This is a genomic window from Bradyrhizobium sp. Bra78, assembly GCF_024519855.1.
In the GTDB taxonomy this organism is placed as follows: Bacteria; Pseudomonadota; Alphaproteobacteria; order Rhizobiales; family Xanthobacteraceae; genus Bradyrhizobium; species Bradyrhizobium japonicum_G.
Genome location: NZ_JALJRE010000001.1, coordinates 339,358 through 449,942 on the forward strand (window position 1 = coordinate 339,358; position 110,585 = coordinate 449,942).

Annotated in this window: 112 protein-coding genes, 1 pseudogene and 1 riboswitch (2 of these 114 only partly in view); of the genes and pseudogenes, 54 read left to right on the forward strand and 59 right to left on the reverse strand. The window is 64.8% G+C overall.

All coding sequences use genetic code 11. The features are described 5' to 3' along the window. Both pqqB and pqqA read right to left on the reverse strand, forming a co-directional pair. Positions 1-662, reverse strand: the 5' portion of a protein-coding gene (gene pqqB / locus OC450_RS01625) for a pyrroloquinoline quinone biosynthesis protein PqqB (protein ID WP_262047046.1). The gene continues 268 nt to the left of window position 1, outside the view; only the first 662 of its 930 coding nucleotides appear in the window; it begins with the start codon at positions 660-662; its stop codon lies off the left edge, out of view. A gap of 117 nt (positions 663-779) precedes the next feature. Continuing rightward, positions 780-860, reverse strand: a complete 81-nt coding sequence (gene pqqA / locus OC450_RS01630) for a pyrroloquinoline quinone precursor peptide PqqA (RefSeq protein WP_007595659.1) — start codon at positions 858-860, stop codon at positions 780-782. A gap of 249 nt (positions 861-1,109) precedes the next feature. Here pqqA and OC450_RS01635 point away from each other — a divergent pair, with 249 nt between their 5' ends. The 6 genes from OC450_RS01635 to OC450_RS01660 all read left to right on the forward strand — a co-directional run bounded on the left by OC450_RS01635 (position 1,110) and on the right by OC450_RS01660 (position 5,442). Further along, complete coding sequence (locus OC450_RS01635; RefSeq protein ID WP_211384371.1) at positions 1,110-1,367, forward strand: DUF6894 family protein; 258 nt, start codon at positions 1,110-1,112, stop codon at positions 1,365-1,367. Between the two features lie 139 nt (positions 1,368-1,506). Further along, positions 1,507-2,907 carry an amidase family protein gene (locus tag OC450_RS01640; protein ID WP_262047047.1) on the forward strand — a complete coding sequence of 467 codons (1,401 nt, stop codon included), beginning with the start codon at positions 1,507-1,509 and terminating at the stop codon, positions 2,905-2,907. 2 nt (positions 2,908-2,909) lie between these two features. Further along, a complete protein-coding gene (locus OC450_RS01645) occupies positions 2,910-3,386 on the forward strand; it encodes a glutathione peroxidase (RefSeq protein WP_211384373.1) in 477 nt (158 codons plus the stop codon). Continuing rightward, positions 3,383-3,640, forward strand: a complete 258-nt coding sequence (locus OC450_RS01650) for a DUF3297 family protein (RefSeq protein ID WP_018318553.1) — start codon at positions 3,383-3,385, stop codon at positions 3,638-3,640. Before OC450_RS01645 ends, OC450_RS01650 begins: the two co-directional genes overlap by 4 nt. A 125-nt stretch (positions 3,641-3,765) precedes the next feature. Next, positions 3,766-4,935: a D(-)-tartrate dehydratase gene (gene tarD, locus OC450_RS01655; RefSeq protein ID WP_262047048.1), complete on the forward strand. Its 1,170-nt coding sequence runs from the start codon at positions 3,766-3,768 to the stop codon at positions 4,933-4,935. A 219-nt stretch (positions 4,936-5,154) separates the two neighbouring features. After that, entirely contained in the window at positions 5,155-5,442 is a 288-nt protein-coding gene (locus OC450_RS01660; protein ID WP_211384375.1) for a GIY-YIG nuclease family protein, read from the forward strand. Between the two features lie 290 nt (positions 5,443-5,732). Here the strand turns inward: OC450_RS01660 and OC450_RS01665 are convergent, their stop codons facing one another. Both OC450_RS01665 and OC450_RS01670 read right to left on the reverse strand, forming a co-directional pair. After that, on the reverse strand, positions 5,733-7,085 hold the full coding sequence (locus OC450_RS01665) for a malonyl-CoA decarboxylase (RefSeq protein WP_211384376.1): 1,353 nt from the start codon (positions 7,083-7,085) through the stop codon (positions 5,733-5,735). 272 nt (positions 7,086-7,357) lie between these two features. Next, positions 7,358-8,158 (reverse strand): AraC family transcriptional regulator, encoded by an 801-nt coding sequence (locus OC450_RS01670; RefSeq protein WP_262047049.1) that lies wholly within the window; start codon positions 8,156-8,158, stop codon positions 7,358-7,360. A 59-nt stretch (positions 8,159-8,217) separates the two neighbouring features. Here OC450_RS01670 and OC450_RS01675 point away from each other — a divergent pair, with 59 nt between their 5' ends. Next, a complete protein-coding gene (locus OC450_RS01675; RefSeq protein ID WP_256805922.1) occupies positions 8,218-9,390 on the forward strand; it encodes an MFS transporter in 1,173 nt (390 codons plus the stop codon). A gap of 384 nt (positions 9,391-9,774) precedes the next feature. Beyond that, complete coding sequence (locus OC450_RS01680; RefSeq protein ID WP_211384379.1) at positions 9,775-12,042, forward strand: cation:proton antiporter; 2,268 nt, start codon at positions 9,775-9,777, stop codon at positions 12,040-12,042. On the opposite strand, the gene OC450_RS01685 is transcribed toward OC450_RS01680, so the two are convergent. Both OC450_RS01685 and OC450_RS01690 read right to left on the reverse strand, forming a co-directional pair. Then, on the reverse strand, positions 12,039-15,206 hold the full coding sequence (locus OC450_RS01685) for an efflux RND transporter permease subunit (protein ID WP_262047050.1): 3,168 nt from the start codon (positions 15,204-15,206) through the stop codon (positions 12,039-12,041). The genes OC450_RS01680 and OC450_RS01685 overlap by 4 nt on opposite strands. Positions 15,207-15,218: 12 nt before the next feature. Further along, on the reverse strand, positions 15,219-16,412 hold the full coding sequence (locus OC450_RS01690) for an efflux RND transporter periplasmic adaptor subunit (RefSeq protein WP_211384381.1): 1,194 nt from the start codon (positions 16,410-16,412) through the stop codon (positions 15,219-15,221). Between the two features lie 275 nt (positions 16,413-16,687). On the opposite strand from OC450_RS01690, the gene OC450_RS01695 reads away from it, so the two are divergent. The 3 genes from OC450_RS01695 to OC450_RS01705 all read left to right on the forward strand — a co-directional run bounded on the left by OC450_RS01695 (position 16,688) and on the right by OC450_RS01705 (position 20,699). After that, positions 16,688-17,479, forward strand: coding sequence for an ABC transporter substrate-binding protein (locus OC450_RS01695; protein WP_262047051.1), 792 nt, complete (start codon positions 16,688-16,690; stop codon positions 17,477-17,479). Positions 17,480-17,626: 147 nt separating this feature from the next. Next, entirely contained in the window at positions 17,627-19,339 is a 1,713-nt protein-coding gene (locus tag OC450_RS01700; protein WP_262047052.1) for a phospholipase C, read from the forward strand. A gap of 16 nt (positions 19,340-19,355) precedes the next feature. Further along, positions 19,356-20,699 (forward strand): cytochrome-c peroxidase, encoded by a 1,344-nt coding sequence (locus OC450_RS01705; protein WP_211384384.1) that lies wholly within the window; start codon positions 19,356-19,358, stop codon positions 20,697-20,699. Here OC450_RS01705 and OC450_RS01710 read toward each other — a convergent pair. Both OC450_RS01710 and OC450_RS01715 read right to left on the reverse strand, forming a co-directional pair. Beyond that, positions 20,696-21,365: pseudogene (locus OC450_RS01710) on the reverse strand (IS5 family transposase). The gene OC450_RS01705 and the pseudogene OC450_RS01710 sit on opposite strands and share 4 nt — an antisense overlap. A 182-nt stretch (positions 21,366-21,547) precedes the next feature. Then, positions 21,548-22,540, reverse strand: coding sequence for an ABC transporter substrate-binding protein (locus OC450_RS01715; RefSeq protein WP_211384385.1), 993 nt, complete (start codon positions 22,538-22,540; stop codon positions 21,548-21,550). A gap of 135 nt (positions 22,541-22,675) precedes the next feature. Here OC450_RS01715 and OC450_RS01720 point away from each other — a divergent pair, with 135 nt between their 5' ends. Further along, positions 22,676-24,211: a winged helix-turn-helix domain-containing tetratricopeptide repeat protein gene (locus OC450_RS01720; protein ID WP_211384386.1), complete on the forward strand. Its 1,536-nt coding sequence runs from the start codon at positions 22,676-22,678 to the stop codon at positions 24,209-24,211. Positions 24,212-24,419: 208 nt separating this feature from the next. Here the strand turns inward: OC450_RS01720 and OC450_RS01725 are convergent, their stop codons facing one another. The 6 genes from OC450_RS01725 to OC450_RS01750 form a co-directional block, all read right to left on the reverse strand. Next, positions 24,420-25,493 carry a hypothetical protein gene (locus OC450_RS01725; RefSeq protein ID WP_211384387.1) on the reverse strand — a complete coding sequence of 358 codons (1,074 nt, stop codon included), beginning with the start codon at positions 25,491-25,493 and terminating at the stop codon, positions 24,420-24,422. Positions 25,494-25,534: 41 nt separating this feature from the next. Beyond that, the gene (locus OC450_RS01730; RefSeq protein ID WP_211384388.1) at positions 25,535-25,984 is read right to left on the reverse strand and encodes a cupin domain-containing protein; all 450 of its coding nucleotides are present in this window, start codon (positions 25,982-25,984) and stop codon (positions 25,535-25,537) included. Positions 25,985-26,118: 134 nt separating this feature from the next. Then, positions 26,119-27,198 carry a sensor histidine kinase gene (locus tag OC450_RS01735; protein ID WP_262047053.1) on the reverse strand — a complete coding sequence of 360 codons (1,080 nt, stop codon included), beginning with the start codon at positions 27,196-27,198 and terminating at the stop codon, positions 26,119-26,121. 212 nt (positions 27,199-27,410) lie between these two features. Further along, positions 27,411-27,581, reverse strand: a complete 171-nt coding sequence (locus OC450_RS01740) for a hypothetical protein (RefSeq protein WP_211384390.1) — start codon at positions 27,579-27,581, stop codon at positions 27,411-27,413. A 34-nt stretch (positions 27,582-27,615) separates the two neighbouring features. Beyond that, positions 27,616-29,457, reverse strand: coding sequence for an ATP-binding protein (locus OC450_RS01745; protein ID WP_262047054.1), 1,842 nt, complete (start codon positions 29,455-29,457; stop codon positions 27,616-27,618). Between the two features lie 129 nt (positions 29,458-29,586). Next, entirely contained in the window at positions 29,587-30,219 is a 633-nt protein-coding gene (locus OC450_RS01750; protein ID WP_306235249.1) for a cupin domain-containing protein, read from the reverse strand. A gap of 221 nt (positions 30,220-30,440) precedes the next feature. Here OC450_RS01750 and OC450_RS01755 point away from each other — a divergent pair, with 221 nt between their 5' ends. The 7 genes from OC450_RS01755 (at position 30,441) to OC450_RS01785 (ending at position 39,562) form a co-directional block, all read left to right on the forward strand. Continuing rightward, the gene (locus tag OC450_RS01755) at positions 30,441-32,132 is read left to right on the forward strand and encodes a peptide ABC transporter substrate-binding protein (RefSeq protein ID WP_211384392.1); all 1,692 of its coding nucleotides are present in this window, start codon (positions 30,441-30,443) and stop codon (positions 32,130-32,132) included. 27 nt (positions 32,133-32,159) lie between these two features. Next, on the forward strand, positions 32,160-33,110 hold the full coding sequence (locus OC450_RS01760) for an ABC transporter permease (RefSeq protein WP_211384393.1): 951 nt from the start codon (positions 32,160-32,162) through the stop codon (positions 33,108-33,110). Positions 33,111-33,112: 2 nt separating this feature from the next. Then, a complete protein-coding gene (locus OC450_RS01765; protein WP_211384394.1) occupies positions 33,113-33,988 on the forward strand; it encodes an ABC transporter permease in 876 nt (291 codons plus the stop codon). A 52-nt stretch (positions 33,989-34,040) separates the two neighbouring features. After that, complete coding sequence (locus OC450_RS01770) at positions 34,041-35,369, forward strand: NAD(P)/FAD-dependent oxidoreductase (RefSeq protein ID WP_211384395.1); 1,329 nt, start codon at positions 34,041-34,043, stop codon at positions 35,367-35,369. A gap of 13 nt (positions 35,370-35,382) precedes the next feature. Then, on the forward strand, positions 35,383-36,309 hold the full coding sequence (locus OC450_RS01775; protein WP_211384396.1) for a 2-hydroxyacid dehydrogenase: 927 nt from the start codon (positions 35,383-35,385) through the stop codon (positions 36,307-36,309). Between the two features lie 201 nt (positions 36,310-36,510). Next, positions 36,511-38,379, forward strand: a complete 1,869-nt coding sequence (locus OC450_RS01780; RefSeq protein WP_211384397.1) for an ABC transporter ATP-binding protein — start codon at positions 36,511-36,513, stop codon at positions 38,377-38,379. A gap of 259 nt (positions 38,380-38,638) precedes the next feature. Then, positions 38,639-39,562 (forward strand): helix-turn-helix domain-containing protein, encoded by a 924-nt coding sequence (locus OC450_RS01785; RefSeq protein ID WP_211384398.1) that lies wholly within the window; start codon positions 38,639-38,641, stop codon positions 39,560-39,562. 61 nt (positions 39,563-39,623) lie between these two features. Here the strand turns inward: OC450_RS01785 and OC450_RS01790 are convergent, their stop codons facing one another. Both OC450_RS01790 and OC450_RS01795 read right to left on the reverse strand, forming a co-directional pair. Next, the gene (locus tag OC450_RS01790) at positions 39,624-40,550 is read right to left on the reverse strand and encodes a catalase family peroxidase (protein ID WP_256805933.1); all 927 of its coding nucleotides are present in this window, start codon (positions 40,548-40,550) and stop codon (positions 39,624-39,626) included. Between the two features lie 108 nt (positions 40,551-40,658). Continuing rightward, a complete protein-coding gene (locus OC450_RS01795) occupies positions 40,659-41,882 on the reverse strand; it encodes a polyhydroxyalkanoate depolymerase (RefSeq protein ID WP_211384400.1) in 1,224 nt (407 codons plus the stop codon). A gap of 169 nt (positions 41,883-42,051) precedes the next feature. Here OC450_RS01795 and OC450_RS01800 point away from each other — a divergent pair, with 169 nt between their 5' ends. Further along, positions 42,052-42,708 carry a glutathione S-transferase family protein gene (locus OC450_RS01800; RefSeq protein ID WP_211384401.1) on the forward strand — a complete coding sequence of 219 codons (657 nt, stop codon included), beginning with the start codon at positions 42,052-42,054 and terminating at the stop codon, positions 42,706-42,708. 279 nt (positions 42,709-42,987) lie between these two features. On the opposite strand, the gene OC450_RS01805 is transcribed toward OC450_RS01800, so the two are convergent. Next, on the reverse strand, positions 42,988-43,212 hold the full coding sequence (locus tag OC450_RS01805) for a hypothetical protein (protein ID WP_211384402.1): 225 nt from the start codon (positions 43,210-43,212) through the stop codon (positions 42,988-42,990). A gap of 183 nt (positions 43,213-43,395) precedes the next feature. Between OC450_RS01805 and OC450_RS01810 the strand changes: the two genes are divergently transcribed. Beyond that, positions 43,396-43,752, forward strand: coding sequence for a hypothetical protein (locus tag OC450_RS01810; protein ID WP_211384403.1), 357 nt, complete (start codon positions 43,396-43,398; stop codon positions 43,750-43,752). A gap of 9 nt (positions 43,753-43,761) precedes the next feature. On the opposite strand, the gene OC450_RS01815 is transcribed toward OC450_RS01810, so the two are convergent. Then, complete coding sequence (locus tag OC450_RS01815) at positions 43,762-44,865, reverse strand: mandelate racemase/muconate lactonizing enzyme family protein (protein ID WP_262047055.1); 1,104 nt, start codon at positions 44,863-44,865, stop codon at positions 43,762-43,764. Positions 44,866-45,042: 177 nt separating this feature from the next. Here OC450_RS01815 and OC450_RS01820 point away from each other — a divergent pair, with 177 nt between their 5' ends. The 5 genes from OC450_RS01820 to OC450_RS01840 all read left to right on the forward strand — a co-directional run bounded on the left by OC450_RS01820 (position 45,043) and on the right by OC450_RS01840 (position 49,754). Next, on the forward strand, positions 45,043-45,888 hold the full coding sequence (locus OC450_RS01820; protein WP_262047056.1) for an AraC family transcriptional regulator: 846 nt from the start codon (positions 45,043-45,045) through the stop codon (positions 45,886-45,888). A 137-nt stretch (positions 45,889-46,025) separates the two neighbouring features. Then, positions 46,026-46,952 (forward strand): SMP-30/gluconolactonase/LRE family protein, encoded by a 927-nt coding sequence (locus OC450_RS01825; protein WP_262047057.1) that lies wholly within the window; start codon positions 46,026-46,028, stop codon positions 46,950-46,952. Positions 46,953-47,060: 108 nt separating this feature from the next. Next, complete coding sequence (locus OC450_RS01830) at positions 47,061-47,654, forward strand: GNAT family N-acetyltransferase (protein WP_211384407.1); 594 nt, start codon at positions 47,061-47,063, stop codon at positions 47,652-47,654. Between the two features lie 111 nt (positions 47,655-47,765). Next, the gene (locus tag OC450_RS01835) at positions 47,766-49,412 is read left to right on the forward strand and encodes a GMC family oxidoreductase (RefSeq protein WP_211384408.1); all 1,647 of its coding nucleotides are present in this window, start codon (positions 47,766-47,768) and stop codon (positions 49,410-49,412) included. Positions 49,413-49,466: 54 nt separating this feature from the next. Then, a complete protein-coding gene (locus OC450_RS01840; protein ID WP_211384409.1) occupies positions 49,467-49,754 on the forward strand; it encodes a hypothetical protein in 288 nt (95 codons plus the stop codon). Between the two features lie 939 nt (positions 49,755-50,693). On the opposite strand, the gene OC450_RS01845 is transcribed toward OC450_RS01840, so the two are convergent. Together OC450_RS01845 and OC450_RS01850 are read right to left on the reverse strand one after the other, a co-directional pair. Then, the gene (locus tag OC450_RS01845; RefSeq protein WP_211384410.1) at positions 50,694-51,536 is read right to left on the reverse strand and encodes an AAA family ATPase; all 843 of its coding nucleotides are present in this window, start codon (positions 51,534-51,536) and stop codon (positions 50,694-50,696) included. Positions 51,537-51,628: 92 nt separating this feature from the next. Then, entirely contained in the window at positions 51,629-51,874 is a 246-nt protein-coding gene (locus OC450_RS01850; protein ID WP_027519717.1) for a GlsB/YeaQ/YmgE family stress response membrane protein, read from the reverse strand. 123 nt (positions 51,875-51,997) lie between these two features. On the opposite strand from OC450_RS01850, the gene OC450_RS01855 reads away from it, so the two are divergent. The 3 genes from OC450_RS01855 (at position 51,998) to sseA (ending at position 54,696) form a co-directional block, all read left to right on the forward strand. Further along, a complete protein-coding gene (locus tag OC450_RS01855) occupies positions 51,998-53,173 on the forward strand; it encodes a vWA domain-containing protein (RefSeq protein WP_262047058.1) in 1,176 nt (391 codons plus the stop codon). Positions 53,174-53,304: 131 nt separating this feature from the next. After that, the gene (locus OC450_RS01860; RefSeq protein ID WP_211384412.1) at positions 53,305-53,718 is read left to right on the forward strand and encodes a rhodanese-like domain-containing protein; all 414 of its coding nucleotides are present in this window, start codon (positions 53,305-53,307) and stop codon (positions 53,716-53,718) included. Between the two features lie 126 nt (positions 53,719-53,844). Then, positions 53,845-54,696 carry a 3-mercaptopyruvate sulfurtransferase gene (gene sseA, locus OC450_RS01865; RefSeq protein ID WP_211384413.1) on the forward strand — a complete coding sequence of 284 codons (852 nt, stop codon included), beginning with the start codon at positions 53,845-53,847 and terminating at the stop codon, positions 54,694-54,696. 2 nt (positions 54,697-54,698) lie between these two features. Here sseA and OC450_RS01870 read toward each other — a convergent pair whose 3' ends face one another. Then, positions 54,699-55,544 carry a hypothetical protein gene (locus tag OC450_RS01870; protein WP_256806207.1) on the reverse strand — a complete coding sequence of 282 codons (846 nt, stop codon included), beginning with the start codon at positions 55,542-55,544 and terminating at the stop codon, positions 54,699-54,701. Between the two features lie 368 nt (positions 55,545-55,912). On the opposite strand from OC450_RS01870, the gene OC450_RS01875 reads away from it, so the two are divergent. Next, positions 55,913-57,100, forward strand: a complete 1,188-nt coding sequence (locus OC450_RS01875; RefSeq protein WP_211384415.1) for a L,D-transpeptidase — start codon at positions 55,913-55,915, stop codon at positions 57,098-57,100. Between the two features lie 722 nt (positions 57,101-57,822). Here the strand turns inward: OC450_RS01875 and OC450_RS01880 are convergent. Both OC450_RS01880 and OC450_RS01885 read right to left on the reverse strand, forming a co-directional pair. Then, positions 57,823-58,785 carry a D-2-hydroxyacid dehydrogenase family protein gene (locus tag OC450_RS01880; protein ID WP_211384416.1) on the reverse strand — a complete coding sequence of 321 codons (963 nt, stop codon included), beginning with the start codon at positions 58,783-58,785 and terminating at the stop codon, positions 57,823-57,825. A gap of 130 nt (positions 58,786-58,915) precedes the next feature. Continuing rightward, positions 58,916-59,131: a hypothetical protein gene (locus OC450_RS01885; RefSeq protein WP_018454129.1), complete on the reverse strand. Its 216-nt coding sequence runs from the start codon at positions 59,129-59,131 to the stop codon at positions 58,916-58,918. A gap of 232 nt (positions 59,132-59,363) precedes the next feature. Between OC450_RS01885 and ettA the strand changes: the two genes are divergently transcribed. Beyond that, positions 59,364-61,013, forward strand: coding sequence for an energy-dependent translational throttle protein EttA (ettA, locus tag OC450_RS01890; RefSeq protein ID WP_211384417.1), 1,650 nt, complete (start codon positions 59,364-59,366; stop codon positions 61,011-61,013). 7 nt (positions 61,014-61,020) lie between these two features. Next, complete coding sequence (locus OC450_RS01895) at positions 61,021-62,247, forward strand: lytic murein transglycosylase (RefSeq protein WP_262047059.1); 1,227 nt, start codon at positions 61,021-61,023, stop codon at positions 62,245-62,247. A gap of 99 nt (positions 62,248-62,346) precedes the next feature. Here the strand turns inward: OC450_RS01895 and OC450_RS01900 are convergent, their stop codons facing one another. After that, positions 62,347-62,631, reverse strand: a complete 285-nt coding sequence (locus tag OC450_RS01900) for a hypothetical protein (RefSeq protein ID WP_211384419.1) — start codon at positions 62,629-62,631, stop codon at positions 62,347-62,349. Positions 62,632-62,863: 232 nt separating this feature from the next. Then, positions 62,864-63,202 (reverse strand): hypothetical protein, encoded by a 339-nt coding sequence (locus OC450_RS01905; protein WP_211384420.1) that lies wholly within the window; start codon positions 63,200-63,202, stop codon positions 62,864-62,866. 131 nt (positions 63,203-63,333) lie between these two features. On the opposite strand from OC450_RS01905, the gene OC450_RS01910 reads away from it, so the two are divergent. The 3 genes from OC450_RS01910 (at position 63,334) to bfr (ending at position 64,686) form a co-directional block, all read left to right on the forward strand. Continuing rightward, on the forward strand, positions 63,334-63,630 hold the full coding sequence (locus tag OC450_RS01910) for a hypothetical protein (protein WP_256806208.1): 297 nt from the start codon (positions 63,334-63,336) through the stop codon (positions 63,628-63,630). Between the two features lie 161 nt (positions 63,631-63,791). After that, positions 63,792-64,064: a bacterioferritin-associated ferredoxin gene (locus OC450_RS01915; RefSeq protein WP_195802814.1), complete on the forward strand. Its 273-nt coding sequence runs from the start codon at positions 63,792-63,794 to the stop codon at positions 64,062-64,064. A 133-nt stretch (positions 64,065-64,197) separates the two neighbouring features. Then, positions 64,198-64,686, forward strand: coding sequence for a bacterioferritin (bfr, locus tag OC450_RS01920; protein ID WP_011089420.1), 489 nt, complete (start codon positions 64,198-64,200; stop codon positions 64,684-64,686). Between the two features lie 70 nt (positions 64,687-64,756). On the opposite strand, the gene OC450_RS01925 is transcribed toward bfr, so the two are convergent. Next, positions 64,757-65,359, reverse strand: coding sequence for an MSMEG_1061 family FMN-dependent PPOX-type flavoprotein (locus OC450_RS01925; RefSeq protein WP_262047060.1), 603 nt, complete (start codon positions 65,357-65,359; stop codon positions 64,757-64,759). A gap of 31 nt (positions 65,360-65,390) precedes the next feature. Next, a complete protein-coding gene (locus OC450_RS01930; RefSeq protein WP_249129123.1) occupies positions 65,391-65,792 on the reverse strand; it encodes a DoxX family protein in 402 nt (133 codons plus the stop codon). Positions 65,793-65,979: 187 nt separating this feature from the next. Here OC450_RS01930 and OC450_RS01935 point away from each other — a divergent pair, with 187 nt between their 5' ends. Both OC450_RS01935 and OC450_RS01940 read left to right on the forward strand, forming a co-directional pair. Then, positions 65,980-67,395, forward strand: coding sequence for a S8 family peptidase (locus tag OC450_RS01935; RefSeq protein WP_262047061.1), 1,416 nt, complete (start codon positions 65,980-65,982; stop codon positions 67,393-67,395). 44 nt (positions 67,396-67,439) lie between these two features. After that, the gene (locus OC450_RS01940; protein WP_211384424.1) at positions 67,440-67,682 is read left to right on the forward strand and encodes a hypothetical protein; all 243 of its coding nucleotides are present in this window, start codon (positions 67,440-67,442) and stop codon (positions 67,680-67,682) included. Between the two features lie 5 nt (positions 67,683-67,687). On the opposite strand, the gene OC450_RS01945 is transcribed toward OC450_RS01940, so the two are convergent. Next, positions 67,688-68,041, reverse strand: coding sequence for a hypothetical protein (locus tag OC450_RS01945; protein ID WP_262047062.1), 354 nt, complete (start codon positions 68,039-68,041; stop codon positions 67,688-67,690). A 132-nt stretch (positions 68,042-68,173) separates the two neighbouring features. Then, a complete protein-coding gene (locus OC450_RS01950) occupies positions 68,174-69,235 on the reverse strand; it encodes an alpha/beta fold hydrolase (RefSeq protein WP_262047063.1) in 1,062 nt (353 codons plus the stop codon). 125 nt (positions 69,236-69,360) lie between these two features. Between OC450_RS01950 and OC450_RS01955 the strand changes: the two genes are divergently transcribed. Together OC450_RS01955 and OC450_RS01960 are read left to right on the forward strand one after the other, a co-directional pair. Beyond that, positions 69,361-69,627, forward strand: a complete 267-nt coding sequence (locus OC450_RS01955; RefSeq protein ID WP_211384427.1) for a DUF2277 domain-containing protein — start codon at positions 69,361-69,363, stop codon at positions 69,625-69,627. 96 nt (positions 69,628-69,723) lie between these two features. Beyond that, complete coding sequence (locus tag OC450_RS01960) at positions 69,724-69,933, forward strand: hypothetical protein (protein ID WP_211384428.1); 210 nt, start codon at positions 69,724-69,726, stop codon at positions 69,931-69,933. Positions 69,934-69,936: 3 nt separating this feature from the next. Here OC450_RS01960 and OC450_RS01965 read toward each other — a convergent pair whose 3' ends face one another. After that, on the reverse strand, positions 69,937-70,455 hold the full coding sequence (locus OC450_RS01965) for a collagen-like protein (protein WP_262047064.1): 519 nt from the start codon (positions 70,453-70,455) through the stop codon (positions 69,937-69,939). A 152-nt stretch (positions 70,456-70,607) separates the two neighbouring features. Between OC450_RS01965 and OC450_RS01970 the strand changes: the two genes are divergently transcribed. Further along, positions 70,608-70,889, forward strand: coding sequence for a hypothetical protein (locus tag OC450_RS01970; protein ID WP_262047065.1), 282 nt, complete (start codon positions 70,608-70,610; stop codon positions 70,887-70,889). A gap of 9 nt (positions 70,890-70,898) precedes the next feature. On the opposite strand, the gene OC450_RS01975 is transcribed toward OC450_RS01970, so the two are convergent. Next, complete coding sequence (locus OC450_RS01975; protein ID WP_211384431.1) at positions 70,899-71,147, reverse strand: helix-turn-helix domain-containing protein; 249 nt, start codon at positions 71,145-71,147, stop codon at positions 70,899-70,901. A gap of 216 nt (positions 71,148-71,363) precedes the next feature. After that, positions 71,364-72,131: an SDR family NAD(P)-dependent oxidoreductase gene (locus tag OC450_RS01980; protein ID WP_211384432.1), complete on the reverse strand. Its 768-nt coding sequence runs from the start codon at positions 72,129-72,131 to the stop codon at positions 71,364-71,366. A gap of 277 nt (positions 72,132-72,408) precedes the next feature. Here OC450_RS01980 and OC450_RS01985 point away from each other — a divergent pair, with 277 nt between their 5' ends. After that, positions 72,409-73,971: an outer membrane protein gene (locus tag OC450_RS01985; RefSeq protein WP_262047066.1), complete on the forward strand. Its 1,563-nt coding sequence runs from the start codon at positions 72,409-72,411 to the stop codon at positions 73,969-73,971. Positions 73,972-74,142: 171 nt separating this feature from the next. After that, the gene (locus OC450_RS01990) at positions 74,143-74,628 is read left to right on the forward strand and encodes a J domain-containing protein (protein ID WP_262047067.1); all 486 of its coding nucleotides are present in this window, start codon (positions 74,143-74,145) and stop codon (positions 74,626-74,628) included. 6 nt (positions 74,629-74,634) lie between these two features. Here OC450_RS01990 and OC450_RS01995 read toward each other — a convergent pair whose 3' ends face one another. From OC450_RS01995 to OC450_RS02010, 4 genes are all read right to left on the reverse strand, one after another. Continuing rightward, a complete protein-coding gene (locus tag OC450_RS01995; RefSeq protein ID WP_211384435.1) occupies positions 74,635-75,273 on the reverse strand; it encodes a hypothetical protein in 639 nt (212 codons plus the stop codon). Between the two features lie 94 nt (positions 75,274-75,367). Beyond that, positions 75,368-75,619, reverse strand: a complete 252-nt coding sequence (locus OC450_RS02000; RefSeq protein ID WP_211384436.1) for a hypothetical protein — start codon at positions 75,617-75,619, stop codon at positions 75,368-75,370. 241 nt (positions 75,620-75,860) lie between these two features. Further along, positions 75,861-76,121 carry a hypothetical protein gene (locus OC450_RS02005; RefSeq protein WP_211384437.1) on the reverse strand — a complete coding sequence of 87 codons (261 nt, stop codon included), beginning with the start codon at positions 76,119-76,121 and terminating at the stop codon, positions 75,861-75,863. A 155-nt stretch (positions 76,122-76,276) separates the two neighbouring features. Continuing rightward, positions 76,277-76,660: a RidA family protein gene (locus OC450_RS02010; protein WP_262047068.1), complete on the reverse strand. Its 384-nt coding sequence runs from the start codon at positions 76,658-76,660 to the stop codon at positions 76,277-76,279. 518 nt (positions 76,661-77,178) lie between these two features. Between OC450_RS02010 and OC450_RS02015 the strand changes: the two genes are divergently transcribed. Continuing rightward, positions 77,179-77,613, forward strand: coding sequence for a hypothetical protein (locus tag OC450_RS02015; RefSeq protein WP_211384439.1), 435 nt, complete (start codon positions 77,179-77,181; stop codon positions 77,611-77,613). 216 nt (positions 77,614-77,829) lie between these two features. Here OC450_RS02015 and OC450_RS02020 read toward each other — a convergent pair whose 3' ends face one another. Together OC450_RS02020 and OC450_RS02025 are read right to left on the reverse strand one after the other, a co-directional pair. Next, on the reverse strand, positions 77,830-78,525 hold the full coding sequence (locus OC450_RS02020) for a glutathione S-transferase family protein (RefSeq protein ID WP_262047069.1): 696 nt from the start codon (positions 78,523-78,525) through the stop codon (positions 77,830-77,832). 66 nt (positions 78,526-78,591) lie between these two features. Next, positions 78,592-79,242 carry a glutathione S-transferase family protein gene (locus OC450_RS02025; protein WP_262047070.1) on the reverse strand — a complete coding sequence of 217 codons (651 nt, stop codon included), beginning with the start codon at positions 79,240-79,242 and terminating at the stop codon, positions 78,592-78,594. Positions 79,243-79,402: 160 nt separating this feature from the next. Between OC450_RS02025 and OC450_RS02030 the strand changes: the two genes are divergently transcribed. Next, complete coding sequence (locus tag OC450_RS02030; protein WP_262047071.1) at positions 79,403-80,131, forward strand: SDR family oxidoreductase; 729 nt, start codon at positions 79,403-79,405, stop codon at positions 80,129-80,131. Positions 80,132-80,252: 121 nt separating this feature from the next. Here OC450_RS02030 and OC450_RS02035 read toward each other — a convergent pair whose 3' ends face one another. The 7 genes from OC450_RS02035 to OC450_RS02065 all read right to left on the reverse strand — a co-directional run bounded on the left by OC450_RS02035 (position 80,253) and on the right by OC450_RS02065 (position 86,654). After that, positions 80,253-80,765 carry a mismatch-specific DNA-glycosylase gene (locus OC450_RS02035; protein WP_262047072.1) on the reverse strand — a complete coding sequence of 171 codons (513 nt, stop codon included), beginning with the start codon at positions 80,763-80,765 and terminating at the stop codon, positions 80,253-80,255. Between the two features lie 514 nt (positions 80,766-81,279). Beyond that, the gene (gene thiC / locus OC450_RS02040) at positions 81,280-83,178 is read right to left on the reverse strand and encodes a phosphomethylpyrimidine synthase ThiC (RefSeq protein WP_262047073.1); all 1,899 of its coding nucleotides are present in this window, start codon (positions 83,176-83,178) and stop codon (positions 81,280-81,282) included. Positions 83,179-83,346: 168 nt separating this feature from the next. Further along, entirely contained in the window at positions 83,347-83,955 is a 609-nt protein-coding gene (locus tag OC450_RS02045) for a thiamine phosphate synthase (protein WP_262047074.1), read from the reverse strand. Next, positions 83,942-84,724, reverse strand: a complete 783-nt coding sequence (locus OC450_RS02050) for a thiazole synthase (RefSeq protein WP_256805958.1) — start codon at positions 84,722-84,724, stop codon at positions 83,942-83,944. The genes OC450_RS02045 and OC450_RS02050 overlap by 14 nt, the downstream gene beginning before the upstream one ends. A 4-nt stretch (positions 84,725-84,728) precedes the next feature. Continuing rightward, on the reverse strand, positions 84,729-84,926 hold the full coding sequence (gene thiS / locus OC450_RS02055; protein WP_211384447.1) for a sulfur carrier protein ThiS: 198 nt from the start codon (positions 84,924-84,926) through the stop codon (positions 84,729-84,731). 7 nt (positions 84,927-84,933) lie between these two features. After that, positions 84,934-85,953, reverse strand: a complete 1,020-nt coding sequence (locus OC450_RS02060) for an FAD-dependent oxidoreductase (protein ID WP_256805959.1) — start codon at positions 85,951-85,953, stop codon at positions 84,934-84,936. Next, a riboswitch (TPP riboswitch) is annotated at positions 85,941-86,068 on the reverse strand. Its footprint overlaps the gene before it by 13 nt. 52 nt (positions 86,069-86,120) lie before the next feature. Then, positions 86,121-86,654: a lytic transglycosylase domain-containing protein gene (locus tag OC450_RS02065; RefSeq protein ID WP_211384449.1), complete on the reverse strand. Its 534-nt coding sequence runs from the start codon at positions 86,652-86,654 to the stop codon at positions 86,121-86,123. 235 nt (positions 86,655-86,889) lie between these two features. Between OC450_RS02065 and OC450_RS02070 the strand changes: the two genes are divergently transcribed. Then, a complete protein-coding gene (locus tag OC450_RS02070; RefSeq protein ID WP_211384450.1) occupies positions 86,890-87,108 on the forward strand; it encodes a hypothetical protein in 219 nt (72 codons plus the stop codon). A 2-nt stretch (positions 87,109-87,110) separates the two neighbouring features. Here the strand turns inward: OC450_RS02070 and OC450_RS02075 are convergent, their stop codons facing one another. Together OC450_RS02075 and OC450_RS02080 are read right to left on the reverse strand one after the other, a co-directional pair. Continuing rightward, positions 87,111-88,439 carry an ATP-binding protein gene (locus OC450_RS02075; RefSeq protein WP_262047075.1) on the reverse strand — a complete coding sequence of 443 codons (1,329 nt, stop codon included), beginning with the start codon at positions 88,437-88,439 and terminating at the stop codon, positions 87,111-87,113. Positions 88,440-88,452: 13 nt separating this feature from the next. Further along, a complete protein-coding gene (locus OC450_RS02080; protein ID WP_211384452.1) occupies positions 88,453-89,223 on the reverse strand; it encodes a response regulator in 771 nt (256 codons plus the stop codon). Positions 89,224-89,403: 180 nt separating this feature from the next. Between OC450_RS02080 and OC450_RS02085 the strand changes: the two genes are divergently transcribed. Both OC450_RS02085 and OC450_RS02090 read left to right on the forward strand, forming a co-directional pair. Then, positions 89,404-89,955 carry a hypothetical protein gene (locus OC450_RS02085; RefSeq protein WP_211384453.1) on the forward strand — a complete coding sequence of 184 codons (552 nt, stop codon included), beginning with the start codon at positions 89,404-89,406 and terminating at the stop codon, positions 89,953-89,955. A gap of 224 nt (positions 89,956-90,179) precedes the next feature. Next, positions 90,180-90,716, forward strand: a complete 537-nt coding sequence (locus OC450_RS02090; protein WP_211384454.1) for a PRC-barrel domain-containing protein — start codon at positions 90,180-90,182, stop codon at positions 90,714-90,716. Between the two features lie 192 nt (positions 90,717-90,908). Here OC450_RS02090 and OC450_RS02095 read toward each other — a convergent pair whose 3' ends face one another. From OC450_RS02095 to OC450_RS02130, 8 genes are all read right to left on the reverse strand, one after another. Next, complete coding sequence (locus OC450_RS02095; protein ID WP_256805964.1) at positions 90,909-92,120, reverse strand: ABC transporter substrate-binding protein; 1,212 nt, start codon at positions 92,118-92,120, stop codon at positions 90,909-90,911. A 301-nt stretch (positions 92,121-92,421) separates the two neighbouring features. After that, positions 92,422-93,252 carry an ABC transporter permease gene (locus OC450_RS02100; RefSeq protein WP_256805965.1) on the reverse strand — a complete coding sequence of 277 codons (831 nt, stop codon included), beginning with the start codon at positions 93,250-93,252 and terminating at the stop codon, positions 92,422-92,424. Beyond that, positions 93,249-94,511 carry an ABC transporter permease gene (locus tag OC450_RS02105; RefSeq protein ID WP_410050488.1) on the reverse strand — a complete coding sequence of 421 codons (1,263 nt, stop codon included), beginning with the start codon at positions 94,509-94,511 and terminating at the stop codon, positions 93,249-93,251. Before OC450_RS02105 ends, OC450_RS02100 begins: the two co-directional genes overlap by 4 nt. A 221-nt stretch (positions 94,512-94,732) precedes the next feature. After that, on the reverse strand, positions 94,733-95,791 hold the full coding sequence (locus OC450_RS02110; RefSeq protein WP_256805966.1) for an ABC transporter substrate-binding protein: 1,059 nt from the start codon (positions 95,789-95,791) through the stop codon (positions 94,733-94,735). Positions 95,792-95,858: 67 nt separating this feature from the next. Beyond that, complete coding sequence (locus tag OC450_RS02115) at positions 95,859-96,968, reverse strand: ABC transporter ATP-binding protein (protein WP_256805967.1); 1,110 nt, start codon at positions 96,966-96,968, stop codon at positions 95,859-95,861. Between the two features lie 129 nt (positions 96,969-97,097). Continuing rightward, on the reverse strand, positions 97,098-98,660 hold the full coding sequence (locus tag OC450_RS02120; RefSeq protein WP_262047076.1) for a DUF4403 family protein: 1,563 nt from the start codon (positions 98,658-98,660) through the stop codon (positions 97,098-97,100). A gap of 201 nt (positions 98,661-98,861) precedes the next feature. Then, the gene (locus OC450_RS02125; RefSeq protein WP_211384460.1) at positions 98,862-99,500 is read right to left on the reverse strand and encodes a PQQ-binding-like beta-propeller repeat protein; all 639 of its coding nucleotides are present in this window, start codon (positions 99,498-99,500) and stop codon (positions 98,862-98,864) included. 30 nt (positions 99,501-99,530) lie between these two features. Beyond that, complete coding sequence (locus OC450_RS02130) at positions 99,531-100,751, reverse strand: helix-turn-helix domain-containing protein (RefSeq protein WP_211384461.1); 1,221 nt, start codon at positions 100,749-100,751, stop codon at positions 99,531-99,533. A gap of 162 nt (positions 100,752-100,913) precedes the next feature. Here OC450_RS02130 and OC450_RS02135 point away from each other — a divergent pair, with 162 nt between their 5' ends. Together OC450_RS02135 and OC450_RS02140 are read left to right on the forward strand one after the other, a co-directional pair. Then, a complete protein-coding gene (locus OC450_RS02135; protein WP_211384462.1) occupies positions 100,914-101,708 on the forward strand; it encodes a DUF899 domain-containing protein in 795 nt (264 codons plus the stop codon). Next, positions 101,701-101,976, forward strand: coding sequence for a hypothetical protein (locus OC450_RS02140; RefSeq protein ID WP_211384463.1), 276 nt, complete (start codon positions 101,701-101,703; stop codon positions 101,974-101,976). Before OC450_RS02135 ends, OC450_RS02140 begins: the two co-directional genes overlap by 8 nt. Positions 101,977-102,034: 58 nt before the next feature. On the opposite strand, the gene OC450_RS02145 is transcribed toward OC450_RS02140, so the two are convergent. Together OC450_RS02145 and OC450_RS02150 are read right to left on the reverse strand one after the other, a co-directional pair. After that, a complete protein-coding gene (locus OC450_RS02145; RefSeq protein ID WP_262047077.1) occupies positions 102,035-102,454 on the reverse strand; it encodes a c-type cytochrome in 420 nt (139 codons plus the stop codon). A gap of 108 nt (positions 102,455-102,562) precedes the next feature. Then, positions 102,563-103,270 carry a L,D-transpeptidase gene (locus tag OC450_RS02150; protein ID WP_262047078.1) on the reverse strand — a complete coding sequence of 236 codons (708 nt, stop codon included), beginning with the start codon at positions 103,268-103,270 and terminating at the stop codon, positions 102,563-102,565. 274 nt (positions 103,271-103,544) lie between these two features. Between OC450_RS02150 and OC450_RS02155 the strand changes: the two genes are divergently transcribed. From OC450_RS02155 to OC450_RS02165, 3 genes are all read left to right on the forward strand, one after another. After that, the gene (locus tag OC450_RS02155; protein WP_262047079.1) at positions 103,545-104,597 is read left to right on the forward strand and encodes a glycosyltransferase family 4 protein; all 1,053 of its coding nucleotides are present in this window, start codon (positions 103,545-103,547) and stop codon (positions 104,595-104,597) included. Between the two features lie 35 nt (positions 104,598-104,632). Next, positions 104,633-105,322, forward strand: coding sequence for a class I SAM-dependent methyltransferase (locus OC450_RS02160; protein ID WP_211384467.1), 690 nt, complete (start codon positions 104,633-104,635; stop codon positions 105,320-105,322). Positions 105,323-105,563: 241 nt separating this feature from the next. Then, entirely contained in the window at positions 105,564-106,223 is a 660-nt protein-coding gene (locus tag OC450_RS02165) for a hypothetical protein (protein ID WP_262047080.1), read from the forward strand. Positions 106,224-106,560: 337 nt separating this feature from the next. On the opposite strand, the gene OC450_RS02170 is transcribed toward OC450_RS02165, so the two are convergent. Continuing rightward, complete coding sequence (locus OC450_RS02170; RefSeq protein WP_262047081.1) at positions 106,561-108,225, reverse strand: aminotransferase class III-fold pyridoxal phosphate-dependent enzyme; 1,665 nt, start codon at positions 108,223-108,225, stop codon at positions 106,561-106,563. Positions 108,226-108,260: 35 nt separating this feature from the next. On the opposite strand from OC450_RS02170, the gene asd reads away from it, so the two are divergent. Both asd and OC450_RS02180 read left to right on the forward strand, forming a co-directional pair. Continuing rightward, a complete protein-coding gene (asd, locus tag OC450_RS02175; protein WP_211384470.1) occupies positions 108,261-109,124 on the forward strand; it encodes an archaetidylserine decarboxylase in 864 nt (287 codons plus the stop codon). Between the two features lie 66 nt (positions 109,125-109,190). After that, positions 109,191-109,757, forward strand: a complete 567-nt coding sequence (locus tag OC450_RS02180) for an NUDIX hydrolase (protein WP_211384471.1) — start codon at positions 109,191-109,193, stop codon at positions 109,755-109,757. Positions 109,758-109,835: 78 nt separating this feature from the next. Here the strand turns inward: OC450_RS02180 and OC450_RS02185 are convergent, their stop codons facing one another. Beyond that, on the reverse strand, positions 109,836-110,585 hold the 3' portion of the coding sequence (locus OC450_RS02185; RefSeq protein WP_262047231.1) for a FecR domain-containing protein. The gene runs 705 nt beyond the window's last position; 750 of the gene's 1,455 nt are visible here — the last part of the coding sequence; the start codon falls outside the window, past its right edge; the stop codon is at positions 109,836-109,838.

Here is a 110,585-nt window from a genome sequence, read left to right on the forward strand (position 1 = left end):
GCAGCGCCGTCGATCTCGGCCTTGAGTGCGTCGGTCACCTCGGCGCAGGCGGCGATGAAGTAGAAGCACTTGCCGGTCGACTTGTCGGTGATCTTGAGCCCCAGCGTGTCGCCGTCGCCGCTCTGGCCGCCGGGATGTGCCTTGCCTTCCAGATACCACGCCGATTTGCCCGGCACCGCGAAGGGCAGCACCTCGAGCCCCGAGCGCGCGCCGTCCGGCAGCCGCGGCTCGAACGGCTCGCGGATAGCGATCGGCTGGCGCCTGACGTTCTTCTCGTTCAGCACGTTGAAGATGCTGTTGCTGTTCAGGATCGCCAGCACCTTCTCGTGCGCATAGACCGTGAAGGGCGAGCCCTCGCGCATCGACAGCAGGCCCGCGACCGCGTCCACTTCGCTGTTGGTCAGGATCACGCCCGCAATCGGCGTGTGGCGCAACGCGCCTGCCTTGGGATGCAGCTGCGGCGTGGCATTCAATTGCTGGCGGAGATCAGGGGAAGCGTTGATCAAAAACCAGTGCTCGCCATCGCCGCTGAAGGCGACCGAGGCCTGGGTTCGATGAAGCTCTTGGCCGTGGCTGCGCGCCGCCCGGCAGCCCTCGCAACCGCAATTCCATTGCGGAACTCCGCCGCCGGCCCCGGCGCCCAGGACGACGACGCGAAGCATGATCCGTCTCCTGGAGGCAATGTCGCGAGGTGGACCTCACGCCGACACAAATCCTGTCTTCCGGACATGCATCGTGACCGAAAGATCCACCTGCGCAGAACGCAGATCACCAACCGCTTACTTGCGGGTGGCGCTCACATACATGTTGATTTCCATGCCACAGGGCACTTCGACGATCTTGGGGGCTTTCCAGGCCATTTTGGCTCTCCATTTTCGAGATTTCGGACGTATCCGCCCGAGGCTAAGTTACTGCGAGCACAAAAGTTCGCCAGTGAAATTTTCCCGAGCAGGGCCATATTGCGCCGCGAAAAATGCGCGGGGAACAGTACTTTCTGGTGATGCGGCCCTGCGCCTGGCGCATTCGGTCGTGAACGCTGTCCTGATAAAGCAGTTGTGAGTGCAGTGCAGCTTTCAATCCGGTACAGGCGACTTTAGCTGGATCTCGTGATGCCCAAATATTTCTTCAACACCCGCATCGGCGACGAATTGATCGTGGATCCCGAGGGAGAGGATCTGCGCAATCCCGATCGCGCCTGGGAGGTCGCCCGCCAGATGATCCTGGAAGTGGTGAAATCGGAGGGCGCCCAGCCGGCCCTGATGGAGGCGGTGATCGAGGTCACCGACGTCGAAGGCGAGATCGTGCTCGAATTCCCCTTCACCGAGGCGCTCCTGGACATCCCGGACCAGTCTGCGACGCGGCATTAGCCACGGCTCTCTCCGCCGTCATTGCAATGACGGCGGTTGCGGCCATAGTCCGCACATCCCACCCCCTTCGCCGCTGCGAAATCCGCATGGCTTTGCCGCGTTCCCGGCGCTAAAAGACGGCGGTTACACGGAGTTCGCCATGCAAGATCTCTGGCGCCTTTCGGCCGCCGACCTCGTCACCCTCGTCAAAGCCAAAAAAGTCTCCGCCAGGGAGGCGGCCCAGGCCGGGCTCGCCCGGCTCGACGCCGTCAATCCCAGGCTCAACGCCGTGATCGACCACCGGCCGGACGACGTGCTCAAGCAGGCCGACGCCGTCGATGCCGCCATCGCGAGGGGGGAGGATCCCGGTGTGCTGGCCGGCGTGCCCGTCACCATCAAGGCCAATGTCGACCAGGAGGGCTTTGCCACCACCAACGGCCTGAAACTCCAGCGCGACCTGATCGCGCGCGAGGACAATCCCGTGGTCGCCAATTTCCGCAAAGCGGGCGCCGTTCTGCTGGGGCGCACCAATTGCCCAGCCTTCTCCTATCGCTGGTTCACAACCAATCTGGTCCATGGCGACACCAAGAACCCCCGCGATGCCTCGCTGACGCCGGGCGGCTCGTCCGGCGGCGCCGGCTCGGCGGTTGCGGCCGGCATCGGCCATATCGCCCATGGCACCGACATTGCCGGCTCGATCCGCTATCCCGCCTATGCCTGCGGCGTGCACGGCCTGCGCCCGACGCTGGGCCGGATTCCCGCCTTCAACCCGGCGCTGCCGGAGCGCCCGATCGGGCCGCAGATCATGGCGGTGTCGGGTCCGCTGGCGCGTACCGTCAACGACATCAGGATCTCGCTCGCCGCGATGTCGGCCCGCGACGCCCGCGACCCCTGGTTCGTGCCGGCGCCGCTGGAAGGCCCGGCGCGGCCGAAGCGCGCCGCGCTCTGCCTCAACCCGGACGGCCTTGCGACCACGCCTGAGGTGAAGGCCGCGGTGATTGACGCCGGCAAGCGCCTGGAGCGGGCGGGCTGGACCGTCGAGACAATCGAGAACACCCCGCCGATGCGCGAAGCGGTCGAGTGGCAGATTAAGCTCTGGCTCGGCGACGGCTACGAGGCGCAACTCGAAATGGCCGAGCGCGAGGGCGATCCCGGCGCGCTGGCGTGCCTGCGCGGCAACCGCAGCAGGGTGACGCCGATGGACCAGCCGAATTACGCCAAGGCGCTGACCCGAAGAGCCACGCTGACCCGCGACTGGATGGCGTTCTTCGAGACCTACGCGGTACTGTTGACGCCGGTCTCCGGCGAGCTGCCGTTCCCGGATCACCTCGACCGCAAGGACGACGAATCCTTCAAGCGCGTCTGGGAAGCGCAGCTGCCGCAGATCGCCATTCCCTTCATGGGGCTGCCGGGGTTGGTGGTCTCCACCGGCCTCGTCGGCAAGGCGCCGGTCGGCGTGCATATCGTGTCCGGCCGCTACCGCGAGGATCTCTGCCTCCTCGCCGGCGAAGCGATCGAGGCGGGCGGCGTGCCGCCGTCGCCGATCGATCCCGTGGGCTAGCGATGTCCGCGATCTACGACTTCAAGGCCAACTCACTTGCCGGCGACGAAGTCGCCATGCGCCGTTTCGAGGGACAGGTGCTGCTGATCGTCAACACTGCGAGCAAATGCGGCTTCACGCCGCAATATCGCGGCCTCGAGGATCTCTATCGCGACCTGTCGCCGCGCGGCTTCTCCGTGCTCGGCTTCCCCTGCAACCAGTTCGGCGCGCAGGAGCCGGGGCGGGCGAGCGAGATCCAGGCGTTCTGCTCGGCCAATTACGACGTCACCTTTCCCCTGTTCGAGAAGATCGACGTCAATGGAAGCAACGCGCACCCTTTGTACGAGTACCTGAAACGCCAGCAATCCGGCCTGCTCGGCGCCGCCATCAAATGGAATTTCACGAAATTCCTGGTGGACCGTGCCGGCAAGGTGATCGCGCGCTACGCGCCGACCGCCCGGCCCGAAGGATTGCGGCAGCAAATCGAGACCCTGTTATGAGCGAGACAATCATGAGCGACGAATTTCCCGACCGCCTGTCGGTCGATCCGAACAGCCCCTATTACAACGCGGACATCCTGGCGCGCGACGTCGGCATTCGCTTCAAGGGCGTCGAGAAGACCAATGTCGAGGAGTACTGCATCAGCGAAGGCTGGGTCCGCGTCACCGCCGGCAATGCCAAGGACCGCCACGGCAACCCGCTGACCATCAAGGTGCACGGGCCGGTGGAGCCGTATTTCAGGGACAAGAAGTAAAGTCCAACCGCCGTCATTGCGAGCGAAGCGAAGCAATCCAGAATCTTTCCGCGAGTGACAGTCTGGATTGCTTCGTCGCAAGAGCTCCTCGCAATGACGAAAATAACCATCGAAGGCTGAACCGCATGTCCGTCCGCATCGTCGACGTCCGCGAGATCACAAAACCGATCTCGTCCCCGATCCGCAACGCCTATATCGACTTCACCAAGATGACGACGAGCCTGGTGGCCGTCGTCACCGACGTCGTGCGCGACGGCAAGCGGGTCGTCGGCTACGGCTTCAACTCCAACGGCCGTTACGGGCAGGGCGGCCTGATCCGCGAGCGTTTCGCCTCGCGCATCCTGGAGGCCGATCCGAAGTCGCTGCTGAACGCGTCCGGCGACAATCTCGACCCCGACAGGGTCTGGGGCGCGATGATGACCAACGAGAAGCCGGGCGGCCATGGCGAGCGCTCGGTCGCGGTCGGCACCATCGACATGGCGGTGTGGGACGCGGTGGCGAAGATCGCCGGCAAGCCGCTGTTCCGCCTGCTCGCGGAGCGTCACGGCGTCAAAGCCAATCCGCGCGTGTTCGTCTACGCCGCCGGCGGCTATTACTATCCCGGCAAGGATCTCTCGATGCTGCGCGGCGAGATGCGCGGCTATCTCGACCGCGGCTACAACGTCGTCAAGATGAAGATCGGCGGCGCGCCGATCGAGGACGACCGCACCCGCATCGAGGCGGTGCTGAAGGAGATCGGCAAGGACGCGAAGCTCGCCGTCGACGCCAACGGCCGCTTCAATCTCGAAACCGGGATCGCCTACGCCAAGATGCTGCGCGACTATCCGTTGTTCTGGTACGAGGAAGTCGGCGACCCCCTCGACTACGCGCTGCAGGCCGCGCTCGCCGAATTCTATCCGGGCCCGATGGCAACTGGCGAAAACCTGTTCAGCCACCAGGACGCCCGCAATCTGATCCGCTACGGCGGCATGCGCCCCGACCGCGACTGGCTGCAGTTCGACTGCGCGCTGTCCTACGGCCTGTGCGAATACCAGCGCACGCTGGAGGTGCTGAAGACCCATGGCTGGTCGCCCAGCCGCTGCATCCCGCACGGCGGCCACCAGATGTCGCTCAACATCGCAGCAGGCCTTAGCTTGGGCGGCAACGAAAGCTATCCCGACCTGTTTCAGCCCTATGGCGGCTTCCCCGACGGCGTCCGCGTCGAGAACGGCCACATCACCATGCCTGATCTCCCGGGCATCGGCTTCGAAGGCAAGTCGGATCTCTACAAGGAGATGAAGGCGCTGGCGGAGTAACGTTGGGGGCGACTGCCGCGCCACATTCTCCGTCATTGCGAGCGTAGCGAAGCAATCCAGATTCTCTCCGCGGCGGAAGTCTGGATTGCTTCGTCGCAAGGGCTCCTCGCAATGACGTGCAATGAGAGTCCGCATATTTTTATCGCGCCGATCGCGGCCGTTGCTCGCAATCATCTCTTGGTTGTGATAGTCTTGAAGCTCTCTCAAATGAGGGTGATCATGAAGCAGCCTTGCGTGTACATGTTCGCCAATCGCCGCAATGGGACGATCTACACGGGCGTTACCTCCAATCCGCCGCGCCGCGCGTTCGAGCATCGCGAGGGTCTCGTGAAAGGCTTCTCCTCGAAGTACGGCTGCAAGCTCCTCGTCTGGTACGAGCTAAATGCCACCATGACCGACGCGATTACGCGCGAGAAGCAGATCAAGGCTGGCAGCCGGGCAAAGAAGCTTGCTCTGATAGAGAGCATCAATCCGGATTGGACGGATTTGTACGAGACGCTGATCTGACCTCGAGCCCGGGTGCCCGCCACATTCTCCGTCATTGCGAGCGAAGCGAAGCAATCCAGAGTCTTTCCGCGGCGACAGTCTGGATTGCTTCGTCGCAAGGGCTCCTCGCAATGACGACGGAGCGGGCGATATTGCTTGTGGGCGCCTGGGCCTGCGGCGGACAGCGGCCGGGATCGCGCGAGGGCACTCGTCATTGCGAGCGAAGCGAAGCAATCCAGAATCTTTCCGCGAAGCCAGTCTGGATTGCTTCGTCGCAAGTGCTCCTCGCAATGACGGTGTGGAGCGAGCGTCTACGACAGCCTCATATCCAGCAGCCGCCTGCCTTCGCCCTTCAGCAGCTTCTTCACCGCGCTCGACGCCACGACCTCGCCGTCATTGGCGTACGCTTCGTGGTTCTTCTCGATGTCGTCGAGGCGGTAGAGATAGTTGACCATGACGCCGGCGGATTCCCGCAGGCCCTTCGGCGAGAGGTCGCCGAGCCAGTTGATGCGTTCGAGCCGCGCGCCGTTGCCGAGATGGAAGCGGGCGACGGAGTCGATCAGCTTGCCCTTCGGCGTGCGCGCCTTGAGGAAGTAGTGCGCCGCGAGCGGCTCGATCACGGCGCGGAGCAGCGCGGTCGTCTCGGGGTTCTCGAACCATTTGGGATCGTCGAGGCGCTTGAGCACCTCGCGGTCCTCGTCCGACAGCGGCATGTCCTTGTCCTGCTTCACCCATGACATGAAGCCCGGCACCGGCGACAGCGTCACGAAAGTGTCGAGCTTCGGCGTTTCGCGGCGCAGCTCCTCGACCACCTGCTTGATCAGGAAGCTGCCGAAGGAGATGCCGCCGAGGCCGCGCTGGGTGTTGGAGATCGAATAGAACACCGCGGTGCGCGCCTTCTCTATGGGAAGGTACTGGCGATCGACGGCAAGCAGCGGCGCGATTGCGCCCGGGATCGTCTCGGTCAGCGCCACCTCGACGAAGATCAGGGGCTCGTCGACCATCGCGGGATGGAAGAAGGCGTAGCAGCGGCGGTCGACCGGATCGAGGCGGCGGCGCAGATCGTCCCAGTCGCTGATCTCGTGCACGGCTTCATAGCGGATGATCTTTTCGAGGATGTTGGCCGGGGTCGACCAGTCGATCCTGCGCAGCACGAGAAACCCCCTGTTGAACCACGAAGAGAGAAGATGCGAGACGTCGCGATCGAGCGCGGCGAGATCGGTGTGCCCGTTCATCATGCCGAGCAGGTCGGCGCGCATGTTGACGAGGTCGCCGGTGCCGCCCGGCGCGCGGTTGAGGCGGCGGATCAGCTCCTGCCGGCGCGGCTCCGAGGCGAAGTGCAGGAAGCTCGCGTCCTCGTCACTGGGCTTGGTACGCCATGCCTCGATCGCCTTCGACAGACGCTCCCGATCCGGGCCGAAATCGCGCACCAGGGCGTCGAAGAAGGCACGGCGTCCCGTCGCATCCAACTCCTGGTAGATGTCGAGCACCTCACGCGCCATGGCGGTGCCCGAAGCTTCGCCCCGGCCCGACAGCAGCGCGCCGCACAGCTCGATCAGCCCGTCGGCATCCTGTTTGGTGTCCTGGCCGTCACCGCGGCGAAGCAGCGTGCGGCCGCGCTCGGAAATCGTTGCGAGCAGGTCGGAGAAGAAGGCGTTGGCCATCTGGGCTTTCGAATCCGGTTTGTGCGATGCGGTAAGCTTACACGGGATTTAGGCGGAAGCCGATCACAATCAAGCGGAGGAATTTGGCAACTTTAGCTGGGCCGTGCGTTTCGAGAATGCTGTCATGCCCAATCTTGACCGGTTCACCCATTTGGAGAACAAGGCGGCTGCCTCACCCGCCGTCATTGCGAGCGTAACGACGCAATCCAGGGTCTTTCCGCGGCAAAAGTCTGGATTGCTTCGCTACGCTCGCAATGACGGAGGTTGGGGACCTACCCCTTCCCCGCAAACTCCTTCGGCGTCCGCCCCGTCACCTGGCGGAACGCTGCCGAAAAGGCCGGCACGCTGGCATAACCGAGCTGGGTCGCGAGCTGCTTCACCGATACACCGGCATCCGTCGACAGCCGGTGGATCGCCGCCGCGATGCGGGCGCGCTGGCACCAGCTCTTGAAGCTCAGCTGCGTCTGCGTCGAGAACAGCCGCGACAGCGTGCGGGCGGAGGTTCCGACCTCGCGCGCCAGCGTGTCGATGTCGTGCAGGCCGGTGGGATCGTCGAGCACGATCATCGCCGCGCGCCGGCAGCGCGGCTCGTGCGGCAGCGGCACGAAGGTCGCGGAATCCTCGGCCTGATGCAGTTCCAGCATCACCAGGCGCACCAGCAATTCGGTGCGTTCTTCCGTATTGCGCGCGTCGAACAGCGCCAGGATCGCCTGGTTCAGCAGCGGCGACACCCGCACCACGAACTCCTTCGTGAGTCCCTCATGGCGCTTCTGGCGCTTCAGCCAGGGCAGGTCGAAATACAGCGTGCGCATCTCGATGTCGGCGAGCAGATCGATGGCGTGCTGGAGCCCGGCCGGCACCCACACCGCGCGGTCCGGCGGCACCAGCCAGCGGCCCCCGGGCGTCGTCACCTGCATCGTGCCCTTGGCGGCATAGATCAGCTGTGCCTCGCGGTGCATGTGCGGATCGATCCGCATGCCCTTGGGATAGTCGCGGGCGACCAGATGCACGCCCGCCGGCGAGCGGTGGTTGCTCCGGACCTCCCGGAGGATTGGCGTTTCGACGACAGTCATTGGCAGCATCCCGTCATGGGGTCGACATATAACTCATTTCGGAGCAGGAGAGGATTCGCATGAACAGCCCCAGCCGGGTGATCAGCTTCGTCAACGCAGGCCATTTCATCGACCATTATGCGATGCTGATCTTCGCCGCCGCCGTGATCATCATGGGGCCGGCGCTCGGCATGGCCTATTCGGAACTGCTGCCCTACGCGACGCCCGGCTTCGTCGCCTTCGGCGCCGGCTCGCTGCTGACCGGCTGGCTCGGGGACCGCTGGAGCCGCCGCCACATGATGCTGATCTTCTTCGTCGGCATCGGCTTGTCCATGATCTCGGTCGGCTTGGTGCAGACGCAGGCGCAACTCGGCGCGGCGCTGCTCGCCATCGGCATTTTTGCCTCCATCTATCATCCGGTCGGCACCGCGATGATCGTGTCCTACGCCGACAAGCTCGGCCGCGAGATGGGATTGAACGGCGTCTGGGGCAATCTCGGCGTTGCTTCCTCCGCACTCGTCACCGGCGTGATCGGCCAGTATCTCGGCTGGCGTTTCGCCTTCATCGTCCCCGGCATCGTCACCATCCTGATCGGTATCGCGTTCGCGATGACGGTCGTGCATGAGGATCGCAAGGGCTCCAGGCAGGCGGCAGCTCAGGCGCGCGTGGCCAAGCAGGACATGTGGCGCGTGATCCTCGCGCTGCTGATCGTCGTGATCGCGATCTCGACGACGTTCAATGCCGTCACCGTCGCGCTGCCAAAGCTGTTCGCGGAGCGGCTTGCGGATCTGACCAAAAGTCCGGCGCTGCTCGGCGTCATCGCGGCCTGCGTCTACGTGTTCGGCGCGATGACGCAGTACACGATCGGCCGGCTGCTCGACCGCTACTCGCTGAAGACGGTGGCGCTGCCGCTGTCCTTCATGCTGGCGCCGTTCCTGTATCTCGCGGCGAGCCTGAACAATCTGCCGCTGATCCTGGTTTCGATCGGCATCGTCATGGGCGCGTTCGGGCAGGTCACGGTGAACGATGCAATGGTCGGCAAATACACCAGCGAGGAATGGCGCTCGCGCGCCTACGCCGTGCGCTATTTCATCGGCTTCACCGCCGCCGGCGCCTCGGTCGGCCTGGTCGCCTGGCTCTACGAGCAGGGCGGCTTCGTCACCATGCTGCATGCCTTTGCCGGTCTCTGCCTGCTGGCGATCGCGGCGGCGATCATCCTCCCGCGCGAGATCAGGACGCCGCAGGCGGCGTGATCTCGTCATTGCGAGCGTAGCGAAGCAATCCAGACTGTCTCCGCGGAAGGACTCTGGATTGCTTCGCGGAGCCTGTCATCGGGCCGCGCGTTCGCGCGGACCCGTTGGCTCGCAATCACGGAGAAGCTCGCAATGGCGGGGAGACGGCGTGCGTTGCGCCACGTCACGTATGCCGCCGATGATGCCAGTATGCCGGTGTTTTGCCCGACGGAGCAAGTAATTTCGGTAAGACCGAAATTTTCAAGCTTTTTCAACCCCGTCTCTACTGTGCATGGGGTTGTTTTCGACTTTTCTGTTGGAGGGAACTCCCTCTGCCTCCCGCGGGTTCTGTCCCTGTCGCCGCCGGCACCTCGTCGCGGCGAATGAAGGGGGAAAGACACCTGCATGCAGTGGCGCCTGTTCCGACCGGTCGGTCTTGTCCCCGCGGCGCTTGTCCTCACCACCATTGCGGCCAGTGCCGAGGGCGGCAAATCCGCCGGCCCGTCCGAATTCCTGCTGGTGGCGCAGATCGTGCTGCTGATCGCGGTCGGCCGCGGCCTTGGCGAGATCATGCAGCGCATCGGCCAGCCCTCGGTGATCGGCGAATTGCTCGCCGGCATCATCCTCGGGCCGTCGCTGTTCGGCTGGATCTGGCCGGAGGCGCAGCACGCGATCTTTCCCAAGACGCCCGAGCAGAAGGCGATGATCGACGGCATCGCCCAGTTCGGCATCCTGCTGCTGTTGCTGCTCACCGGCATGGAGACCGACCTGAAGCTGGTCAGGAAGGTCGGCAAGGCGGCGATCGCGATCTCGATCGCCGGCATCCTCGTGCCCTTTGCCTGCGGCTTCGCGCTGGGCGAGTTCCTGCCCGATGCGCTGCTGCCCCAACCGGAGCAGCGCCTGGTGGCCTCGCTGTTCATGGGCACGGCGCTGTCGATCTCCTCGGTGAAGATCGTCGCCGTGGTCGTGCGAGAGATGAACTTCATGCGCCGCAATGTCGGCCAGATCATCGTCGCTACCGCCGTGATCGACGACACCATCGGCTGGATCATCATCGCGGTCATCTTCAGCCTGGCCTCGCACGGGGCGCTGGATATCGCCTCGGTGGCGAAAGCCGTGCTGGGCACGCTCGCCTTCCTCGCCATCAGCTTCACCATCGGCCGCAGGCTGGTGTTCCAGCTGATCCGCTGGGCCAACGACAACCTCGTCAGCACGGCGCCTGTCATCACCGTGATCCTGCTGCTGATGAGCGGCATGGCGCTGATCACGCACCTGATCGGCGTCCACACCGTGCTCGGCGCCTTCGTCGCCGGCATTCTGGTCGGCGAATCCCCGATCCTGACGCGGCAGATCGACGAGCGCCTGCGCGGATTGATCTCGAGCTTCTTCATGCCGGTGTTCTTCGGCCTTGCCGGGCTCAGCGCCGATCTCTCGGTGCTGCGCGACCCCAATCTGCTGATGCTCACCGGCCTGCTGGTCGTGATCGCCAGCGTCGGCAAGTTCGGCGGCGCCTTCGTCGGCGGCACCTTGGGGGGCCTGAGCACCAGGGAATCGCTGGCGCTGGCGAGCGGGATGAACGCGCGCGGCTCGACCGAGGTCATCATCGCGACCATTGGCCTCTCCATCGGCGTGCTCAGCCAGAACCTGTTCACGATGATCGTGACCATGGCGATCGTGACCACGATGGCGATGCCGCCGATGCTGCGCGCCGCGCTGGCAAAGCTGCCGATGAACAAGGAGGAGAAGGAACGGCTGGAGCGGGAAGAATTCGAGAAGCGCGGCTTCGTCGCCAATCTCGAGCGTCCCCTGCTGGCGGTGGACGAGAGCGTCAACGCCACCTTCGCAGCCCACATCGCCGGCCTGATCGCCGGCATGCGCGGCCTGCCGATCACGGTGCTGCATGTCGGCCAGCGCGCCAAGGATCAGGAGAAGGCCCGCGGCGAGGAGAAGAGCCACGAGGTCGTGGTGAAGAAGGCCGCCGACACCGTCTCCGCAAATGGCGACGGCGATGCCGGCAGCGTCGATGTCACGACCCGGGTTCGCAAGTCCGGGCTCGGCGAGGCGATCGGCGACGAGGCGAAAAAGGGCTTCGATCTCCTGGTCGTCGGCGTCGACAGGGTCACCGCGACCAACGAGCGCTTCGATCGCAAGATCGAGGACATCGCGGCGGAGTTCGAGGGGGCGCTCGCGATCGTGGCGGCCAAGGGCAAGCACCTGAAGCAACCGATGCCCGACGCTCTCAACATCCTCGTCCCGGTCTCGGGCAGCGGCGTCTCCAAGCGCGGCGCCGAGGTCGCGGTCGCGCTGGCGCAGGCCGGATCAGGCTCGCTCCGCGTGATCTACGTGGCGACGACGCGGGACAAGGGCGCGCAGCGCGGCGCGTCCCGCGGGCTGAGCCAGGAGGAGGGAATCCTGAAAGACACCAGCGACCTCGCCGCCCGCTACGACGTCGACATCACCACGACGTTGCGCGTGAACAGGGCACCGGAAGCCGCGATCCTGCGCGAGATCGACACAACGGATATCGATCTCGTGGTGATGGGCGTCGATCGCATCCAGGGCGACCATCTCTCATTCGGCGGCGTCGCCGACGCCGTGCTGCGGCAGTCGAAGGTCTCGGTGCTGCTGGTCTCGAGCGGCGAGGCGCGGCGATCGCCGGCGGAGAGTGCCTAGGACTTCACCTCCGCGGCCGGTTGTGCCACCTGCGTCTTTGCCACCTTCTTCGACGCGCGCCAGTTCTCGAAGCGCTGCACCACCACGAAGAAGGCCGGCACGAACAGCACCGCGAGGCAGGTCGAGGCCAGCATGCCCGAGAACACCGTGATGCCGATCGATTTGCGGGCGCTGGCGCCGGCACCGGTCGCGATCACCAGCGGCACCACGCCGAGGATGAAGGCGAACGACGTCATCAGGATCGGGCGGAAGCGGGCGCGGGCCGCCTCGATCGCGGCTTCCAGCACCGGCTTGCCGTCGCGGCCGTGCAGCTCTAGGCCCACCTCCACGATCAGGATGGCGTTCTTGGCCGAGAGCGCGATCAGCAGGATCAGGCCGATCTGGCAATAGAGGTTGTTGTCGATCTTCAGGCCGTTGAGGATCAGCATGGGTCCGATCAGCGACAGCGGCACGGCGAGGATCACCGAGATCGGCGCGTACCAGCTCTCGTACTGGCCGGCGAGCACGAGATAGACCAGCAGCATGGCGAGGCCGAACACCCAGTAGATCTGGTTCGAGACCGCCTTCTCCTGATAGGACATCGCGGTCCATTCGTAGCCGGTGCCCGGCGGCAGCGTCTTGTCCGCGATCTCTTCCATCAGCTTCAGCGACTGGCCGGACGAATAGCCCTGCGCCGGCAGGCCGATGACGGTCGAGGAGGGATAGAGATTGTAGAGGCTGATCAGCGACGGACCGGTGGCCGGCGTGATCGTGGCGACGGTGCCGATCGGGATCATGTCGCCGTTCGAGTTGCGTACCTGCATGTTGGCGATGTCGCGCTCGGTGACGCGGAAGGCGGGATCGGCCTGGGTGTAGACCTGGAATACGCGGCCGAACTTGTTGAACTGGTTGACGTAGGACGAGCCGAGATAGGTCGACAGCGCCGCGAACACCTGATCGGTGGTGACGTGCAGGGTCTGGGTCTTGATGCGGTCGATCTCGACGTTGAATTGCGGCACCGACGAGCGGAACGAGGACTGCACGCGCTGCAGCGCGCTCTGGCTCTGTCCGTTGGAGACCATCGCGCCGGTGATCGCTTGCAGCTTGGCGAAATCACTGTTGCCGTCGCGCAGCTCGACCTGCATCGAGAAGCCGGCGGCGTTGCCGATGCCCTGGATCGGCGGCGGCGGCAGCACCAGCGTGCGCGCCTCCATGATGGCCGCGAGCTTGTCGTTCAGCCCGTACACCAGCGAGCGCAGATCCTCGCCCGGTCCCTTGCGCGCCTCCCAGTCCTTCAGGATGATGTAGGCGACGCCGGCATTGGCAAGGCTGGCGCTGTTGTCGAGCGCGGAGATGCCGGCGATGGTGATGACCTGCTGGACTCCGGGCGCCTCCTTGATCAGCTCGCTCGCTCTGTCGAGCACCTTCTGGGTCCGCTCCAGCGCGGCGCCGTCGGGCAGCTGCACGGCGGCGATCAGATAGCCCTGGTCCTCGATCGGCAGGAAGCCGGTCGGCACCCGCGACAGGCCGTAGCCGCCGATTACGATCAGCACCAGCGCGAACGCGACCGAGATCGTGCTGTTCCTGCACAGCACGCCAATGAGCCGCGTGTAACCCCGCTCGACGCGGTTATAGACCGCGTTGAAGCCGCGGTAGAAGAAGTTGCGCCGCTCCGGCGGCACCGTAGGCCGCAGCCACAGCGCGCATTGCGTCGGCTTCAGCGTGGCCGCGTTGATGGCAGACAAAAGCGCGGTTGCGGCGATCACCAGCGCGAATTGCGAATAGATGCGCCCCGTCAGGCCGGCGAGGAACGAGGCCGGCAGGAACACCGAGATCAGCACCAGCGTGATGCCGACGATCGGCGCGAACAGCTGGTCCATCGCCTTGATCGCGGCGTCGTGGCCGTTCATGCCCTGCTCGATGTTGTGAGCGGCGCCTTCCACCACGACGATGGCGTCGTCGACGACGATGCCGATCGCCAGCACGATCGCGAACAGCGTCGACATGTTGATGGTGAAGCCGAGCGCCGCCATCGCGGCGAATGCGCCGATGATGGTGACCGGCACCGTGGTTGCCGGCACCAGCATGGCACGCCAGTCCTGCAGGAACACCAGGATCACGACCAGCACCAGGAGGCCGGCCTCGATCAGCGTCATGTAGACCTCGTGCACCGAGGCCTGCACGAACTTCGTGGTGTCGAACGGCGTATCGTACTTCATGCCTTGCGGGAACGCCTTTGCGAGCTCCGCCATCTTCTTTTCGACGGCCTGCTCGACCTGGAGTGCGTTGGCGCCCGGCGACTGGAACACGCCGATGCCGGTGGCGGGCTGCTTGTTCAGCGAGAAGATCTGGCTGTAGGTCTGCGCGCCGAGCTCGACCCAGCCGACGTCGCGCACCCGCGTGACGTCGCCGCTGGTGCCCGACTTCACGATGATGTTCTCGAACTCGCTGGTGTCGTCGAGCCGGCCGTTCACATTGAGCGTGTACTGGAACGCCTGGCCCGGCGGCGTCGGCGGCGCGCCGACCTGGCCGGCGGCGACCTGCTGGCTCTGCTGCTGGATCGCCTGGATGACGTCCTGCGGCACGAGGCCCCGGACCTGCAGCTTGTTCGGATCGAGCCACACCCGCATCGAATACTGGCCCGCGCCGAACACCGTGACGTTGCCGACGCCGGGCAGGCGGGAGAGCTCGTCGCGGATGTTGATGGTGGCGTAGTTGCTCAAGTAAAGGCTGTCGAACCTGGAGTCCGGCGAGGTCAGGGTCACGAACAGCAGGATCGAGGTCGACCGTTTCTGCACGGTGACGCCTTGATTCTGCACCGAGGTCGGTAGTTGCGACAGCGCGCTGGAGACGCGGTTCTGCACCAGCACCTGCGCGAAGTTGAGGTCGGTGCCGATCTTGAAGGTCACCGTCAGCGTGTAGGTGCCGTCGGAGCCGCTGTAGGACTGCATGTAAAGCATGTCCTCGACGCCGTTGACCTGCTGCTCGATCGGCAAGGCAACCGTGTCGATCACGGTCTTGGCGCTGGCGCCGGGATAGCGCGTCGTCACCTGCACGGTCGGCGGCACGACGTCGGGATATTGCGCGACGGCGAGATTGAACAGCGCGACGCCGCCGATCAGGATCATCAGCAGCGCGATGACGTTCGAGAGGACCGGCCGCTCGATGAAGAACTTTGAGATCATGGCTGGCGCTCCCTACTTGGCAGACGCCTGCGGCTGCTCGATCTTCGTCACCTGCGGGTCGATCTTCTGGCCCGGGATAACCCGCAGCAACCCTGCGATCACGACGCTGTCGTCGGGTTTGAGGCCGCTTTCGATCACGCGCAGGCCGTTGTCGACGGGGCCGATCTGGACCTTGCGCTGCTCGACGATGTTGTCGCTGCCAACGACGAGGAGATAGCGGCCGCCCTGGTCGCTGCCGAGTGCGGTGTCGGGAACGAGCAGGGCGTCCTTCTCCTGGGTGAACGGCACGCGGACGCGGACGAAATAGCCGGGCAGCAGCACCCGCTTGTCGTTGGGCACGAGGCCGCGCACCGCGAGCGTGCCGGTCGACTGGGTGAGGGTCGGCGCGACGTAGTCGAGCTTGCCCTCATGTGGATAGCCGGCTTCGGTCTGCAGGCCGACTTGAATCGGGAATTGCTTCATGTCGGCGGCGGTCAATCCGCGTCGGGCGGCCTCGGCGCGGATGCGCAGCACGTCTTGCTCGTTGACGGTGAAGTTCACATAGATCGGGTCCATCGCAACGATGGAGGCGAGCTGGGTCGGGGAGGAGACGCCGACGAGCTCGCCGACCGAGACCATGTGAGCGCTGACGATGCCATCGAAAGGCGCGGTCACGTTGGTGTAGCCGTAGTTTACCTGGGCGAGCCTGGTGTTGGCCTGGGCCTGCTGGAGATTGGCCTGCGCGTTGTCGCGGGTGGATGTCGAGGTATCGAGCGTGGCCTGCGACACCGCCTGGCGCTGCACCAGATCGCTTTGTCGCTTGAAATCGGCTTCGGCCTGCCGGACCGAGGCCTGCGCGCCGGCCTCGGCCGCCTGCGCCTGCTCGAGCTTGACCTTGTAAGTCTCCGGCTCGATGGTGAACAGCTGGGTGCCCTGCTTGACGAAGGTGCCGTCCTGATAGTCGATCGATTGCAGGAAGCCCTGCACGCGCGCGACGAGATCGACGCTCTTGATCGGCGCGGTGTTGCCGGTGGCCTCGACATAGCGCGTCACCGGGCGTTGCACCGGCGTTGCGACGTCCACCTTGGGCGGTGGCGGGGCCACGAAGCTGTTCTTCTCCTCGCAGCCGGCAAGCGCCGCCAAGGCCATCGCGGCGGCGAGCGCCCGCCCGACACCTCTCCACGCTCCGTTGCGCCGTGCGGGAGATGCGGGATTCGCGCAGGTCATTCGGTGGCCCCCGATTATTGTCTGTCGGTGCGGCAGGCTATCAACAAATGTCCTGCCGTGGAACACCATAGCCATGGCGGTCAGCGGCCTTGCACTGCAAACAGCGCTGTGGCCTTTGACAGTTTTGTCACGACAAACCGCTTTTCATCGTGCGCACGATCGACCAGAATTGTGTCAAAGGCCGAGCGACGGCGCGCGGCGCGGTCGGGACGAAGAAGAGAAGAAAAAGAAGAGACTCAGAAGAAACGAAGAAGAAAAGGTCAGGAGATTATGGCATGCCAAGGTCGCTCCCGTCGGCTCTCGCCGGCCTCGTTCTCGCAGCGTTGGTCGCCATGCCTGCGCTAGCGGACGGTTTGAAGGAGGAGATCGCGCCGACCGGCAGGCTCCGGGTCGCGATTGCGATCAGCCCGGCGGGCGGAGCGTTCTGGTCGACCAAGACCGAAGCCGGCTATGCCGGCGTCCCCGTCGATCTCGGCCGGGAGATGGCGGCCCAGCTCGGCGTCGCCGTCGAATATGTCGTGCACCAGAATTCCGGTCAGATCACCGATGCGGCGTCGAAGGGGACCTGGGACGTCACCTGGCTCCCCAAGGATCCCGAGCGCGAGACCATGATGATGTTTGGCCCGGTCTACGAGGTTGCGGACGCCACCTACATCGTCAAGGCCGGTTCGAGCGTTACCAACTTTGCCACGCTCGACCAGGCGGGCATCAAGGTCGCGGCCGTCAACGCCACCACCACCATGCGTGGCGCGATCGCGCATTTGAAGAATGCGAAAGTTACGGGCTATCAGACCTATGACGAGATCTTCGGTCTCCTGAAGAGCGGCGAGATCGATGCCTTCGCCCTGTCGCGCGACCAGCTCAACAAGATGGCGCAGAAGATTCCCGGCACACGGGTGCTGGACGAGACGTTCAAGAAGACGGTGACGGCCGTCGCCGTGCCGCTCGGCCATCCGCAGGCGCTGAGCTTCGTCACCAGGTTCATGAACGAGGCGACGACGAACGGCACCTTGCGCAAGGCCTATGACAATAACGGCCTGAAGGACGCGCCGATCCGCATCGAGTAGGGCAGCAGCCTCGGGTAAAGCGCCCATATCGAAAAAAATGTCTGAACAACTGCGCAAAGTGTCTCTTGCGTCAAACTGACACAGCTCTGTCATCGCGCGCCATTAACGTCCCGAGGGTCGGTGTCAATCTTTCGGGGCAACACAACAATGAAATCCAGATTTCTGACGACGGCCGCGATTTTCGCGGCCGCGACTGCACTCGCGTGCGCCATGCCGGTGCTCGCGGGCGATTTCGGTCGGGACCGGGATCATGATCATGACCAGGATCATCATCGCCATCCACATGGCATCCACACCGAGACGCCGATCAAGCATCTCGTGATCATCTTCAACGAGAACCGCTCGTTCGACCACTACTTCGCGACCTATCCGAACGCGGCCAATCCGTCCGGTTCGATTCCCTTCGCGCCGAAGCCGCATACGCCGAAGGTCAACAACCTCGTCACGGCGAACCTGCTGGTCAACAACCCCAACAACAGCCCGGCCAACGGCACCGCCGCGACGGATCCGTTCCGCCTCGACCGCACCCAGGCCAATACGCGCTCGCAGAACCATTCCTACACGCCCGAGCAGCAGGCCGTGGACAACGGCAAGGAAGACCTATTCCCGAAATTCACCGGTCGCGGCACCGCCGGCGGCGCCGGCGCCTTCGGCACCAACGGCCAGGTGATGGGCTATTTCGACGGCAACACCATCACCGCCCTCTGGAACTACGCCCAGCACTTCTCGATGAGCGACAATGCCTGGACCGACACCTTCGGCCCGTCGACGCCGGGCATGCTCGAAGTGATCTCCGGTCAGACCAACGGCGTGCAGAACATCGTCGGCACGTCAGCGTCGATCGCCGACGGCCAGGGCGGCCTGACGCTGATCGGCGACACCGATCCGGGCAACGATCCCTGCTCGAGCAAGACCAGCACGATCCTGATGGACGGCAAGAACATCGGCGACCTGCTCAATGCCGAGCACATCAGCTGGGGCAGCTTCATGGGCGGCTTCGACCTGACGCTCAAGAACGCCAATGGCACCACCGGTTGCGGCCGAAGCACGTTCTCCAGCAACGTCAACGGCAGCATCGTCGACTACATTCCGCACCACGCCTGGTTCCAGTACTACAAGTCGACCGCCAATCCGAACCATGCGCGGCCAAGCTCCGTGCGTGCGATCGGCCACACCCATGACTTCAACGGCAACGTCGATCCGGCCAACCACGGCTACGATCTCGAGGACTTCTACGCTGCGGTGAAGGCCGGCAATTTCCCGGCCGTGTCATACATCAAGATGCCGGCCTTCCAGGACGGTCATGCCGGCAACTCCGATCCGCTCGACGAGCAGGTCGGCAATGTCGAACTGATCAATTTCCTGCAGAGGCAGCCGGAATGGCGCGAGACCGCGGTCATCATCACTTATGACGATTCCGACGGCTGGTACGACCATCAATACGTCGCGCCGAAGAGCGCGTCCTACGACCCGACGGCCGATCAGGTCAACGGTCCGGGCCTGTGCGGCCTGGGTGCGCAGAAGCAGCCGGCACCGAAGGGCCTTGGCGGCAAACCGGTGAACGGCCGCTGCGGTCCGGGTACGCGCATTCCCTTCATCGTGGTCTCGCCCTATGCGAGGTCGAATTTCGTCAGCCACACCTACATCTCCCAGGCCTCCGTGGTGCGGTTCATCGAGGACAATTGGCTGCATGGCCAGCGTCTCGGCGGCGGCTCGTTCGACGCCAGCTCTGGCTCGATCGTGGACCTGTTCGACTTCGATCATGATCACAGCCATGACCTCCGGACGGATGCGCTGTTCCTCGACCCGACCTCGGGCACGGTGATCACCAGCCCGCCAGACGAGCACCATCATTACTAGTCCAACGGGACGCTTTATGAACAGCCGCACCATGTGGCTTCTCGGCGCCGGCCTGCTCTGTCTGGCCGGCGCCGTCTTTGCTGTCGAGACGCAAGGATTCGCGGAGGCGATTCCTGCCGGCGCGAATCCCAACCCGGTCCGCCTCATGCGCCCGCCGGTCGCGCCGTTGTCGGCGATGGCACAGCTTGGCAAGGAGATCTTCTACGACGCCTCGCTGTCCTCGTCAGGCGCGCTGTCATGCGCCTCCTGCCACAGCCCGGATCACGCCTACGGTCCGCCCAATGACGGACCAGTCATGCTCGGCGGCGCGGCCCTGTCGCGGCAGGGCGCGCGCGCGGTGCCGTCGTTGACCTATCTCGATCGCCATCCGAATTTCAGCATCGGCCCCGACAAGGGCGATGACGACAACGTCATCGATCTCGCGCAGATGGCAGCAATCGGCCAGCAGGCGGCGCGCACGACGAAAACCGCGGGCGGCACCGGCGCGTCCGCGAACATCGTGCCGCAAGGCGGCCTGTTCTGGGACGGTCGCGCCGACACGCTGCAGGATCAGGCGCTGTTTCCGCTGCTCGACCGCAACGAGATGGACGGCGGCAGCGCCGAGATCGTCGCCGACAAGCTGCGCCATGCGTCTTATGTGCAGCGCTTCGTCGAGCTGTTCGGAGCGGGTGTGCTCAAAAATCAGCGACTCCTGATCGCGGAGGCGATGTTTGCGGTGGCGCGCTATCAGGTGGAGGAGCCGAACTTCCATCCTTACACCAGCAAGTACGATCATTGGCTCGAGGGCAAGGCGCGGCTGTCCGAGAGCGAGCTGCGCGGCCTGCAATTGTTCAACGACCCCGACAAGGCCAATTGTGCCGGCTGCCATACCTCGGCGCCGACGCGCGACGGACTGCCGCCGCTGTTCACGGATCACCAGTACGAGGCGCTCGGCGCGCCGCGCAATGCCGCGCTCGCGGGCAATCGCGATCCCGATTACTTCGACCTGGGCGTCTGCGGTCCGCATCGCACGGACATTGCCGAGCAGACGCAGTATTGCGGCATGTTCCTGACGCCGACGCTGCGCAACACGGCCACGCGCCACGCCTTCTTCCACAACGGTGTCTTCCATACCCTCGAGCAGGTGCTCGACTTCTATAATTTCCGCGACACAAATCCGGAGAAAGTCTTTCCGCGCGCGGCCGAGGGCACGGTTCAGAAGTACAACGATCTGCCGCAAAAATATCACGCCAATGTCGATGTCACCGATCCGCCGTTCGACCGTCACCCCGGCGACAAGCCGGCGATGACGGAGCAGGACGAAGCCGACATCATCGCGTTCCTGAAGACGCTGACGGACGGCAACAAGCCGGAGAACTAGGCCGCGGACTCATTAAGACGCAGCCGTAGCCTGATTGACGCAAGTTGAACGAAGGCGAGGTAGTTTTCGGCCAGCCTGTCGCAGCGCGTCGCCACCCGACGACATTGTTTGATCTTGTTGAAGAACCGCTCGACACGGTTGCTCTCTAATCCAGTCGGCGTCATAGCCACGGTCGGCAAGCAGTATTGACCCGGATTTAAGGCGAGACAGCAGTTTTCCGGCAAGCCGAACGTCGTGGGCCTCGCCGGGGCTCAGCGCCAGCCGTACCGGTGGACCATTGCTATCGACTACAGCATGAATTTTGCTCGTCAAGCCGCCGCGTGATCTTCCCATCGATTGGCGCTGGTTACTTGTGACGCACGCTCCATGCTGATGCACGCGGACAATGGAGGTGTCGATCATCTGAACAGCGTCATCATGGGCAGAAGCAAGTACGTCCATGATGCGGCCCCAGACACCAGTCCGCCGCCAGCGTACGAAGCGGTTGTAACACGTGGTGTATGGCCCCAACGCTTCGGGCAGATCACGCCATGGTGCTCCGAATCGCAGGACCCAGAAGATGCCATTAAGAATACGACGGTCGCTTACCCCAGGAACGCCGCGCGGCTTGTTCGGCAGCATCGGCTTGATGGCAACCCATTCATAGTCGGCGAGTTCGTAGCGCATGATTCGAGCTCCCCAATTTGGGAGTTTGAATCACAGGGGTCCAGCCGAACGCAATGCCACTCACCTAACCCGGTTCGGGGCTCTTGTGACAGAAGCGCACATCAATTAGCCGGCAAACCACCGCCGCATCCGTCGAAAACGACCCAGAATGGACAGGGGCCTCAGTGTCGATCTATCGGACGCTACTCGATGACTCGGTCTGCGCGCTTCAGCAGCTCTTCGGGGATGGCTACGCCGATCGCATGCGCAGTCTTCAGATTCACCACGAACTCGCGCCGTGTAATCGTTTCGATCGGAATCATGCCCGCAGCGGTGCCCTTCAGGATTTTGTCTGCCAGCACCGGCATGCGGGGCCACGTATCGAGGACACTAGTGCCGTAGGCAATCAATCCCCCGGTGCTGGATTGGCCTCCAGGAAAAATCGACGGCATGCGCCGCGCACTCGCGGCCTCCGCGACGATCTTGCCGTCGCGCAGCGGCATCGGAACCTCCAGCACCAGTAGGGCCTCGGCACCGTTCTTGAGCATATCGTCCAGCGCGGCCGCATAATCGGGGGTGGGTCCTCCGGCAACCTTTCGGACGATGGGCTCGATGCCGAGCTTGCGCGCGGCCGCAGAATTGGCGCGATCGATCGGAGCAAGCCCGCTCGCATCTGCGCCCGGGATCGTGTCGTCGCTGAGAACGCCCACACGGGCGAGATTCGGGAACATGCTGCGCAGAAGAGCCAACTGGCGGTCAGCCTGCTCGGGGTCAAGGCTGGTCAACCCCGTCAGGTTGCCGCCGGGACGCTCCATGTTTTCCACAAGGCCCAGCAGCAGGGGATCTGTGACGATCGAGAAGACGACGGGAATGGTCGAGGTAGCGCCCTTGGCCGCCCGCGATGCCGGCCCGCCGGCCGCAAGGATCACGTGGACGCCGGCCTGCACCAGTTCGCCCGCAAGTGCTGGCAATCGATCTAGTTGACCGCGGGCAAACCGGTGCTCGAAGATTAGGTCGCGCCCCTCGGCGTAACCCAGCGTCTCGAACGTCTCCTTGAAAACCTGCAGGATTGGACCGGGACCACCGTTGATCAGCGAACCAACCCTGACCACCCGGCCCGCAGACTGTGCACGCGCCATGATGGTGGAGATGCCTAAGGCACTCGCAGCAACGATGAATTCACGGCGCTCGATCATGCGACTCTCTTCCGGACGTCTGTTAGAACGATACGGCTCCGCGGGGCATTTGACTTCACCAATGCTTGGTTTTTTCTAATCGACACCTCACCGCGGCATGTTACTGTGCCGCGGGACCGCCTTGGTGGGTGCGCCATGCGCTTCTGCTTTGAAGATTTCGCGCTCGATACGTCTCGGCAAGAGCTGAGCCGTCACGGTCTGGTCATGCCGGCCTCGCCTCAGGTGCTTGCGTTGCTCGTTCACCTGATCGAGCACCGAGACAACGTGGTCACCAAGCAGCAGCTCGTGGAGTCGGTATGGAACTGCCGCATCGTAAGCGATGCTGCCGTGACGACGCGCATCAACGTCTTGCGAGAGCTGCTGGGCGACAACGGGCGGGAGCAGAGGCTCATCAAGACCTACCCGCGCAGGGGATTTCGCTTTGTTGGTGATGCGCGGGTAGAATGGCACGCCTCGCCGCAGCCGGCCTTGGCTAGAAGGGACCTGCCGTCCATTGCTGTCTTGGCGTTCGCGAATCCTCTCGGCGACCCTGCGCAGGCTTTCTTCGGCGATGCGCTGGCCGAGGAGGTGCTGACCGAACTGGCGCGCCTTCGCTGGCTTCTGGTGATCGCTCGCAACTCGAGCTTCATCTATCGAGGCCGCGCCGTTGATGTTCGTCAGGTCGGCACCGAGCTCGATGTGCGGTATGTCCTTGAAGGCAGCGCTTGGCATGACAACGGCCGCGTCCGGGTTACGTGCAGGCTCATCGACGCAACAACTGCACTGCAGATATGGTCAGCGCGCTACGATCGCAATCTCACGGATCTGTTCCAGGTGCTGGACGAAATAGGGGAAGCCGTGATCAGCGAAATCGGGCCGGCAATCCTCGATGCAGAGCGAAGCCGCATCGCGCGCCTGCCACCCGATAGCCTGACCGCGTGGGAAGCCTATCAGCGTGGCGTCGCATACATGCTCACGCCGTCGATAGAAGGGAACGTTTCGGCCAGGCAATCATTTCAACAGGCCGTCTCGCTCAAGCCGGACTATTCGCACGGATTCGACGGATGGGCATGGACTCACCTGGTGGATGCTTCCGCTCTCGGTCGAATGCCGGTCGACGAAGCGTGCGACCTTAGCGAGCCGCTGGTGCGCAGGGCCTTGCAGCTTAACCCAGACAATACAGGCGCACGCACCCGACTTGCCCTGACGTTTCATCTGAGGGGAAACAACCAGGCGGCGATCGAGGAGACGGAAGCGGCGTTGGCCACTGTAGCGAACTGTGCGGATGCGTTTGGAGCGCAGGGAACGGCTCTCGTCTTCTCCGGCCGGCCCGGTGAAGGCCGGGTCGCCATCGAGAAGTTTCTCCGCCTCAGTCCGCGGGATCCGGCGAAGTCGATCAGGCTGTCTCAGCTTGCCGCTTCCTACTACTTCGAGAATGATTACGAGAATGCGCTACGCGTCGCGCGGCAGACGATTCGCGACTATCCAGACATACCGATGGCTTTCCGATGGATGGCGGCCGCACTCGGCCAACTCGGCCGTCGCGCGGAGGGCTGTCGTGTCATCGAGACTCTTCAAATGCGTCATGCGGCTTCAATCGCGGCCTATGTTAGCCGACCGCCCCGATATTTTCGCCTTCAAGATCACGAGCACTTAATGGAGGGATTGGGCAAGGCCGGGTGGCGCAAATGAGACGCTGCCGTGAGGTCAGGGACTGGTTGCGCTTTCAGGCGCCGGCCGGTTGCCCCCGACGATAGAGCGGCTCCTTCTGGTCCCTTGCGACCTTTGCTGCGGTTGCACAAAGGCGGTCGGTACCGAATCAAGCGGACATTGACGAAGAATTATGAGTACGCGCCTTAGCTCGTCTTGTCGGTGTGCCAAGCGGCGAGCAACCTGCCCCTCAGCGCGGCTTGATCTCCGCGTACTTCGCCATCGCCTTCTCGAACTTCCGGTTGAACAACCACATCGCGGCGAGAATCTCGCGGAAGCTCGCCGAAGTGCGCGCCCGGTCCGCCTGCCCGAATGCGAAGATGCTGTTGTTGCGCAAGTGCTTCATGATCGTCGGACTGGATACCCGGTAGTTCAGAAGATCTCCCGATTTAAGCGCGGACCGGGTCGGGGTGGGAACGATCTGGATCAGCTCGAACAGCTTCATCTGGTCGATCGGGTCGGGCAGCGTCTTCACGATGCCGGGGATCTCCCTGAAAACATCGGCGTGCGCGTTCATCAGGCCGTCGCGCACATTGGTCCAGTGGTTGAAGCGATAGTCGGTGCCGCGGGCACGCACCTCTTCCTTGTCGTCACGCGCGCTTAGCTCGGGATTGGCCGCGGCGATCTCGCCTTTGATCGCCTCCCATTTCCTGCGGCCGTTGCGGTCCTCGGACGGGCCGGTCTGGAAGCTGCCCATATAGGTGTTCGAGCGCCCGTTGCGGACGTTCTGCTTGCCGTTGGTCTCCGCAAAGAACAGCCCGAGGCTGATGCGTCCCGCAGCTTCGGCGTGAACCGGTGCAAGCCCCTTGGCGCGTGCGATTGCGACCGCGAGATCAACGACGTCCTTGAACGGCGTCGCCGAGTTCTGCGCTCCCGCCGGCGGCGCTTCCATGACCTCGAACAGCGCGGCATATTCGTCGATCAGTGGCTCGATGTCGGCATCGAAATAGGCCGGCGGTATCTCGAACTTGTTGGGCCTGCCGATCCGCGATGGCATGGCGTCGGTGAGATCCTTGTAGGTACTGATGACGGCGACGCGTGCGAGATAGATGGCCTGACCCGGCAGGTTCGGCAGCGGCTGCTTCGCGTCTATCTGCTTGCGCCGCTCGGCGAGTATCGCCTTGAAATCGCCGAGCGCGCGCTCGTAGGCCGCCTGTGCTTCCGATTGCTTCGCCGTGAGCGTTTGTGCCTGGCTCGTCGCGAATGTCGTCAAGATCAGCCCGAGCGCGGCGATGATGGCGATGACATGACGTCGTGCAGGCATGGCCGGTTCCCCCAACGATTCGTGCATCGGGAGATCGTAGCCTAGTCGTTGGCCTCCGGCGGCAGGAAGTCGACCTCGTGCTCGGCCGAGATGCGCACGACCTCGGCGGGGTCGGTCAGATTGTGAAGCTGGTTGAACAGCGCCTCCAGCTTCTGCATCGGCGAGACCCAGAACAGCGCGCGGGCCGGCTTGTCGGATTTGTTGAAATAGCCGTGCGGAATGCCGCGCGGCAGGCGCACGAGGTCGCCGGCATGGGCCTTGACCCATTGGCCGTCGAGCTTGAGGTCGAGCGTGCCTTCCTGCACCAGGATGAATTCGTCCTGGGTCGGATGGATGTGCACCGGGACGAACTGGCCCGGTTCGCTGTTGGTCTCGAACGCGAAGGTGGACTCGGTGACGGCCTTTGGGAAATAGACCTGGCCGAGGATGTTCCAGCTCTTGCCGCCATAGCCCGTGCCAACGGCGGTAATGCCCTTCTCGAGTGTCGTCATGGCTCGCCTCCAATGAATGTTCGATGGACGGAGCATCGGCCAGGAGCGACGCGCTGTCCATCCGTGAAACGAGGCCGGACGCATCGCTGGTGGAAGCCGGATACCGCATCCGCGGGCGGGCCTGCACTCGCGCGCTAGTCGAGGGTTGATGCCAGATTTTCGAGGGGCGCCGTCAGTCGGCAGACCAGCCCGCTGGATTCATAGGACACTTCGACCGAACCGCCGAAATCGTCCTGCAGAACCCGCGATATGAGGCGCGAGCCGAAGCCCACGCCGGCCGGCTTGGACGCAGGCGGGCCGCCGGTCTCACGCCAGACGAAAGTGAATTTCGGTTCGCCCGCCTGATCTTCGGACGCCCATGTAATCGACACGTGGCCACTTGCGGCGGTCAGAGCACCATATTTCAAGGCGTTGGTCGCGAGCTCGTGGATTGCCAGGGACAGAGCGAGGGCCTGCCGGGACTTGACGACAAGCGGAGGCCCCGACACCGTGAACCGGACGTCGCCTGCCCTGTAGGGACTGAGGGCCGTGCTGATCACGTCTGGAAGGGGTGCCGCCGCCCAGTTTGCTGCGGTCAGCAAGTCGTGCGCGCGTCCGAACGCGGCCAGCCTTCCTTGATATTTGTCGAGATCGGCCTTGCTCGATGCGTCGCGAAACGTTTGCGTGGCCACCGCACCGAGCACCGTCAGCGTATTCTTGACGCGGTGCTTCAGTTCCTCGTTGATGAGGTTCAGCGCTTCCTTTCCCATGTGCTCGGACGTGACGTCCTTGCAGACGACGAGCACGCCGCCGACCTTGCCTTCGAAATCGATCGGGCCAAAGCTGTACGTCCACCAGACATTCTCGCGACGGCCGTGGCGCGTCACCGGCACCAATTGGTCCTCGTGCCAGGTCGCTCCGTGGCCCGCCATGACGTACTCGATCTGGGGACCGATGATGTCCCAGATCTCCTCCCAGCACTCGCGGCCCCGCGCGCCCAGGGCGCTCGGATGCCGTTCGGGTCCCATCGTCTCGCGGTAGGCGTCGTTGTAGAACTGGATGAGGTCCGGTCCCCACCAGATGAACATCGGATGGCGCGAGGTGAGAACGAGCCGGACCGTCACCCGAAGACTCTGCGACCATGTGTCCGGGGAACCGAGCGCGGTCTTTGACCAGTCAAATTCTCGCGTCAGGGCGCCCATCTCGCCGCCGCCCGCCAGGAAGTCGCTGACCACGTCTCCACCCACGCACAACCTCACTCGAACATTGCAGCCAAGCCTATAGTCCGGCTTTCGCAAAGTACAATGGCGCCCCTGGGCCGAAGGCCGACGTCATGGATCGGCCGTCGAGCCGGCGGCTTGTTCGCATTTCGGCTTGCGGACGTAACTGCAGCATTCGAATACCGCGTCACCGTCGACAAGCCTGCAGGCGGTCGCAATGCCGCGCGTTAGGGCTGTTTTGAGTCAGTCGTCCATTGCGGATGGCAGCCGCGACGACCGCCGCCCTCGCAGACCATATGGCACGCGTCGTCCATCGCACAAGCGAGATAGAACCACACGACATACGAGGCGATGACGATGAAGGCGATCCACAAGGTCGCCTTGGTCGATCGATCCATGTTCGCACCAGGAATTTTGCCGAATCCTATCACGCTAACGGCGGTCGCGGTCGGACGTCTGCCTGCGGAGAAAGCCCTCGACATCGGCCTGCACCGAATAGGGCGTCGGGATCGCATCGCCCGCGGCGTCGACGGCGGTGTCGAGGCTGCGGCGCAGCATGCGCGCGAGCTCGGCCTTGCGATAGGGTTTCGTCAGAAGCGGCGCGCCCATCGTGCGGCCCTGCGCGTGCAGCGAATCGTAGGCATAGCCTGACGTGAACAGCACCCGCAGCGAGGGCCGCGCCGCCACCATCTGCTCGGCGAGCTCGCGCCCGTTGAGGCCGCCGGCCATGACGATGTCGGTGAAGAGCAGGTCGAACGGCGAGCCCTCGGCGGCGATGGCCAGGGCCTCGGTCGCGTTGGCCGCAGGGATGACCTTGTAGCCGAGGCTCTCGAGCTGGACCGTGACATATTGACGGACGTCGCGGTCGTCCTCGACGCACAGGATGGTTTCCGTTCCGCCCACGATCTTGCGCTCGTCATAGCCGGTCGGGCGAAGCGTGCTCGCCTCCGCCTTCGGCAGGTAGATCGTGAAGATCGTGCCGCTTCCTTCTTCGGACGTGACCTTGATGCCGCCGCCGGACTGCTTGACGAAACCGAACACCATGCTGAGCCCGAGACCCGTGCCCTTGCCGACGTCCTTGGTCGAGAAGAAGGGATCGAAGATCCGCTCCCGAAGAGCCTGCGGAATCCCGGTGCCGGTGTCGGCGATCTCGATCTCGACATAGTCACCGGCATAGCCGGCACCGACCGCGACGGCCTCGCGCACGCCGAACACGACGTTGCGCGTCGTCAGCGTCAGCTTGCCGCCATCCAGCATCGCGTCGCGGGCATTGATCGCGAGGTTGAGCAGCGCCGAGCTCAATTGGCCGCGATCGACGAGGGCGAGCCAGACGTTGCCGTCGAGCCTGGTGACGATCTCGATCTTCCTGTCGAAGGTCGCCAGCAGCAGTTTTGCGAGCTCTTCAAGGAGTTCGTTGACGTCGATCTCGGCCGGCCGCAGCGCCTGCTTGCGGGCAAAGGACAACAGGCTCGACGTCAACGCGGCGCCGCGATCGGCGGCCTCGCTGATCAGCTTGGTGATGGTCGCAAGCGGCGGATTGTCCTTCACGGCCTCGGCGAGGATCTCGATCGTGCCGGTGATCACGGTGAGCATGTTGTTGAATTCGTGCGCGATGCCGCCGGTGAGCTGGCCGACCGCCTCCATCTTCTGCGCCTGGATCAGCTGCTCCTCGGCCGCGCGCTTCCGGGTGACGTCCTTGACGAAATTGTTGATGATGGTGCGCCCGCCGATCTTGAGCGCGGTGCTCGACGCCTCGATCAGGATCTCCTCGCCCTCCCGGTGCAGCAGGGTCGCCTCGAACCGGATGCCGGTCGGCGTATTCGACAGCTCGGGCAGCAGCCGCATCATGCGTTGCCGAAAACCGTCGCGGAGCGGCTCGGCGATGAGGAGGTTGACGACGTCGGTGCCGAGCGCCTCCTTGCGCGTCCATCCGGTCAGGGCCTCGGCCTGAACGCTCCATTCCAGGACGGTGCCGTCTGCGTCGGTCTGAACGAAGGCATCGAGCGCGGTCTTGATCACGGCTTGGGTCATCTGGGCGCTGGCCTGCGCCTGCTCGGCCAGCTGCGCGGCGGTGCGCCGTTGCTGGGCCGTTTCGATCGCGCGCGTACAGAGCCGCGCGAGCAGGACCGCAACCGCGGCGCTTGCGAGCAGTGCGATGAACTGGACCGGGCCGAACCCGGCGGCACCGGTCACCGCATACGAGGTCAGAAGGGCCGCCGCGGTCACGATGACCTGCGCAGCCATCGCGAGTGTCAGAAGCCCCCTTAGTTTCATGGTCTCACACCAATGCGTCAGTCACGGGCCCTCGCGTCCGCCCTGTCGATCAGTCCGGCTCCATGTGAGCTACAGACTCCGTGCGGCGGCGTCGAGGGGCAATTTGCGGTGGTGCCCGGGGGCGGCGCGTCAACCTGCCGGCGAATCGGCCTGGCGCAGCGTGGTCACCCAGATCACGCGCGCCACCTGCTGGGTGGGGTTGTCGAACATGTGCGGCACGATGCTCGGAAAGCGAAAGCTGTCGCCGGCCTCGAGCAGGTGGGCCTGGTTGTCGAGCCACAGCCGCAGGCTGCCGGACAGGATGTAGCCGGCCTTCTCGCCGGTGTGCTGCAGGAAGTCGGTGCCGGACGAGGCGCCCGGGTTGAGCGTGAGCTCATAGAGTTCGAGCTGGCCTTTGTCTGCCGGCGTCAGGGCTTCCTTGACGACGCCGCTGGCGGTGAGCCGCAGCAGGCGCCGGCTGTTCTTGCGCACGATGTAGCGCTGCACGTCGGCGGGATCGGTGGTCTCGAAGAAATAGGAGATCGGAACGTCGAGTGCGATGCTGAGCAGGCGCAGAGATCGGATCGACGGCATGGCGCGCGCGCGTTCGAGCTGGCTGATCATGCCGGTGGAGAGACCGGTCTTGTTGGCGACGTCCTGGATCGACAGCCCGGCGCGCTGGCGCAGCAGCCGCACGGTTTCGCCGAGGCGCTGGTCGACGGCATCGTCGGCCTCGATCGTCGGGGCGTCCTTCGGTCCGTTGGTATCGCCGCGACCATCCATGTCGCTCTCTCCCATGCATCATCTCAGCCCCGGACCGCATCGGTTCTAGGCTTTAGTCGGAGTGAAAAGGTCGCGCATCCTAGCAATGTGATTGACAGCTGTATTTAGTCATGATGAAATTTTGGTAGAAAAATTTAGAAGCACTAAAGCTCACTCCTGTCCCTTTGCCGGGGTCTCGGGGGCGCGGGAGATGGTGCCGCGTGCGAAAACGGAGAGTGGTCATGACAGACGACACCGGCAGGTTCGGCACTCCGGCACTGCATCCCGGCATTCCAAATCGCCGTCAGTTCTTTCAGCTCGGCGCCGGCGCCGCGGCGGGATGGAGCCTTGCTGGCAACGCCTTCGCCCAGACCGAACGCCCGACCAACCCGCCGGACAAGCCGCGCGGGCAGGTGATCGCGGCGCTGTCGCAGGAGCCGACCGTCTTTCATCCGCTGATGCCTGGCATCGAGGTCGATCAGGGCGTCTGGTGGCAGGTGTTCTCGCTGCTCTGGTTCATCGATCCCGACGGCAATTTCGTTCCCGATCTGGCGCGCGAAGTCCCGACCATCGAGAATGGCGGCCTGTCGGCCGACGGCCTGACCTGGAAGATCAAGCTGCGCAGCGACGTGAAGTGGCATGACGGCACGCCGTTCACGGCCGACGACGTCAAGTTCTCGCTCGAGCTGATCAACAACCCCGATTTCCGCGCGCGCAGCCGCGTCGGCCACAGCCTCGTGAAGGACATCAAGGTCGTCGCGCCCGACGAGATCCACTGGCGGATGGAAGCTCCCTATTCGCCCTACATGTCGATCCTGGGATCGCTGACCTTCATCGTTCCCAAGCACATCCTGGAGAAGGTGTCCGATCCGAACGCCTCGCCGTTTCACAACGCGCCCGTCGGCACCGGACCGTTCCGCTGGGGCGAGCGCGTGCCGGGCGACCACATCCTCCTGAATGCCAACACCGGCTATCACGGCAAGGGGCCGTACGTCGAACGCGTGGTCTTCAAATACATTCCCGACCTCACCGTGCTCTACACCCAGTTCCGCACCGGCCAGGTCGATTACACCGGCCTGCAAGGTATCCTGCCGAACTTCGTGCAGGAGGCGAAGACGCTGAAGGGGCGCAAGATCTTCGTGTCCTCGACGTCCTCGGTCGAGCACATCGCGCCCAACCTCGAGTTCGGCGCGTTGGCCGACCGCACGGTGCGCGAGGCGCTGTATTTCGCGATCAACAAGCAGGCGATCATCGACGCATTGAACTACGGCCTGCCGAGGCAGACCGAAAGCTTCGTGCCGCAGCAGGCCTGGTCGTTCCAGCAGGGGCTGCCGCAGCACAAATACGATCCTGCCAAGGCCAACGCGCTGCTCGATGCGGCGGGATGGGTGCGTGGCTCGGGCGGCGTGCGCGAGAAGGGCGGCGTCAAGCTCGAATTCACCAATTCGACGACGTCGGGCAACGCGGTGCGCGAGCAGACCCAGCAGCTGCTGATCCAGGACTGGCGCGCGATCGGCGCTGCGATGCGCGTCAACAACATGCCGGCCGCCGTGATCTGGGGCGACTTCTGGCAGCAGTCGAAATTCAATTCGGTGATAGTGGGCGTGAACTTCATGCTGGGCAGCGACCCCGACGTGACGCCGCGCTTCGGCTCCGGCGCCATTCCCGCCCAGGGCGGCCGCGGCTACAATACCTATCAGTACAAGAGCCCCGAGGCCGACCGCCTTCTCGCCGAAGGCGCCAGGCAGTTCGATCTCGCGCAACGCAAGACGATCTATGGCGATCTGCAAAAGCTGATCCGCAATGACCTCGCGATCCTGCCACTGTTCCAGGGTTTCATCGCCGAGGGGGTGAAGGAAGGGCTGCAAGGCTTCCGTCCCAACATCAACACCTCCATCAACAGCTGGAACATCCGCGAATGGTACTGGGCCTGATATATCCGGCTTGCTGGATCGCCTGAGATGGCCCGCTACGTCGCCAATCGCCTGGCGCAGGCGATCATGCTGCTTGTGATCGTCTCGGCGATCGGCTTTGCCATCCTGCATCTCGCGCCCGGCGGTCCGCTGTCGCAATTTGCCGCCTCCGCCCAGATGACGCAGGAGGATCTCGACCGCGTCACCAAGCAGCTCGGCCTCGATCGCCCGTTGCCGATCCAGTATCTCGACTGGTTCGGCCGCATGCTGAAAGGCGACTGGGGCCGCTCCTATCGCGACGGCGAGGCGGTGCTGTCGGTGATATCGTCGCATCTCGGCGCGACCCTGGAGCTGATGGCGACCGCGACGATCATCGCGGTGCTGCTCGGCTGCTGGATCGGCGTGCTCGGCGCGCTGCGCCGTTACTCGCTGTTCGATACGCTGGCGACCGTCGGCGCCATGATCGCGCTGTCGATCCCGACCTTCTGGTTCGGCCTCGTCACCATCTATGTGTTCTCGGTGAAGCTCGGCTGGCTGCCGTCCGGCGACCGCGAGACCGTCGGCGACGGTTCGGTGCTCGATCTCCTCCATCACCTCATTGCGCCGGCGCTGGTGCTGGCGCTGGTCGAGACCGCGATGTGGGGACGCTTCATGCGCTCCTCGATGCTCGAGGTCATCAACCAGGACTACATCCGCACCGCGCGCGCCAAGGGCATGCCGGAATGGCGCATCCTCACCGTGCACGCGCTCCGCAACGCGCTGCTGCCGATGATCACGGTGGCCGGCCTTCAGCTTCCGACGTTGCTCGGCGGCGCGCTGGTCGCAGAGACCGTGTTCACCTGGCCCGGCATGGGCCGGCTGTTCCTCGACTCCATCGGCTACCGCGACTATCCGGTGGTGATGGGCATCCTGATGTTCTCGGCGACGATGGTGCTGATCGGCTCGCTGCTCGCCGACATCCTCTATGCCGTCGTCGATCCGCGCATCCGGGTGGGCTAGGGATGACGACTGCCGCCCTCTCCACCGACCAACTTGCGCCCGGCCAGGCTGCGTGGCGGCGCTTTCGCCGGCACCGGCTCGCGCTCGCGGGGGCGGTGATCATTTTGGTCCTCGTCTTCGGGTCGGCGTTCGGTCCTTATCTCCTGCCGTTCGACGACACCTATATCGACATCATGAAACGGTTCGCGCCGCCGCTGTCCGGTGCGCATATCCTCGGCACGGATGAGCTCGGACGCGACGTGCTGGCGCGGCTGATGATGGGCGCGCGGGTCTCGCTGTCGATCGGCATCACCGCGATGGTGATCGCGATGGCGGTCGGAATCGCGGTCGGTGCCTTCGCGGGCTTCTATGGCGGCGTGGTCGGCGCGGTCCTGATGCGGCTCGTCGATGCCGTGCTGTGCTTTCCGACGATCTTTCTGCTGATCGCGCTGGCGGCGCTCACCGAGCCCGGCTTCGTCACCACCACCGTGCTGATCGCGGCGACCGCCTGGATGTGGGTGGCCCGCGTCGTCGAGGCCCAGGTTCGTTCGCTCAGGGAGCGCGAGTTCGCGGTCGCCGCCGTCGCCTTCGGCTCGTCGAACCTGCGGATCATGTTCCGCGAGCTCGTGCCCAACGCGATCGCGCCAATCGTGGTGGCGGCGACGCTGAACGTCGCCAAGGCGATCCTGCTGGAATCCTATCTCAGCTATCTCGGCTACGGCATCCAGCCGCCGGCCGCGAGCTTGGGCAACATGCTCAATAACGCCCAGATCTACCTCACCAGCGCGCCGTGGCTTGCGATCGCGCCGGGCGTCGCCATCACGCTGGCGGTGACGAGCTTCAACTTCCTCGGCGACGGACTGCGCGATGCGCTCGATCCGCGAATGAACATCCCATGACGAGCAATATCTCGATCGAACTGAAGTCCAGGCTGACGTTAAGGAGTGCCTCATGTCCCCGCCGCTCAACCGTATAAATAGCGACGAACGCCTGCCGGCGCAGGCGGACGTCGTCGTCATCGGCGGCGGTGTCATCGGCGTTTCCGCGGCCTATCATCTGGCGAAGAAGGGCCTCTCGGTCGCGCTGGTCGAGAAGGGGCATGTCGGCGGCGAGCAGTCGAGCCGCAATTGGGGCTGGTGCCGCCAGCAGGGCCGCGCGCGTGAGGAAATCCCGCTGGCCCGCGAGGCGTTGCGGCTGTGGGAGGACATGCAGAACGATGCCGGCGTCGATGCCGGGTTTCGCCGCACCGGGGTGCTGTTCCTGACCAAGAGCAAGGATGAGCTCGCCAGTTGGGAGCGGTGGGCCGCAACGGCGCGCGAGATGCAGGTGCACTCGACCGTCCTGACGCCGGCCGAGGTCGCCGAACGGCTGCCCGGCAATTCGGACAAATGGGTCGGTGGCCTGCACACGCCGAGCGACGGGCGCGCCGAGCCCTCGATGGCCGTGCCCGCGCTCGCCGCCGCCGCACGAAAACACGGCGTCACCATTCATCAGGGCTGCGCCGCGCGCGGGCTGGAGACGACCGGCGGACGCGTCAGCGCCGTCGTCACCGAAAAGGGGACGATCCGGACGCAGTCCGTGCTGCTGTCGGGCGGCGCTTGGTCGTCGCTGTTCTGCCGCCGCCACGGCATCGAGCTGCCGATCGGCCTCGTCAATGCCACCGCATGCCGGACCACGCCGGCGCCGGAGATCACCTCCGGCGCGCTCGGCACCGACTTCTACTGCATCCGCCGGCGGCTCGACGGCGGCTTCACGCTGGCGCTGCGCAACCGCGGCACTGTGGAGCTGTCGCCCGACCTGTTCCGCTACGCCCGCACCTTCTGGCCGACCTATCTGCATCGCCGCAACGGCCTGAAGATGTCGTTCGGAAAGTCGTTCTTCGACCAGCTCATGCGCGGCACCAGCTGGAGCTTCGACAAGCCGTCACCGTTCGAAACCGAGCGCGTGCGCGATCCCGAGCCCGACATGTCGCTGGTCAATGCGGCGCTGGCCTCGTTGATCAAGTCGAATCCTGAATTGAAGGACATCGAGATCGCGGAAGCCTGGGGCGGCACCATCGACTGCACGCCTGATACGATTCCCGTGATCTCGCCGGTGGATGCACTGCCGGGCTTCTTCCTCGCCACCGGCTTCTCCGGCCACGGCTTCGGCATCGGTCCCGCAGCCGGCAAGCTCGCCGCCGACATCGTGACCGGCGCGACGCCCCTGGTCGATCCCGCGGCCTACAGCCACAAGCGCATGATCGACGGCCGCCGGCTCGCGCCGGTCAGCCCGTTCTGAGAGTTTTGGTGGCATGACGGTTCTCTACAAGGCCAACATGGTTCGCGGCGCCGAATGGGCGACCTTCTTCGCGGAGCGTGCGCCCGACCTGCCGTTCCGGCTCTGGCCCGACATCGGCGATCCCGCCGAGGTGCGCTATCTCGTGGCGTGGGTGCCGCCGGATGACATCGGGGCGACCTTCCCCAATCTGGAGCTGGTCTTCTCGGTCGGCGCCGGCGTCGACCAGTTCGACGCCACGAAACTCCCGCTGCACATTCCGCTGGTCCGCATGCTGGAGCCCGGCATCGCCGAGACGATGGTCGAATACGTCACCATGGCCGTGCTCGGCCTGCATCGCGATCTCCTGCATTTCATCAGCCAGCAGAAGGAGCAGGTCTGGCGCGAGATCCGGATCACGCCGGCAAAGCGGCGGCGCGTCGGCGTGATGGGGCTCGGCCAGCTCGGCCAGGCCGTGCTCGAACGCCTCAGGGCGTTCGGCTTTCCGCTCTCGGGGTGGAATCGCTCGCCGCGCGAGATCGAAGGCGTCACCTGTCACGCGGGCATGGAGGCGTTGCCAGATTTCCTCGCGCAGGCCGACATTCTCGTCTGCCTGCTGCCGTTGACCGACGAAACGCGTGGCATCCTCAACGCCGACCTGTTCGCGCGCCTGCCGCGCGGTGCGGGGCTCGTCAATGTCGGGCGTGGCCCGCATCTGGTCGAGGCCGATTTTCTCGCGGCACTCGACAGCGGCATGTTGTCGGGGGCGGTGCTCGACGTCACCGAGCCCGAGCCGCTGCCTTCGGGTCATCCCTTCTGGAGCCACCCGCGCATCCTGCTGACCCCGCACAATGCCAGCATGACGTCGCCGGATAGTGCCGTCGATTTCGTGCTCGACGTCATCGCACGCCATCGCCGCGGCGAAGATCTGCCGGGGCGTGTCGACCGGACACGGGGCTACTAAGGGCGAGATGATGATGGTCGCATCGGTGCAGCCGCGGGCTCCCCTTACCTCTCCCGCTTGCGGGAGAGGTCGCGCCAGAGGCGCGGGTGAGGGTTCTCTCCTCTTGGGGGCCCTCGATTGTGGAAGCACCCTCTCCCCAACCTTCCCCCGCAAGCGGGAGAGGGGGCGCACCTTGGCTGCGGTATGTACTGAGGTCTTCGCATGAGCAGCGGCGCAAGCAGACCCGACCAAGTCGTTGCCGAAGCGCAGGCGCCGGTGCTGTCGGTCGCGGGCCTCACCACCTCGTTCATGCGCGAGCGGCAATGGCTTCCCGTCGTCCGCGACGTGTCGTTCGATGTCGCTGCCAAAGAGACGGTGGCGATTGTCGGCGAGTCCGGTTCGGGCAAGAGCGTCACTGCGCTGTCGATCATGCGGCTCATCCCGAAGGAGAGCGGCCGGATCGAGGGCCGCGTCACGCTCGCCGGCCGCGATCTCCTCGCGTTGCCCGAAGCGAGCATGACGGACATTCGCGGCAACGACGTCGCCATGATTTTCCAGGAGCCGATGACGAGCCTCAACCCGGTGCTCACCATCGGCTTCCAGATCGCGGAGGCACTGATCCAGCATCGCGGCCTGTCGCGCGCGGCGGCGGAGGCGGAGACCATCCGCCTGCTCGACCGCGTGCGGATACCCGCGGCAAAATCGCGCTTCCACGAGCATCCGCATCGCTTCTCCGGCGGCATGCGCCAGCGCGTGATGATCGCGATGGCGTTGGCCTGCAAGCCCAAGCTGTTGATCGCGGACGAGCCGACCACCGCGCTCGACGTCACCATCCAGGCCCAGATCCTGGAACTCCTGAAAGAGCTTCAGCAGGAGGAGGGGATGTCGATCCTCTTCATCACGCACGACATGGGCGTGGTCGCCGAGATCGCGGACCGTACCGTGGTGATGTATGGCGGGCAGGCCGTGGAGACCGACGTGACGGCGCGCATCTTCGCGGCGCCCTCGCATCCCTATACCCGCTCGCTGCTCGCAGCTGTGCCGCGCCTCGGCTCGATGGACGGGCGTCCGCGGCCGATGCGCTTTCCGATCGTCGACAAGGTCACGGGCACCTCGGATGAGCCGACCGAGACACCGGATACGGTCTCGGCCGCCGGGCGGCCACTGCTTGAAGTCGCGGGCCTCACCACGCGCTTTCCGATCCGCTCGGGCTTGTTCGGCAAGGTCTCGGGCCGGGTCCACGCGGTCGAGAACATCTCCTTCACATTGCGGGCCGGCGAGACGCTGGCGCTGGTCGGCGAGTCCGGATGCGGCAAGTCGACCACGGGCCGCTCCATCCTCAAGCTGACGGAGCCGGACAGCGGGACCGTCCTGATCGACGGTCAGGATGTGCTGGCCATGAATGCCCGCACCTTGCGTGATTTCCGCAAGCAGATGCAGATCGTTTTCCAGGACCCGTTCGCGAGCCTCAATCCGCGCATGTCGGTGGGAACGGCGATCGCTGCCCCGCTGCTCGCCAACGGGCTCGCCACGGCGGCGAAGGCGCGAGAGAAGGTCGCAGACCTCCTCGTGCGGGTCGGCCTGACCGCGGACATGGCCGCGCGTTTCCCGCACGAATTCTCCGGCGGCCAGCGCCAGCGCATCTGCATTGCCCGCGCGCTCGCCCTCGGGCCGAAGCTGATCGTCGCGGATGAGGCGGTCTCGGCGCTCGACGTCTCGGTCAAGGCGCAGGTGGTCAATTTGATGCTCGACCTTCAGGCCAGCATGGGTCTTGCCTATCTCTTCATTTCCCACGACATCGCGGTGGTCGAGCGCATGAGCCATCGCGTCGCGGTGATGTATCTCGGCGAGATCGTCGAGACCGGCCCGCGTGCCGCATTGTTCGGCAATCCGCAGCATCCCTACACGAAGAAGCTGATGGCGGCCGTGCCGGTGCCCGATCCAGCGCGCCGCGGCTCCAGGCGCGAGGTCTCGAACGACGAGATCAGAAGCCCGGTGCGCGCGCCGGACTACCAGCCGCCGGTCCGGCAGTATCGGGAAGTGTCGCCCGGCCATGTCGTCCAGGTGTGGGGCGAGGAATGGTCAGACTGAGGCAATGCCCCCAGCTGCAAATACTTTCAAGAACGCACGATGAAATCGCGCGGTCATTCGCCCAACAGGTCAACGGCGTTGTCCTTCGCGATGCCGAGCCTCTGAAATCGCAATGAATTCACCTCGTCGCGGTCGGCGCGACGGCCTGCCACAACACTTCATGTTGATGCCGTGGAGGTGGACCGTTGGCCATCGATCCGATAATGCGTCGATCGGAAAGGCCGACGGAGACGTGCCGTTCACTAATGGGTTTACTGAGATGACACAAGCAGGCGTCTACGGACAGAGACTCGGACAGGGCCTTCACTTGAAGCAGGCACCGGCGCTGATCACGCGTTCGCTGCACAGCGCCGAGCTCGCGGTCACCGAAGCCCGCAATGACGATCCGATGCCGGATTTGTCCGGCTCCTTGCCTGCGGAGGATGCCTATCTCGTCAGCCTGAAATTTCGCGACTATCCGGATTGCGAATGCTGGGAGGAGGGCCGCTGTGTCGCCAAGGCGGATGTTCGCGCAGGTGCGACCTATCTGTACGACCTCAAGCGCGACCCGCGCTATGTGATCGACAAGCCGTTTCACTCGCTCTTCTTCTATTTGCCGCGCTCGGCCCTCAGCGACATCGCCAGGCAGCCCGGCGGACCGCGCGTTGGCGAGCTCAGCTACGAGCCCGGTGTCGGCCATGACGATGCGACTATCCGGCATGTCGGCGCCTCGTTGCAGCAAGGGCTGCGCCGGCCCGAAGAAACCAACCAGCTTTTCGTCGATCACATGATGCTCGCGCTCACCGCCCATGTCGGCCAGACCTATGGCGGGCTGAAGCCCGCCGCAGAACCGAACCGCGGCGGCCTCGCGCCATGGCAGGTCAAGCGCGCCTGCGACCGGCTCGACTCCGATCTCTCGGGCAAGATCGCGTTGCAGCGGATCGCGACCGAGCTAGGCCTCTCGGTCAGCCACTTCTCTCGCGCATTCCGGATCTCCACCGGCCTGCCGCCGCATCAATGGCTGCTCCGCCAGCGCGTGAAGGCGGCGAAGCAGCTGATGACGGTCCGCGACCTCCCGCTGTCCGAGATTGCCATCTCGGCCGGGTTCGCCAATCAGAGCCATTTCACGCGGGTGTTCTCGTCCATGGTCGGCGTCAGTCCGGGCGCGTGGCGCCGGGAAACGGATGGCGGGCCCGACGAGTAGCGTTTTCGAGCGAAGTGGAGCCCGGTTGGCGTCAAGAAAACGCGTCCAAACAAGGATCTGATCAGCGGCGCTTCGCCAGCGAGATCGCATAGGCCGCGCGGCGCGCCGCAAAGATCTCGTCGGGCGGATGGCCGATACCGTCGGCAAGATGGGCCGGATTGAAGATGGACCCGTCGCAGGCATCGTCGGCTTCGAGACTGGTGATGACGATCGTCCCCAGCCGCATCTCCTCGCGCTTGTCCTCGTCCGGCCATCGCAGCGTTACGTCCAGCGTGGGATCGCCGGGACGGTCGAGCAAGGCCATGACGTTGAAGCGGACTTCGCCGGCTGCGATCTTCCGCGCGAGATCCTCGTGCAGGAAGTCGGCGGACTTCGTCCTGGCTTCGTCCTCGCTCAGCGTGACATCGCCACCGACAGGCGCGAGCTTGAACTTGATGAAGCGGGTCTCACCCGCGGCATTCGTGGCGGGAAAGGCGTGCACGCCCCAATAGGTCGTGCCGGCGAAGCTCGCGGGCAGCCGCCGCGCGGCGATGTAATGCGCCTGGTTCAGCGTCTCGGGGTTGGCCGCGGAGAACGCCTTGACCTTCTCTGCATCAGGTTTGCCGTCCGCGCCGGGAATGCGCGCCTCGAGGAAGGCGAGCATCTGGTCGAGCGTCCTTGCGAAATGCACCGGAGCGCTTTCCACCAAAATGTCCGAGCGATGGGCCTCGTCGCCAAGCCTGAAGCTGAAGCCGCGCAGCACGAGGTTGTTGGTATCGGCGACTTTCAGGTTGCCGCCGCCGACGGAGAAGCGCGCCAGCACGCGCGACGGTCTTGTGAAGCTCGGCGACCGCGTGATCTCACCGGCGCTCTCGGATGGGGTATAGGTGCCGCGTACGCATCGACCCTTGGCGAAGCTCGCGCGTACCTTTGGCGGATTGCCCGCAACCGCCTTCAGCGCGTCGACGATCGCGGCCGGCGTGGCATTAGGGGGTGGCAATTCGGACATGGCAGGGCCTCGGGCTCGAGCGACATGCCTTGCCTTAAGCCTGGTGCAGCGCTCGCGTCTTTCCCAAAGCCGCGACGCTTTGTCCGATCCTGCTGAAGGAATCCGGTCTTACGAATTCACGTGCACGAAATCCCGCAGCAGCGGGTAGATCTCGTTATTCCAGCGCTTGCCGGAGAACACGCCGTAATGGCCGACGCCGGCCTGCATGTGGTGGACGCGACGATAGGCGCGCACGCCGGTGCAGAGGTCTTGCGCCGCCAGCGTCTGGCCGATCGAGCAGATGTCGTCCTTCTCGCCCTCGACCGTCATCAGCCCCATGCGGCTGACGGCCTTGGTGTTCACCGGACGTCCGCGATGCATCAGCTTGCCCTGGGGCAGGAGATGCTCCTGGAAAACGTCGCGCACGGTCTCGATGTAGAACTCGGCCGGCAGGTCCATCACGGCGAAATATTCGTCGTAGAAGGTCTTGATGCTGGCCGCCTTCTCCTTCTCGCCCTTGGCGATGTGGTCGGCGAGATCCATGTGCTGCTTGATGTGGCGCTCGAGATTCATCGAGACGAAGGCGGTGAGCTGCACGAAGCCCGGATAGACCTTTCGCAGCGCGCCGCGGCACTGCACCGGCACGTAGTTGATCAGGTTCTGCTCGAACCAGTCGATCGGCCTGCTCTTGGCGAACTCGTTGACCCTGGTCGGCTGGATGCGCGTGTCGATCGGCCCCGCCATCAGCGTCAGCGTCGCGGGCCGCGAGGGATGGTTGCCCTCGCACATGATCGCGGCGGCCGCGAGCGCGGAGACCGAGGGCTGGCAGATCGCGACCATGTGCGGGCGCGGACCCAATTGGCCGAGGAAGTCGATCAGATGCTCGGTGTAGTCGTCGAGGCCGAAGCGGCCCTCGCTGCGGGGAATGTCGCGCGGGTTGTGCCAGTCGGTGATGTAGACGTCGTGGTCCTGGAGCAGCGTCTTCACGGTGCCGCGCAGTAGCGTCGCGAAGTGTCCGGACATCGGCGCCACCAGCAGCATGCGCGGCTGCTCGCCCACGCCCTCCTTCCTGAAATGCAGCAGCGAGCCGAATGGCGTCGCGTAGGCGATCTCCTCGGTGACGGCGACCTCGCGATTTCCGACCATGATGCTGTCGATGCCATAGGCCGGGCGATGATAGGTGAGGGTGGAGCGCGAGATCAGCTCCAGCGCCGCCGAGAGCCGGCCAACGACCTGATCCGACAGGCCCTGCGGCACCAGATGGAGGAATTTGAGCGCGGAGGACGCCCCCGCCCGCCACGGCGCCGTCAGGTCCATTTGGTTCTGAAACGCCTGATAATACATCGACATCATACTAGAGTGCCCACCTGTCCCATGTTGCCATGCAATATCGAAGCCAGACCTGAGTCAAATCGCCCGGAAAACTGGCACGTGGCTTGCTGCTGAACGGGTGGGAAGCACAGGTAATGGGCACGCCGCGGGCCGGACGGAGTGCCGGTATCAGGCGTGAGGGAAGGGCCAAATGGCGAAGGCGACACTGACCATCAGCAGCAAGAACTACTCGTCCTGGTCGCTGCGTGGCTGGCTGCTGACGAAATTTTCCGGGCTCGATTTCGAGGAGATCGTCACCGCGCCGGACGACGCGTCGGCGCGCGCCGAAATCCTGCTGCTGTCGTCGTCGATCCTGGTGCCGTGCCTGCGGCACGACGGCGCCACCGTCTGGGACACTCTGGCGATCGCCGAATATCTCAACGAGGCGATGCCGGATGCCGGCCTGGTGCCTGATGACCGCGTCCAGCGCGCACATTGCCGCTCGATCTGCGGCGAAATCCATTCCGGCTTCACCACGCTGCGCGCCTCGCTGCCGGTGAACCTGAAGGGACATTTCCCCGGCTTCAAGATCTGGTCGCGCGCGCAGGCCGACATCGATCGCGTCTGGGCGATCTGGCGCGACTGCCTGGAGAAGTCGGGCGGTCCCTTCCTGTTCGGCGAGAGGCGCACCATGGCGGATGCGATGTACGCCCCCGTGGTGACGCGCTTCGTGACTTATGACGTCAAGCTCGAGCCGCTTCTGAAGGCGTATGCCGACACCATCATGGCCATGCCCGAGATGAAGGAATGGATCGCGGCGGCAAAGGAAGAGCCGGCCGAGATCGAGGAGCTCGAGGTCGAATATTAGGCAGGCCTGGTGCCGTCCTGCCTGTTTTGGGAGCGGGGCCCTCGCCGCTCCAACCAGGGGCCATGTCATTGAAGCCGTTAACTTTCGGCGTCGGATCCGGCGCGGGCCTGCTCACGCGCTGCGCAGATATTGTATGCGCGCACCGGCGCGTTGCGACATCTAGCCGTGAACAGGCGTGGACACTGCCTTACGGCTGATTCGGACGTGATTCGTTCGGGCCGCGTTCCGAAGGTTAAGGCGAAGCGCGGCCCCGTTGCATTTTGACACAAACCCTGACGTTCAGGCCGCGCCCGAATGCTTCGAGCGCGGCACGCGCCAGCCGATCACGGTTGCTTCGACCGCGACGCCGGCGGTGTGGTTTTGCCAGCGTCCTTCGACATAGCGGCAGGCGAACGGCAGTTGATACGTTCCGCTGTGGTCTTCGCACAGCACTTCGACTGCAAGGCCGGGCGGCGGTTCTCCGGCGCCGTCGAATTCCGCCAGTCGTCTGTCGCGCGTTGCCATTCCAAAAATCTCCCCTAAACAAAGCCGCGGAAGGAGTGCCCACTTCCTCCGCATGCGGATCATTGCTCCCCGTCCGAGGGAACAGGCCAAGCTCAACGCGAGAATGCGGTACGAGTGTGGTAGCCTCCGGCGACCGCGCGCAAAAAGCGCACATTGCCGTGATTGAATCGACGAGGAACCTGCATGCTGCTTCGAAGCGCCGGCGTCTGTGTCGCGATGTTGCTGCTCGCCATGCTGGCGATTGCGCCGGTCCGCGCGCAGGACGTGCCCGGCATCGAGATCTGCACCGTCGAGAAGACCATGGAGCGGCGCACCAGCTGCCTCCAGAGCAACGTCGATTTCCTCCAGAAGACGATCACGAAGCTCAACCTCGATCACCAGCAGAAGCTGGATGCCGCGGCTCGCCAGATCGACGCGTTGAAGGTGACGGTCGCCGGCTTGCAGAAGACGCTCGGCGATCTCCAGGCCGCGCAGGCGAAGGTCGCCGAGGACGTGAAGAAGAAGCAGGACGCGCCGCCGCCGAAGGACGCGGCGAAATAGGCGCCGCGCTCACGCGACGCGATATCGCTCCATCACGCTGCGGTCGGGCTCATAGCCGAGCCCAACTCCAGTCGGCACCGCGACATGGCCGGTGGCATCGACATCGGCGCGGCCGCCCCAGAGGCAGGCCTCGCGCTTGAGATAGAACATCTCGACGAGGCCGTCGTCACGCGTCGCCAGCAGATGGAGCGTCGCGAGCAGACCCGGACCGAAATACGGGGAGTGCGGAACGATCTTGACGCCGAGCCCATCTGCGAGCGCCGCGACCTTCAGAAATTCCGTGATGCCGCCGACCTTGATCACCGACGGCTGGGCGTGGCTGACCGCGCCCGCATCCATCATCTGGCGGAATTGATATTCCGTGCAGGCGTTCTCGCCGGCGGCGACGCCGAGCCCGCCCTTGCTGCGGACCTCGGCGAGCGCTGCAAAATCCTCCGGCGGCCAGACCGGCTCCTCCAGGAACATCGGCTGCGCGTCCCGGCATGTCCTGGCGAACGCGATCGCCTGCTCGCTTGACAGCGGGCAGTTCATGTCCACCATCAGCGGAATTCCGGGCCCGATCGCTTCGCGCGCGGCAAACACCGCCGGTGCCGTGGTCTCGTGCAGCTTGATGGCGCCATAGCCGAGCGCACGCGCCTTCTTGCATTCGGCGGCGATGTTATCGGGCGAGCCGATTCGCAACAGGCTCGCATAGGCCGGAATGGCCGGGCGCCTTGTCTCGCCGAGCAGGCGGTGCACCGGTACGCCCCTGATCCTGGCGGCAAGGTCCCACAGCGCGATGTCGAGTCCGGAGATCGCAAACATGGTGATTCCATAGCGGCCGAACAGATGCAGATTGCGCTGGATCTGCTCCATCACCGCGGGAATGCCGGCGGCATCGGGTACCTCCAAGCCGCAGGCCTGCGGTGCGATCATCTCCTCGACGGCGCTGCGCGTGGTGCGGGGACAGACATAGGCGAAGGCATCGCCCCAGCCGGTCAACCCGGCGTCGGTGGTGACCTCGACGATCACCATGTCGAGGGCGGTGATGGCGGAGGCGCCCTGGCGGAAGCTCGCGACACCGGCATCATAGGGGATGCGGATATGGTGCGCCCGCACATCGGTGATCTTCATGACGCGGTTCCTCCTGCTTTCTTGTGAGCGGTTTCAAGGACGCACCGAGTGTAGCCGTGAACGCCCGGACGTTGCCAGTGGCTGTTCCGGCGTTATCCTCTCGCAGGACCGCAACGCCGATCAAGCGAAGCAAGCGGGCTTTCGTGCATCATGGTCACGCTTCGAACGAGAACCACCATGAACCCAGCCCAGCGCGCGCTCTGGTACATCGAGAGCCATCTGGCCGAGCCGATGACGCTCGACGAGATCGCCGCGATATCAGGCGTGTCGCGGTTCCACATCGTGCGCGCGTTTGCCGCAGCCACTGGCTATCCCGTGATGCGTTACGTTCGCGCGCGGCGGCTCACCGAGGCGGCGCGCAGCCTCGCGAACGGCGCGCCGGACATCCTGTCGCTGGCGCTGGAGGCGGACTACGGCTCGCACGAAGCATTCACCCGCGCGTTCCGCGACCAGTTTGGCACCACACCCGAAGCGGTGCGGGCCGCGACATGCGTCAGCCATCTCAAGCTACAGGAGCCGATCCTCATGGATTCCACCATGCTCGATCATCTCGCCCCGCCGCGTTTCGAAACCACAAGCGCCTTCCTCGTCGCAGGCATCAACGAGCGCATCTCCTGCGACAACGGCGCGGCCATTCCCGGACTGTGGCAGCGCTTCCATCAGGAGGTCGCCGACATCCCCGCGGGCATCGGCCAAGGGAAAGATCAAGTCGCCTATGGCGTCTGCTGCAACGGCGATGATGCCGGCAATTTCGACTACATTGCCGGCGTCGAGGTCGCCGATTTCTCCGACCTGCCGCGCCGGTTCGGTCGCATCCGCATTCCCGAGCAGCGCTATGCGGTGTTCACCCATACCGAGCACGTCGCCTCGATCCGCCGCACCGTCAACACGATCTGGAATCAATGGCTGCCGGCGTCCGGGCTGAAAGCCGCCGATGCGCCGAACTTCGAGCGCTATGACGAAAAATTCGATCCTGCCACCGGCAACGGCGGCTTCGAGATCTGGGTGCCGGTGACGGAGTAGGACTGCAACGCTGGCATACCATCCCGCTTGCTTGGCAAGGCGGACCTGTTTTGCCATAACCGCAGGCAAATCTTGCGTGTGGGGCCCGTGCCGGACATCCCGTGCAAGTCATAACAAGCATCCGGGAGGGTCACCACATGTCCAACGTCCGCGTTCTCGCCACCGACCTCGAATTTCCCGAAGGGCCGGTCGTGATGCCGGACGGCTCGGTCGTGCTGGTGGAAATCCGTGGCCAGCGTCTGACCCGTGTTTATCCCGACGGGCGGAAGGAGATCGTCGCCAAGGTGCCGGGCGGGCCGAACGGCGCGGCCCTCGGCCCCGACGGCAAGATCTACATCTGCAACAATGGCGGCTTCTCCTGGATCCCGACCGGCAAGATGATCATGCCGGGACCACAGCCGGACGATTATCTTGGCGGCTCGATCCAGCGCGTCGACCTGCAATCCGGCAAGGTCGAGACCGTCGTGACCAAATGCGGCGAGCACGATCTGCGCGGGCCGAACGATCTCGTCTTCGACAGGCACGGCGGCCTCTGGTTCTCCGATCTTGGCAAGCGTCGTCCACGCGAGATGGACGTCGGCGGCATGTATTATCTCAAGCCCGGCATGACCGAGATCGTCGAAGTCGTGCACGGCGTGCTGCCGGCCAACGGCATCGGCCTGTCGCCGGATGAAAACACCGTCTACATCGCGGAAACGCCGACGGGCCGGCTCTGGGCCTACGAGCTCTCCGCGCCCGGCACGCTCAAGCCGCGCGAGGTGATCTATCGCGGCGAGCGGGGCAAGCCGATCTGCGGCCTCGGCGGCTACCAGATGTTCGACTCGCTCGCGGTCGAAGCGAACGGCAATGTCTGCGTCGCCACCCTCGTTTCCGGCTGCATCTCGGTGATCGCGCCGGATGGGACCCTGGTCGAGCAGGTCCCGACCGGCGACCGCGTCACCACCAACATCGCCTTCGGCGGTCCCGGGCTGAAGACCGCCTACATCACGCTGTCCGGCAAGGGCGAGCTGATCGCCATGGACTGGCCGCGCGGCGGTTTGCCGTTGAATTTTTTGAACAAGTGAGCCAAGCCGTCATTGCGAGGAGCGAAGCGACGAAGCAATCCAGGCTGCCGCCGCGGTAAGATTCTGGATTGCTTCGCTTCGCTCGCAATGACGTAAGGAGACTTCAAAATGCCATGGCCTGATCCCATCACCCTGCGCGGACAGCACGCCCGTCTCGAGCCGCTGTCGCATCAGCATCGCGAGGGGCTGGTCGAGGCCGTGAAGGACGGCGAGCTCTCGAAGCTCTGGTACACCGCGATTCCCCTGCCTGAGAACATGGGCAAGGAGATCGACCGCCGCTTAGGGCTGCAGGCCGCGGGCTCGATGCTGCCGTTCACCGTGTTCGACGCCGGCGGCAATATCGTCGGCATGACGACCTACATGAACATCGACGCCGCCAACCGCCGCGTCGAAATCGGCTCGACCTGGTACGGCAAGAGCGCGCAGCGCGGCCCGCTCAACACGCAGTGCAAGCTCCTGCTGCTGCGCCACGCCTTCGAGACGTTGGACTGCATCGCGGTCGAATTCCGTACCCACTTCTTCAATCACCAGAGCCGCCGCGCCATCGAGCGCCTCGGTGCCAAGCAGGACGGCATTCTGCGCAGCCACCAGGTCACGCCGAACGGCACGCTGCGCGACACCGTGGTTTACAGCATCACCGCCGCCGAATGGCCGACGGTGCGGACGCATCTCGAATATCAACTCAACGAAAAGCCGCGCTAGAGATGATGTGCACCGGATTGGCCGCGCGCTCGATCACCTCTCCCATAGGGAGAGGTGTCGGCCCGCGCCGCGGCAATTCACTCAATTTCACGACACGCTGGGGACGGACGAATGGACAGATTTGATTATGTGATCGTCGGTGCGGGCTCCGCCGGTTGCGTGCTCACCAGCCGGCTGAGCGAAGATCCCGGCACCAGCGTTTGCGTGCTCGAGGCCGGGCCCAGCGACTGGCATCCCTACATCCATCTGCCGGCGGGCTTCATCAAGACCTTCCACATGAAGAGCATCAACTGGGCCTACCAGCAGGAGGTCGGGCCCTGGACCGGCGGGCGCAGCATCTACGCGCCGCGCGGCAAGACGCTCGGCGGCTCTTCCTCGATCAACGGCCACATCTACAACCGCGGCCAGCGGATGGATTTCGACACCTGGGCGCAGATGGGCAATCGCGGCTGGGGCTATGCCGACGTGCTGCCCTACTTCAAGCGGCTGGAGAAGCGGGTCGGCGAGGGCGACAACACCTTCCGCGGCCGCGACGGCAAGCTCACGGTCACGACCATGGAGTGGCGCGACCCGCTTTGCGAAGCCTTCATGGAAGGCGCGGTCTCACTCGGCATCCCCCGCAACCCCGATTACAATGGCGCGAAGCAGGAAGGCGTCTCCTACTGCCAGCGCACCATCGACAACGGCCTGCGCGTCTCCGGCTCGACCGCCTTCCTCAAGCCCGCGATGAAACGGCCGAACGTGCATGTGCACACGCACGCGCACGCGACCGAGATCATCTTCGAGGGCAAGCGCGCCGTCGGCGTGCGCTACATGAAGGGCGGCCGCAATGGCACGCCGGTCGAGGTCCGCGCCAACAAGGAAGTGATCCTGTCCGGCGGCACCTACAATTCTCCGCAGCTTTTGCAGCTCTCCGGAATCGGCTCGCCGGACCTGCTCCAGGCCCACGGCATTGCCGTGCGCCATGCGCTGCCCGTCGGCGAAGGCCTTCAAGATCACTACGCGCCGCGCACGGTCGCACGCGTCAAGGATATCAAGACCATCAACGAGCTGCGCCGCGGCCTCTCGCTCTGGATCGAGGCGCTGAAATGGGCGACCACGCGCCGCGGCCTGCTGTCGCTGTCGCCGACCATGGTCTATTGCTTCTGGCACTCCGGCGAGAGCGCCGACTCTTCCGACCTCCAGCTTACCTTCACGCCGGCAAGCTACAAGGAAGGCGTGCAGGGCCAGCTCGAGGACGAGCCCGGCATGACGGTCGCGTCCTGGCAGCAGCGCCCGGAAAGCCGCGGCTATGTCCGCATCCGTTCGTCTGATCCGTTCGCGCCGCCGATCATCCAGACCAACTATCTCGACGCCGAGCTCGACCGCCGTGTCATCGTCGGCGGCATGAAGCTCGCGCGGCGCCTGCTGAAGAGTGCGCCGCTGTCGCCCTATTACGCCTACGAGGATTTCCCCGGTCCCAACATCAATACCGACGACGAGTTTCTGGCCGCTGCCACCGAACGCGGCACCACCACCTTCCACCCAGGCTGCACCTGCCGCATGGGCCCGGCGGATTCGAGCTGGGCGGTGGTCGACGACCAGCTCCGCGTCCACGGCCTGGAGGGCCTCCGCGTCATCGATGCTTCGGTGATGCCGCGCATGATCTCGGCCAACCTCAACGCCTCGACAATGATGATCGCGGATCGCGCGTCGGACCTCATCCGCGGCAAGCAGCCGATGGAAGCGGCGCGGATTCCGGATGCCGCGGTGGCGTGATATTTCGTAGGGTGGGTTGCGCTTGACGGCCAAGCCGCCCTACGAGCTCCGTTCATGGAAACGCGGCAAATGCCCCAAATCAACGATGAGCGGCAATCTGTTGGCCAGATCGCCATCTGCGCGATCGTCTTTCTCTGTACCGCCATTCCGATTGGTTTGCTGTTGCGGGTAGGGTGGCGGGATTGGACCCTGTTGGTCGGTGCCTGGGCGGCAGTGTACTTCATGGGTGGAGTGCGATGGTTTCCTTGGGGCACCCCAGTTCGAAAGGCGTTTTCAACCGGTGTGTTTGTTGGCACGGTGCTTCCAGCTCTTGAGTGGGTCTCGACGTTGCAGACCCCTTAGCCCGGATGGAGCGCAGCGCAATCCGGGACGGCCCGTCGTTTGTGGCACGATCCCGGATTACGCTTGTGCTCCATCCGGGCTACTGGATCTCGTTGCCCGTCGGCCAAAACACCCCTCACCCCCGTCAATCCCTTCCCTCAAAAATATTCCACTTTACCGAAATTCGGAATTGCGTCATAACCCAAAACAGCCCGGCCCACGAAGAGGGGCGGTTCGCGAGTCGTTCGAAACGCGGGCCGGGTTGCGGTGGACGCGGCAGCGTCGTGCGCGAGAGGCGCGGGCAGGGCGGGTAGTCCCTGTGAGCCCGAGGCTTCGTGCGGACGAGCGGCGCCGAAGTCCGGCGAAGCCTCATGGCGAAGCCGGATGAGCTGCGTACGGCAAAACCGTGTGGTCCTGGCCGTCGTTGCTACGGTCAAGCCTTTGCGGAGATGTGCGCGAGCCCAACCGGGTGGACGGCATCGTCAATTCGCAGGGCGAGGGAGGCCAGCAGGAACTCGGCTCCCGGGAGAGCATGGCATAAGCCGTCCGACCACTGCGCAGGGAAGGCCGTGTGTTTGGCTTCACCTGTATGCCGCTGTGCAGTTTTTCTGCGTGTGCTTTCGCACAGCGGACCGTGGGTGCCAGCCGGCACCCGGCCTTCCCTGCGCCCTCTTTCTTTGGGGGGGCGACGGACAGAGCAAAGCTCGGGCGAAATGCGCCGCGAGGATGCGAAGGTTTGTCTGCGATTGCGATGCGGGTTGGAGAAGCAGCGATGCCCCTTGCTCCGTCATTGCGAGCGCCGCGAAGCAATCCAGTCTGCTTCCGCGGAGGGATTCTGGATTGCTTCGCGGCGCTCGCAATGCCGAGGTGGAGGGGGCATGCGCCCACACCTCGCTCTCGCGCCCCGGACGCAGCGCAACGCTCCTTCAGCGGTGCGCTGCAGAGCCGGGACCCAGAAACCTAAACTTCCCGCCTGCTCAAGAACGCCAGCCGCTCGAACAGGTGCACGTCCTGCTCGTTCTTGAGCAGCGCGCCGTGCAGCGGCGGGATCAGCTTGCGCGGGTCGCGCTCGCGCAATTGCTCGACGCTCATGTCTTCGTTGAGCAGGAGCTTGAGCCAGTCGAGCAGCTCGGAGGTCGAGGGCTTCTTCTTCAGGCCGGGCACCTCGCGCACCTCGAAGAAGATGCGCAGCGCTTCCTCGACGAGGCGCTTCTTGATGCCGGGGAAGTGGACGTCGACGATGCGGCCCATCGTGTCGGCGTCGGGAAACTTGATGTAGTGGAAGAAGCAGCGGCGCAGGAAGGCGTCCGGCAGCTCCTTCTCGTTGTTGGAGGTGATCATCATGATCGGGCGCTGCTTGGCCTTGATCGTTTCGCCGGTCTCGTAGACATGGAATTCCATGCGGTCGAGCTCGAGCAGCAGGTCGTTGGGGAATTCGATGTCGGCCTTGTCGATCTCGTCGATCAGCAGCACCGGGCGCTGCTCGGCGGCGAAGGCGTCCCACAGCTTGCCGCGCTTGATGTAGTTCCTGATGTCCGACACACGCGCATCGCCGAGCTGGCTGTCGCGCAGGCGCGACACCGCGTCGTATTCGTAGAGGCCCTGCTGCGCCTTGGTGGTGGACTTGATGTGCCAGGTCAGCAGCGGCGCGTTCAGCGCCTTCGCCACTTCCTCCGCCAGCACCGTCTTGCCGGTGCCGGGCTCGCCCTTGATGAGGAGCGGACGCTCCAGCACGATCGAGGCATTGACGGCGACCTTGAGATCGTCGGTCGCTACATAGTCCTTGGTGCCGGTAAATTTCATTGCGCGTCCTTGTTGGTCGTCGGCCGGGGCTCGCCCCGGTCGCGACATGGGAACGGCCGCACGCGGCGGCCGTTCCTGGTTCGGTCAGGCTTTCAGACCCGTTTTATCAGCGAAAGGATGACGAGCACAATCACCGCGCCGATGGTGGCGTCCACGATGGCGCCGACCGTGCCGGTTGCGAGCTGGATGTGCAGCTGGGGCAGAACCCAGCTTGCCACGAGTGCGCCGATGATGCCGACGACGATGTTGCCGATCAGCCCAAATCCCGCCCCATGGACAATCTTGCCGGCAAGCCAGCCGGCGATCGCGCCGATGATCAGCGCTGCGAGAATTCCCATTGCAAACGTCCCCCAAACAACCCCGTGAGGCCGCCAATTCTAGAGCAAAAAGCCTCCCGGTCCAGCGCCGAGCAGTGGCCGCCGCCCCTTGACGTCCGCCACCCGACGGGCAATCTGTCACCCATGTTCCTGCAATTCTTCACTTCTCTGCGCGACGCGCAGGTCCCCGTGACGCTGCGCGAATACCTCACGCTGGTGGAGGCGCTCGACGCCGATCTGGCGGATTATTCGGTCGAGAATTTCTACTATCTGTCGCGCACCGCGCTGGTGAAGGACGAACGCAATCTCGACAAGTTCGACCGCGTCTTCGGCACCGTGTTCAAGGGGCTGGAAAGCCTGCTCGATGCCATGGAGGGGGCCGAGATCCCCGAGGAGTGGCTGAAGAAGCTCGCCGAGAAATACCTGACGGACGAGGAGAAGAAGCAGATCGAGGCCATGGGCTGGGACAAGCTCATGGAGACCCTGAAGAAGCGCCTCGAGGAGCAGAAGGGCCGCCACCAGGGCGGCTCGAAATGGATCGGCACGGCAGGCACCTCGCCGTTCGGCGCCCACGGCTACAATCCCGAAGGCGTCCGCATCGGCCAGGAGAAGAACCGCAACAACCGCGCCGTGAAGGTGTGGGACAAGCGCGAGTTCAAGGATCTCGACGGCAATGTCGAGCTCGGCATCCGCAACATCAAGGTGGCGCTGCGCCGCCTGCGCAAGTTTGCGCGCACCGGCGCGCCCGACGAGCTCGATCTCGACACCACCATCCGCGAGACCGCCAATCACGGCTATCTCGACGTGCACATGCGTCCCGAGCGGCGCAATGCGGTGAAGCTTCTGGTGTTCTTCGACATCGGCGGCTCGATGGACGCGCATATCGAGCAGGTCGAGGAGCTGTTCTCGGCGGCGAAGATCGAGTTCAAGCACATGGAGTATTTCTACTTCCACAATTGCCTCTATGAAGGCGTGTGGAAGCAGAACAAGCGCCGCTTCACCGACCGTACCCCGACCTGGGACGTGCTGCACAAATATCCTCACGACTACAAGATCGTGTTCGTCGGCGACGCCTCGATGTCGCCTTACGAGATCATGGTGCCCGGCGGTTCGGTCGAGCACGTCAACGAGGAGCCCGGCTCGGTCTGGCTCGACCGCATCATCCGCACCTATCCGCATTCGGTGTGGCTGAACCCGGTGCAGCAGAAGCACTGGGACTATTCGGAATCGACCACCATCATCAAACGCATCTTCGCCAACCGCATGTACCCGATCACGATCGAAGGTCTGGAAGGCGCGATGAAGGAATTGACGCACTAGCCACACACGCCGTCATTCCGGGGCTTGCGCAGCGAGAACCCGGAATCCATCGGGCGGCAGTGTCAGTGGAGGAATGGATTCCGGGCTCGCGACTGCGTCGCGCCCCGGAATGACGAGAAGAGGAGAACCACGTGCCCCAGACCATCACCCGCGGCATCAAGGCGCTGATCGACGAGGCCAATGCCGAGATCGAGACGCTCACAGCGAAGGATGCGATCGAGATATCCAAGAACGGCGACGTCGTCATCGTCGACATCCGCGATCCGCGCGAGATCGAGCGCGACGGCCGCATCCCCGGCGCGTTCGCCTGCACCCGCGGCATGCTCGAATTCTGGATCGATCCGCAGAGCCCCTATGCCAAGCCGGTGTTCCAGGAAGACAAGAAGTTCGTGTTCCACTGCGCCGGCGGCCTGCGCTCCGCACTTGCCGCCAAGACTGCCCAGGACATGGGCCTGAAGCCCGTCGCTCACATCGCCGGAGGCTACGCCGCCTGGCGTGACGCCGGCGGACCGGTGCAGCAATGGGAGCCGAAGAAGAAGGGGTGAGGGGGCTCGCTCCGTCATTCCGGGGCGCGCGCAGCGCGAGCCCGGAATCCATTCATCCACCAACACCGCCGCGCGATGGATTCCGGGCTCGCCCTCCGGGCGCCACGGAATGACAAGGAAACACCGATGGCCACCGATCCCCTCGTCTCCACCGAATGGCTCGCCGCCCACATCAACGACGCCAACGTCAAGGTGCTCGACGCCAGCTTCAAGCTGCCGGGCGTGCTGCCTCTGCCGAAGGACGACTATCTCGCCGCGCATCTGCCGGGCGCGGCGTTCTTCGACGTCGATGCGGTGTCCGATCATTCCAACCCGCTGCCGCATATGTATCCGAGCGCCGAGCAGTTCGGCCGTGACGTCGGCAATCTCGGCATCTCGAATGCCGACACCGTCGTGCTCTACGATGCCGGCGGCTGGGTCGCAGCGCCGCGCGCGTGGTGGATGTTCCTGTCCTATGGCCACGCCAACGTGCGCATCCTCAATGGCGGCCTGAAGAAGTGGCGCGCCGAAGCGCGCGCCGTGGAGAGCGGCGAGGTCAAGCCGAAGCCGGCGAGCTTCAAGGCGAGTTATGATGCGAAGCGTGTGCGCAGCATGCAGCAACTGGTCGCCAACGTCGAAAGCCGTGCCGAGCAGGTGATCGACGCGCGCGCTGCCGACCGTTTCGAGGGCCGTGCGCCGGAACCGCGGCTGGGCATCCGCTCCGGTCACATCCCCGGCGCCCGCAACGTGCCCTACAATCAGCTGTTCGATGCCGCGACCGGAACGATGAAGCCGCTCGACGATCTCCGCGCTGCGTTCACCGACGCCGGCGTCCAGCTCGACGCCCCGATCGTGACGAGCTGCGGCTCGGGCGTGTCGGCCGGCGTGCTGACGCTCGCGCTCTATCGCCTCGGCATCACCGACACCGCGCTCTATGACGGCTCATGGTCGGAATGGGGCCAGGAAAAAGGCCCGCCGGTCGCGACCGGGCCGGCGTGAGATTATTGCCGCGCGCGCGTGGTCGTTGCGGCGAGCGTCGGCTGCGGCCGTCCGAACGGATCGAGCTGCTGAACCGGCGGCGGTGGGCGCCGTACGACGCGGCGGCGCTTCTTCACCTTATGCGCCCGCGGCTTGGCCGCCTTGCTCTCCGGCGTGCTGCTGCCGGTCTTGACCTTCGCCGGCGGATCCTTCCAGGCCGTGGTCGCGGGATCGTTCAGTACGGCCATCTTGTCCGAGGTGATGTCGCGTGCCGATGAGGCAAGGGCGGCACTGGGGTCGGCCGCCGCCGGCGCGCTGGCGGCCGCGGCAGGCTTGGTCTCGGGGATCGACGCCGCGGTATCGGCCGGTGTGAGCGTGTCGGCGGGAGCCGGCGCAGCAGCGTCCGTTGTCTTCTCGGGCTCGGTCGTCTGGGGCTCGGACGTCTCGGCCTTGGTCGTCTCGGGCCTGATCATCTCGGGCTTGATCGTCTCGGGATTGGCCGGCTCGGCGGCCGGGACCTCAGCCGGAGCCACAATGACTTGCGGCTGGACGTCGGTCCCGGTCGTCACCGTGGCCACCTGTTCGGGCTCGCTCAACGGCAGTGCGATGGTCGGCACCTGGTCGCGCAGCGATGGCGACGGCGTCGGCTCAGCGGCCGCCTCCGGCTCGGCGCGGAGGACCGCGAGCACAGGCTGGGCGGGCTCGGGAGCTTGCGCAAACACCTTCTCCTGCGGGCCGTTCCGCCAGGAGGGGTTGCTGACATACTGCTCATGGCTCGCCCGCAGCAGCGCGGCGGCGCCCAGGCCGAACACCAGGATGGAGGCTGACAGCAGGATCGCGGCAAACAGGAAGCGAAAGCCGGGAAGCATCGAGAAATTGCGAATTTCCGCCCCGGCGGCGACGTGCCAGGGCCCATGAGCCATCTGAACGCGGTGACGATACTGATTGCCGCGTTCGCCACGCAGGGATTCTGAGCTCAAAGCGGTGGCGAATCAGGCTTATTCGAACATAGCGCAACGATTCCGCGCCGTTCCGTAAAAACCGAGCCGAAAACTCCGCCGATTTGCCGCAGGAGATGATTTTCGCCCCGTGATGCAACGGGGCAACGGTAGTGTTGCGGATCACAAATCGGCAAGTCCGGCGCAAATAAGCCCGATATGTCTTGAATGTGCCGCTATCTTCGGTCATCTGGCCGTTAACGGTCCGGACGGGGCCCGGGGACTATACAAGAGCGATGATGATCAAACATTTTCTGACGATATGCGCTGCCGCAACAGTCGCTGCGGCGGGAACCTCGCTCGCACAGGCTCAGAGCTATCCGGTCCAGCAGGCGCCGAGCTATGGGGCGCCGGCTGAATACCGCCCCGGCGACCGCGCCCCGAATTTCGACGCGCTGGAAGATGACGACGATGCGATGCCGCAGGCTGCGTTGCCGCCGCCCGGCCCGGTCGACGATCCGCGTTACGGCCGTCCGGCCGGCCCTCCGGTCTATTCGGCGGCCCCGCCGCAGGGGCCGGTGATGTCGCCGGATGATCCGCGTTATGGCCGTCCGGCTGGTCCCCCGGTCTACTCGGCGGCGCCGTCACAGGGCCCCGTGATGTCACCCGATGATCCCCGCTATGGCCGTCCCGCCGGACCGCCCGCGGTGATCTATGCCGATCGCCCGGGCCAGGCACCCGGCGGCGACGGCCTGCGCCCGCCGGAGGCCGTCGGTGGTCCCGCAGCGACTGGAGCGGTTCAGGCGCAGCCCCCCGTGGGCAACGATGGCCGGCCGATGGCGATCGCTTCGCTGCCGCCCGAGGAGCAGCCCGACGCTGCGCCGGCGCAGCTGGCGCCGAACCTGCGCCGCCAGGAAGTTTCGCTGGCGACCAAGGAGCCGGCTGGAACGCTCATCGTCGATACCCCGAACACCTACCTCTATTACGTGCTCGGCAACGGCCGGGCGATCCGCTACGGCGTCCGCGTCGGCCGCGATGGTTTCACCTGGACCGGCGTGCAGAAGATTACCCGCAAGGCCGAGTGGCCGGATTGGCATCCGCCGACGGAAATGATCGAGCGCCAGCCCTATCTGCCGCGCTTCATGGCCGGCGGCCCCGGCAATCCGCTCGGCGCGCGCGCGATGTATCTCGGATCGACGGTCTACCGTATTCACGGCACCAACCAGCCCTCGACGATCGGCAAGTTCGTCTCGTCCGGCTGCATCGGCATGCTGAACGAGGACGTCTCGGATCTGTTTGATCGGGTCAAGGTCGGCACCCGCGTGGTGGTGCTGCCGGGTGGCCCGCCGCCGGGAACGGCGACCGCTTCCGCTGCGCCGACGCCGGGTGCTGCCGGGCCGGCTCCGATGGCTGCCCAGGCTGGCCCCGTCCCGGGTACCCAGCCGACGGTGGTGCCGCCGCTGCCAGCGCCGGTCACCGTGCGCTAACCTCGCGTGGAACAATTGGATTGATTGCGGCGCGTGTGCCTCGGCCACGCGCCGCAAATGTTTGTGGCGCTGACGATGACCGGCGAGTGTGTTCGCCGGGGTGAATCCCGGCACGCGTCGACTACCTCACGGAAGAATTGCGACGACGTGAGGAGCACAGGATGCGAATCTTTGTTGCAGGCGCGACCGGTGCGATCGGTCGCCATCTGGTTGCCATGCTCATCGCCAAGGGACACACGGTCGTCGGCTCCACGCGAGCCACGGAAAAGGCCGGGATGCTCATGGCATTGGGGGCCGAACCCGTTGTCGCCGATGGCCTCGACCAGCTGCACCACCGGCGCGTGCCGCTGATCGGCGATGGCGGTGGTTACTGGTCGTTCACTCACACCGAAGATGCCGCGTCTGCCACCGTCGCCGCAGTCGAGCGCGGCCGTCCGGGCAACATCTACAACATCGTCGACGACCACCCGGCACAGGTCAGGGAATGGCTGCCGGCGCTGGCCGAGTTGCTGGGTGCCAAGCCGCCGCTTCACGTGCCGGCATGGCTCGGTCGGTTGTTGGCCGGCGAGCATATGGTCTCGATGATGACGCGTGCGCGGGGCTTCCAACGCCAAGGCCAGGCGCGAACTGGATTGGCTCCCGGCTCATACCTCCTGGCGCGACGGTTTCGCCGACGTGGCAAGGCAGCCCGTCAGCCAGCGCTCCGCCGCGTAGCCGACCGTCTAGGCCAGCTTCCGCGGCAGCTCGCCGCCCTTGGTCCAGGCATCGATCGCCTCGACCATCTGGCCGTAATGGATGCGCAGGCCGTCCTCGGTCGCGTAGCCGAGATGCGGCGTCAGCACGAGGTTGTCGAGCTTGCGGAACGGATGGTCCGTCGGCAACGGCTCGACCGAGAACACGTCGATGCCGGCGCCCGCGATCTTCTTCTGCTGCAAGGCCTCGAGCAGCGCCTGCTCGTCCACGATCGGCCCGCGCGCGGTGTTGACGAGGAAGGCCGTCGGCTTCATCCGCGCGAGATCGGCACGGCCGACCAGCCCGCGCGAACGCTCGCTCAGCACCACATGGATGGTGATGATATCGGCCTTGGCGAACAGCTCTTCCTTGCTGGCATAGCCGACGCCGGCGTCCTTGCACTTCTCCGGCGTGAGGTTCGGGCTCCATGCGATCACGTTCATGCCGAACGCTTTCGCAATGCCCGCCATCTTGCTGCCGAGCTTGCCGAGCCCGACGATGCCGAGCGTCATTCCCTCGATCTCGACGCCGGCAAAGGCCTGCCAGGGCGCGCCCGCATGCATGCGGGCGTTCTCGCGGCCGATGCCGCGGGTCAGCTCCAGGATCAGGCCCATGGTGAGCGGCGCGGTGGGGTCGCGGGAATATTGCGTGCCGCCGATCGTGACGCCCCGCGCCTTCGCGGCCTCCATGTCGATCGAGGCATTGCGCATGCCTGACGTCAGCAGCAGCTTCAGCTTGGGGAGCGACGCGAACAGGCTCTTGGGGAATGCCGTACGCTCGCGCATGGCGCAGATGATGTCGACGTCGGCGAGCGCGCTGGCCGCGGCTTGCTCGGAGGCGAAGGGATGGCTGAACACGGTGACATCGACCCGGTCGGACAGGCTTTGCCAATCGGCAACGTCGAGGGCGAGGTTGAAATAGTCGTCCAGAATTGCACAGCGCAGCCGCGTCATCAGCGTTCATCCATGGCAAGGGGCGATGGCACCGGCGGGAGCGCCATCATCGGAACCCGGCCATGGTTGCGCGCAATCACACCTGCGCGCAAGCCGCCGACATTTCAAAAATCCGCTAGGGAAGAAGGGTTCAGAGGTCGCGGGGCTTGAGCCGGAACGGCGCATTCATGCCGTGCTTGGCGCGCCAGGCCGGGCCGGGGCCGCGCATGTAATGCAGTTCGGGCCGGTAAGGGTTGAAAGCGGTGGCGAAGAAGCGCTTCCAGAAGCCCTTGATCTCCGAGGCGAACGCGGAGGCGCTGCCGGCTTCTGCCGGAACGGGAAGGGAATTGGTCTCGATCATGGCCATGACGCTGTCTCGCTGTGCTCCCGTTCATTCTGAGCGGGTGGCGCTGTTTCCGCGCGAAACCAAGCTTTGGCCTGATTTATTAAAAGAAGGTTTCAATTGTCCGGATCGGCGGCGGGATGGTGTCCGTCCCGTATTCATCCGTGGTGAACGGAGGGAAAACATTGCCCTTTGGGGGCGGGATCGCTACATCGGCGGCAAGCAAATTTCCTCAAATCGAAGGTTTTCGGGACCGATGGCGCGCCAGTTCATCTATTTCATGCAGGGCCTGACCAAGAGCTATCCGACCCGGAAGGTGCTCGACAACATCCATCTGAGCTTCTACCCGGACGCCAAGATCGGCGTGCTCGGCGTCAACGGCTCGGGCAAGTCGACGCTGCTCAAGATCATGGCCGGCCTCGACAAGGAGTATAATGGCGAGGCCTGGGTCGCCCAGGGCGCCCGCGTCGGCTATCTCGAACAGGAACCGCACCTCGATGCCAGCTTGTCCGTGCGCGAGAACGTCATGCTGGGCGTCGCCAAACAGAAGGCCATCCTCGATCGCTACAACGAGCTGGCGATGAACTATTCCGAGGAGACGGCCGACGAGATGACCAAGCTGCAGGACGAGATCGAGGCCCAGGGCCTCTGGGATCTCGACAGCAAGGTCGATCAGGCCATGGACGCACTGCGTTGTCCGCCCGACGATGCCGACGTGACGAAACTGTCCGGCGGTGAGCGCCGTCGCGTCGCGCTGTGCAAGCTGCTGCTCGACCAGCCCGAACTCCTGCTGCTCGACGAGCCCACCAACCATCTCGACGCGGAGTCGGTGTCATGGCTGGAAGGACATCTGCGCAATTATCCCGGCGCGATCCTGATCGTCACCCATGATCGCTACTTCCTCGACAACGTCACGAGCTGGATCCTCGAGCTCGACCGCGGCAAGGGGATTCCCTACGAGGGCAATTACTCGTCCTGGCTGGTGCAGAAGCAGAAGCGGCTCGAGCAGGAGGGACGCGAGGACGCCGCGCACCTGAAGACGCTGGCCCGCGAGCAGGAGTGGGTCGCCTCGTCGCCGAAGGCGCGTCAGGCCAAGTCCAAGGCGCGTTACCAGCGCTACGAGGATCTGCTCAAGCAGGCCAGCGAGAAGCAGACCCAGACTGCGCAGATCATCATTCCCGTCGCCGAGCGGCTCGGTGCCAACGTGGTCGATTTCGAAGGCCTCAGCAAAGGCTTTGGCGATCGCCTGCTGATCGACGATCTCACCTTCAAGCTGCCGCCCGGCGGCATCGTCGGCGTGATCGGCCCCAACGGCGCCGGCAAGACCACGCTGTTCAAGATGATCACCAAGCAGGAAGCGCCGGACAAGGGCACCATCACGGTCGGCGAGACCGTGCATCTCGGCTATGTCGACCAGTCGCGCGACGCGCTCGACGGCAGCAAGAACGTCTGGGAGGAGATCTCCGGCGGCAACGAGCTGATCCTGCTCGGCAAGAAGGAAGTGAACTCGCGCGGCTATTGCTCGGCCTTCAACTTCAAGGGCGCCGACCAGCAGAAGAAGGTCGGCGCGCTATCGGGCGGTGAACGCAACCGCGTGCATCTCGCCAAGATGTTGAAGTCCGGCGCCAACGTTCTGCTGCTCGACGAACCGACCAACGACCTCGACGTCGACACCCTGCGTGCGCTCGAAGAGGCGCTGGAGGATTTCGCCGGCTGCGCCGTCATCATCAGCCATGATCGCTGGTTCCTCGACCGCATCGCGACCCATATCCTGGCCTTCGAAGGCGACAGCCACGTCGAATGGTTCGAAGGCAACTTCCAGGACTACGAGAAGGACAAGATGCGCCGGCTCGGCCAGGACAGCATCATTCCGCACCGCGTGAAGTACAAGAAGCTGACGCGGTGATCCGGGCATGATGCGGCGGATGCTCATCGCTGCGGTGATCGTGATCACCTGCGGATGGTCGTCCGCCCGCGCCGCCGATGCCGCTTTCACGCAATTCATCGCCTCGCTCTGGCCGGAGGCGCAGGCCGCCGGCGTGTCGCGTGCGACGTTCGAGCGAGAGACGCGCGGGCTCGAGCCCGATTACAAGCTGCCTGATCTGATTTTGCCGGGACGGCCCGCGACGGGTGCGCCGTCGCAGGCCGAGTTCGTTCAGGTGCCGGCTGACTACGTCAAGGAAGCCTCGATCGCGCGGCTTGCGGGTGAGGGACAGCGGCTGATGCAAAAATATCGTCCGGCGCTGACGGAGATCGAGAGAAACTCCGGTGTGCCTGCGTCCGTCATGCTCGCGATCTGGGGTCGCGAGACCGATTACGGCCACTACACGCTGCCTTACGACCTCGTGCGCGTGCTGGCGACGCAGGCCTATGTCGGCCGCCGCAAGGACACCTATCGCAACGAGTTCATCCTCTCGCTGAAGATCCTCGGCGAGGGCGCGGTGACGCGCAAGGACATGCGCTCGTCCTGGGCCGGTGCCACCGGGCTCACGCAGTTCCTGCCGTCGGAATATTACAAGCACGGCGTCGATTTCGACCGCGACGGCCGTATCGACATCTGGCACTCGGTGCCGGATGCGCTGGCATCGGCCGCACAGCAGCTCGTCAACAAGGGCTGGCAGAACGGCGTGCGTTGGGCCTACGAGGTGCAGGCGCCGGCGAAGGTCGATTGCACCGCCGGCGTGCCCGAGGTGACGAAGCCGATCGGCCAGTGGCTGCGCGAAGGCTTTGTGCCGGTCCGTGGACAAAAGCTCAGCGCCGCCGAGCAGGCGCAGCCGGCCTCGCTGCTCCAGCCGGAAGGCATCTACGGTCCGTCATTCCTGACCACGAAGAACTACTTCGTCATCAAGGAATACAATTTCTCCGACCTCTATGTGCTGTTCGTCGGCCATCTCAGTGACAGCATGACCAGCCCGTTGCCGTTCGCGACGGCCTGGTCGGCCTCCAAGCAGTTGCGCACCAAGGACGTCGAGACCATGCAGCGCGGGCTCACGCGCGTCGGGCTCTACAAGGACAAGATCGACGGCAAGGCCGGCATGCAGACGCGCGCCGCGCTCGGCGCCTATCAGAAGTCGGCAGGTCTCAAGGTCGATTGCTGGCCGAGCGAAGAGGTGCTGCGCTCGATCCAGGCGGCGCGGTAGCGACGCAGCTCTTCGCCAAAGAAAAAAGCCCGGCCGATGGTTTCGGCCGGGCTTCGATCGCGGCGCGGAGGCGCCTGACGATCAGATCTTGCGATCAGATCAATAGCAAACGCGAACCGGGCGAACGACCCAGCCATAGCCGTCCCAATAGCGCTGGCGCTGCCAATAGCAGGGCGGGGGCGGCGGGCCGGGCTCGGCCACGTAAACCGGACCACCATAGGCCGGACGGCTCGACGCGATGGCGCCGCCGACGATCGCGCCGCCGATCAGGCCGGCCGCGATGCCGACACCGACGCCGTCACGGGCCTGGGCGGACGGCGTGGCGGTCACCAGCGAACCGGCGATCGTCGCAACCGTGAGGGCGGCAACTAAAGTCTTCTTCATGCTCTTGGCTCTCCTGAGAGGTGGACGCTCCTTGTTAGAAGCGCCCGGGGTTCAAAGGTTCACGCAGACTCTGATGGGATTGGCCTTGCAGCTAGGAAGCGCGCAAATGGTCAATCCGCGGTAAACGCACACGGAGCTGTGACGAGAAAAAGCGGTCTTTTTCAGGCCCCGAGATGAACGGCGCATCCGTAGTGAACCGGACCAGCAAGCGGTTTAAGCGGTTCAAGTCGCCTCAGCCACAGACTCTGACGCGGCGGACGCGCCAGCCATAGCCGTCCCAGAAGCGCTGCTTCTGCCAGACGCAGCCGTTGCCGTAATAGTCGTCGGCGACATAGCCGGGACCCGGCGCGTAATAGCGGGGCGGGTAGTAGCCGGGGCCATAGCCCGGACCATATCCGTAGGCGGGACCGGGTCCGTAATAATACGGAGAAGCCAGCGCCCCGCCGACAATGGCACCGCCGATGATTCCGGCGGCCACGCCCGCAGCGACGCCGCGCTGCGCGTGGGCTGGCGTTACGGCCGTCAGGGCCAGGGTGGCGACGGCAGCGACCGCCAGGAGCGACTTCTTCATTGGCTTGACCTCTTCATACGCGGAACTCTTTGGGGACCAGAGTTCCATACTTCGTTTGAATGATCAATGAACGGCACCTTTGCCGGGTGCGACCAAATAATATGGATCGGGCACTCCGCCAGGCGGGGATGATGGGCAATACGATGATGAATGCTTTGATCGCCGCCGGGATCGCGTTCGCGATCGGCTACGGCTGGTTCACCCACCTCCAGAACCGCGTCCGGCGCTCCCGCGCTGCGACCGGTGGCGATGGGGGAAGCAGCGAGAGCTATTCGGGAACCAGCGACGGCTTCTCGCTTGGAAGCTGGTTCTCCAGCGACAGTTCGGGAAGCTCGACCGACGGCGGCAGCTGTTCCACGAGCGATGGCGGCAGCAGTGGCGGGGATTGCGGAGGTGGCGACGGTGGGGGAGGCGGTGGCGGCGACTAGGTCCGCCGCAATCTTGATCCAGCGCAACTCGCTATTTTAGAGCCGTTCTAGGCTGTTTCCGGGCTAGTTTGGAATAGCTTCAAATTCCGGTTTTTCCTTTTGCATCCGGGCGGCCCCTTAAATATCGATGATGGCGCATCACCGAAGGGCCTTCCGCTTCCATGATCGTTTGTTCCTGTAACGTGCTGAGCGATGATGACATCCGCGCCGCCGTCGCCGAGTCCGACGACGCCGTGCGCCATGCCAAGCAGATCTACGGGTGCCTCGGCTGCAGCGCCGAATGCGGCCGCTGTGCGCGGACGATCAAGACCATCATCGACGAGGCGCTCGGCCCCTGTGCCAAGTCTTGCTGCTCCGGCTGCCCGCACAGCCACACGGTAGCAGCCAACGACGAGACGGCTGAGCCTGCCCAGTTCGCCCTCGCGGCCTGCTGAAATCTTCCGCCCCTCGGCTGAGCTTTTCCCCCGGCTGCGTCCCCGTAGCCGGTTGCTCCCATCTTTAAACTCATTTAGAAGCGTTCTAAATTCGGTTTAGAGCCGATTTGGACTGCAAGAGCTGGAGTGAACCATGCAGGGCGACGCAAAAGTTATCGACTATCTCAACAAGGCACTGCGTCACGAACTGACTGCGATCAACCAGTACTGGCTGCACTACCGCTTTCTCGACAATTGGGGCCTCCTCGACATGGCCAAGGTCTGGCGCAAGGAGTCCATCGAGGAAATGGAGCACGCCGACAAGCTCACCGCGCGCATCCTGTTCTTCGACGGCTTCCCGAACATGCAGGTGCTCGATCCCCTGCGCATCGGCCAGAACGTCAAGGAGATCATCGAGTGCGACCTCGCCGCCGAGATGAGCGCGCGGGCCCTGTACCAGGAAGCGGCGACTTACTGCCACGGCGTCAAGGACTACGTCACGCGTGACCTGTTCGAGAAGCTGATGAGCGACGAGGAGCATCACATCGACTTCCTCGAAACCCAGCTCGACCTGATCGGCCGCATCGGCCTCGAACTCTACACCCAGAAGCACGTCGGCGGGCTCGAGGGCGAGGGGCACTGAGCCCTGAGGTCGCCACACACTCCCGTATCGTCCCGGCCTCGCCGGCACGACACAAAGCTGGCTGCGCCGCCTACAGCTGCGCCTTGTAGCGCCCTTCCACGATCTCCTGACTGTCCGGCTCGCCGAGGCTGGTCTGGTCGTGGATGATTTCGGTGATGCTCGGCATCACCGAGCGCGGCACCTTCTCCGGGGACCATAGCTTCGAGCGTATCAGCGCCTTGCCGCAGTGGAAATAGACTTCGCTGACGGCGACGTTCAGCACCGCGCGCGGCGGCTTGCCGAACTCCACCATCGAGGCGAGCAGGTCCGGATCGGCCGACAGCGTGCCGCGTCCGCCGACCCGCAGCGTCTCGTCGATGCCGGGCACGAAGAACAACAAATGTACGAAGCCCGAGCCTTCGACGACGTTGCGAAAACTGTCGATCCGGTTGTTGCCGGAGCGGTCGGGCATCAGCAACTGGTTGGGGCCGGCGACGTGGACGAAGCCGATGCCGCCGCCGCGCGGCGACGCGTCCACGCTGCCATCGGTGCCAGAGGTCGCGAGCACGCAGAACGGCGACATCTCGATGAATTTCTTCGCATGCGCATCTATCGCGGGACGCGCTTTGGCGATCACGCGCGGGCTCGGCTTGGCATAGATGGTGGCGAGGTCTTCGGCGCAAAGATCAGTCACGAAGGTCTCCCTGATTGGAGGCTCGAGGATATCATTCCCCGGCCTGGTCGCTATCCCATTTCTCACGGCGCCACGGCCAGTCGACCACGCCAGCACAATACAGAGCCCACCAGATCAGGACCGGCTGAAGCACCAGCCGTGGCCCGTGGTACAGCCAACTGTTGGGGATGGGTGGCAGGTCGATGCCCTGCAGGGCGTGCCTGATGTTCGCCGGCCACACACAAAGCGCATAGAGCGCAAGTGCGACGCCCGCCCACCAGCGCAGCGGCTTCGTCACCAGCGCGATGGCACCTGCGATCTCGCAGACGCCGGTGACGAGGATGACCTGCATCGCAAAGGGGACCCAGCGCGGCGTGATTGCGAGCAGCTTGTCCGGAACCCAGAGATGCGCGATGCCCGCAGCCAGATAGAATGCCGCGAGAACGAAGCGCATGACGGTGCGTGTCCGATCGTTGGTGCGATTGATATCCATCAGCCGAAATAGCATGCGCGGCAGGGAGTGACCACCGAATGTCGCAGCGAGCGGGAGTAGCACAATCGGATGGTTCAGGTAGCGTTGAATACCAATTTCGCTTATAACGCGTGAGATAATTTTTCGATTTTAAAGAAAGGAATTCGCCATGGCCCCCACGCAGGCAATGCGGGTCGCGGGCGATGGGCCGCGCCGTCGCAAGCACGTCCCGGGACAGTTGATCGTTCGGTTGAAGCCGTCCGCCGTGCGGCAGATCGTGGCGATGTCACTTCAGGCGACGACGCCGCGTGCGCTGATGGCCGCGATGCCCGATGAAGTCAGAGGTCCGATCGATTTTCTGCACGACAAGCTCGGGCTTCAGTCGATGAAGCCGCTGTTCGTGGTCGATGGCGGTGATGCACCCGCGCGGCCGCAGGCGATGGCTTTGGCCGCGGTTCATCGCGCGATGGCACGCTCCGCAACGGCGGCTCCGCGGGAGGCGCTGGCCGGATTTCAGATCGTGCAGGTGAAGGACAGGAAGATGGACGAAGGAGTCCTGAAGAGCCTGCGTGCCTCCAGGGCGGTGGACCTGGTCGAGCCCGTTCCCAACCGATGGCTCAGTGCCGCGGCCGATCCCATGAAGATTCGGCAGTGGGGCCTTCGCGCCATCAGGTGGTTCGACAGACCGCGGCCAGGTGCGGGGCGGGTTCACGTTGCCGTGCTCGACAGTGGTGTCGACGCCCGACATCCCGATCTCGCAGAAACGATCGAGGAATATCGTCACGACGGCAACGTCGCGCGCGATTTCCTCGGCCATGGCACCCATGTCAGCGGCACGATCGCGGCCGTGGTCAATAATTCGGCCGGCATCGCAGGCGTGGCCAATTGCCGTCTGCATTGCTGGAAGGTGTTTGACGATCCCAAGCGCCCAGGCGACGACGAGAACTTCAACTTCGAGTTCTACAGCAAGGCGCTCGCGGCTGCGCTCGATTCCAGCATCAAGGTCATCAACCTCAGCATTGGGGGTGAGGACCATTCGAAGGCGGAAGCGACGATCTTCGCCGAACTGATCGATGCCGGCGTCGTCATCTCCACCGCCATGGGCAACGAGTTCGAGGACGGCAACCCGAAGGAGTATCCGGCGGGCTACGCGGACACGATCGGAGTTGGCGCCGTCGACGAGTCCCATCGGCGCGCCTCGTTCTCCAACACGGGGAAGCACATCAAGCTGGTCGCCCCGGGGGTCAACATCCTGTCGACGGTACCCCGGGTGAAGGCAAGCTTCGCCGACCATACCAGCTACGATTCCTGGCCCGGAACGTCGATGGCAACGCCGCATGTCACGGGTGCCGCCGCACTCGTCTATATCAACAGGCCGAAATCCAGGGCGGCCGGGCTTGCGGTCGCCAGGCGCCTGATCGCGACCGCGACGAAATTGCCGGCGATGCGGGGAAGGGATTTCACGCAAGAATATGGTGCCGGCCTCCTGGACGTTGCCGCTGCGCTCGGCCGTGCAAAGACGGGCAGGAAAATCGGCAGGAAAACCGGCAAGAAAACAGCCAAAGCGAGGAAGGGACGAAAATAGGTCTGCGACCTTGAACGGGCGCCGCGAACGGCTAGCTTCTCGGTATGTCCGTGCAGTTCAAATTCCACGATCGTGTCGATCAGCGCCGGCGGCGCATGATCATCAAGACGCTCGGCGATGCCGGCTATGTCGCCGAGAACCTGTTTCCGGGCCAGAAGCGGCAAAACCTCGCGGCGATCTTCACCGTCGCTGAGGCCGACGCCAAGTCCGTTCGCGCCGCGCTCGTCGATTTCGGCGATGACATCGAATATGTAGAGGCCGCGCCCAGGCGAGACCTCAAGGCCTGAGTGATCTACACCGCATCCGCCGGCACGAAGCAGCTGATGATGATGGCGCCGCGGTGGTGGACGTACCACACGACGGCCTGTCCGACCGGATTGCCGCGGTCGCGGATGATGGCGCGGTCGGGCACCTCCATCCATTGTCCCTCGATCGGCACCCAATAGTTGCCGCCCCGCACATCGTACTCGGTACGATGGCCGTCGGAAATGTCGCAGCAGGGCACGCCGTTCGGTGCGATCACACTCTTGAACCAGGCGCGGATGTCGGGCGGCACGTGGTCGTATTGGCCATTGTCGAACGCGAACGTGGCGCTCGTCAGCGCCATCGTCGCGGCCAGCCAAACGCACAGCGCGAGCCTGTGCATGCGATCCTCCGTCGCGTTCGATTCGTGTCGTTGATGCGATTAAGCCCGAGCTGTCAGCTCATTGCATGCTCAAATAATATGCGGCGCCGAGGCGCCGCATATGATGCGTTGCGATACGAGCGGCCTGCCGCGTTACATCGTCCCCTGCGGTGCGGTCTGCAGCAATTGCCTGATCTGCTCGACATAGAATTTCGCGTTGCCGGTGGTACCGTGGCCGCGGGTCTCGGTGCTTGCGGGGATCAGATACAGCTTGCCGTTCTTGACCCGCTTCATCGCAGCGTCCGTGATGCCGGTCTCGGGCGGGTTGCGCTCGTCGTCGGCGGAATTGATCAGCAGCAGCGATGCCTCGATCTGCTCCAGCTTCTCGCCGGCATTGTAGTCGTGCGAGGACTCCCATTGATAGACGAAGTCGTTCGCATCAGCCGTGATCGGCGTCGCCAGCCGTTCGTCGACGATCTTGTCGGCCTTGGCCGCCGTCGGCGCCTGCGATTGATAGGCCAGCGTTCCGCCGATGCTCGCGATGCCGTAGGCGGTGACGGCGTATTTCATCATGCGCGGCTGGCTGGTGTAATTGCCGCCATTGTAGTCGGGATCGCTGCGGATGGTGTCGAGCATGATCCGCCGCAGCATCCAGTTGCGCGACGCCATCTCGGTCGGCTGCGAGGCCATCGGGACCAGCGCGTCCATTGCCTTCGGATATTTCTCGCCCCACAGCCAGGTGTGCATGCCGCCCATCGAATTGCCGATGACGAGCCGCAGATGCTTGACCCCGAGCCCTTCCGTCACCAGGCGATATTGCGCCTCGACCATGTCGTCGTAATCGTATTTTGGGAAGCCCGCCTTCATCCCGTCGGACGGCTTCGACGATTTGCCATGGCCGATATTGTCGGGGATGATGATGTAATATCTGGACGCGTCGAGCGGCTGCCCCGCGCCGAACAGCTCGCCGGCAAAGGCGGGCGACAGCATGCTCGCGCCCGAGCCGCCGGTGCCATGCAGCACCAGCACCGGCTGGCCGGTCGGCTCTCCGACGGTGGTGTAGTGCAGCTTCAGTTCCGGCATGGTCTCGCCGGTGTGGAACTTGAAATCCCTGGCGATCCAGTCGCCCTGCTTGGGCGCCGGGTAGTCGGCGGCCATGGCGGGTATTGCGATGGACAGCAGGATGGCCGACAGCGCTGCGCAAGAAGCTTTCATGTTTCTCTCCCCATGCGGCTCGTATCCGGCGGCCGCGTTGGGGCGGAACTTAGCAGAATTGTCCGGAAGGATGTAGGATTTCCCTTCCGCCGATCGTCCTCGAGGGAAATGTCCGGAGAGCCTGCATGTGCCGCAACATCAAGACGTTGTTCAACTTCGAGCCACCCGCGACGGAGGACGAGATCCACGCCAGCGCGATCCAGTTCGTGCGAAAACTGTCCGGCTTCAACAAGCCGTCGCAGGCCAACCAGGCCGCCTTCGACCGCGCCGTCGCGGAGGTCTCGGAGGCCGCGCGAAAACTCCTGACGTCGCTGCACACCCATGCGCCGGCGCGCGACCGCGAGATCGAGGCGGAGAAGGCCAAGGAGCGTTCGCGGCTGCGCTTCGGTTAGGCGGATCGAACGTCCGTTCCGTGACCTGGCTCACGGTCTGGAGCGCCTCAACTTGCAATGATGCTCGCCGGGGTTTTGACAGCCCGGAGCACGATCATGAACCGCCCCCTTCTTCCGCTGAAAGCAGGTGCCATCGCCTTCACGCTGCTGTGGACCGCGTGGATGATGTGGTGGAGCGGTTCGTTCTCGAGCGCGAACGTCGTGATCCTCGCCCTGTGCGGCGCGGCGGTCGGCTATCTCTGGTACCGCGCCATGCGCTGGCAATTCGAGCGCATGGGCATGCTGCCGCGGCGTGAGGACCAGTAGCCGCTAATCCTTGTTGCCGTGCTTCTTCTTCTTCTTCTTTTTCCTGTGATCGTCGCCTTCGCTGCCGTCGTCCTCGTCATCGAGGGGTACGTCGTCGGCCTCCTGCACGGCGGCCTCCAGCGCCGCGCGCTCGGCAGCTTCATGCTCGCGCTGGCGGCGGCGTTCATCCCAGGCGTCGAAAAGCTGATCGAGCCACGGCAGCACCTGCTCGATCGACGGCAATGGGCCGGTCGGCCCGGGTTCGCCGCGCGGGCCTTGCGGCCCCGCCGGTCCCTGCGGTCCGATCGATCCCTGTGCTCCGGCGGCCCCGCGCGGGCCGGCTTCGCCCTGCTTGCCCTGCGGACCTGGCTTGCCCTGCGGTCCGGCCTTTCCGATCGGGCCCTGCTTGCCCTGCGGTCCCGGCTTGCCACGCGCGCCATCCGGCCCCCGCTTGCCCGGATGACCCTGCGGGCCCGGCCGACCCGGTTCGCCCTGCCGCCCTCGCGGTCCCTGAGGTCCCTGCCGTTTCTGTTCGTCTGCCACGCCACTGCTCCCTTGACCGGAAGCAAGCTACTTAGCGGCGTTTGACGACGGCAGCAATTCCGCCCGGGCAATGCGCAGGGCTTGATCAACATCAATCGGCGGCACGAGGCGCCGTGTCATTGATCGTGCGCAGTCCCGGCAAGGAGCGACCGATGCGCGTAGCGTGGAACGTCTTTTGCCTGTTCGCTGTCATCCTCGTGGCCGCGCTCGGCCTCGCTCACCTGCTGGTGCCAGACATCGTGCCGGTCGCATTCGCCGAGGAGCCGCAGCCGACATGGGCGGTCATGACGGCCTTCCTGCTCCGCACGATCGAGATGATCGCAGCGGCGGTTGCGATCATCTCACTTGCACTCTTAGCCGTCGCACATCTGCGGCGCGAGCTGCGACGCTGGTCGCGCGGTGCATCGTCACGCAAGGCGTCGCAGGCGGACTGACGTCACGCGCTAGTCGTGATAGGCAGGCACCTCGATGCCGGAAGCGGCATAGATCCTGATCTTGTTGCGCAGCGTCCGCACCGACAGGCCGAGCACGCGCGATGCGCGCGTCCGGTTGCCGTCGCAGCGCGCAAGCGTCTGGAGCACGAGCTCGCGCTCGACCTCGCCGACGGTCGCGCCGATCAGCAATGGAACGATCTGGTTGGGTGCAAGGAAATATGCGCCCGGTTCGGACGCAGCGACATGAACAGTGGTCATCGACTCACTCCCCGATCAACGCCCGCTTCCGTCTTTGGAAGCGGATCGAGAACAAACGACCCCCAAGCCGTAGATCTACGGTGGGCGGGTTTGGTTAACGAAAGGTTAACCGCGGGCGATCGCACCAATTGACCTCAGGAATACCCCGAAGCCGCCGCGATTGGCACGGATTGCATATTCCCGCGAGCATACTTCGCGTCAAAAAGCAGCCATCGCTCACACCGTTCGATATCCGCCATCCACCATCACGATCGTTCCCGTGACGTAAGACGACAGGTCCGAGGCAAGGAAGACTGCGGGGCCAACGATGTCCTCGGGCTTGCCGGTGCGCGCCAGCGGGGTGTGGTCGACGAAGGCCTGCACCAGCGCCGGATTGGTGGCGCGCACATTGGCGTTGATGTTGGTCTCGATGAAGCCGGGCCCGATCGCGTTGACGCGCACGCCGTCCCTGCCGAGCTCGACCGCGAGCGCCTTGGTGAAGCCGAGCACGCCGTGCTTCGAGGTGGTGTAGGCCGCCGAGCTCGGCGTGCGCAGATGCACGAAGGACTGGATCGAGCCGATATTGACGATACGGCCCTTGGCTGCGCGCAACGGGCTGAGGAACGCCTGCGTCATATTGAAGACGCCGTTGAGATTGAGCGAGATGATGTCGTTCCAGTCCTTCGCCACCGTCTCGGTCTCCGCGGTGAAGGCGTTGCGGCGGGTGATGCCGGCATTGTTGACGAGGATCGAAACCTGCCCGACCTTGTCGGCGACTTGCTTTGCCAGTGCAAAGCAATCCTCGCGTCTTGTCACGTCCAGCGCAAAGCTCTCGGCCCTGCCGCCGGCCTTGCGGATCTCCGCGGCGGCTTCCGCGACGGTGTCGGCGTTGACATCGAGCAGCACCACTTGCGCGCCCTCGCGGGCGTAGCCGGCCGCGATGGCGCGGCCGATGCCGGACCCGGCGCCCGTGACGACGGCGATGTGGTTTTGGAGAAGCGGCATGGGGTTTCCTCGGCTGTTTGTTTCGAATGTTGGCGGCAAGACTAGTTGAAAACCGAAGCGACGAAAACGTCGCGCGGCGCTCGCGCCTCATGCAATCGCGGCGAGGACACCCCTGTGTATGTGGCAAAGATGCCACGCCACCGCAGAAAGGGCGCCGGTTCGTGCCTGTCCAATCCGCGGTCGTTTGCGTCCAAGAAGTCTGGAGCCGCTGGCCTCACATCTTGTTCCGGACATATGGGGCCGCGACGATTCCGCGCGCCGATGGGGACAGGGGCGCATGAAGAAAGTCACATGCGGAAGTGCGGCGCTGATCGCGCTCGCGGTGATGGGGCGTGCCCTGGCGGCGGATATCGGGGCCGCGCCCGCCGACAAGGCCGCGCCGGCAGCGGCGTCGCCCTGGAGCGGCTTCTATGCCGGTCTCGGGTTTGGCTTCCGCGCCTCGCGCACCGACGCCACGACGACATCGGAGACGATCGCCGGCATCCCGCAAAATCTGGCGGATGGCCGGCCGACCGCCGCGTCCTTCGACGGGCTCGGCTTTCGCACCAGTTCCAATGTCGGATTCAACTGGCAATTTGCCCCGCAATGGGTCGCAGGCCTTGAGGGCGATGTCGGCTTCGCCGACCAGTCGACCACGCGCCAGTCGCAGGCGTTCTCGCCCGGCTTCAGCTTCTTTGCCCGGCCGCCCGATAGACTGACGGTGAAGACCGATTGGGACGCCAGCCTGCGTGCGCGTCTCGGCTTCCTGCTCACACCCGCCACGCTGGCCTATGCGACCGGCGGCGTCGCCTGGCAGCGCAGCGAATACAGTTCGATCTGTGCCATCGACGGCTGTCTTGACTTTGGCCTCTCGCCCTCCGTGATCTCGGCCTCACGCATCCAGGCCGGCTGGACCGTCGGCGGCGGCATCGAGACAGCGCTTGGCGGCAACTGGATTGCACGTGCCGAATATCGCTATGCCGATTTCGGCGCGACGCCTTTCACCATTGCACGAACCGGCCCTGCCGGTTCACCCCTCAATCCGACCTCGGACAATTTCGATCTGAAAATGCGGACTCACAATGCCTCGTTCGGCGTGGCCTACAAATTTGGCGACCCGATCGTGGCAGGAGCGCAGGCAGCGATCACCAAGGCAGCGCCGATCGCGACGTCGTGGACCGGCCCCTATCTCGGTCTTGGTCTCGGTGCCCGCGCGCTGCAGGCGAATGCGGCGGCGAGATCGGAAGTGTTTGGCGGTGCGCCGATCCCGATTGCTGAGCATATCGTGCCGTTCAACGGCACCGCGTTCCGCGCCAGCCCCTATGCCGGCGTCAACTGGCAATTCGCGCCCAAATGGGTTGCCGGTATCGAGGGCGACGCCGGCTTTGCCGACCGGAGCGCCACGCTTGCCGGATATCCGGTGTCGCCTGCCTTCGGCACCTTCCACGAGGCCGCCGATTCCCTTGTGGTGAAGACAACATGGGACGCGAGCCTGCGAGCGCGTCTCGGCTTCCTGGTGACGCCGGCGACGCTGCTATTCGCGAGCGGCGGTGCTGCGTGGCAGCATGACGAGGTGATCTCGACCTGCGGGAGCGCACCCTGCCGGACCTTGTTCAATCTATCGCCGTCGGTGATAGCGAATTCCACGACGAAGCTCGGCTGGACCATCGGCGGCGGCCTGGAGACGGCGCTGGGCCATCACTGGCTGGCGCGCGCCGAATACGGCTTTGCCGATTTCGGCACGTCGACTTACAGGATCAGCCGAACGTCGCACTTCGCGCCCAGCAACACCGTCGACACTTTCGATGTTACGCTGCGCAGCCACGTCGCGACCTTCGGTCTCGCGTATCAGTTCAATTGACCGGTGCGGGCTCCGGCCGCTTATCCGGTGGGTGGCGTGACGACGGCGATATGGTTAGCGAGCAATGCCATGACAATTTCGCTTCTAAGTTTCATGAAAAGCTAACTCGAAATTAAGGGGTCGGAAACGGCGGCCTTGGCATACTGTTCTTGATTGCTAAACGTTGCGCGCATGATGGAACGGCTTGAATCCTGGAAACTCGCTCTCGAACGCCTGCGGTCGGCGCAGCCGGCTGATTGGGCCGAGGCGGGCCGGCTCGTCGCCGAGATCGCGCGGATGAGCACCGACACCATGCTGCGCCAGGCGGCCGAGCAGGCGCTTCCGGTGCTGCGACAGGCCGTGGACAATGACGATCACGGCATCGCGCTGGCGGCCCAGCGCCGCATCGGCGTGGTTCTCGACGTCGTTCATGATCTGACCGCGCCGCGCTTCGGCCGCCGCAATGCCAAGCCGAAGAATCTATCCAGCGAGGATCGTGCCCGCAAGATGCTCGGCCTGCCGCTCGCGGTGCAGCTCACCTGCGAGGACATCAACCAGGCCTATCGCCGCGCCGCCAAGGGCATGCATCCCGACCGGGGCGGCAGCGCGGAAGCCTTCATCGATCTCGCCGCCGCGCGCGATATCCTGATCCATCCCGGCGCGCACAAGGACGCGTGAGAGCGCTCAGCTCTTGTTCACGCAGCTCGGATAGGGCGCGGCTTCACCTGCGACGATCAGGCAGAGCTCGATCGGGCTGAGCTCGCGCAGACGCGCCTGCCAGCGCTCGTCATTGACCGGCGGCTCGTCGCTTTCGGGGCCGCGCTCGGCCCATTGGATGGTGTAGTAGTCGCTCGCGCCCTTGAGCGTGACCAGCAGCGCGGTCTCGGTGTGCCGGGTCGGGCCGCTATCGATGCGGCCGCAGCCGATCACCGCGACAAAACCTTCGAAGCGGCCGAAATTCGCGGCGCCGAGCGATTTTGCCGCGAAGCTGTCGGGGCAGGCGGATATGAAGCCGCCGGCGATCGAGCCCGCGAATTTCTCCGGCGATGCACCCGGCGTCAGCGTCATGCCCTTCTCGCCTGTCACGGTGATCATCTGGGTCCAGCGCTCGGGCGTCTCGCCCTTCAGCACCGCCTCGCGGATGTAGTGCCCGCCCTTGGTGTTCTCGAACACAACGACGAAATTCGACGGCATCGCGAAGCTGACGAGCTGACCGAAGATCGGCGAGATCACGCGGAAGGATTGCGGCGCCTGCGCCTGGCTTGCGGAGGCGAGTGCGAAAGCAACGCCGAATATGGCGGCCGTCGTGGTGAGCGTGCGCATCGATTGATCCCGCAAGGAGTGGCTGGAAACGCGATCGGGCAAGGACGCTAGCATCGCATCCTTGCCCGACCCTTGTCGTCCGCCGATCGAAATCTTACCAGCTGCAGTGGCCGTCCTTCAACGCATGGTCCTTCAACATGAGCGCGTCGCCGAAGGTCGGCACGGTCGCGCTGACGCGGGCGTAGTCGGAGGGCCACGGTGTGGTCGGGATGCTCTCGTCCCAGATCTGGCAGAAACCGCCGTTCTGCCAGCGGATCAGATGATAGCCGGCTTCGGCCTGGCTGGTGGCTGCGAAGGCCGCAAGGGCAAGGCCCGCAGCAGCGCACAGCACGGAAATACGACGCATGATCAGCTCCTCAAATGAAAGTTGTGATGCGCCTCCCGACAAGGACGGGGAGGGGTGGTGCGGGACGCTTTGGGGGTGCGCGCCCCGGACAAGATGTGAGTAGTTCCATCGGCGGGGCAGGTTCAAAGCGCGTGCGCCGGAAATGGGTGATTTGGCCCGGGAAAACCAGCGGCCCGTCGAAAGGAAAAAGGGCGGACCGCTCGCGCGATCCGCCCCTTGAATTCGATCTGGCGCGTCAGGCTCAGAGCGTGCAGCGGCGCTCCGCGCGCAGCTTGATCTGGAGGTCCGAGGCCGCGGTGAAGGTCGGGAGCGGCTTGCTGACGACCTTGTAGGTCGACACGCCCCACTGCAGCGGCTTGTACTTCAGGTCCTCGTTCCAGACCTGGCAGATGCCGGTGTTGTCCCAGCGGATCACGTAATAGCCGACCTTGGCCGAGGCCGGCACGGCGAAGACGGAGGTGGCGATGCCGGCAACGGCACAAAGGGCGAGAACGCGACGCATGAAATAATCTCCTTGTGGGGAAGGGTGACCCGAAAATTCGTGCGGTAAAAGCAGGTGCTTTGCAAGCCGGGGAGCGGCAGTTCACGGATATGTCAGATGGAGCCGCGCACTTGGTTTGGCCGAGTGCCCGGCAAGTCACACGTGCAAGGCGTGACTCACTTCGCCAGTGACGCCACTGCCTCGATCTCGATCAGCATCTTCGGACCGGGCAGCGCCTGCACCACGCAGGTGGTGCGTGCAGGGTAGGGCGGCGGGCCGAACGCGCCGGCATAGAGCGCGTTCATGGCGGCAACGTCCGAGGCGCGGGTCAGGAGCACGTTGACCTTGACGAGGTCGCGAATGCCAGCGCCGGCCTCGTCCAGCACGCGCTTGATGTTGACGACGACGTTGGCGAACTGCGCCTCGAACCCGTCGGGCAGCGCGCCGGCTGCGTCGAAGCCGGGAATGCCGGAGACGAACAGGAGATCGCCGGCGCGCGTCGCAAAGGACAGCGGCGGCGCCTTGACGTGCGGCGGGGGCGCGAAATGCTGGATCGGCATGGGATCACCTCGGATGGGACGGTCGCGTGGCCCGCATCAGCGTAGCGGGATGCGGGGCAGTTGCAATCGGGATCGGGAGGGCCGGCGCAGGGGCAAAAGTAGAAAATGCGAAAACAACCCCATGCACAGTAGAGAAGTCGCTGGATTTCCTCGAATTCATTTAATCCGAAATATCGCTTGACCCGTCGGGCAAAGCAGGAGCAGAATGGCATGATCGCGATGGTGCCGGTGTGGGCGGGAGTTCGCCTCTCCCCGCGTGCGGCCCTCCGGGGGAGACGCCGGCATCCATCCGCACCCGTCATTGCGAGCGCAGCGAAGCAATCCAGACTGCCACCGCGGGAAGATTCTGGATTGCTTCGCTGCGCTCGCAATGACGGAGAATGAGGACTTTCCGCGAACTCAAGTCAGCACCGCACTTGCGGAAACTCATACCATCATGTTGCCGCCGCGATCCATCGGATAGATTCGACCCGTCTGATTCGATTCCCTCCTTGAAAAATAGCCCCCGGAGACGCCCCATGAAGTTCGCATCCACCTTCCGCGCCGCGCTGGTCGCAATTGCCGCCCTTGCCGGGCTCTCGACCTCGGCAATGGCCGATGGCGGCACCGTGGTGCTGACGATCTACAAAGCGGGCTGGATCATCGGCGGTTCCGGCGGCTCGGGCATGCTGAACTTCCGCGGCCGCTCCTATTCGCTCTCCACCGGCGGGCTCGACTACGGCCTCGTGTTCGGCGGCTCCAAGACCGTGCTGCGCGGCCGCGTCTCCAACATCAACCGCCCCTCCGACGTCGCCGGTGTCTACGGCGCCGCCGGTGCCGGCCTCGCTGTCGGCCGCGGCGCCCGCGCCATCGTGCTGACCAACCAGAAGGGCGCGGTGCTGGAGCTGTCGGGCTACCAGACCGGCCTGATGGCGAATGCGGATCTCAGCGGGCTTGCGATCACGATGCGGTAGGGCACGCGGTGCCGTAGGGTGGGGAAAGGCGCGCAAGCGCCGTGCCCACCATCATCTCCGTCTCCGCAATTACAGGCCTCATCCTGAGGAGGCTGCGGAGCAGCCGTCTCGAAGGATGGCCGCGGGCGAAAGGGACGGTGGGCACGCTTCCGCCTTCGCTCTTCGAGCTACGGCGGACAAGTCGCTTTGCCCACCCTACGAGATACGAAGCCCGGCCTACGCTCCCGTCACCGCCGCATGAATCCGCGCGCAATGCGCGACGAGATTTCTCTGCGCATCGACGAAGGCCTTCAGCGGCGTCGGGATTGGAAAGAAGAAAATGTTGGCGATGAAGCCGTAGATGCCGGCATCGACGCTGGTCGGCCGCTCGCCATGGACGAAGCCGTTCGCCGGCACGATCTCGGCCAGCACCTGCAAATCGGCGAGCCCTCGCGCGTAGGCCTGATCGGGCGTGTAGCGGCCGATGCCCTGGTAATGATAGCGCTGTGCATTGTACGCCTTCGCCTTCTCGAATCCGTCCGCGTCGATCTGCGGATGCTGCGCGATGAAGCCGTCGCGGAACGCCGGATAGAAGCGATCGTCCTTCCAGCGCGAATACGACATCACCCAGTAGAGGTCGTCGAGCATGCGCGTGACGAAATGATTGGTGCGGCGCTGCTCCGGCGATAATGCGGCATCGATGCCCAGGCGATATTTCGCGGTCGCGTGCGCGATGATGGTCTCGCTGTCGCCGATGGTCTCGCCGTCGTTGACGACGTAAGGCAGCTGCCCGCGCGGCGCGGCCGAGGCATCGAAGACGTGCTCGTGCACGAACGGCACGCCGGCGAGCTTCAGGAAGGCGTAGACCTTGAGGCCGTAACCGTTGTTGTCGGCGACGCCGAACAGTTCGGGATAGGAGTAGAGGGTCAGCATGGGACGCTCTTCCGCGTTGGGGGCAGCATGCAGGGGAGCCGTGGCGGACGCAATGAGGGAGTGCCCCTACGAACGCGACGCCGCGTTGAACACCGCCAGCTGCGCCTCGAACGCCCGCCGGAACGCCGGCCGCGCCTCGCCGCGGGCGACATAGGCGGCGATGTCAGGGTATTCGTCGAGCAAGCCCGATGTGTGCAACCGGCGCAGCACGGTCACCATCATGAGATCGCCGGCGCTGAACGCGCCGTCGAGCCAGTCGGCATCGCCGAGGCGGCGGGACAATTCGCCGAGCCTGACACGGACGCGATCCTGCAGCATGGGCAGTCGCTCCGCGTACCAGCTCCTGTCGCGCTCGAACAGCATCGCCATTCCGAGCTCGACGACCGGCGGCTCCAGCGTGCTCAGCGCGGCGAACATCCACGCGATCGCGCGGCTCCTGGCGTTGGCGTCGTCGGGCAGCAGCCCGGCATGACGCTCCGCGATATGGAGCACGATCGCGCCGGACTCGAACAGGGTGAGAGTGCCGTCCTCATAGGTCGGAATTTGCCCGAACGGATGCAACGCAATGTGCGCGGGTTCCTTCATCGCCTTGAACGATACGAGGCGCACATTGTAGGGCTGGCCGACCTCTTCCAGCGCCCAGCGCACCCGCATGTCGCGGGCCTGTCCCCGGCCGCGGTCGGGAGAGCTTTCGAAGGCGGTGATGGTGGGATGCATCTGGGAACTCCGGAGTGAATGCGATTTGTCCAAAGGACGAACGGCCGACGCGGATTCCGACATGATGAGGCTTTGCCCGCGCGACAGTTTGGCGGCGTGATCCACTTCGCCAGGTCGCCCTGGATCGCTATACTGCCAATCTCAGCAGGATGGTGTGCCCATGGGAAACGAATTGGAAGGCAAGGTTGCCGCCGTGACCGGGGCCGCGTCCGGCATCGGATTGGCAAGCACCGAGGCGATGTTGGCCGCGGGCGCGCACGTGGTGATGGTCGACCGCGACGCCGCCGCGCTCGAGGCGCTCTGCAACAAGCACGGTGACGCGGTGATTCCGCTGGTCGTGGACCTGCTGGATCCAAAAGACTGCGGATCGCTGCTGCCGCGCGTTCTGGAGAAGACAGGCAAGCTCGACATCCTGCATGCAAATGCGGGGACCTATGTCGGCGGCGACCTGGTCGATGCCGACACCACGGCGATCGACCGGATGCTGAACCTGAACGTCAACGTCGTGATGAAGAACGTGCACGACGCGCTGCCGCACATGATCGCGCGCCGGACCGGCGACATCATCGTCACGAGTTCGCTGGCGGCGCATTTTCCGACGCCATGGGAGCCGGTCTATGCGTCGTCCAAATGGGCGATCAACTGCTTTGTCCAGACGGTGCGGCGCCAGGTCTTCAAGCACGGCATCCGCGTCGGCTCGATCTCGCCCGGCCCGGTCGTCAGCGCACTGCTCGCGGACTGGCCGCCCGAGAAGCTGAAGGAAGCCAGGGACTCCGGCAGCCTGCTGGAGGCCAGCGACGTGGCCGAGGTCGTGATGTTCATGCTGACCCGGCCGCGCGGCATGACCATCCGCGACGTGGTGATGCTGCCGACCAATTTCGATCTTTAGTGTCCAGGATGCGTAGCTCTCGTAGGGTGGGCAAAGGCGCGCTCTTCGCGCGCCGTGCCCCACCGTTTTGCCGGATTTGTGGAGAGATGGTGGGCACGGCGCAAGAGCGCCTTTGCCCACCCTACGAAGCGATCCAAGCCGCGAGCTCCCGCCACGGCTCCAGCGTCCAATGCCCGGACGCCGCGCCGGACGGCGAGGGCAGCACGAACACCTCGGGCAAACTCTCGTCGCGCTGCTGCCGCCCGAGCGCAATCGCAGCCGACGGCCTGCCATAAAACAAACTCGCGGCCTTCTTGCTCGTGAACGCAATCGTCCGCGGCCGATATTTTTCGATCTTGGCCTTGAAGCCGGGTACGTCGATCGATGCAGCCTCGATCTGGTGATCCATCCCGGCGCCCGACTTGGACAGATCAGTGAAGCCGATCCCGAGCGCGATCAGCTCCGCGAACTCCCCCGGCTGATAGCGCCGCGGCGTGATGCCGGCCTCATGGATCGCGCGCCAGAAGCGATTGCCGGGATGGGCGTAGTAGTGCCCGCGCTCGGCCGAGCGCGTCGAGGCGGCGGTGCCGACGAAGACGAGGCGGAGGTTGGGGCGGAGCTGGTCGGGGAGGCGGTGGGTAATACCGTCGGGCAAGTATGGGTCCGTGGCATGGGTTAGAACGCGGTGAGGTAAGTTGCCTCAACGATAAAAGCTACCGCACCCGCTTTACTCTCTTTTCGACGAGTTGAGTAATAGTTGGATCGTACATCATTTCGGGAAAATGGAGATTTACCACTCGTGGATCTTTGACCACGATTGCTAGTACGACGGAGGCAAGGTGAGAAACTTTGTCGATGCCAATCCCTTGGAGAGCAGCAAACGTAGTTCGAGAGTCCTGTTTGCGCTGATGTAGTGCGTTGGAAAAATAAAAGTGGTATCGGGCGATCATTTAAGATTGTGTCGATGAGATAGGCCTTAGCAGGAGTTGGCCATACTGCATTTCGCTGAAATTCGGGGGCAAGGCTTAGCTGTCCATTTGAAAAGAGCTGATGCAGCAGCGCTATGTCCTTCGTAGTAGGGCTCCGTTTTGTCATCCAAAAATCTCCGGCGCTGGCGGCCACAAGTCCGCCAGCTTGATCTCAGTTTATTCTATGAGGACTCGCGTCCGTTACAACACCCGATTGCTCTCTTTCACCTTCTCCGCATCCAGATACACGCTTGAGCCCATCTCCTTGAACTTCGCGCTCATCTGCTTCATGCCGTCCTCGGCCGTGCCGCTCAGCGACATGCCGACCGAGTTGGGGTCATTCAGCGTCGCCGCATAGTCCCGCACGTCCTGCGTGATCTTCATCGAGCAGAACTTTGGTCCGCACATCGAGCAGAAATGGGCGACCTTGTGGGCTTCCTTCGGCAGGGTCTCGTCGTGGAAGTTCTTGGCGGTCTCGGGGTCGAGACCGAGGTTGAACTGGTCGCTCCAGCGGAAGTCGAAACGGGCGCGGGAGAGGGCGTCGTCGCGCAGTTGCGCCGCCGGGTGGCCCTTGGCGAGATCGGAGGCGTGCGCCGCGATCTTGTAGGTGATGACGCCGACCTTGACGTCGTTACGATCGGGCAGGCCGAGATGCTCCTTCGGCGTGACGTAGCAGAGCATGGCGCAGCCGAACCAGCCGATCATGGCGGCACCAATGCCCGAGGTGATGTGGTCGTAGCCCGGCGCGATGTCGGTGGTCAGGGGCCCGAGGGTGTAGAACGGCGCTTCGCCGCACTCCTTGAGCTGCTTGTCCATGTTGATCTTGATCTTGTGCATCGGCACGTGGCCGGGGCCTTCGATCATCACCTGGCAACCCTTGTCCCACGCGATCTTGGTGAGCTCGCCGAGCGTCTCGAGTTCGGCGAACTGGGCGCGGTCGTTGGCGTCCGCGATCGAGCCCGGGCGCAGGCCGTCGCCGAGCGAGAACGAGACGTCATACTTGCGCATGAGGTCGCAGATCTCGTCGAAATGCGTGTAGAGGAAGCTTTCCTTGTGATGCGCCAGGCACCACTTCGCCATGATCGAGCCGCCGCGGCTGACGATGCCGGTGACGCGGCTGGCGGTGAGGTGGATGTATTGCAGGCGCACGCCGGCGTGGATGGTGAAATAGTCGACGCCCTGCTCGCACTGCTCGATCAGCGTGTCCTTGTAGAGCTCCCAGGTCAGCTGCACCGGATCGCCGTTGCACTTCTCCAGCGCCTGGTAGATCGGAACGGTGCCGATCGGCACCGGCGAATTGCGCAGGATCCATTCGCGGGTGGTGTGGATGTTGCGGCCCGTCGAGAGGTCCATCACGGTGTCGGCGCCCCAGCGGATCGCCCACACCATCTTCTCGACCTCCTCCTCGACCGAAGACGTCACGGCGGAGTTGCCGATATTGGCGTTGATCTTGGTGAGGAAGTTGCGGCCGATGATCATCGGCTCGAGTTCGCTGTGGTTGATGTTGCAGGGGATGATGGCGCGGCCGCGCGCGATCTCGCTGCGCACGAACTCCGGGGTGATGAAGGCGGGGACTTCCGCGCCAAAGCTCTCGCCGTCGGCGAGCGCTGCTTCGGCGCGTTCGAGCTGCTCCTTGCGGCCGAGATTTTCGCGGGCGGCGACGTAGATCATCTCCTTGGTGATGATGCCGGCGCGGGCGAATTCGAGCTGCGTGATCTTGTGGCCGTCGAGGCCGCGCAAGGGCTGATGATAGGCCGAGAAGGCGCGCGCGGCTTTGTCGGTGGAGACGCTGCCGTTGTCTTCCGGCTTGATCTGGCGGCCCGCATATTCCTCGACGCCGCCGCGTTCCAGCACCCAGGCCTTGCGGCCGCGCGCGAGGCCGGCGTTGACGTCGATGGTGACGGACGGATCGGTGTAGGGACCGGAGGTGTCGTAGACCGGCAGGTTCGGCTCGCCCGCACCCTCGGACAGGATGATCTCGCGCAGCGGCACGCGCAGCTCGGGCGCGGCGTCGGGGGACGCGAAGATTTTTCGCGACGAGGGGAGCGGGCCGGTGGTGACGGCGGGGACGGTCTTGTCGGGATTGGAGCGGATGTTCATGGGATCCTCCGGTTTAATTCTGGTGGGCGTGCGTACGGGCAACGCCGGTGAGTTCTTGTTCCGTCATTGCGAGCGAAGCGAAGCAATCCAGAAATGCTTCCGCGGAAGCAGTCTGGATTGCCTCGTCGCAAGTGCTCCTCGCAATGACGGGTGGAGAGAGCGTGGGCATCACGCCGCCTCCGCGGACAGGCCGAGCCATTGTTTGACCCGCGCGTCCGGGTCGGCATTCTGGGTGACGTCGCTGACGACGGCGATGGAATCCGCACCCGCGGCAAAGATCTCCGCGGCGTGCTCGAACTTGATGCCGCCGATCGCGACCAGCGGGATGCTGCCGATGCGCTGCTTCCATTCCGTGATCTTCGGAATGCCCTGCGGTTCGAAGCGCATCGATTTGAGCGTGGTGAAGAAGATCGGGCCGAGCGCGACGTAGTCGGGTTCTGCGGCGAGCGCGGTCTCGAGCTCCGTACCGTCATGGGTGGAGACGCCGAGGAGAAGGCCGGCCTCGCGAATGGACTTGAGGTCCGCATCGGCGAGGTCTTCCTGGCCGAGATGCAGGTACTTTGCACCGGCGACGATCGCCGCACGCCAATAGTCGTTCACGACGAGCTTTGCCTGCGTGCCGTTGGTGATGGCCAGCGCGTCGGTGACGATCTGGAGCGCTTCGGCGTCGTTCAGATCTTTCGAGCGCAGTTGAATCGTGCCGACGCCGAGCTGCGTCAGGCGCTCGACCCATTTGAGGCTGTCGACGACGGGATAAAAGCGATCAGGATACGGCATGCCAGAACGGGGTCCCAACGACAGGGGTTGAAGGGGAGGCGAAGTCGCGGGCGTTCATCAGCCCGGCCTCAAAGGCGGTGCGGCCGGCATCACAGCCCAAGCGGAAGGCGTTGGCCATGGCGACGGGATCGGCGGCTTTGGCGATGGCGGTGTTGAGCAGCACGGCGTCATAGCCGAGCTCGAGCGCCTGCGCCGCGTGGCTCGGCGCCCCCAGGCCGGCGTCAACCACCAGCGTGATGTCGGGCAGCCGCTCGCGCAGCAGCCTGAGCGCATCGCGGTTGGTGATGCCTTTGGCGCTGCCGATGGGGGCGGCCCACGGCATCACCACCTTGCATCCGGCATCGACCAGGCGGCTCGCGACCGAGAGATCCTCGGTGCAATAGGGGAACACTTCAAAGCCGTCCTTGATCAGGATGGCGGCGGCCTCGACCAGGCCGACAACGTCGGGCTGCAGCGTGTCGTTGTCGGCGATGACTTCGAGCTTGATCCAGGACGTGCCGAACAGCTCGCGCGCGAGCTTGGCGGTCGTCACCGCCTCGCGCACGCTGCGGCAGCCGGCGGTGTTCGGCAGCACGGCGACGTCGAGCTCGCGGATCAGCTTCCAGAACGCGTCCCCGGTCTTGCCGCCGGCGGCCTCGCGCCGCAGCGACACCGTGACGATGTTCGAGCCTGAGGCGCGGATCGCCCCCTGCATGATCGCAGGCGAGGGATAGAGCGCGCTGCCGATCAGCAGGCGCGAGGCGAAGGTCTTGCCGTAGAAGGTCACCATGTTCTCACCCTCCCTGCCGCGGCGTGATGATCTCGATCTCGTCGCCTGCCTTGAGGTGGGTCTCGGCCCAGCGGCTTTTCGGCACGACGTCGAAGTTGAGCGCAATCGCGAAATGGGTGCCCTCGTAATCGAGCTCGGACAGCAGCGCATCGACGCTGGCCGAGTTCACCTCGCGCTGCTCGCCGTTGATGATCAAACGCATTGGACGATCACGCGCATTGCATCACCTCATTGTCGATCTGGCCGCGCTGGACGTACTGCAACGTCAGCTCGGCGAGCGCGGGCGCGATCAGGAAGCCGTGGCGATAGAGCCCGTTGACGCTGATCCTGCCGCCGCGAATGCCGATACGCGGCAGATTGTCGGGGAAGGCCGGCCGCAGGCCCGAGCCGAATTCGACGATGCGGGCCTCGCCGAAGGCGGGATGCACGGCATAGGCCGCGCCGAGCAGCTCGAGCGCCGAACGGACGCTGACGCCGGTGTCCTCGGCCTCGATCGAGGTCGCACCCAGCATGAACAGGCCTTGCTCGCGCGGGATCACATAGAGCGGCCAGCGCGGATGGATCAGGCGCACCGGGCGCGAAAGCTCGACCTCGCCGGTCTCGATCAGGATCATCTCGCCCTTGACGCCGCGAAGCTCCGGCTGCTCGTCGCGCGCGGCCAGGCCGCGGCAGTCGATCACGATGCCGTCGAGGTCTTGCAGATCTTGGGCGGAAACGTCGCTGGAGAATTTGATGGTGCCGCCGGCAGCTTTGATGCGCTCGTGCAATTTGGGCAGCACGCGGCGCGGCTCGACATGGCCCTCGGTCGGGAAGAACAGCGCGTCGCGGAAGCGGCCCTCCAGCGACGGCTCGAGCTCGGCGAGGCCGGCGGCATCGAGCCGGCGGTGTCCCCCGGTCATCCGGGCAAAGCGCTCGAAATCGTTGCGCTCGCGCGGGTGGGCGACGACGAGCGAGCCGTTGAACGGCGTATCCGGCAATTCGCGCCGCCAGATGTCGAGCGAGCGCAGGCCGAGCCTGGAAATGACGGGTTCGGCGACCTCCGCCTCGCACCAGGGCGCCAGCATGCCGCCGGCCCAATGGCTGGTGGCGTCGGTCATCGCCGCGTCACCGCGCTCGTGTAGCGTCACGGCATGGCCGGCCTGCGCGAACAGCAGTGCCTGCCATGCGCCCGCAATGCCTGCGCCGATGATGGATACCGGGGAATCCGGTCGCTTGGTCGTCTGCAACATCCCTGTCCCTTCGCCGGCATGACCCGGATCAGGTTCAAAGGGTCACCGCGGTCCTGGGCGGATTGCCCATTTAGCGGTATCTCAGCTCCTCCTCGGAGCACCCCTCGGAACGGCTCTAATGTATGCCAGTGGGGCGTGGTGTCAATGTATGTTGCCGGGAACCGGGGTTACTTCGGCGCCTGGGCGCGAGCGTTGCGGACGCGCTGGGCGAGCTTCCTGTGCGGCGTCGCGCCGAACATGGGCTGCGGATTGCCGTTCGGCTCGAGCCAGGTCTCGCCGACATTGGCGACCTGCACGGCCTCCTGCCGCTGCCGTTTTGCGGCGTAGTAGTAGCCGCCCGCGAAATAGCGCACGGCGCGGGCATGGTCGCCATTGGCGGCGTGATAGGCGCCGGCGAGGTATTTCACGGCATAGGTGAGGTTGGTGTTGGGATCGCGCAGCCCGGCGGCATCGCCGGTGTAGCCAACCCCGCGAGCGGTCGCGAGCTTGATCTGCATCAGCCCGATGGTGCCGCCACGGCCGACGAGGCCGGGCTGATAGCGGCTCTCGCGCATGATGACGCGATGCACCAGCGCCTCCGGCACGCCGTTGGCGCGGGCATGGGCCGCGACCATCTCGGCGTATTCGGCTTCGCCCGCGAACGCGGCCTGCGGTAACACCAGTCCGGCCGCGAGCAGCGCGGCAACGCGTAAAATTTTCATCGGATATCCCGGATGTCCCTGAGCAACCTGCGCCCGGCCTGCCGTTAGGCCCCCCGAACGCGGCGATGATGTGGCCAAACGCCGCCGTTCTCGTTTTCGCAGCGCCGAGCCGCTATTACGACTCAATGCCGGCGCAAGAGTTCCCTCAGGCAGGACAGCTCGCGACAGCACGCCTGTCTATTCGCGCAAGCCTGCGAAAGCGAGTATGCAAGCGCTGCAAATCGGGAGAGGTGCCATGACAAAAGCAACCATGGTCGAAGCCAGCACCGGCGACATCCCCAAGCAGAACCCCTGTGCCCAGTGCGGCGCGCCGATCGCGCAGCCCGACTGGATCGAGCCGGGCGAGGGGCGCGTCTCGTATCTCTGGACGTGCCACGCCTGCAGCTACCGCTTCGAGGCGATCGCGATCTTCGATGAGCCTGCGGCCATCGCGTATCCGCCACTCGCAGCCTGAGATCAAGCCGCCAGCCGCGGCTGCTGCCACACCGGCAATTGCATCCGCACGATCAGGCCGTGCGGCTCGCGGTCGTGCAGCGAAAGCTCGCCGCCATGGGCGATCGCGATCGCGCGCGCGATCGACAGGCCGAGCCCGAAGCCGGTGGACTCGTCCATGGTGCGCGCGTCGTCGCCGCGCACGAACGGCTCCAGCATCTCCTGCTTGCGCGCATCCGAAATGCCGGGACCGTCGTCCTCGACGTCGATGACGAGTTTCGTGCCCGACATCTGGAGGCGGATCGTGACCTCGGCGCCGAAGCGCACCGCGTTCTCGACGAGGTTGGTGATGCCGCGATGCAGATCGTCGGGCCGCGCCGCGGCGGTCGCGGAGAGCGGGCCGTCATAGTGCACGACATGGCCCATGTCGCCGAACTGGTCGGCGATGAGCTGCAGCGTGCTCGCGATGTCGACCAGCGTTACCGCCTCGATCTTGCGATCGTTGCGCAGCAGCGACAGCACCGATTCCAGCATCGAGCGCATCTGGTCGAGGTCGATCAGCATGCGCTTGCGGTTGCCCTCGTCCTCGATGAACTCGGCGCGCAGGCGCAGCCGCGTGATCGGCGTGCGCAGATCGTGGCTGATCGCGGCCAGCATCCTGGTGCGATCCGACATCAGCCGCGCGATCCGCTCGTGCATGCGGTTGAGCGCGCGCGCGACCGAGCGGATCTCCTCCGGACCGCGCTCGGGCAGCGGCTCGCCGGCGACGTCGAGACTGAAATTTTCTGCGGCCTTGGCGAAGGACGACAGCGGCGCGGCCAGCGCATAGGCCGCCCACAGGCCGAGCATGGTGACGCTGATCAGCGCGAACAGCAGCGTGATCATCCACGGGCCGCCCCAGAATCGCGGCGGATAGGGTCCCTGCTCGACCCGGCCCGCGATCATGGTGCCGTCGGGCAATCCGATCGCAATCCGGTGTGTGCCGGCCTGCGGCGCCAGCGCCGTGACGCTGTATTGACGGCCGAGATGCCGGCGGACGTTGTGCACGTGCGGGCCGTCGCTGTTCCCGGCGGCCGAGACGGTCCCTGGCGCGAGCAGCTCGATCCCGGCCTTCGGGAACGCCCGCGCGATATCGGCGAGGATGCGTGGCCGCTCGCCGGCATCGGCGCCGTCGAGCAGGAGGGCCGCATCGGCGAGCTGATGTGCGCTGTCGGGCGGCGGATCAGCGCGGTCCGGCCGGCTGATCAGGAAGCTGACGGTGAGGATCAGATGCAGCGCGACGATCGACGCCACCACCAGCGCGGCGATCTGTCCGCCGATGCTCTTGAGGTGGAAGAAGCGGAACGGCATCATGAGGGCCGCCCCACTAGTTGCCCAGGGGCGCCGCGATCGCTTCGTTGCTCGCCGCTTCAGTTCCAGCAGCTTCAGTTCTTGGCGTGAACAGATAGCCGCCGGAGCGCACCGTCTTGATGATGGTCGGATCGGCCGGATTGGGCTCGATCTTGCGGCGGATGCGGCTGACCAGCACGTCGATGGAACGCTCGAACGAGCCGGTGTTGCGGCCCTGCGTCAGGTCGAGCAGGCTGTCGCGCGACAGCACGCGGCCGGGCCGCTCGCAGAACGTGCGCAAGAGATCGAACTCGGCGCTGGTCACCGCGACGCGGGCGCCTTCCGGATTGCGCAGCTCGCGCAGGCGCAAATCGATGCGCCAGCCTTCGAAGGCGAGCGTGGAGGCCCCCTCGATCGAGCTCGCCGCCTGAGCGGCGGCCTGCCGGCGCAGCACCGCGTTGATGCGCGCGAGCAGCTCGCGCGGGTTGAAGGGCTTCGACAGATAATCGTCCGCGCCCATCTCGAGGCCAACGATGCGATCGACGTCCTCGCCCCGCGCGGTCAGCATGATGATCGGCGTCTGCCCCTCCGACCGCACCTTGCGGCACAGGCTGAGGCCGTCCTCGCCGGGCAGCATGACGTCGAGGATGATGAGGTCGACGCGATGATCGGCCATCGCGCGCGACATCTCGCGGCCGTCGCTCACGGCAGTGACGTTGCAGGCGTTGTTGCGCAGGTACTTCGCGATCAACGTCCGGGTTTCGCGGTCGTCCTCGACGACCAGGATGTTGGGATTGGGAATGGCCATGCGCTTTGTTTGTCCAAGATTCGGGCCAAATGGCGAAGATTTTTGTTTCGGATTGTTTCCATGGTCCACGCCGCAACACCGGGACACGACCTGGTCGTGGAGCGGCAAGGTCTCGTTAAGCCCGTTAACCATACCGTGACGGCGTTTGCTACGAAACCCCGCAAAACCCACGGAGCCATGATGACCTCGATTTCGGCGGCCTCCGCCGGTAACTACCAGTCGCCGCTGCAGCGACTGCAGCAGGAACTGCAATCGGAAGTTTCCGCCGGCACGGTTTCGTCGTCGGACCAGTCGGCGCTCTCGACGGCGCTGACCGACATCGACACGGCCTTGCAGTCGAGCCGGTCCAGCGATCAGTCGAGCGGCACGCCTCCCTCCAAGGACGAGCTTCAGTCGAAGATCGACGACCTCATCTCCAACGAGGTGTCGAACGGGACGCTGACCTCGGACCAGGCCGACGAGCTCAAGAACGTGTTTCAGTCCGCCTTCGCGAGCGGTCCCGGCGGCGCAGGCGGGCCGCCGCCCGGTCCGCCTCCGGATGACAGCTCTTCGGATTCGTCGTCGACGGATTCGACCAGCAGCACGTCGACCGACTCCACCACGGCGGAAATTCTCCAACAGTTCCTCCAGGCGCTGCAGCAGTCGCAATCGTCATCGTCGTCCTATGGCGCCAGCGGCAGCTCATCCGGCAGCTCGGATTTCTCGGCGCTTCTGATCGATTACAAGAGCTGACCTGAGCGACGCGGGTCGGCGCGTTCCTCGCCGCGGTCGTGCTTCACCCAGGGCGCACGGTCGGCGGCGGGGAACGGTGCGCTGCAAAATGTTCCTTAGTGATTCTGGAACAATCGCACGCGTTCACGCGCGCGCATCGCGCGACGAAATTGCAGCACGCAAGGAACTGCGAGTGATCAGCGCTGTTTTCTCCGTATCAGTTTTTTGCTGAAGGAGAGAACAATATGTTGATGAAATCGATCGCGGCCGGCCTCGCCGGAACCGCACTGCTCGCAACCGTTGCGTTCGCACAGAATCCGACCGCGACCACTGACAAGGCTCCGGCTGCCGTCGCCACGACGACGACCACGAGCGCGTCCGGGCAGTGGCGTACGTCCAAGATGGACGGCGTCAAGGTCTACAACGAGGCCAACGAGAACATCGGCTCGATCAACGACCTGCTGATGGACAAGAGCGGCGCCATCAAGATTGCCGTCATCGGCGTCGGCGGCTTCCTCGGCATGGGCGAGCATCTGGTTGCCGTGCCCTACGACAAGCTGAAGTTCGTCAATGAGGCCGTGGCCTATACCGGCGCGGCCGGCGCAAATCCGAACGCCAAGCCGGCCACCACCACGACCACGGGTGCTGCGACCGGCACCGAAAAGACCACGACCACGACCACGACCACGACGGCCTCGTCGAAGTGGTATCCGGACCACGCCGTGTTCAACGCGACCAAGGACGAGCTGAAGAACATGCCCGAGTTCAAGTACTCGGAGTAATGCGGCTCTGACTGGCTAAACGAAGCGCGCCCGGTCTTGCCGGGCGCGCTGTCGTGTTTTTTCGTCTCCCGTCATCGCGGAGCACTTGCGACGAAGCAATCCGAAGCGGATGGATTTCTGGATTGCTTCGCTTCCGCCTTCGCTCTTCGAGCTACGGCGGACAAGTCGCTCGCAATGAAGGAGGATGCTGGTTCAGTGCGTCACCAGCGGGCAGCCGCCCTTGTCGAGCGGACGGAACGCCTCGTCGCCGGGCACGGTGGCGATCAGCTTGTAGAGGTCCCACTCGCCCTTGGATTCCTCGGGCTTCTTCACCTCGAACAGATACATGTCGTGGACCATGCGGCCGTCGATGCGGATCTTGCCGTTCCTGGCGAAGAAGTCGTTGACCGGCGTGGCGCGCATCTTTTCCATCACCTTCGGCGCCTCGTCGGTCTTGATGGCCTCGATCGCCTTCAGATAGTGCATGGTCGCCGAATAGAGGCCGGCCTGGATCATGGTCGGCATGTGACCGACCTTCTCGTTGAAGCGCTTGGAGAAGGCGCGCGTCTCCTCGTTCATGTCCCAGTAGAAGGCGTCGGTGATGATCAGGCCTTGCGTCGCCTTGATGCCGAGCGAATGAACGTCGGTGATCTCCATGAGCAGCGCGATCATCTTCTGGCCGCCTTGCACGAGACCGAACTCGGCCGCCTGCTTCAGCGCATTGGTGGTGTCGCCGCCGGCATCGGCCAGCGCGACCACCTTGGCCTTGGAGGCCTGGGCCTGGAGCAGGAAGGAGGAGAAGTCCGAGGAATTGAGCGGATGACGGACCTCGCCGAGCACCTTGCCGCCGCTCTCCTTGACGACGTTGGCGGCGTCGCGCTGCAGCGCCATGCCGAAGGCGTAGTCGGCGGTGATGAAGAACCAGCTGTCCTCGCCGCGTTTCACCATCGCCTTGCCGGCGACGTTCGACAGCGCATAAGTGTCGTAGGTCCAGTGCACCGTGTTGGGCGAGCAGGCGACGCCTGTGATGTCGGACGAACCGCCGCCGGAATTGATGTTGATCTTGTTCTTCTCGCGCGTCAGCGCCGAGATCGGCAGCGCCACCGACGAGGTCGGCACGTCGAAGATCGCATCGACCTTGTCGTTGTCGTACCAGTTGCGGGCGATGTTGACGCCGACATCGGGCTTGTTCTGGTGATCGGCGGCGACCACTGCGACAGGCTTGCCGGCGACCTTGCCGCCGTAATCGGCGACGGCCATCTCGACGGCGGCCAGCGAGCCTTTGCCGGTCGCGTCGGCATAGAGGCTCGACATGTCCGTGAGCACGCCGATCTTGACGACGTCGTCGGAAATCTGCGCCTGCGCGGCGCCTGACGTGGCGGCGAGCGCGAGACCGGCCGCGACGGCGGCGATGAGTTTTTGCATGGTTTTTCTCCCCGTGTGTTGTTGTTTGGGTTTTGTTGCGGGGACTGTTCTAGCGACAAACGGTCGCGGCAGCTAAGCCAAAGATGCGTGAGGGGGTGGACAAATAAGCAGGGGGCGACGGTGTTCTAGCCCTCTCCCCTTGTGGGAGAGGGTGGCTCGCCGCATAGCGGCGAGACGGGTGAGGGGTTCTTGCCGCATGCAACCATCTTGCATTCGTACTTGCGGAGGCAACCCCTCATCCGGCGCTTCGCGCCACCTTCTCCCACAAGGGGGGAAGGAAGAAGAAAAAGTGCGCCGCCGGTCAGGCGCCGCTGCCCTTGAGCCGTTCGTTGCGTCGGCGCAAGCCTTCCAGGGTGGCGAGGAGGATGACCGACACCGTCGTCAGGATCACCGCCGCCGCCGTGATGGTCGGGCTGATGTTCTCGCGGATGCCGCTGAACATCTCGCGCGGCAGGGTGCGCTGCTCGGGACCTGCCATGAACAGCACGATCACGACCTCATCGAAGCTGGTCGCGAAGGCGAACAGCGCACCTGATGCCAGGCCCGGCAGGATCAGCGGCAGGATCACGCGGCGGAACGCGTCAAGCGGCGAGGCGCCGAGCGAGGCGGCGGCGCGCGCCAGATTGGTGTCGAAGCTTTGCAGCGTCGCGCCGACCGTGATCACCACAAAGGGCGTCGCCAGCGCGGTGTGGGCCAGGATCAAGCCGAGGTAACTGCCGGTCAGTCCGATCGGCGCGAAGAAGAAATACAGGCCGACCGCGGTGATGACGCCCGGCACGACCACCGGCGACAGCACGAAAGCGAGCACGAGCGGTTTGAGCCGGCTCTTCCATTGCGCCAGCCCCAGTGCGGCCAGCGTGCCGAGCACCATCGACAGCAGGGTCGAGGCGACGCCGATGATCATGCTGTTCTTCAGCGAATTCATCCAGCGCGGCGAATTGATGAAGTCGCCGTACCAGCGCAAGGAAAGGCCGGGCAGCGGATAGGTCAAATAGGAGCCTGAGCTGAAGGACAGAGGCATGATCGCCAGGATCGGCGTGATCAGGAAGATGAACACCAGCGTGGAGACAACGATCGTCGCGGTCCACGCGATGCGCTGGCTGGGTGTGCGGAGGGAAGGAGCTTCGCTCAATTCTTCATGCCTCCGGTGACTTGCTGGCCCTGCACCAGCTTTCCGTAGACGAGAGCGAGCAGAACGGTGGCCAGCAGCAGCACAGCCCCCAGCGCCGAAGCGAGGCCCCAATTGGCCGTCTCGGTGGTGTAGAGCGCGATGAAATAGCTGATCATCTGATCGGCGGCGCCTCCGACGAGCGCCGGCGTGATGTAATAGCCGAGCGCCAGGATGAAGACGAGCAGGCTTCCCGCGCCGATACCGGGCAGCGTCTGGGGCACGTAGATCCGCAGGAAGGCGGCGAGCGGCGGCGCACCGAGCGAGGCGGCGGCACGCATGTAGGCGGGCGAGATCGCCTTCATGCTGCTGTACAGCGGCAGGATCATGAATGGCAGGAGAACGTGGGTCATGGCCACACAGACACCGAAGCGGTTGTAGATCAGGCGCAACGGCTCGTCGATGATGCCAAGCCAGTGCAGGCTGTCGTTCACGACGCCTTTGCTCTGCAACAAGACGATCCAGGCGCATGTGCGGACCAGAAGCGACGTCCAGAAAGGAAGCAGTACGCAGATCATCAGCAGGTTGGACCGGCCCGGCGGCAATGTCGCCAGCAGGTAGGCGACCGGGAAGCCAAGGATCAGGCAGAGCACCGTGACACTGAGGCTGATGAGGAAGGTGCGGGCGAAAACGCTGCGGTAGATGGCCTGATCCGGCGGGGCTGCGACGATCGCGCCGTCCACGTTCCGCGTCAGGTCGAGCGCTGCCAGAAGGTAGAAGCCGGTCACGGGGCCACTGGCGTCCTTGATCGTCGTCCAGGTGGAGCGTTCGCGCCAGGCCGGGTTGATCTTGCCCAGCGTCTCCCTGGCGGTGCCGGGCTCCGGCACCGCCTTCAAATTGCGTGCGGTGCTGATGAGGATCGTGCGAAAGCCGTTCAGTGCGTAATTGAGCCGCTTGGCCGCGATGGCGATGGTGCCGGACGCGCGCGCCGCCAGGATGTCGCCTGCCAGCGCCGCGTAGGCCTTTTCGTCCGGCAGGTCCTTGCCGTCCCAACTGGCGAGAGCCGCGACGGTTTGAGGCAGAGCCTGACGCACCTCGCGGTCATCGACGGCGCGCCACAGCATGCCGGCGATCGGGCCCGCGAAGGTGAAGAGCAGGAAGACGAGAAGCGGCAGCACCAGCGCCAATGCCTTGACCTGGCGTGTCCGCTCTGCACGCCTCAATCGGCGCTTGAGCGGCACCTCGGTCGACGAACTGGCGCCGGCTAGAGACATTCCTGTCATGGAGTGAGCCCTTCGGAGCGGCCCGAGCAAGCGCCTCGTCCTTCGAGACGACCGCATCGCGGTCTCCTCAGGATCAGGCTCTTCGACGATGGTGCCCGTAGAGTCACTGCCACAAACTCAGACCTCATCCTGAGGGCCCGCCGTAGGCGGGCGTCTCGAAGGATGCGCCGCAGGCGTGCTATCTGCCACGTCTTTGCCTCAGCGCCAATTTCGGCCGCGCGCTATTTCGCGGCCCATTTATTGAAGCGCTCGGTCAGGCGGTCGATGTTCTCGAGCCAGAAGGCAACGTTGATCTCGACCGCGTTCTTGATGTTGTCAGGCGCTGTCGGCAGGTCCTTCAGCACGGCGGACTGCAGCTTGGCGGCGGCGTCCTTGTTCGAGGTCCCGTAGGCAATGTTCTCCGACAGCTTCGACTGGTTCTCGGCCTTGCCGGCGAAGTCCAGGAACTTGTAGGCCGCGTCCTTGTTCGGGCTGCCCTTCAGGATGACCCAGCTGTCGAGGGTGAAGAGCGCTCCGTCCCACACCATGCCAAAGTTCTTCTTCTCGTTCTTGTTCGCGGTATCGATGCGGCCATTGTAGACCGAGGTCATCGCCACCTCGCCGGAGGCGAGCAATTGCGGCGGCTGCGCGCCGGCCTTCCACCAGACGATGTCGCTCTTGATGGTGTCCAGCTTCTTGAAAGCGCGCTCGATGCCCTCGTCGGTCGCCAGCACCTTGTAGACGTCCTTCGGTGCGACGCCGTCGGCCATGAGGGCGATCTCGAGCGTGGTCTTCGGGCCCTGACGCAGGGCGCGCTTGCCCGGAAACTTCTTGGTGTCGAAGAAGTCGGCCCAGCCTTTGGGCGCGTCCTTCAGCTTGTCCTTGTCGTAGCCGAGCACGAAATCGTACAGGATGGCGCCGACGCCGCACGGATTGACCGACGGCTGTATGTAAGCGGCCTCGCCGCCGATCTTGGAATAGTCCAGCTTCTCGAACAGGCCTTCCTCGCAGCCGACCGCGAGTTCGTCGCTCTCGACCTGGACGACGTCCCAGGTGGCGGCGCCGCCCTGGACCTTGGCGCGCAGCACGCCGACGCCGCCGTCCCAGGACTCGTCGTTCATGGCAATGCCGGCCGCCTTCTTGAACGGCTCGAAATAGACCTTCTTCTGGGCGTCCTGATACGCGCCGCCCCATGACACGACGGTGAGGTCACGCGCCTGCGCGACTGTCGCCAGCCCGGCGCTGGCAGTGAGTGCAGCGGCGAAACCCAGAGCAATCTTGCCAATCTTGCGCTTCAGCATGGTCCTTGTTCCTTCTTCATCTGCGTTGCGTTGAGGTTGATCGGTGCAAGTGCCGCTTGCGTTGGAATCAGACGGGATCGAGGGCGAGGCAATCCTCGGGGCGGAAGGTGATGAACACGCTTTCGCCGTGTCGCAGCCCATCATGCGCCCCCGGCTGAAGCTTGACCATGAACTCGGCGTTGCCGGCGACATCGAGCACGGCCAGCGCGTGGTCGCCGAGATAGATGGTGTTCTGCACCTTGGCCGGCAGCCGGTTCGGTCCGTCGCTGGAGGTGCTGTCAGGGATAATGGCGATCCGCTCCGGCCGCACCGACAACGAGGTCGATGCGCCTGCGCCTGATACGTTGACCGCACGGGCCATGACGGAGCCGCCGGCCGCCAGCGCGACGCGGCAATAGTCCTTCTCGATCGTCTCCACGGTGCCGGCCAGCACATTGTTCTCGCCGACGAAGTTGGCGACGAAGCTGTTGACCGGATGCTCATACAGCGCATCGGGCCTGTCGATCTGCTGCACGATGCCGTCGTTGAACACGGCGATACGGTCCGACATGGTGAGCGCTTCGCTCTGGTCGTGGGTGACGTAGACGACGGTGATGCCCATCGTCTCGTGCAGTTGCTTGATCTCCAGCTGCATCTGCTCGCGCAGGCGCTTGTCCAGGGCGCCCAGGGGCTCGTCCATCAGCACGAGTTGCGGGTTGAAGACCAGCGCGCGGGCCAGCGCCACGCGCTGCTGCTGGCCGCCGGACAGTTGCCCGGGCCGCCGCTGCGCCAGGGTTTCCATCTTGATCATCCGTAGCGCTGCCTTGACGCGCGCTTGCGTTTCCGCCTTGTTGACCTTGCGCACGGACAGCGGAAAGGCGACGTTCTCCTCGATCGTCAGGTGCGGAAACAGGGCGTAGTTCTGGAACACCATGCCGATGTCGCGCTTGTGCGGCGGCACGTTCTTGATCGGCCGCTCGGCGAGGTAGATCTCGCCATGCGTCGGAACCTCGAAGCCAGCCAGCATCATCAGCGTGGTCGTCTTGCCCGAGCCCGACGGGCCAAGCAGGGTCACGAACTCGCCCTTCCTGATGTCGAGATCGAGGTTCTTCACCACGAGATGCTCGCCATCATAGGTCTTCTGAATGCCGGAAAAGCGCACCAGTGCCGGTGCTGGCGTGACCATACCGGCTTCCATATTTTCCTCGCGTTGTCAGCTACAGTGCTGTCGGGACCTCGTCCGAGGTTGCGAAGAACAGCTTAGCAGCCTCCGACAAGAATGCCAGCGGCGGAAGCGATTTGCGCGGGCCCGGTGGGTGAAAGCGCGCTACATTCCCGACAGCTTGCTCACGGACACGTTCAGCGAGCCGCCGGCTTCGGCGACGATGCGCAGCGTCTTGGAATCGAAGGCGATGTCGGCCAGCGTCAGGCTGTCGATCTTCGCCTCGACCTTGAGGCCGTCCTCGTTCCTCTGGTAGTCGGCGATCGCGGCGGCAATCTTCTCGCGGGCGTTGGCGGCGATCGGCTTCAGATCGAGCGTCGCCTTCTGCACCAGCGCTTGCTGCATCTGCGGCACCACCGCGCGTGCGGCGGCGCCCAGCAGGCCGAAGGCCGCCTCGGATTCCACCGCGAGCTGGATGTCGGCGAGGCGCAGCGTCTGCTGTGCCTGGTCCAGCATCGGCCGGCCCCAGATGTGCACATTTGCTTCGGCGCCGAGACCGAGCCAGCTCTTCTTCTCCTTGGCGCGCACCAGCAGCGAGATCAGAAGGCGCTCGCCCGACGGGACCACGTTGACGCTCTTGACGGTGACGTCCACCGGGCCGGAGCCGTCCTCGGGATAGGTGTGGCCGACCATCTGCGCCGCGATCAGCTTGTTGATCTCGGTGAAGGGCACGTCGATCGGCACGCCGATGTTCACGCCGGTGCCGGTCGGCGGCACGATCGAGATCTTGTCGGGAAACGGGCAGTCCGGCTTGGTCGGCGTCGACGTGACCCGCGTCTCGGCCTCGAGGCCCAACAGCAGCGTCACCGCCTGCGCGTCGACGCGCGGCTGCGCCGCGATGGCGCGGATCGGCTTCATCTCCAGCCAGAGCGGCGGCAGCGCGGCCGAGGAACCTTGCAGCGGAATCGAGCGGCAGGCCTTGGCCCATTGCAGCTTCGCATTCTCGCGCAACGAAGGATCGTTGCGGATGCGCTCGGAAACAACATTGATCTGCTCGCCGACGTTCTTGTCGATCAGCGGCTTGACCTGCGCCGGCACGTTGACCTTGGCGCCGGCGACGTTGAGGTTGGTGTCGCCGAGATTGACCTGGGCGCCGAGATTGGGCTCGAGATGCCAGTTGGCCGCGAGCTTCGGCCGCGAGGTGACGACGACGTTGCCCCTGATCTCGGCGCTGGCGTTCAGGTTCTTGATGTTGACCGCGCCGATCTGTTTGGCGGCATTGCCGCCGAGCACGCTGCCGAGCGCCTCGCCGAGGGCGCCGGTCGCTTTCGACGACAGCGAGCCCGTCACGTTCAGCTTGCCCGTGAGCGGCGTCGACAGCGTCAGCACGTCCTTGTCGCCGGCCGCCGACATCGGTCCGCGCGCCGCCGTCCAGCCGATGTCGGCATCCTGCAGGATCTGCGAGATCGGGTTCTCGGCCTTGCCGGCGAAATTGCGCGGCGAAGCCTTCTCGGCCTGCTCGCGGATCGCCGACAGCGCGATCGCGACCGGCGCCACCACGATCGAGCTCTTCGAGACCGGCGGCAGCGGCGGCAGTTGCGCGACCGGCGGCGCGGAATTCGTCGCTCGCGGCGACAACAAGTCCATCGCCTTCAGGCTGATGAAAAACGACGCCGCGAGCACCGCGACGCCGATCAGGATAGTCTTCAGGTTCAACGTCAGACGCATCTTACCCCCAAGCCGCCCAACGGGGATTTTACAGGGCAGGCGAGCAGGGCGCTAGAGCGCACCGATGGGGTGGAATTGGGGCGAATGGGTTAACGGCGGCGAACGCGCCGTTGCCGTGCATTCAGGCCATCATCGCGCCTAAAGCTGTTGTTTGAGCATGATCTTTTCGGAAAACCGCTTCGCACTTTTCCGGATCATGCTCTATGTGCGCTTGGGACGGCGGACCGCTCTCACCTTGCCGGCGCTTCCCCCACCGCAGAAGAAGCGGTCGCCGCCGTCGGATTCCAACCCTGAAACCATCGTGCCGGCGGGCAGGTCGAGCTGCTCCAGCACCTTGCCGTTCTCGGGGTCGATCCGCCTCACGTCACTCTCTTCGCCCTCCCAGGTGCCGTGCCAGAGCTCGCCGTCCACCCAGGTCACCCCGGTGACGAAGCGCTTGCTTTCGATGGTGCGGAGAATCTTTCCCGACTGGGGATCGACCTGATGGATCTTGCGCTCGCGATATTGACCGACCCAGAGCGAGCCCTCGGCCCAGGCCAGTCCGGAATCGCCACCGCCGCCGGGCGCCGGGATGGTAGCAAGCACCTTGCCGCTCGCCGCGTCGATCTTCTGGATTCGGTCCTCGGCGATCTGGAACAGGTGCCGGCCGTCGAACGCCGTTCCCGCATGCGCGGCGACATCGATCGAGCGCGCAATCTTGCCGTCGGCCGGATCGACCGCATTCAACCTGTCGCCGGACGCGAACCACATATGGCTCCCGTCATAGGTGACGCCGTGCACGGCTTCGACGCCCGCAAAGGGCCCGTATTCCCTGACGATCTCGGCTGCTGAACGCTTCATGTTGCTCGATCCCTGTGAGACGATCCCACCTTACGTCTTCAGGAGCGGGCCGGGGAGTAACAAGCCTGTCGGGAAACCCGGGACGGGCGGGGTCATCCAGCGTCTTGCCCGGCCATGGCCGAAGCACTGCACTTTGTGCGACCGCGCCAGCTCTTCGAGAGACCTCTGCACGGTGCGCGCGCTCGTTCCCAGCGCGAGCGCGAGCGCCGAGCTAGACCAGGGTTCGCCATCGGAGAGGAAGGCGAGCACCGCGGCGTGCTTTTCCTCGACGGGCCGCGCCAGCACGAGGACGTCTCTTGTCCTGCGCGGTGTCAGCGCAAAGCCCTGCCTGGTCGCGCTGACATCGGCGAGAGGCTTGAGCTTGGTGCGGAGCCGCCCGATCTCGACCCGCAGGCGCGCGCGATGCGATTCATCGACGTGCCTCGCCTGAAACGCCCCTGTGATCAACGCCTCCCGGGAGACATCCGCGGGCCAAGCCTGCGCGAGGATGCGGGCGAGCGCGAACAGTACCGGCCGCCTTCCGAGCGCCACCACGGTGCCTCGCCGGCGAACCGAGTGATGGAACGTGTCCACCAGCAGCGCCTGCGATGTCGCGAGCTCCTCGACCTCTTCGAGCCGTAACGGCCGCTCGTGTCCGCGCGTGATCAGCCGCGCTGCCGGCGTATCGAGCACGCGGTTCGTGCTTTCGACCTCGGCCGCGAGCGCAGGGATGCCGGCCTGCTGTGCTGCGCGATAGGCGCGCTCGAGCGCCGTGCGCGCATCCTTCGTTCGCAGGCGCCTGATTGCGATGCCCGCGACGACGAGCTCACGGGCGACCTGGGAGGCAGGTGGGAGCGATGCGGTACCGAGCACCGCCAGCGTGCGCTCGGCCTCGTCGAGGCGTCCGAGAAGGAGAAGACGGCGCGCCTCGATGTGGCCCGCATGGGCGGCGTTGGCGAGATCGCCGTGCCGTTCGAGCGTGGCTCGCGCAGCCGCGAGCGTGTTCGCCGGCCAGTTCAGGTCGCGCGAGACGAGCGCGATCTCGGCCTCCGCCACGACGCACCTTGCGCGCGCGACCGCCTCTCTCGGACCGAAGGCGCGTGCGGCGCTCCGCAGCAGCGTCTTCGCCTTTGCGAGATCGCCGAGCTGCGCCATCGCGATGCCGCGCAGCGCCAGCGACGGTGCATCGTTGCGCAGCGCTACGCGGTTCAGCGCGCCGAGCGGATCGCCGGCTTCGAGCGCGCGCGCCGCGGCCGTGATCAGCGACTCCATTCAAATCCCGCCACACTTGTTACTCCCACCGCGCAACCGTCCGATGCCACAAATCGTTGACCGCCGGCAACATGCGGTAAGGGGCGAGCGGTTCCGCGTCTGTCATAGCGACCCGCGGAGAGCCCGCCCAGACAAGAGATTTGGCAAGAGGTTTGGAGAGCCATGATGACATCAGCAGAAAAAGCAGGAACGAACGGACAGACCGCCATGCAGACACCGCCGGTGGTGTCGCCGCAGGACTGGGAGGCAGCCCGCCAGCAACTGCTCGTGAAGGAAAAGGCGCATACCCGTGCCCGCGACGCCCTGGCCGCCGAGCGCCGGCGCATGCCGTGGATGGAAGTGGCCAAAACCTATGCGTTCGAGGGGCCCGGCGGCAAGGTCAGTCTGCACGACCTGTTCCAGGGCCGCCGGCAGTTGATCGTCTACCGCGCCTTCTTCGAGCCTGGTGTGTTCGGCTGGCCCGATCATGCCTGCCGCGGCTGCTCCATGGTGGCCGACCAGGTCGCTCATGTTTCGCATCTGAACGCCCGCGACACCACGCTGGTCTTCGCCTCGCGCGCGCCGCAGGCCGACATCATCAGGCTGAAGAAGCGGATGGGCTGGACCATGCCCTGGGTCACCGTCACCGACAGTTTTGACGTCGATTTCGGCGTCGACGAATGGCACGGGACCAACGTGTTCTACCGCGACGGGAATCGCATCTTCCGCACCTATTTCGTCAAGAGCCGCGGCGACGAGCAGATGGGTGGTACCTGGAATTATCTCGACATCACGCCGCTCGGCCGCCAGGAGGTCTGGGAGGATTCACCGAAGGGCTATCCGCAGACGCCGACCTACAAATGGTGGAACTGGCACGACACCTACGCGGAAGGCGCCGCGCCCGACAAGAAATGGGTCGAGATCTCGGACGCCGGCGAAAAGGCCTTTCGCGAGGAGGCGGCGGAAGGACGTGACTAGTCCCCTCAGCGCGGCTGGCAACGCCAGCCGCGACGGCGCCATCGCCGCGCGGCGCCTCGCCAGATGGCTGGGCCTCGCCGCCACGCCGACTTTCGCAATCATGGCCGCGCTGACGACCATGATTGGCGGCTCCGCCGACATGCTCTGCTCCGCCGGACATGGCTCTTTGCTGGGCGGGATGGTGCCGATGTATCTCCTGATGAGCGCGTTTCACTCGGCGGCGTGGCTGAAGCTGATCGCGGAGCGGCGGGGTGGAGGTGGGAGGTGAGGTGCGAAGTCCCACATTGCTCCCGCCGCAACCGCATCGTAACGACGCGCCAGGGCCGTTACTGCGAACTCACCGCCTGCAAATATGCAATCACCTTCGCAGCCTCGTCGGCCGAGACGCCGCCGTAGGGCTGCATCTTGTTGCCCGACACGACCTCGTCCGGCCTGAGCATGAAGCGGGTGAGCTTGTCCTGGTCCCAGACGAAGCCGGCTTCTTTCATGGACTGGGAGTAGTTGTAGTTCGGCAGCGAGCCTGCGTTGCGGCCGACGATCTTGCTGAGATTGGGACCAAGGCGATTGTCGCCTTCCTTGACCGAGTGGCAGGTGCGACAGGAATTGTTGAAGGCCTGCTGGGCTGCGTCGGCGCTCGCCGGCTGCTGCGCGAGCGAGAAGGGCGTGGACAGGAGCAGCGCCAGTATTCCGGCGCAGGCGATGGCGTGTAGCCATGGGCGTGGCAACGTTTGCATCTGCGCCTCCATGAGAAATTGCGCTCGTGCTCTCGGGGGCGAAGTCGGCCGGAGAGCTCCATGCAAACGAAAACGGCCCCGGTGGGTTCCGGGGCCGTTTGCGTCACAATGTCCTGTCGCTTACCGCAGCGTGCGGCCAAGCTCGGCGCGCCGCTCCGTCATCGGCAGCACGATCACCTTGGTGCCGACGTTGACGCGGGAGTAGAGGTCGCTCACGTCTTCATTGGTCAGGCGGATGCAGCCGGAGGAGACGTGCTTGCCGATCGTGTCGGGAGCGTTGGTGCCGTGGATGCGGTAGATGGTGCCGCCGAGATACATGGCGCGGGCCCCTAACGGGTTGCCGGGGCCGCCGGCCATGTGGCGCGGCAGATAGGGCTGGCGGGCGATCATCTCCGGCGGCGGGGTCCAGTCCGGCCACTCGGCCTTCTTGGTCACTGACTGGATGCCGGACCAGGTGAAGCCGTCGCGCCCGACGCCGATGCCGTAGCGCACCGCCTGGCCGTTACCGAGCACATAATAGAGATAGGTGTTGGGCGTATCGATGATGATGGTGCCCGGCGCCTCGCGCGTCGCGTAGGCGACGGTCTGGCGGCGGAAGCGGGCCGGCATCACGGCCGGGTCCTCGTCTTCGGACGGCGCGGTCTGGTACGGCGTCGCCTGATAAGGCTGGTAAGGCTGCGGCGCGGTCATCGTCGGCAGTGGCTGGAAGAATGGAAACAGCTGCACGGGCGCGGCCTTGGCCGGGCCGGCAAATGCGATCGCGGCAACAGCCATTGCGCCCAAAGCAACGGCGCGCGAATACGTCTTGAACGTGTCCAGATTGAACATGTGATCGCCCCTGTTTGCTCGGTGTTTTTCTCCACCGCGGCACCATTGCGGTGCTCCGTTGGGTCAATCACTACCGGCAATAGGTTTCGGGACTTTTGCGCGGAAAACCGAAAACGGTTTCATCGCGGCAAGGATTGTTTCATGACAGTTTCGTGGCCGCGTCGCCCCGTTAACGAACAAAACAGCGGGCCGACACTTATGTGACGTCACACGCCTGAAATATCCGTGGTTGATGGTCGTAAGCCGAGAATCATCAAACTCTCGGGATTTTCCGATGCGGGTATTAATCGCGACTGACGCCTGGCATCCGCAGGTCAACGGTGTGGTCCGGACGCTGACCTCGCTGGCGAACGCGGCCAAGGCCCTCGATGTCGAGATCGACTTTCTGACGCCGGACGGCTTTCCGTCCTGGCCGCTGCCGACCTATCCGGGCCTGCGCATCGCGCTGCCGAGCCGCAAGGAGACCGCGCGGCGGATCGAGAAGGCGGCGCCGGAAGCCCTGCACATCGCGACCGAAGGCCCGATCGGATGGGCCGCGCGCGCCTATTGCCGCCGCAACCGGCTCGCCTTCACCACCTCCTACACGACGCGCTTTCCGGAATATATCTCGGTGCGGACCGGAATTCCTGATGCCGTCGGCTATGCCGTGCTGCGGCACTTCCACGATGCCGCCGCGATGACCATGGTGGCGACACCTTCGCTGCGGCAGGAGCTCTCCGAGCGCGGCTTCAAGCGGCTGGGATTCTGGACGCGCGGCGTCAACACCGAGCTGTTCCATACTGATTCCCCGGCCAGGCTCGATCTGCCGGGCCCGATCTTCATGACCATGGGCCGCGTCGCGGTGGAGAAGAATCTCGAAGCGTTCCTGTCGCTCGATCTGCCCGGCACCAAGGTCGTCGTCGGCGACGGCCCGCAGAAGGCGGCGCTCGAAAGGAAGTATCCGGACGTCGTCTTCCTCGGCGAGAAGAAGGGCGCGGATCTCACCGCGCATCTCGCCGCCGCCGACGTGTTCGTGTTCCCGAGCCTGACCGACACGTTCGGCGTGGTGCAGCTCGAAGCGCTGGCCTGCGGCACGCCGGTTGCGGCGTTTCCGGTCACGGGTCCAAAGGACGTCATCGCCGATCACCCGATCGGCGCGATCGACCATGATCTGCGTACTGCGTGCCTGCGTGCACTGACCATGTCGCGCGAGACTTGCCGCAACTTCGCGCTGGAGCGCTCCTGGGAGAACAGCGCGCGCCAGTTCGTCGGCAACCTCACCTCACTTCAGCCCAGCCGCATCCTGCGCGCCTCGCCGGTCATGGCGCGGCGGCCGGTGCGCGGCTGATCCTCACGTCCTGACCCAAAGCGAGAACCACACCGATGTCCAAGATCATGAACCTTGACGGCACCCAGCAGCTTGACCTCACCCGTGGCACGGTCGAGCAGGCCTATGACCGCTGGGCGCCCGTCTACGACCTCGTGTTCGGAGGCGTGTTCGCCAAGGGCCGGCAGGCGGCGATCGCGGCCACAAACAAGATCGGCGGCCGCGTGCTCGAAGTTGGCGTCGGCACCGGCATCTCGCTGCCGCTCTACGCGCCGCACCTGCGCATCTTCGGCACCGACATTTCGGAAGCGATGCTCGACAAGGCGCGCCAGCGCGTCACCGAGGGCAATCTGAAGAACGTCGAGGGTCTCGCGGTGATGGACGCCGAGAAGCTCGAATTCCCCGACAATTCCTTCGACGTCGTGATGGCGCAATACGTCGTCACCGCCGTGCCAAATCCGGAAGTCGCGCTGGACGAATTCGCCCGCGTGCTGCGCCCGGGCGGCGAGCTGATCATCCTCACCCGCGTCAGTGCCGATACCGGCATGCGCCGCTTCATCGAGCAGAAGCTGCAGCCGGTGGTTCGTCCGCTCGGCTTCCGCACCGCCGAGTTCGCCTGGTCGCGCTACGCCAAGTGGCTGTCCGGGGCCAAAGGCATCGAGCTTGCCGAACGCCGCCTGATTCCGCCGCTCGGTCATTTTTCGCTGGTGCGCTTCCGCAAGATCGACGTCGCCAAGGCAGCGTAACTGCTGCTCCTCATGGTGAAGAGGCGCGGTAAGCGCCGTCTCGAACCATGAAGGCCCGTGCAGATGCACCTCGGCCTTCATCCTTCGAGACGCGCGTTCCGCGCTCCTCAGGATGAAAGGATAAAGAGTACCCCGTGCGTCACCGCGCCGTTGCACATCGTCATATGACAAAATGATGATGTCACACGGCCTACATCGAATCCCTGTAAATCCTGAACCCGAAAGCATTTTGGGGGAGAGCATGATCAAGAATTATCTGGAGCAGCTGCGGATCCAGCGCTGGGACGACCATCGCTACTATCACCACAGCCGCATCAATCAGAGCCTGCACTTCGTCAGCGCGCTGAGCTTCCTGTTTGCCTATGTCTGGCTGTTCGTCGATCCCATGATCTCCGCGCTGGTCGGCTGGCTGGTCTCGATGACCTCGCGCCAGGCCGGCCACTTCTTCTTCGAGCCGCACGATTACGACCACATCAATCAGGCCACCCACGAGTACAAGGAAGACATCAAGGTCGGCTACAACCTTCAGCGCAAGGTGGTGCTGATGGCGATCTGGGCTGCGTCCCCGCTGGTGCTGTTCGCCGATCCGACCTTGTTCGGCCTGTTCACGCCCTGGGCAAGCGCGACCGACTTCATGCGTCAGGTTGCCAAGATCTGGCTCGTGATCGGCGGCGGCGGCCTCCTGTTCCGTACCGTGCACCTGTTCTTCATCCGCGACGTCGAGACCGGCCTCGTCTGGATGACCAAGATCCTGACCGACCCCTTCCACGATCTGATGCTCTATCGCAATGCGCCGCTGGCGCTGATGCGCGGCGAACTGATGGATCCCGGCCTGCACCTCAATCCCGAGCACACGCTGGGCCTGATCGGCGAGCCCGCGCTCGAAGAGCAGCACGCCTGAACGCGCTGCGCACACAAGACACTCCGATGTCTGATGATTGCGTCATGCCCGGCCTCGTGCCGGGCATCCACGTCTTGGGGATATCTTTAAAGTGACTCAGTGGAGCCGCGCGCTCTTTTCACCTCGCCCCGTCTGCGGGGAGAGGTCGGATTTGCGCGTAGCGCAAAGCCGGGGGAGGGGGGGTATCCGCGGGGGCGCCGCTAGCGGATCGTGCGCCAACGCTCACCGCGCGCGCGGAGGGTCCCCCTCACCCCAACCCTCTCCCCGCAGGCGGGGAGAGGGGGAGGAGAGGGCGGTGTTCGTGGTGCTCGCGGCGCGGGGTGCGTGTGGTGAGGCCTCAGCGCCCCAGGCGCTTGGCCAGCATCTCTTTCAGGATCTGGCGCTTGATGTTCTTGTTGGTGAGCACGCCGTCGTGCCACCAGAAGCCGTCGGCCTTCATCTTCTCGGCGGCGCGGACGAAGCGTTCGGCCACCTCGGTGAAGTCGGCGTCGGTGTAGTTCAGGCTGAAGATCAGCCGGCCGGTGCCGACCCAGCTCAGGGACAGGCCCTCGGCGCGCAGGTAGTATTGCAGCATCCAGTTGTAGCGGGACGGCGTGGTGTATTTCACCGTCCAGATCGAGGAGAAGTTGGCGAACCGCACCGGCAGGCCGGCATCGGTCATCATCTGGTTGAGCTTTTGCGCGCGCCCGTTCCAGGTCTCGTCCAGCCCGTCATAGATCGCGCGGAAGTTCGCGCTGGCGAGCCGGCTCAGGAACTCGTCCATCGCCGTCATGACATAGGGATGCGAGTTGAAGGTGCCGCGGGCGAAGCAGACGTCGGCGGGACGATCGTCGCGGAAGCGGCGCATCAGCTCCTTCTTGCCGCAGACCACGCCGACCGGCAGGCCGCCGGCGAGGCTCTTGCCGTAGGTCACCATGTCGGCGCGAATGCCGAAATATTCCTGGGCGCCGCCGGCGGCGAGACGGAAGCCGACGAAGACCTCGTCGAAGATCAGAACGATGCCGCGCTCGGTGCAGACCTCGCGCAGCTGCTTCAGCCACTCGGTATAGGCCGCACGATCGAAATTGCCGCCGCGGGAGGAATCGACCAGCGAGGAATCGCCGGGCGCGTTGGCGTTCGGATGCAGCCCCTGCAGCGGGTTGACCAGCACGCAGGCGATATCCTTGCGCGTGCGCAGCACATGCAGCGTCTTCTCGGACATCTCGGCGAGGGTGTAGGTCTCGTGCGCTGGAATCGGATTGCCGACGCCGGGCTGCACGTCGCCCCACCAGCCGTGATAGGCGCCGGCGAAACGGACGAGATGCGTGCGCTTGGTGTGGTAGCGCGCGAGCCGCACCGCCTGCATCACGGCTTCGGTGCCGGACATGTGGAACGAGACTTCGTCGAGGCCGGAGATCCGGCAGAGCCGCTGCACGTTATCGAGGATGACGGGATGGTATGGGCCGAGCACCGGTCCGAGCGCATGCGCCCGCTTCTCGGAGCCTTCGATGCACTCCTTGTAGAAGTCGTTGCCGAAGATGTTGACGCCGTAGGACCCCGTGAGGTCGTAGGAGGTGTTGCCGTCGACATCCGTGACGGTGACGCCGCGCGAGGACTCCATGAAGGTCGAGGTGCCCAGGTGCTCGCGGACGAGGCGCGAGAACTGGAACGGCACGCGGTAGGTCTCGGTGAAGTGCAGGTCGGAGATCTTGTCCGCCGCCTCCTTCGTCATCGCGCGACCCTTGGGGTAGCGATCGGCGTAGAGTCGCGCGAGGCGGAAGAAGGCGTCCTTGCGCTGCAACACCACGTTGGCCGGTGCGCCGTCGCAGCCGAAATACTTGTCGCCTTCGAACTCGTAGAACGGGAGCAGCCGGGCCACCCGGCGCGACATCTTGGAGTGCCCGGCGAGCGAGCGGTGCTTGGCGCGGGAGAGTGCGATGCGCGCCTTCAGCTTCGGGAAGGCGGCGGCAGCGGACGCTGCGGCGGCCACGGAAAATGAGAGAATCGGGAGTGTCGTTTCCATGACAACAAGCGCTAATACTGCGAGCTGACAGATTCATGACAGTCAAAGCCCTCATAGCCTCTTTCACCCAGCAGGAAGACCTCAACTTCCTGTTGACCAATCGCATCCCGCGCGCCGCGCTGACCCGCTTCATGGGCTGGTTCTCCAAGATCGAGAACCCGCTGGTGCGGGACGGCTCCATCGCGCTGTGGAAGCTGTTCTCCGACCTCGATCTGTCGGAGGCACACAAGACCCATTTCAGGAGCCTGCACGACTGCTTCACCCGGGAGCTCAAGCCCGGCCTGCGGCCGTTTGATCCGGACCCCGCGGTCGTCGCCAGCCCGTCCGACGGCATCGTCGGCGCCCACGGCCGGATCGCCGACACCGAGCTGTTCCAGGTCAAGGGCGCACCCTATTCGCTGCTCGACCTGCTCGGCGATTCCGCGCTGGTCGATCAGCACCGCAACGGCTCCTTCGTCACGTTGCGGTTGACCTCGAGCATGTATCACCGCTTCCATGCGCCCCATGACGCGCATATCGAGCGCGTCACGCTGATCCATGGCGACGTCTGGAACGTCAACCCGATCGCCTTGAAGCGGGTCGAGCGGCTGTTCTGCAAGAACGAGCGTGCGGTGATCCGCACGCATCTGTCGACCGGTGAAGCCGTGACGCTGGTGCCGGTCGCCGCGATCCTGGTCGCGAGCATCCGGCTGCACTTCCTCGACATGGTGCTGAACGCGCAGACCCGCGGCCCGGTCAATTTTCCTTGCAACGTCAACGTGACCAAAGGCGAGGAGCTCGGCTGGTTCGAGCACGGCTCGACCATCATCATCCTGGCACCCGGCGATTTTACCTTCTGCGACGGCATCGCCGAGGGCACGCGCATCCGTGCCGGTCAGGCGCTGCTGCGAAAAAACTAGCCTTCAATCCGCCGTCCCGGCCGCCTATATCCTCGGTGGGACGGCTGGATCGACACGGATTTGGTGATGGCGCGGGCGCCGGTGCTGGCGGCGGGTGGTATTGTGCTGCGGCGGGGTGCGCCGCCGCTGATCGCGGTCGTGCGCCAGCGCAAGCGCAACGAATGGGTTTTGCCCAAAGGCAAGCTCGACGACGGCGAAACGCCGAAGCAAGCCGCACATCGCGAGGTGCTGGAAGAGACCGGCCACGAGGTCGCGATCCACGAATTCCTGGGCACGCTGGTCTATCAGTCCGGTGGCCGCTCCAAGGTCGTGCATTTCTGGCGCATGGAGGCCGGAAGCGGGCCGGTCCGCAAGCTGATGAACGACATCAAGGCGGTCGACTGGCTGACGCTGGACGATGCGCTCGTGCGCCTGTCGCGGGAATATGAGCGCGCCTTCCTGGTCCAGGTCGGTCCGATCGCACTCGCTGCCGCAGGCGTTGCAATCGCCGAAGCCGACGTCACACCGCCGCTCGCAACCGAGGATGTCGATGCAGCCTTGCAGACGCTGACGCCGGCCGAAGCCGTCTCCGTCGACGAACTGCGCCATGGCCTGTTGCAAAAGGTGAAGGCCTGGCTGCGCGGCGAGGCGTGAGCCGTCGCTTTCTTTACCTCGCCCCACTCGTCTCCCCGTAACAACGGAGAGAGGGAGCGCGCCTGTGCGCACTACACTTTACCGCTGCTCCCTTTTCTCCTTCGGAGCCGGCACCGGCTTGCGCGGTGCTGCTGGGCGTTGTGCGCCCGGCACGCGCTGCTGGAATCCGCCCTGGCGCTGGATGCTGCCTGGTTGCTGAGTTGCGGGTGGCTGGCCGGGTTGCAGTCCCGTGCGCGGCGTTTGCGGTTGCTGCGGAACGGTCACGCCCGGCTGAGGCGGCGTCGCTGTTGCGGGCTGCGTCGGAGCTTGTCCGTTGCGCTGTGGCTGTGCCTGCGTCGCACTGCCCGGCTGCGCGCCTTGCCCGGTGCGTGGCCGGCCTGCCGGCTGTCCCGCACGTTGCTGCTGCCCCTGACCCACGCGCGGCGTGCCCGGCTGCACCGTGCCGCCTTGTCCTTGGCCCTGCCGCTGCGGCGGCTGGCCGCCTTGTTGGCCACCTTGTTGGCCGCCTTGGCGACCCGGCGCGCCCGGCTGCTGCCGATCCGGCCGGTTGTTCTGGCCGGGTTGAACGTTCGGCCGCTGCGGCTGCTGGCCTGGCGCCGTCGCCGGCCGCAATTGTTGCTGCTGCGGCATCTGGGTCGGACGCGGAATGCGGCTGATCGCGGTCGGATTGGCGCGGCGGAAGTCACGCTGCTCGGTGACGATCTGGCGGCCTGTGGTCTGCGCCAGATGCACCTGGCTGACGAAGCCGCGGTCGCGTGCGATCTGCTGTGCGGGAATGACGATCGGCACCGCGGCAAAGCGCATGGCGCCGGCGGCGCCCGCGCCGGG

What these genes read in the sequence shown, in the direction of transcription:
- pqqA (WP_007595659.1), bottom strand. Translation starts at nt 860, where the DNA reads ATGGCCTGGAAAGCCCCCAAGATCGTCGAAGTGCCCTGTGGCATGGAA.
- OC450_RS01635 (WP_211384371.1), top strand. Translation starts at nt 1,110, where the DNA reads ATGCCCAAATATTTCTTCAACACCCGCATCGGCGACGAATTGATCGTG.
- OC450_RS01640 (WP_262047047.1), top strand. Translation starts at nt 1,507, where the DNA reads ATGCAAGATCTCTGGCGCCTTTCGGCCGCCGACCTCGTCACCCTCGTC.
- OC450_RS01645 (WP_211384373.1), top strand. Translation starts at nt 2,910, where the DNA reads ATGTCCGCGATCTACGACTTCAAGGCCAACTCACTTGCCGGCGACGAA.
- OC450_RS01650 (WP_018318553.1), top strand. Translation starts at nt 3,383, where the DNA reads ATGAGCGAGACAATCATGAGCGACGAATTTCCCGACCGCCTGTCGGTC.
- tarD (WP_262047048.1), top strand. Translation starts at nt 3,766, where the DNA reads ATGTCCGTCCGCATCGTCGACGTCCGCGAGATCACAAAACCGATCTCG.
- OC450_RS01660 (WP_211384375.1), top strand. Translation starts at nt 5,155, where the DNA reads ATGAAGCAGCCTTGCGTGTACATGTTCGCCAATCGCCGCAATGGGACG.
- OC450_RS01665 (WP_211384376.1), bottom strand. Translation starts at nt 7,085, where the DNA reads ATGGCCAACGCCTTCTTCTCCGACCTGCTCGCAACGATTTCCGAGCGC.
- OC450_RS01670 (WP_262047049.1), bottom strand. Translation starts at nt 8,158, where the DNA reads ATGACTGTCGTCGAAACGCCAATCCTCCGGGAGGTCCGGAGCAACCAC.
- OC450_RS01675 (WP_256805922.1), top strand. Translation starts at nt 8,218, where the DNA reads ATGAACAGCCCCAGCCGGGTGATCAGCTTCGTCAACGCAGGCCATTTC.
- OC450_RS01680 (WP_211384379.1), top strand. Translation starts at nt 9,775, where the DNA reads ATGCAGTGGCGCCTGTTCCGACCGGTCGGTCTTGTCCCCGCGGCGCTT.
- OC450_RS01685 (WP_262047050.1), bottom strand. Translation starts at nt 15,206, where the DNA reads ATGATCTCAAAGTTCTTCATCGAGCGGCCGGTCCTCTCGAACGTCATC.
- OC450_RS01690 (WP_211384381.1), bottom strand. Translation starts at nt 16,412, where the DNA reads ATGACCTGCGCGAATCCCGCATCTCCCGCACGGCGCAACGGAGCGTGG.
- OC450_RS01695 (WP_262047051.1), top strand. Translation starts at nt 16,688, where the DNA reads ATGCCAAGGTCGCTCCCGTCGGCTCTCGCCGGCCTCGTTCTCGCAGCG.
- OC450_RS01700 (WP_262047052.1), top strand. Translation starts at nt 17,627, where the DNA reads ATGAAATCCAGATTTCTGACGACGGCCGCGATTTTCGCGGCCGCGACT.
- OC450_RS01705 (WP_211384384.1), top strand. Translation starts at nt 19,356, where the DNA reads ATGAACAGCCGCACCATGTGGCTTCTCGGCGCCGGCCTGCTCTGTCTG.
- OC450_RS01715 (WP_211384385.1), bottom strand. Translation starts at nt 22,540, where the DNA reads ATGATCGAGCGCCGTGAATTCATCGTTGCTGCGAGTGCCTTAGGCATC.
- OC450_RS01720 (WP_211384386.1), top strand. Translation starts at nt 22,676, where the DNA reads ATGCGCTTCTGCTTTGAAGATTTCGCGCTCGATACGTCTCGGCAAGAG.
- OC450_RS01725 (WP_211384387.1), bottom strand. Translation starts at nt 25,493, where the DNA reads ATGCCTGCACGACGTCATGTCATCGCCATCATCGCCGCGCTCGGGCTG.
- OC450_RS01730 (WP_211384388.1), bottom strand. Translation starts at nt 25,984, where the DNA reads ATGACGACACTCGAGAAGGGCATTACCGCCGTTGGCACGGGCTATGGC.
- OC450_RS01740 (WP_211384390.1), bottom strand. Translation starts at nt 27,581, where the DNA reads ATGGATCGATCGACCAAGGCGACCTTGTGGATCGCCTTCATCGTCATC.
- OC450_RS01745 (WP_262047054.1), bottom strand. Translation starts at nt 29,457, where the DNA reads ATGAAACTAAGGGGGCTTCTGACACTCGCGATGGCTGCGCAGGTCATC.
- OC450_RS01750 (WP_306235249.1), bottom strand. Translation starts at nt 30,219, where the DNA reads ATGGATGGTCGCGGCGATACCAACGGACCGAAGGACGCCCCGACGATC.
- OC450_RS01755 (WP_211384392.1), top strand. Translation starts at nt 30,441, where the DNA reads ATGACAGACGACACCGGCAGGTTCGGCACTCCGGCACTGCATCCCGGC.
- OC450_RS01760 (WP_211384393.1), top strand. Translation starts at nt 32,160, where the DNA reads ATGGCCCGCTACGTCGCCAATCGCCTGGCGCAGGCGATCATGCTGCTT.
- OC450_RS01765 (WP_211384394.1), top strand. Translation starts at nt 33,113, where the DNA reads ATGACGACTGCCGCCCTCTCCACCGACCAACTTGCGCCCGGCCAGGCT.
- OC450_RS01770 (WP_211384395.1), top strand. Translation starts at nt 34,041, where the DNA reads ATGTCCCCGCCGCTCAACCGTATAAATAGCGACGAACGCCTGCCGGCG.
- OC450_RS01775 (WP_211384396.1), top strand. Translation starts at nt 35,383, where the DNA reads ATGACGGTTCTCTACAAGGCCAACATGGTTCGCGGCGCCGAATGGGCG.
- OC450_RS01780 (WP_211384397.1), top strand. Translation starts at nt 36,511, where the DNA reads ATGAGCAGCGGCGCAAGCAGACCCGACCAAGTCGTTGCCGAAGCGCAG.
- OC450_RS01785 (WP_211384398.1), top strand. Translation starts at nt 38,639, where the DNA reads ATGACACAAGCAGGCGTCTACGGACAGAGACTCGGACAGGGCCTTCAC.
- OC450_RS01790 (WP_256805933.1), bottom strand. Translation starts at nt 40,550, where the DNA reads ATGTCCGAATTGCCACCCCCTAATGCCACGCCGGCCGCGATCGTCGAC.
- OC450_RS01795 (WP_211384400.1), bottom strand. Translation starts at nt 41,882, where the DNA reads ATGATGTCGATGTATTATCAGGCGTTTCAGAACCAAATGGACCTGACG.
- OC450_RS01800 (WP_211384401.1), top strand. Translation starts at nt 42,052, where the DNA reads ATGGCGAAGGCGACACTGACCATCAGCAGCAAGAACTACTCGTCCTGG.
- OC450_RS01805 (WP_211384402.1), bottom strand. Translation starts at nt 43,212, where the DNA reads ATGGCAACGCGCGACAGACGACTGGCGGAATTCGACGGCGCCGGAGAA.
- OC450_RS01810 (WP_211384403.1), top strand. Translation starts at nt 43,396, where the DNA reads ATGCTGCTTCGAAGCGCCGGCGTCTGTGTCGCGATGTTGCTGCTCGCC.
- OC450_RS01815 (WP_262047055.1), bottom strand. Translation starts at nt 44,865, where the DNA reads ATGAAGATCACCGATGTGCGGGCGCACCATATCCGCATCCCCTATGAT.
- OC450_RS01820 (WP_262047056.1), top strand. Translation starts at nt 45,043, where the DNA reads ATGAACCCAGCCCAGCGCGCGCTCTGGTACATCGAGAGCCATCTGGCC.
- OC450_RS01825 (WP_262047057.1), top strand. Translation starts at nt 46,026, where the DNA reads ATGTCCAACGTCCGCGTTCTCGCCACCGACCTCGAATTTCCCGAAGGG.
- OC450_RS01830 (WP_211384407.1), top strand. Translation starts at nt 47,061, where the DNA reads ATGCCATGGCCTGATCCCATCACCCTGCGCGGACAGCACGCCCGTCTC.
- OC450_RS01835 (WP_211384408.1), top strand. Translation starts at nt 47,766, where the DNA reads ATGGACAGATTTGATTATGTGATCGTCGGTGCGGGCTCCGCCGGTTGC.
- OC450_RS01840 (WP_211384409.1), top strand. Translation starts at nt 49,467, where the DNA reads ATGGAAACGCGGCAAATGCCCCAAATCAACGATGAGCGGCAATCTGTT.
- OC450_RS01845 (WP_211384410.1), bottom strand. Translation starts at nt 51,536, where the DNA reads ATGAAATTTACCGGCACCAAGGACTATGTAGCGACCGACGATCTCAAG.
- OC450_RS01850 (WP_027519717.1), bottom strand. Translation starts at nt 51,874, where the DNA reads ATGGGAATTCTCGCAGCGCTGATCATCGGCGCGATCGCCGGCTGGCTT.
- OC450_RS01855 (WP_262047058.1), top strand. Translation starts at nt 51,998, where the DNA reads ATGTTCCTGCAATTCTTCACTTCTCTGCGCGACGCGCAGGTCCCCGTG.
- sseA (WP_211384413.1), top strand. Translation starts at nt 53,845, where the DNA reads ATGGCCACCGATCCCCTCGTCTCCACCGAATGGCTCGCCGCCCACATC.
- OC450_RS01870 (WP_256806207.1), bottom strand. Translation starts at nt 55,544, where the DNA reads ATGCTTCCCGGCTTTCGCTTCCTGTTTGCCGCGATCCTGCTGTCAGCC.
- OC450_RS01875 (WP_211384415.1), top strand. Translation starts at nt 55,913, where the DNA reads ATGATCAAACATTTTCTGACGATATGCGCTGCCGCAACAGTCGCTGCG.
- OC450_RS01880 (WP_211384416.1), bottom strand. Translation starts at nt 58,785, where the DNA reads ATGACGCGGCTGCGCTGTGCAATTCTGGACGACTATTTCAACCTCGCC.
- OC450_RS01885 (WP_018454129.1), bottom strand. Translation starts at nt 59,131, where the DNA reads ATGGCCATGATCGAGACCAATTCCCTTCCCGTTCCGGCAGAAGCCGGC.
- ettA (WP_211384417.1), top strand. Translation starts at nt 59,364, where the DNA reads ATGGCGCGCCAGTTCATCTATTTCATGCAGGGCCTGACCAAGAGCTAT.
- OC450_RS01895 (WP_262047059.1), top strand. Translation starts at nt 61,021, where the DNA reads ATGATGCGGCGGATGCTCATCGCTGCGGTGATCGTGATCACCTGCGGA.
- OC450_RS01900 (WP_211384419.1), bottom strand. Translation starts at nt 62,631, where the DNA reads ATGAAGAAGACTTTAGTTGCCGCCCTCACGGTTGCGACGATCGCCGGT.
- OC450_RS01905 (WP_211384420.1), bottom strand. Translation starts at nt 63,202, where the DNA reads ATGAAGAAGTCGCTCCTGGCGGTCGCTGCCGTCGCCACCCTGGCCCTG.
- OC450_RS01910 (WP_256806208.1), top strand. Translation starts at nt 63,334, where the DNA reads ATGGGCAATACGATGATGAATGCTTTGATCGCCGCCGGGATCGCGTTC.
- OC450_RS01915 (WP_195802814.1), top strand. Translation starts at nt 63,792, where the DNA reads ATGATCGTTTGTTCCTGTAACGTGCTGAGCGATGATGACATCCGCGCC.
- bfr (WP_011089420.1), top strand. Translation starts at nt 64,198, where the DNA reads ATGCAGGGCGACGCAAAAGTTATCGACTATCTCAACAAGGCACTGCGT.
- OC450_RS01930 (WP_249129123.1), bottom strand. Translation starts at nt 65,792, where the DNA reads ATGCGCTTCGTTCTCGCGGCATTCTATCTGGCTGCGGGCATCGCGCAT.
- OC450_RS01935 (WP_262047061.1), top strand. Translation starts at nt 65,980, where the DNA reads ATGGCCCCCACGCAGGCAATGCGGGTCGCGGGCGATGGGCCGCGCCGT.
- OC450_RS01940 (WP_211384424.1), top strand. Translation starts at nt 67,440, where the DNA reads ATGTCCGTGCAGTTCAAATTCCACGATCGTGTCGATCAGCGCCGGCGG.
- OC450_RS01945 (WP_262047062.1), bottom strand. Translation starts at nt 68,041, where the DNA reads ATGCACAGGCTCGCGCTGTGCGTTTGGCTGGCCGCGACGATGGCGCTG.
- OC450_RS01950 (WP_262047063.1), bottom strand. Translation starts at nt 69,235, where the DNA reads ATGAAAGCTTCTTGCGCAGCGCTGTCGGCCATCCTGCTGTCCATCGCA.
- OC450_RS01955 (WP_211384427.1), top strand. Translation starts at nt 69,361, where the DNA reads ATGTGCCGCAACATCAAGACGTTGTTCAACTTCGAGCCACCCGCGACG.
- OC450_RS01960 (WP_211384428.1), top strand. Translation starts at nt 69,724, where the DNA reads ATGAACCGCCCCCTTCTTCCGCTGAAAGCAGGTGCCATCGCCTTCACG.
- OC450_RS01970 (WP_262047065.1), top strand. Translation starts at nt 70,608, where the DNA reads ATGCGCGTAGCGTGGAACGTCTTTTGCCTGTTCGCTGTCATCCTCGTG.
- OC450_RS01975 (WP_211384431.1), bottom strand. Translation starts at nt 71,147, where the DNA reads ATGACCACTGTTCATGTCGCTGCGTCCGAACCGGGCGCATATTTCCTT.
- OC450_RS01980 (WP_211384432.1), bottom strand. Translation starts at nt 72,131, where the DNA reads ATGCCGCTTCTCCAAAACCACATCGCCGTCGTCACGGGCGCCGGGTCC.
- OC450_RS01985 (WP_262047066.1), top strand. Translation starts at nt 72,409, where the DNA reads ATGAAGAAAGTCACATGCGGAAGTGCGGCGCTGATCGCGCTCGCGGTG.
- OC450_RS01990 (WP_262047067.1), top strand. Translation starts at nt 74,143, where the DNA reads ATGATGGAACGGCTTGAATCCTGGAAACTCGCTCTCGAACGCCTGCGG.
- OC450_RS01995 (WP_211384435.1), bottom strand. Translation starts at nt 75,273, where the DNA reads ATGCGCACGCTCACCACGACGGCCGCCATATTCGGCGTTGCTTTCGCA.
- OC450_RS02000 (WP_211384436.1), bottom strand. Translation starts at nt 75,619, where the DNA reads ATGCGTCGTATTTCCGTGCTGTGCGCTGCTGCGGGCCTTGCCCTTGCG.
- OC450_RS02005 (WP_211384437.1), bottom strand. Translation starts at nt 76,121, where the DNA reads ATGCGTCGCGTTCTCGCCCTTTGTGCCGTTGCCGGCATCGCCACCTCC.
- OC450_RS02010 (WP_262047068.1), bottom strand. Translation starts at nt 76,660, where the DNA reads ATGCCGATCCAGCATTTCGCGCCCCCGCCGCACGTCAAGGCGCCGCCG.
- OC450_RS02015 (WP_211384439.1), top strand. Translation starts at nt 77,179, where the DNA reads ATGAAGTTCGCATCCACCTTCCGCGCCGCGCTGGTCGCAATTGCCGCC.
- OC450_RS02020 (WP_262047069.1), bottom strand. Translation starts at nt 78,525, where the DNA reads ATGCTGACCCTCTACTCCTATCCCGAACTGTTCGGCGTCGCCGACAAC.
- OC450_RS02025 (WP_262047070.1), bottom strand. Translation starts at nt 79,242, where the DNA reads ATGCATCCCACCATCACCGCCTTCGAAAGCTCTCCCGACCGCGGCCGG.
- OC450_RS02030 (WP_262047071.1), top strand. Translation starts at nt 79,403, where the DNA reads ATGGGAAACGAATTGGAAGGCAAGGTTGCCGCCGTGACCGGGGCCGCG.
- thiC (WP_262047073.1), bottom strand. Translation starts at nt 83,178, where the DNA reads ATGAACATCCGCTCCAATCCCGACAAGACCGTCCCCGCCGTCACCACC.
- OC450_RS02045 (WP_262047074.1), bottom strand. Translation starts at nt 83,955, where the DNA reads ATGCCGTATCCTGATCGCTTTTATCCCGTCGTCGACAGCCTCAAATGG.
- OC450_RS02050 (WP_256805958.1), bottom strand. Translation starts at nt 84,724, where the DNA reads ATGGTGACCTTCTACGGCAAGACCTTCGCCTCGCGCCTGCTGATCGGC.
- thiS (WP_211384447.1), bottom strand. Translation starts at nt 84,926, where the DNA reads ATGCGTTTGATCATCAACGGCGAGCAGCGCGAGGTGAACTCGGCCAGC.
- OC450_RS02060 (WP_256805959.1), bottom strand. Translation starts at nt 85,953, where the DNA reads ATGTTGCAGACGACCAAGCGACCGGATTCCCCGGTATCCATCATCGGC.
- OC450_RS02065 (WP_211384449.1), bottom strand. Translation starts at nt 86,654, where the DNA reads ATGAAAATTTTACGCGTTGCCGCGCTGCTCGCGGCCGGACTGGTGTTA.
- OC450_RS02070 (WP_211384450.1), top strand. Translation starts at nt 86,890, where the DNA reads ATGACAAAAGCAACCATGGTCGAAGCCAGCACCGGCGACATCCCCAAG.
- OC450_RS02075 (WP_262047075.1), bottom strand. Translation starts at nt 88,439, where the DNA reads ATGATGCCGTTCCGCTTCTTCCACCTCAAGAGCATCGGCGGACAGATC.
- OC450_RS02080 (WP_211384452.1), bottom strand. Translation starts at nt 89,223, where the DNA reads ATGGCCATTCCCAATCCCAACATCCTGGTCGTCGAGGACGACCGCGAA.
- OC450_RS02085 (WP_211384453.1), top strand. Translation starts at nt 89,404, where the DNA reads ATGACCTCGATTTCGGCGGCCTCCGCCGGTAACTACCAGTCGCCGCTG.
- OC450_RS02090 (WP_211384454.1), top strand. Translation starts at nt 90,180, where the DNA reads ATGTTGATGAAATCGATCGCGGCCGGCCTCGCCGGAACCGCACTGCTC.
- OC450_RS02095 (WP_256805964.1), bottom strand. Translation starts at nt 92,120, where the DNA reads ATGCAAAAACTCATCGCCGCCGTCGCGGCCGGTCTCGCGCTCGCCGCC.
- OC450_RS02105 (WP_410050488.1), bottom strand. Translation starts at nt 94,511, where the DNA reads ATGACAGGAATGTCTCTAGCCGGCGCCAGTTCGTCGACCGAGGTGCCG.
- OC450_RS02110 (WP_256805966.1), bottom strand. Translation starts at nt 95,791, where the DNA reads ATGCTGAAGCGCAAGATTGGCAAGATTGCTCTGGGTTTCGCCGCTGCA.
- OC450_RS02115 (WP_256805967.1), bottom strand. Translation starts at nt 96,968, where the DNA reads ATGGAAGCCGGTATGGTCACGCCAGCACCGGCACTGGTGCGCTTTTCC.
- OC450_RS02120 (WP_262047076.1), bottom strand. Translation starts at nt 98,660, where the DNA reads ATGCGTCTGACGTTGAACCTGAAGACTATCCTGATCGGCGTCGCGGTG.
- OC450_RS02125 (WP_211384460.1), bottom strand. Translation starts at nt 99,500, where the DNA reads ATGAAGCGTTCAGCAGCCGAGATCGTCAGGGAATACGGGCCCTTTGCG.
- OC450_RS02130 (WP_211384461.1), bottom strand. Translation starts at nt 100,751, where the DNA reads ATGGAGTCGCTGATCACGGCCGCGGCGCGCGCGCTCGAAGCCGGCGAT.
- OC450_RS02135 (WP_211384462.1), top strand. Translation starts at nt 100,914, where the DNA reads ATGATGACATCAGCAGAAAAAGCAGGAACGAACGGACAGACCGCCATG.
- OC450_RS02145 (WP_262047077.1), bottom strand. Translation starts at nt 102,454, where the DNA reads ATGGAGGCGCAGATGCAAACGTTGCCACGCCCATGGCTACACGCCATC.
- OC450_RS02150 (WP_262047078.1), bottom strand. Translation starts at nt 103,270, where the DNA reads ATGTTCAATCTGGACACGTTCAAGACGTATTCGCGCGCCGTTGCTTTG.
- OC450_RS02155 (WP_262047079.1), top strand. Translation starts at nt 103,545, where the DNA reads ATGCGGGTATTAATCGCGACTGACGCCTGGCATCCGCAGGTCAACGGT.
- OC450_RS02160 (WP_211384467.1), top strand. Translation starts at nt 104,633, where the DNA reads ATGTCCAAGATCATGAACCTTGACGGCACCCAGCAGCTTGACCTCACC.
- OC450_RS02165 (WP_262047080.1), top strand. Translation starts at nt 105,564, where the DNA reads ATGATCAAGAATTATCTGGAGCAGCTGCGGATCCAGCGCTGGGACGAC.
- OC450_RS02170 (WP_262047081.1), bottom strand. Translation starts at nt 108,225, where the DNA reads ATGGAAACGACACTCCCGATTCTCTCATTTTCCGTGGCCGCCGCAGCG.
- asd (WP_211384470.1), top strand. Translation starts at nt 108,261, where the DNA reads ATGACAGTCAAAGCCCTCATAGCCTCTTTCACCCAGCAGGAAGACCTC.
- OC450_RS02180 (WP_211384471.1), top strand. Translation starts at nt 109,191, where the DNA reads ATGGCGCGGGCGCCGGTGCTGGCGGCGGGTGGTATTGTGCTGCGGCGG.